This window comes from Actinoplanes sp. NPDC049681, assembly GCF_044465265.1.
Taxonomy (GTDB): Bacteria; Actinomycetota; Actinomycetes; order Mycobacteriales; family Micromonosporaceae; genus Actinoplanes.
Genome location: NZ_JBITLP010000005.1, coordinates 115053 through 226946 on the forward strand (window position 1 = coordinate 115053; position 111894 = coordinate 226946).

99 protein-coding genes and 1 riboswitch (1 of these 100 cut by a window edge) are annotated in these 111894 nt (G+C 72.1%); of the genes, 45 read left to right on the forward strand and 54 right to left on the reverse strand.

The genetic code is table 11. From position 1 onward, the window contains the following. Positions 1-109: 109 nt before the first annotated feature. Genes ACIBO8_RS18885 through ACIBO8_RS18900 form a run of 4 tightly spaced genes read right to left on the reverse strand, consistent with a single transcriptional unit; the run spans position 110 to position 4541 of the window. The gene (locus ACIBO8_RS18885) at positions 110-859 is read right to left on the reverse strand and encodes a ZIP family metal transporter (RefSeq protein ID WP_396116524.1); all 750 of its coding nucleotides are present in this window, start codon (positions 857-859) and stop codon (positions 110-112) included. Between the two features lie 12 nt (positions 860-871). Continuing rightward, complete coding sequence (locus tag ACIBO8_RS18890) at positions 872-1714, reverse strand: sugar ABC transporter permease (RefSeq protein ID WP_396116526.1); 843 nt, start codon at positions 1712-1714, stop codon at positions 872-874. Further along, positions 1711-3300 (reverse strand): ABC transporter permease subunit, encoded by a 1590-nt coding sequence (locus ACIBO8_RS18895; protein WP_396116527.1) that lies wholly within the window; start codon positions 3298-3300, stop codon positions 1711-1713. Before ACIBO8_RS18895 ends, ACIBO8_RS18890 begins: the two co-directional genes overlap by 4 nt. After that, on the reverse strand, positions 3300-4541 hold the full coding sequence (locus ACIBO8_RS18900) for an extracellular solute-binding protein (RefSeq protein WP_396116528.1): 1242 nt from the start codon (positions 4539-4541) through the stop codon (positions 3300-3302). The genes ACIBO8_RS18895 and ACIBO8_RS18900 overlap by 1 nt, the downstream gene beginning before the upstream one ends. Positions 4542-4695: 154 nt before the next feature. Here ACIBO8_RS18900 and ACIBO8_RS18905 point away from each other — a divergent pair, with 154 nt between their 5' ends. From ACIBO8_RS18905 to ACIBO8_RS18915, 3 genes are all read left to right on the forward strand, one after another. After that, on the forward strand, positions 4696-5748 hold the full coding sequence (locus ACIBO8_RS18905) for a LacI family DNA-binding transcriptional regulator (RefSeq protein ID WP_396116530.1): 1053 nt from the start codon (positions 4696-4698) through the stop codon (positions 5746-5748). A gap of 249 nt (positions 5749-5997) precedes the next feature. Further along, positions 5998-7779, forward strand: coding sequence for a carbohydrate-binding module family 20 domain-containing protein (locus tag ACIBO8_RS18910; protein WP_396116532.1), 1782 nt, complete (start codon positions 5998-6000; stop codon positions 7777-7779). A 39-nt stretch (positions 7780-7818) separates the two neighbouring features. Beyond that, positions 7819-8895 carry an ATP-binding protein gene (locus tag ACIBO8_RS18915; RefSeq protein ID WP_396116533.1) on the forward strand — a complete coding sequence of 359 codons (1077 nt, stop codon included), beginning with the start codon at positions 7819-7821 and terminating at the stop codon, positions 8893-8895. A gap of 51 nt (positions 8896-8946) precedes the next feature. Here ACIBO8_RS18915 and ACIBO8_RS18920 read toward each other — a convergent pair whose 3' ends face one another. Continuing rightward, the gene (locus ACIBO8_RS18920; RefSeq protein ID WP_396116534.1) at positions 8947-11313 is read right to left on the reverse strand and encodes a hypothetical protein; all 2367 of its coding nucleotides are present in this window, start codon (positions 11311-11313) and stop codon (positions 8947-8949) included. A gap of 249 nt (positions 11314-11562) precedes the next feature. Here ACIBO8_RS18920 and ACIBO8_RS18925 point away from each other — a divergent pair, with 249 nt between their 5' ends. From ACIBO8_RS18925 to ACIBO8_RS18940, 4 genes are all read left to right on the forward strand, one after another. Continuing rightward, positions 11563-11976: a YbaB/EbfC family nucleoid-associated protein gene (locus ACIBO8_RS18925; RefSeq protein ID WP_396116535.1), complete on the forward strand. Its 414-nt coding sequence runs from the start codon at positions 11563-11565 to the stop codon at positions 11974-11976. A gap of 5 nt (positions 11977-11981) precedes the next feature. Further along, a complete protein-coding gene (locus ACIBO8_RS18930; protein WP_396116536.1) occupies positions 11982-12302 on the forward strand; it encodes a hypothetical protein in 321 nt (106 codons plus the stop codon). Next, complete coding sequence (locus ACIBO8_RS18935; RefSeq protein WP_396116537.1) at positions 12299-13000, forward strand: WXG100 family type VII secretion target; 702 nt, start codon at positions 12299-12301, stop codon at positions 12998-13000. The genes ACIBO8_RS18930 and ACIBO8_RS18935 overlap by 4 nt, the downstream gene beginning before the upstream one ends. Positions 13001-13099: 99 nt before the next feature. Then, the gene (locus tag ACIBO8_RS18940) at positions 13100-14596 is read left to right on the forward strand and encodes a sulfatase (protein WP_396116538.1); all 1497 of its coding nucleotides are present in this window, start codon (positions 13100-13102) and stop codon (positions 14594-14596) included. A 95-nt stretch (positions 14597-14691) separates the two neighbouring features. Here the strand turns inward: ACIBO8_RS18940 and ACIBO8_RS18945 are convergent, their stop codons facing one another. Continuing rightward, positions 14692-14985, reverse strand: a complete 294-nt coding sequence (locus ACIBO8_RS18945; protein ID WP_396116539.1) for a hypothetical protein — start codon at positions 14983-14985, stop codon at positions 14692-14694. Positions 14986-15115: 130 nt separating this feature from the next. Between ACIBO8_RS18945 and ACIBO8_RS18950 the strand changes: the two genes are divergently transcribed. Beyond that, complete coding sequence (locus tag ACIBO8_RS18950; protein WP_396116540.1) at positions 15116-15703, forward strand: DUF4360 domain-containing protein; 588 nt, start codon at positions 15116-15118, stop codon at positions 15701-15703. Position 15704: 1 nt separating this feature from the next. On the opposite strand, the gene ACIBO8_RS18955 is transcribed toward ACIBO8_RS18950, so the two are convergent. From ACIBO8_RS18955 to ACIBO8_RS18975, 5 genes are read right to left on the reverse strand one after another with little or no spacing between them, the layout of a single operon-like run. Further along, a complete protein-coding gene (locus ACIBO8_RS18955) occupies positions 15705-16553 on the reverse strand; it encodes an ABC transporter permease (protein WP_396116541.1) in 849 nt (282 codons plus the stop codon). Further along, entirely contained in the window at positions 16550-17521 is a 972-nt protein-coding gene (locus ACIBO8_RS18960; RefSeq protein WP_396116542.1) for an ABC transporter ATP-binding protein, read from the reverse strand. Before ACIBO8_RS18960 ends, ACIBO8_RS18955 begins: the two co-directional genes overlap by 4 nt. Beyond that, on the reverse strand, positions 17518-18597 hold the full coding sequence (locus ACIBO8_RS18965) for a hypothetical protein (protein ID WP_396116543.1): 1080 nt from the start codon (positions 18595-18597) through the stop codon (positions 17518-17520). The genes ACIBO8_RS18960 and ACIBO8_RS18965 overlap by 4 nt, the downstream gene beginning before the upstream one ends. Then, entirely contained in the window at positions 18581-19180 is a 600-nt protein-coding gene (locus ACIBO8_RS18970; protein ID WP_396116544.1) for a sigma-70 family RNA polymerase sigma factor, read from the reverse strand. The genes ACIBO8_RS18965 and ACIBO8_RS18970 overlap by 17 nt, the downstream gene beginning before the upstream one ends. A 48-nt stretch (positions 19181-19228) precedes the next feature. Next, a complete protein-coding gene (locus ACIBO8_RS18975; RefSeq protein ID WP_396116545.1) occupies positions 19229-20344 on the reverse strand; it encodes a diguanylate cyclase domain-containing protein in 1116 nt (371 codons plus the stop codon). A 108-nt stretch (positions 20345-20452) separates the two neighbouring features. Here ACIBO8_RS18975 and ACIBO8_RS18980 point away from each other — a divergent pair, with 108 nt between their 5' ends. Both ACIBO8_RS18980 and ACIBO8_RS18985 read left to right on the forward strand, forming a co-directional pair. Next, a complete protein-coding gene (locus tag ACIBO8_RS18980) occupies positions 20453-21211 on the forward strand; it encodes an alpha/beta fold hydrolase (RefSeq protein WP_396116546.1) in 759 nt (252 codons plus the stop codon). 8 nt (positions 21212-21219) lie between these two features. Next, a complete protein-coding gene (locus ACIBO8_RS18985; protein WP_396116547.1) occupies positions 21220-21603 on the forward strand; it encodes a hypothetical protein in 384 nt (127 codons plus the stop codon). Here ACIBO8_RS18985 and ACIBO8_RS18990 read toward each other — a convergent pair. Further along, positions 21600-22985, reverse strand: coding sequence for a PLP-dependent aminotransferase family protein (locus ACIBO8_RS18990; protein ID WP_396116548.1), 1386 nt, complete (start codon positions 22983-22985; stop codon positions 21600-21602). The genes ACIBO8_RS18985 and ACIBO8_RS18990 overlap by 4 nt on opposite strands. Before the next feature lie 50 nt (positions 22986-23035). Between ACIBO8_RS18990 and ACIBO8_RS18995 the strand changes: the two genes are divergently transcribed. Then, positions 23036-23971, forward strand: coding sequence for a DMT family transporter (locus ACIBO8_RS18995; RefSeq protein WP_396116549.1), 936 nt, complete (start codon positions 23036-23038; stop codon positions 23969-23971). Then, positions 23962-25242, forward strand: a complete 1281-nt coding sequence (locus tag ACIBO8_RS19000; protein ID WP_396116550.1) for a hypothetical protein — start codon at positions 23962-23964, stop codon at positions 25240-25242. Before ACIBO8_RS18995 ends, ACIBO8_RS19000 begins: the two co-directional genes overlap by 10 nt. Positions 25243-25270: 28 nt before the next feature. On the opposite strand, the gene fliQ is transcribed toward ACIBO8_RS19000, so the two are convergent. After that, a complete protein-coding gene (gene fliQ / locus ACIBO8_RS19005; RefSeq protein WP_396114428.1) occupies positions 25271-25540 on the reverse strand; it encodes a flagellar biosynthesis protein FliQ in 270 nt (89 codons plus the stop codon). A 68-nt stretch (positions 25541-25608) separates the two neighbouring features. Then, complete coding sequence (add, locus tag ACIBO8_RS19010; RefSeq protein WP_396116551.1) at positions 25609-26568, reverse strand: adenosine deaminase; 960 nt, start codon at positions 26566-26568, stop codon at positions 25609-25611. Positions 26569-26728: 160 nt separating this feature from the next. Here add and ACIBO8_RS19015 point away from each other — a divergent pair, with 160 nt between their 5' ends. The 10 genes from ACIBO8_RS19015 (at position 26729) to ACIBO8_RS19060 (ending at position 40671) form a co-directional block, all read left to right on the forward strand. Next, positions 26729-27607, forward strand: a complete 879-nt coding sequence (locus tag ACIBO8_RS19015; RefSeq protein WP_396116552.1) for a SemiSWEET transporter — start codon at positions 26729-26731, stop codon at positions 27605-27607. Positions 27608-27713: 106 nt separating this feature from the next. Further along, a complete protein-coding gene (locus ACIBO8_RS19020) occupies positions 27714-28844 on the forward strand; it encodes a sugar ABC transporter substrate-binding protein (RefSeq protein WP_396116553.1) in 1131 nt (376 codons plus the stop codon). Positions 28845-28931: 87 nt separating this feature from the next. Next, the gene (locus ACIBO8_RS19025; RefSeq protein ID WP_396116554.1) at positions 28932-30098 is read left to right on the forward strand and encodes a glycosyltransferase family 4 protein; all 1167 of its coding nucleotides are present in this window, start codon (positions 28932-28934) and stop codon (positions 30096-30098) included. Positions 30099-30163: 65 nt separating this feature from the next. Next, on the forward strand, positions 30164-32566 hold the full coding sequence (locus tag ACIBO8_RS19030; protein WP_396116555.1) for a penicillin-binding protein: 2403 nt from the start codon (positions 30164-30166) through the stop codon (positions 32564-32566). Between the two features lie 81 nt (positions 32567-32647). After that, entirely contained in the window at positions 32648-34252 is a 1605-nt protein-coding gene (locus ACIBO8_RS19035; RefSeq protein ID WP_396116556.1) for a serine/threonine-protein kinase, read from the forward strand. Beyond that, complete coding sequence (locus ACIBO8_RS19040; protein WP_396116557.1) at positions 34162-35601, forward strand: toll/interleukin-1 receptor domain-containing protein; 1440 nt, start codon at positions 34162-34164, stop codon at positions 35599-35601. Before ACIBO8_RS19035 ends, ACIBO8_RS19040 begins: the two co-directional genes overlap by 91 nt. A gap of 11 nt (positions 35602-35612) precedes the next feature. Then, on the forward strand, positions 35613-36509 hold the full coding sequence (locus tag ACIBO8_RS19045; RefSeq protein ID WP_396116558.1) for an AAA family ATPase: 897 nt from the start codon (positions 35613-35615) through the stop codon (positions 36507-36509). Beyond that, entirely contained in the window at positions 36506-37450 is a 945-nt protein-coding gene (locus tag ACIBO8_RS19050; protein WP_396116559.1) for a hypothetical protein, read from the forward strand. Before ACIBO8_RS19045 ends, ACIBO8_RS19050 begins: the two co-directional genes overlap by 4 nt. Further along, complete coding sequence (locus ACIBO8_RS19055) at positions 37443-39527, forward strand: toll/interleukin-1 receptor domain-containing protein (protein WP_396116560.1); 2085 nt, start codon at positions 37443-37445, stop codon at positions 39525-39527. Before ACIBO8_RS19050 ends, ACIBO8_RS19055 begins: the two co-directional genes overlap by 8 nt. A 31-nt stretch (positions 39528-39558) precedes the next feature. Continuing rightward, positions 39559-40671 carry an acyltransferase family protein gene (locus ACIBO8_RS19060; RefSeq protein WP_396116561.1) on the forward strand — a complete coding sequence of 371 codons (1113 nt, stop codon included), beginning with the start codon at positions 39559-39561 and terminating at the stop codon, positions 40669-40671. Here ACIBO8_RS19060 and ACIBO8_RS19065 read toward each other — a convergent pair. The 6 genes from ACIBO8_RS19065 to ACIBO8_RS19090 all read right to left on the reverse strand — a co-directional run bounded on the left by ACIBO8_RS19065 (position 40649) and on the right by ACIBO8_RS19090 (position 47076). Continuing rightward, on the reverse strand, positions 40649-41281 hold the full coding sequence (locus ACIBO8_RS19065; RefSeq protein WP_396116562.1) for a DUF305 domain-containing protein: 633 nt from the start codon (positions 41279-41281) through the stop codon (positions 40649-40651). The two genes, ACIBO8_RS19060 and ACIBO8_RS19065, sit on opposite strands and share 23 nt — an antisense overlap. A 58-nt stretch (positions 41282-41339) precedes the next feature. After that, positions 41340-42623, reverse strand: a complete 1284-nt coding sequence (locus ACIBO8_RS19070; protein WP_396116563.1) for a primary-amine oxidase — start codon at positions 42621-42623, stop codon at positions 41340-41342. Between the two features lie 16 nt (positions 42624-42639). Continuing rightward, entirely contained in the window at positions 42640-43383 is a 744-nt protein-coding gene (locus ACIBO8_RS19075; RefSeq protein WP_396116564.1) for a hypothetical protein, read from the reverse strand. 167 nt (positions 43384-43550) lie between these two features. Then, positions 43551-44345: an SAM-dependent methyltransferase gene (locus ACIBO8_RS19080; RefSeq protein WP_396117097.1), complete on the reverse strand. Its 795-nt coding sequence runs from the start codon at positions 44343-44345 to the stop codon at positions 43551-43553. Positions 44346-44374: 29 nt separating this feature from the next. Next, complete coding sequence (locus ACIBO8_RS19085; protein ID WP_396116565.1) at positions 44375-46465, reverse strand: EAL domain-containing protein; 2091 nt, start codon at positions 46463-46465, stop codon at positions 44375-44377. Beyond that, positions 46465-47076, reverse strand: coding sequence for an RNA polymerase sigma factor (locus ACIBO8_RS19090; protein ID WP_396116566.1), 612 nt, complete (start codon positions 47074-47076; stop codon positions 46465-46467). Before ACIBO8_RS19090 ends, ACIBO8_RS19085 begins: the two co-directional genes overlap by 1 nt. Before the next feature lie 173 nt (positions 47077-47249). Between ACIBO8_RS19090 and ACIBO8_RS19095 the strand changes: the two genes are divergently transcribed. Beyond that, positions 47250-48089 carry a metallophosphoesterase family protein gene (locus ACIBO8_RS19095; protein WP_396116567.1) on the forward strand — a complete coding sequence of 280 codons (840 nt, stop codon included), beginning with the start codon at positions 47250-47252 and terminating at the stop codon, positions 48087-48089. Here ACIBO8_RS19095 and ACIBO8_RS19100 read toward each other — a convergent pair. Continuing rightward, the gene (locus ACIBO8_RS19100; RefSeq protein WP_396116568.1) at positions 48070-49023 is read right to left on the reverse strand and encodes a GlxA family transcriptional regulator; all 954 of its coding nucleotides are present in this window, start codon (positions 49021-49023) and stop codon (positions 48070-48072) included. The genes ACIBO8_RS19095 and ACIBO8_RS19100 overlap by 20 nt on opposite strands. Before the next feature lie 150 nt (positions 49024-49173). Here ACIBO8_RS19100 and ACIBO8_RS19105 point away from each other — a divergent pair, with 150 nt between their 5' ends. Continuing rightward, positions 49174-49302, forward strand: coding sequence for a hypothetical protein (locus tag ACIBO8_RS19105; RefSeq protein ID WP_396116569.1), 129 nt, complete (start codon positions 49174-49176; stop codon positions 49300-49302). Between the two features lie 61 nt (positions 49303-49363). On the opposite strand, the gene ACIBO8_RS19110 is transcribed toward ACIBO8_RS19105, so the two are convergent. Beyond that, on the reverse strand, positions 49364-50425 hold the full coding sequence (locus ACIBO8_RS19110) for a hypothetical protein (RefSeq protein WP_396116570.1): 1062 nt from the start codon (positions 50423-50425) through the stop codon (positions 49364-49366). Between the two features lie 191 nt (positions 50426-50616). Here ACIBO8_RS19110 and ACIBO8_RS19115 point away from each other — a divergent pair, with 191 nt between their 5' ends. The 4 genes from ACIBO8_RS19115 to ACIBO8_RS19130 all read left to right on the forward strand — a co-directional run bounded on the left by ACIBO8_RS19115 (position 50617) and on the right by ACIBO8_RS19130 (position 54869). Then, complete coding sequence (locus ACIBO8_RS19115; RefSeq protein WP_396116571.1) at positions 50617-51402, forward strand: MEDS domain-containing protein; 786 nt, start codon at positions 50617-50619, stop codon at positions 51400-51402. Further along, positions 51399-52355 carry an anti-sigma factor RsbA family regulatory protein gene (locus ACIBO8_RS19120; protein WP_396116572.1) on the forward strand — a complete coding sequence of 319 codons (957 nt, stop codon included), beginning with the start codon at positions 51399-51401 and terminating at the stop codon, positions 52353-52355. The genes ACIBO8_RS19115 and ACIBO8_RS19120 overlap by 4 nt, the downstream gene beginning before the upstream one ends. A 31-nt stretch (positions 52356-52386) precedes the next feature. After that, positions 52387-53781, forward strand: a complete 1395-nt coding sequence (locus tag ACIBO8_RS19125) for a serine/threonine-protein kinase (RefSeq protein ID WP_396116573.1) — start codon at positions 52387-52389, stop codon at positions 53779-53781. A gap of 92 nt (positions 53782-53873) precedes the next feature. Beyond that, on the forward strand, positions 53874-54869 hold the full coding sequence (locus ACIBO8_RS19130; RefSeq protein ID WP_396117098.1) for a LacI family DNA-binding transcriptional regulator: 996 nt from the start codon (positions 53874-53876) through the stop codon (positions 54867-54869). A gap of 69 nt (positions 54870-54938) precedes the next feature. Here ACIBO8_RS19130 and ACIBO8_RS19135 read toward each other — a convergent pair whose 3' ends face one another. After that, positions 54939-55979 carry a lytic polysaccharide monooxygenase gene (locus tag ACIBO8_RS19135; protein ID WP_396116574.1) on the reverse strand — a complete coding sequence of 347 codons (1041 nt, stop codon included), beginning with the start codon at positions 55977-55979 and terminating at the stop codon, positions 54939-54941. Between the two features lie 9 nt (positions 55980-55988). Further along, the gene (locus ACIBO8_RS19140; RefSeq protein WP_396116575.1) at positions 55989-58901 is read right to left on the reverse strand and encodes a glycoside hydrolase family 48 protein; all 2913 of its coding nucleotides are present in this window, start codon (positions 58899-58901) and stop codon (positions 55989-55991) included. Positions 58902-59153: 252 nt separating this feature from the next. Here ACIBO8_RS19140 and ACIBO8_RS19145 point away from each other — a divergent pair, with 252 nt between their 5' ends. Further along, positions 59154-60440: a cellulase family glycosylhydrolase gene (locus tag ACIBO8_RS19145; RefSeq protein WP_396117099.1), complete on the forward strand. Its 1287-nt coding sequence runs from the start codon at positions 59154-59156 to the stop codon at positions 60438-60440. 290 nt (positions 60441-60730) lie between these two features. Here ACIBO8_RS19145 and ACIBO8_RS19150 read toward each other — a convergent pair whose 3' ends face one another. Both ACIBO8_RS19150 and ACIBO8_RS19155 read right to left on the reverse strand, forming a co-directional pair. Continuing rightward, the gene (locus ACIBO8_RS19150; RefSeq protein WP_396116576.1) at positions 60731-61213 is read right to left on the reverse strand and encodes a GNAT family N-acetyltransferase; all 483 of its coding nucleotides are present in this window, start codon (positions 61211-61213) and stop codon (positions 60731-60733) included. 127 nt (positions 61214-61340) lie between these two features. Next, the gene (locus ACIBO8_RS19155) at positions 61341-62012 is read right to left on the reverse strand and encodes a transglycosylase family protein (RefSeq protein ID WP_396116577.1); all 672 of its coding nucleotides are present in this window, start codon (positions 62010-62012) and stop codon (positions 61341-61343) included. A 1-nt stretch (position 62013) separates the two neighbouring features. After that, positions 62014-62194: riboswitch (cyclic di-AMP (ydaO/yuaA leader) on the reverse strand. A 176-nt stretch (positions 62195-62370) separates the two neighbouring features. Between ACIBO8_RS19155 and ACIBO8_RS19160 the strand changes: the two genes are divergently transcribed. Continuing rightward, on the forward strand, positions 62371-62754 hold the full coding sequence (locus ACIBO8_RS19160; RefSeq protein WP_396116578.1) for an Hpt domain-containing protein: 384 nt from the start codon (positions 62371-62373) through the stop codon (positions 62752-62754). An 18-nt stretch (positions 62755-62772) separates the two neighbouring features. On the opposite strand, the gene ACIBO8_RS19165 is transcribed toward ACIBO8_RS19160, so the two are convergent. From ACIBO8_RS19165 to ACIBO8_RS19180, 4 genes are read right to left on the reverse strand one after another with little or no spacing between them, the layout of a single operon-like run. After that, positions 62773-63195, reverse strand: a complete 423-nt coding sequence (locus ACIBO8_RS19165; RefSeq protein WP_396116579.1) for a response regulator — start codon at positions 63193-63195, stop codon at positions 62773-62775. Between the two features lie 20 nt (positions 63196-63215). Continuing rightward, a complete protein-coding gene (menC, locus tag ACIBO8_RS19170; RefSeq protein WP_396116580.1) occupies positions 63216-64337 on the reverse strand; it encodes an o-succinylbenzoate synthase in 1122 nt (373 codons plus the stop codon). Next, complete coding sequence (locus tag ACIBO8_RS19175) at positions 64334-65086, reverse strand: GNAT family N-acetyltransferase (RefSeq protein ID WP_396116581.1); 753 nt, start codon at positions 65084-65086, stop codon at positions 64334-64336. The genes menC and ACIBO8_RS19175 overlap by 4 nt, the downstream gene beginning before the upstream one ends. Continuing rightward, positions 65083-66174, reverse strand: a complete 1092-nt coding sequence (locus ACIBO8_RS19180; RefSeq protein ID WP_396116582.1) for a M20 family metallopeptidase — start codon at positions 66172-66174, stop codon at positions 65083-65085. Before ACIBO8_RS19180 ends, ACIBO8_RS19175 begins: the two co-directional genes overlap by 4 nt. A gap of 92 nt (positions 66175-66266) precedes the next feature. Between ACIBO8_RS19180 and ACIBO8_RS19185 the strand changes: the two genes are divergently transcribed. Then, positions 66267-67160 (forward strand): ricin-type beta-trefoil lectin domain protein, encoded by an 894-nt coding sequence (locus ACIBO8_RS19185; protein WP_396116583.1) that lies wholly within the window; start codon positions 66267-66269, stop codon positions 67158-67160. Between the two features lie 5 nt (positions 67161-67165). On the opposite strand, the gene ACIBO8_RS19190 is transcribed toward ACIBO8_RS19185, so the two are convergent. The 3 genes from ACIBO8_RS19190 to ACIBO8_RS19200 all read right to left on the reverse strand — a co-directional run bounded on the left by ACIBO8_RS19190 (position 67166) and on the right by ACIBO8_RS19200 (position 69673). Next, a complete protein-coding gene (locus ACIBO8_RS19190; protein WP_396116584.1) occupies positions 67166-68038 on the reverse strand; it encodes an NAD(P)-dependent oxidoreductase in 873 nt (290 codons plus the stop codon). A 62-nt stretch (positions 68039-68100) separates the two neighbouring features. Beyond that, on the reverse strand, positions 68101-68679 hold the full coding sequence (locus ACIBO8_RS19195) for a DUF6642 family protein (RefSeq protein ID WP_396116585.1): 579 nt from the start codon (positions 68677-68679) through the stop codon (positions 68101-68103). 109 nt (positions 68680-68788) lie between these two features. Then, positions 68789-69673, reverse strand: coding sequence for a diiron oxygenase (locus ACIBO8_RS19200; protein WP_396116586.1), 885 nt, complete (start codon positions 69671-69673; stop codon positions 68789-68791). A gap of 55 nt (positions 69674-69728) precedes the next feature. Here ACIBO8_RS19200 and ACIBO8_RS19205 point away from each other — a divergent pair, with 55 nt between their 5' ends. Both ACIBO8_RS19205 and ACIBO8_RS19210 read left to right on the forward strand, forming a co-directional pair. Beyond that, complete coding sequence (locus ACIBO8_RS19205; protein ID WP_396116587.1) at positions 69729-70397, forward strand: TetR family transcriptional regulator; 669 nt, start codon at positions 69729-69731, stop codon at positions 70395-70397. After that, the gene (locus ACIBO8_RS19210) at positions 70391-70693 is read left to right on the forward strand and encodes a DUF4873 domain-containing protein (protein ID WP_396116588.1); all 303 of its coding nucleotides are present in this window, start codon (positions 70391-70393) and stop codon (positions 70691-70693) included. The genes ACIBO8_RS19205 and ACIBO8_RS19210 overlap by 7 nt, the downstream gene beginning before the upstream one ends. Here ACIBO8_RS19210 and ACIBO8_RS19215 read toward each other — a convergent pair. Continuing rightward, the gene (locus ACIBO8_RS19215; RefSeq protein WP_396116589.1) at positions 70647-71666 is read right to left on the reverse strand and encodes an AraC family transcriptional regulator; all 1020 of its coding nucleotides are present in this window, start codon (positions 71664-71666) and stop codon (positions 70647-70649) included. The genes ACIBO8_RS19210 and ACIBO8_RS19215 overlap by 47 nt on opposite strands. Before the next feature lie 69 nt (positions 71667-71735). Between ACIBO8_RS19215 and ACIBO8_RS19220 the strand changes: the two genes are divergently transcribed. The 4 genes from ACIBO8_RS19220 (at position 71736) to ACIBO8_RS19235 (ending at position 76189) form a co-directional block, all read left to right on the forward strand. Beyond that, entirely contained in the window at positions 71736-73184 is a 1449-nt protein-coding gene (locus ACIBO8_RS19220; protein WP_396116590.1) for a flavin-containing monooxygenase, read from the forward strand. Continuing rightward, a complete protein-coding gene (locus ACIBO8_RS19225; RefSeq protein WP_396116591.1) occupies positions 73181-74053 on the forward strand; it encodes an SDR family NAD(P)-dependent oxidoreductase in 873 nt (290 codons plus the stop codon). Before ACIBO8_RS19220 ends, ACIBO8_RS19225 begins: the two co-directional genes overlap by 4 nt. Next, positions 74050-74901, forward strand: a complete 852-nt coding sequence (locus ACIBO8_RS19230; protein ID WP_396116592.1) for an alpha/beta fold hydrolase — start codon at positions 74050-74052, stop codon at positions 74899-74901. Before ACIBO8_RS19225 ends, ACIBO8_RS19230 begins: the two co-directional genes overlap by 4 nt. 73 nt (positions 74902-74974) lie before the next feature. Beyond that, positions 74975-76189 (forward strand): AGE family epimerase/isomerase, encoded by a 1215-nt coding sequence (locus tag ACIBO8_RS19235; protein ID WP_396116593.1) that lies wholly within the window; start codon positions 74975-74977, stop codon positions 76187-76189. 16 nt (positions 76190-76205) lie between these two features. Here the strand turns inward: ACIBO8_RS19235 and ACIBO8_RS19240 are convergent, their stop codons facing one another. The 8 genes from ACIBO8_RS19240 to ACIBO8_RS19275 all read right to left on the reverse strand — a co-directional run bounded on the left by ACIBO8_RS19240 (position 76206) and on the right by ACIBO8_RS19275 (position 86802). Next, positions 76206-77030, reverse strand: coding sequence for a serine protease (locus ACIBO8_RS19240; protein WP_396116594.1), 825 nt, complete (start codon positions 77028-77030; stop codon positions 76206-76208). Between the two features lie 103 nt (positions 77031-77133). Continuing rightward, positions 77134-77451, reverse strand: coding sequence for a MerR family DNA-binding transcriptional regulator (locus tag ACIBO8_RS19245; RefSeq protein ID WP_396116595.1), 318 nt, complete (start codon positions 77449-77451; stop codon positions 77134-77136). After that, the gene (locus ACIBO8_RS19250; RefSeq protein ID WP_396116596.1) at positions 77451-77936 is read right to left on the reverse strand and encodes a hypothetical protein; all 486 of its coding nucleotides are present in this window, start codon (positions 77934-77936) and stop codon (positions 77451-77453) included. The genes ACIBO8_RS19245 and ACIBO8_RS19250 overlap by 1 nt, the downstream gene beginning before the upstream one ends. A 150-nt stretch (positions 77937-78086) precedes the next feature. Further along, on the reverse strand, positions 78087-79490 hold the full coding sequence (locus ACIBO8_RS19255) for a hypothetical protein (protein ID WP_396116597.1): 1404 nt from the start codon (positions 79488-79490) through the stop codon (positions 78087-78089). After that, positions 79490-81187 (reverse strand): hypothetical protein, encoded by a 1698-nt coding sequence (locus ACIBO8_RS19260; protein ID WP_396116598.1) that lies wholly within the window; start codon positions 81185-81187, stop codon positions 79490-79492. The genes ACIBO8_RS19255 and ACIBO8_RS19260 overlap by 1 nt, the downstream gene beginning before the upstream one ends. After that, positions 81171-84230: a hypothetical protein gene (locus ACIBO8_RS19265; RefSeq protein ID WP_396116599.1), complete on the reverse strand. Its 3060-nt coding sequence runs from the start codon at positions 84228-84230 to the stop codon at positions 81171-81173. Before ACIBO8_RS19265 ends, ACIBO8_RS19260 begins: the two co-directional genes overlap by 17 nt. Before the next feature lie 302 nt (positions 84231-84532). Next, the gene (locus ACIBO8_RS19270) at positions 84533-85717 is read right to left on the reverse strand and encodes an MFS transporter (RefSeq protein ID WP_396116600.1); all 1185 of its coding nucleotides are present in this window, start codon (positions 85715-85717) and stop codon (positions 84533-84535) included. Positions 85718-85890: 173 nt separating this feature from the next. Beyond that, positions 85891-86802: a winged helix-turn-helix transcriptional regulator gene (locus ACIBO8_RS19275; RefSeq protein WP_396116601.1), complete on the reverse strand. Its 912-nt coding sequence runs from the start codon at positions 86800-86802 to the stop codon at positions 85891-85893. A gap of 353 nt (positions 86803-87155) precedes the next feature. On the opposite strand from ACIBO8_RS19275, the gene ACIBO8_RS19280 reads away from it, so the two are divergent. After that, positions 87156-87596, forward strand: a complete 441-nt coding sequence (locus ACIBO8_RS19280; protein WP_396116602.1) for a MarR family winged helix-turn-helix transcriptional regulator — start codon at positions 87156-87158, stop codon at positions 87594-87596. Between the two features lie 17 nt (positions 87597-87613). Here ACIBO8_RS19280 and ACIBO8_RS19285 read toward each other — a convergent pair whose 3' ends face one another. The 7 genes from ACIBO8_RS19285 to ACIBO8_RS19315 form a co-directional block, all read right to left on the reverse strand. Continuing rightward, on the reverse strand, positions 87614-88948 hold the full coding sequence (locus ACIBO8_RS19285; protein WP_396116603.1) for a nitrate/nitrite transporter: 1335 nt from the start codon (positions 88946-88948) through the stop codon (positions 87614-87616). Further along, positions 88945-89259, reverse strand: a complete 315-nt coding sequence (locus ACIBO8_RS19290) for a Rieske (2Fe-2S) protein (protein WP_396116604.1) — start codon at positions 89257-89259, stop codon at positions 88945-88947. Before ACIBO8_RS19290 ends, ACIBO8_RS19285 begins: the two co-directional genes overlap by 4 nt. A gap of 70 nt (positions 89260-89329) precedes the next feature. Then, positions 89330-91789 carry a nitrite reductase large subunit NirB gene (gene nirB / locus ACIBO8_RS19295; protein ID WP_396116605.1) on the reverse strand — a complete coding sequence of 820 codons (2460 nt, stop codon included), beginning with the start codon at positions 91787-91789 and terminating at the stop codon, positions 89330-89332. A gap of 1 nt (position 91790) precedes the next feature. Continuing rightward, on the reverse strand, positions 91791-93884 hold the full coding sequence (locus tag ACIBO8_RS19300; protein ID WP_396116606.1) for a molybdopterin oxidoreductase family protein: 2094 nt from the start codon (positions 93882-93884) through the stop codon (positions 91791-91793). 69 nt (positions 93885-93953) lie between these two features. Then, a complete protein-coding gene (locus ACIBO8_RS19305; RefSeq protein ID WP_396116607.1) occupies positions 93954-94592 on the reverse strand; it encodes a sirohydrochlorin chelatase in 639 nt (212 codons plus the stop codon). Then, positions 94592-95713: a uroporphyrinogen-III synthase gene (locus ACIBO8_RS19310; RefSeq protein ID WP_396116608.1), complete on the reverse strand. Its 1122-nt coding sequence runs from the start codon at positions 95711-95713 to the stop codon at positions 94592-94594. Before ACIBO8_RS19310 ends, ACIBO8_RS19305 begins: the two co-directional genes overlap by 1 nt. Positions 95714-95815: 102 nt before the next feature. Beyond that, positions 95816-96385 carry a hypothetical protein gene (locus ACIBO8_RS19315; protein WP_396116609.1) on the reverse strand — a complete coding sequence of 190 codons (570 nt, stop codon included), beginning with the start codon at positions 96383-96385 and terminating at the stop codon, positions 95816-95818. A gap of 167 nt (positions 96386-96552) precedes the next feature. Here ACIBO8_RS19315 and ACIBO8_RS19320 point away from each other — a divergent pair, with 167 nt between their 5' ends. Next, the gene (locus ACIBO8_RS19320) at positions 96553-97872 is read left to right on the forward strand and encodes a TIGR04013 family B12-binding domain/radical SAM domain-containing protein (protein WP_396116610.1); all 1320 of its coding nucleotides are present in this window, start codon (positions 96553-96555) and stop codon (positions 97870-97872) included. Here the strand turns inward: ACIBO8_RS19320 and ACIBO8_RS19325 are convergent. Next, complete coding sequence (locus ACIBO8_RS19325; RefSeq protein WP_396116611.1) at positions 97855-98979, reverse strand: pyridoxal-phosphate dependent enzyme; 1125 nt, start codon at positions 98977-98979, stop codon at positions 97855-97857. The genes ACIBO8_RS19320 and ACIBO8_RS19325 overlap by 18 nt on opposite strands. 202 nt (positions 98980-99181) lie before the next feature. Here ACIBO8_RS19325 and ACIBO8_RS19330 point away from each other — a divergent pair, with 202 nt between their 5' ends. Then, on the forward strand, positions 99182-99655 hold the full coding sequence (locus ACIBO8_RS19330; RefSeq protein WP_396116612.1) for an Hsp20/alpha crystallin family protein: 474 nt from the start codon (positions 99182-99184) through the stop codon (positions 99653-99655). 313 nt (positions 99656-99968) lie between these two features. Continuing rightward, positions 99969-100529: a TIGR03086 family metal-binding protein gene (locus ACIBO8_RS19335; protein ID WP_396116613.1), complete on the forward strand. Its 561-nt coding sequence runs from the start codon at positions 99969-99971 to the stop codon at positions 100527-100529. A 633-nt stretch (positions 100530-101162) separates the two neighbouring features. Here ACIBO8_RS19335 and ACIBO8_RS19340 read toward each other — a convergent pair. The 3 genes from ACIBO8_RS19340 to ACIBO8_RS19350 form a co-directional block, all read right to left on the reverse strand. Continuing rightward, complete coding sequence (locus ACIBO8_RS19340; RefSeq protein WP_396116614.1) at positions 101163-102107, reverse strand: DUF5995 family protein; 945 nt, start codon at positions 102105-102107, stop codon at positions 101163-101165. 199 nt (positions 102108-102306) lie between these two features. After that, positions 102307-104172 carry a propionyl-CoA synthetase gene (locus tag ACIBO8_RS19345; protein WP_396116615.1) on the reverse strand — a complete coding sequence of 622 codons (1866 nt, stop codon included), beginning with the start codon at positions 104170-104172 and terminating at the stop codon, positions 102307-102309. Positions 104173-104175: 3 nt separating this feature from the next. Then, positions 104176-105567, reverse strand: a complete 1392-nt coding sequence (locus ACIBO8_RS19350) for an AMP-binding protein (RefSeq protein WP_396116616.1) — start codon at positions 105565-105567, stop codon at positions 104176-104178. Between the two features lie 47 nt (positions 105568-105614). On the opposite strand from ACIBO8_RS19350, the gene ACIBO8_RS19355 reads away from it, so the two are divergent. Next, the gene (locus tag ACIBO8_RS19355; RefSeq protein WP_396116617.1) at positions 105615-106154 is read left to right on the forward strand and encodes a GNAT family N-acetyltransferase; all 540 of its coding nucleotides are present in this window, start codon (positions 105615-105617) and stop codon (positions 106152-106154) included. Here ACIBO8_RS19355 and ACIBO8_RS19360 read toward each other — a convergent pair. Continuing rightward, positions 106151-107089, reverse strand: coding sequence for a S41 family peptidase (locus tag ACIBO8_RS19360; protein ID WP_396116618.1), 939 nt, complete (start codon positions 107087-107089; stop codon positions 106151-106153). The two genes, ACIBO8_RS19355 and ACIBO8_RS19360, sit on opposite strands and share 4 nt — an antisense overlap. A 551-nt stretch (positions 107090-107640) precedes the next feature. On the opposite strand from ACIBO8_RS19360, the gene ACIBO8_RS19365 reads away from it, so the two are divergent. The 3 genes from ACIBO8_RS19365 to ACIBO8_RS19375 form a co-directional block, all read left to right on the forward strand. Then, on the forward strand, positions 107641-109605 hold the full coding sequence (locus ACIBO8_RS19365) for a M4 family metallopeptidase (protein ID WP_396116619.1): 1965 nt from the start codon (positions 107641-107643) through the stop codon (positions 109603-109605). An 84-nt stretch (positions 109606-109689) separates the two neighbouring features. Further along, the gene (locus tag ACIBO8_RS19370; RefSeq protein WP_396116620.1) at positions 109690-110241 is read left to right on the forward strand and encodes a hypothetical protein; all 552 of its coding nucleotides are present in this window, start codon (positions 109690-109692) and stop codon (positions 110239-110241) included. A 150-nt stretch (positions 110242-110391) separates the two neighbouring features. Further along, positions 110392-111894, forward strand: the 5' portion of a protein-coding gene (locus ACIBO8_RS19375) for a calcium-binding protein (RefSeq protein WP_396116621.1). 243 nt of this gene lie beyond the right edge of the window; the window shows 1503 of its 1746 coding nt (coding positions 1-1503); it begins with the start codon at positions 110392-110394; its stop codon lies beyond the right edge, outside the window.

Consider the following 111894-nt stretch of genomic DNA (forward strand, 5'->3'; position numbering starts at 1 on the left):
TAGACAAAAAAACCCTCTGGGGGGGGCGGGGTGGACTTCGTACGGCATAAAACGCCCCACCAGCCGTCTTGGTCACCCCGGCCCCCCACCGTCGACCGCAAGCAATCACTCAGGCATGAGACAACCCGAAAGCAACAAGAAACCCCGCCACGGTCACCAGCCCGATCAACAGATGAGCATCCTCGAAGGCCTCAGGAATCATCGTGTCGGCGACCATGGCCAGAATCGCCCCGGCGGCCACCGCGGTCACCCCGGCGAGCAGAGCATCCGACGTCCCCCCGAGCAGCGTGTACCCCGCCACCGCCGCCAACCCGCTGACCAGAGCGATTGCGCTCCAGAGCCCGAAGACATACCGCGGAGTCCGCCCGGCATTACGCATGCCGGCCGCACTCGACAACCCCTCCGGCACATTGCTGATGAACACCGCCGCCACGGTGACCGCCCCCACGGCACCCCCACCGAGCAGGCTCGCCCCGATCACGATCGATTCGGGGATGCCGTCGAGGAGAGCGCCGAGGGCGATCGCCGTACCCGATCCCGCGTCCTCGCTCTCGGACGGCTGCTGGTCGCCGGAGCGTTTGCGGTGCCGGGCGCCGTGCATCGCCAGCACGACATTGCAGGCGGTGTAGACGACGGCGCCCGCGACGGCCCCGATCACCGTGGGTCTCAGGCCGCCCCGCTCGTTCGCCTCCTCGATCAGTTCGAAGGCGACCGCCGACAGCAGGACACCCGCGCCGAAGCCCATGATCCCCGCCACCACGTGTCTCGGCACCGGAAGGAGGTAGCCGACCGCGGCCCCGATGAGCAGGGCCGAGCCCGCGAGTAGTCCCCATCCCCCGGCCTGCAACCACTCTGGCATGGCGGGATTGTGTCACCCCTTGACGGCCCCGGACGTCAGACCGGTCACGATGTAGCGCTGAAGGATCTGGAACACGAGCACCGTCGGTACGGCGGTCAGCAGCGTCCCCGCGCAGAACATGCCGAAGTTGTTGTTGCGTTCGCCGGCCACGAGCCCGTACATGCCGACCGACAGGGTCTTGGCCCCGGTGTCGGTGAGGAACACGTTGGCGATGAGGAACTCGTTGATGGTGCCGATGAACGCGAGCAGTGCCGTGACCGCCAGGATCGGCGCGACCAACGGCAGCAGGATGCGGAAGAACGTCTGGGCGTGGGAGGCGCCGTCCATCGTGGCGGACTCGTCCAGTTCCCGCGGCACGGTGTCGAAGAAGCCTTTCATCAGCCACGTGTTCACCCCGAGCGCGCCGCCGAGGTAGAGCAGGATGAGCCCCCACGCCTGGTTGAACCCGATCGGCGGCCACAGGTCGGTGATCGTGGAGAACATCAGGAAGATCGCCACGATGGCCAGGAACTGCGGGAACATCTGGATGAGCAGCAGAGCCAGGAGGCCGGCCCGCCGGCCGCGGAAACGCATGCGGCTGAAGGCGTACGCGGCCAGCGCCGACAAAAACACCGAGGCGGCCGCGGACACGCCCGCCACCAGCACCGAGTTGAGGAACCAGCGAGGGAACTGCGTGTCGGTCAGCAGGCGGGTGACGTTGCCGAGCGACGCGCCGGTCGGCACCACCGACGTCGACGACAGGGTGCCGAGCGGGTTGAGGGCGGCCGACACCACGAACACGATCGGGAACAGCGAGAAGATCAGGGCGAGCACGGCCACCGCGTGCCGCCACCCCACGCGCGACAGCCACGTCATGAGTAGACCTCTTCCTGGCGGCGGGTACGGCGGAAGCTGATCGCCGAGATCACCGCGACGATGACGAAGATGAAGATGGACACCGCGGCGGCGAACCCGTACTGGGCGCCCGAGCCGCCGAAGGCCAGCCGGTAGGTGTAGGTGATCAGCAGGTCCGTGGCCCCGTTCGCCGGGTTGTCGGCGGCGAACGGCGCGCCGTCGGTGGTCAGGTAGATCGCGTTGAAGTTGTTGAAGTTGAACGCGAACGACGAGATCAGCAGCGGGGTCAGGGCGACCAGCAGCAGCGGCAGCGTGACCCGGCGCAGGGACTGCCACGCCGACGCGCCGTCGAGCCGCGAGGCCTCGGTCAGCTCGGCCGGGATGGCCTGGAGGGCACCGGTCGCGACCAGGAACATGTACGGATACCCCAGCCACAGCTGGACGAGGATCACCGCGATGCGGGCCGACGCGGTGCCGCCGAACCAGTCGACGTCGAGCCCGAACAGGTTGTTGATCAGGCCGAAGTCCGTGTTGAACATGTCCCGCCAGACGAGCAGCATCGCGAACGACGGCATCGCGTACGGCAGCACCAGCAGCGTCCGGTAGAGCCGCCGCCCGCGCACCCGCGGCGAGTGCAGGGCGAGCGCACAGAGCAGGCCGAGCACGAAGGTTCCGCCGGTCGAGGCCAGAGCGAAGATCAAGTTCCAGATGAGGGTACGGGTGAACGGCCCGGAGATCGCCGGGTCGGTGACGAGGCGGGTGAAGTTGGCGAGCCCGACGCCGACCTTCCAGCCCTGGGCCAGCCGTTCGCCGTCCGCACCGACGAAGGCGCCTTGGGAGTCGTCGGCGGTCCACGTCTTGCCGGTGGCGGCCTCCCGGATGCAGTCGCACGCGGCGTCGTACGCCCGCCCGGCCCGGCCCTCGTAGGCGCGCGACAGGCCCTGGGATCGGATGGCGCCGCCCGGGGTCGGCACGGCCAGGTCGGTGATCTCCCGGCTCCGGGCGCTGGCCTGGCCGCCGGTGAGGATCGTGTACCCGGCCGCGCTGGTGACCCGTCCGGCGGCGTTCACGGTGGCCCGGCCCGGCGGGAGTTCCGCCAGCCCGCCGGCGTCCCCGGCGGAAACCTTGCCGGTGGCCGGGTCGGTGACCAGGAAGGTGAGCGGGCCGGTCGCCGCGTCGCCGGTGGTGGCGACGGTCAGCGCGTACTCGGCGGATCCGGGTACGCGCGTGACGGACGCGGTCTGGATGGCCACGACGGCCTGCTGCTTGTCGCCGCGGTGGCCGTCGCTGAAGTTCGTGAACGCGGTCGACGCCGTGTACAGGACGGGGAACAGCTGGAAGGCGACGAGGAACAGGGTGCCCGGCACCAGGTACTTGGCGGGCACGTGCCGCTTACCGGCGTACAGGTAGAACAGCCCTGCCGTGGCCGCGACCAGGACGGCGAGGCCGGCCCACTGCCGCTGCTCGATCAGCGGGAAGGCGGCCCACAGGGCGATCGCGGCGGTGAGGCCGAGCAGCAGAATGGTGAGGAGCCGGCCGGAGGAACCGCTCCGGCGCGGCCGGGGGGCCTGCGCCGGAGCGGTCTCCCGCTCGAGGAGCGCGGTCATTACTTGATCTGGCCGGAGATGGTCTTGGCGGCCGCGGTCAGCGCGGTCTTCGGGTCGGCGCCGCCGATGACGGCGGACTCGGCCTTGCCGAACGGGTCCCAGATCGTCGCCATCTCGGGGATCGCCGGCAGCGGTACGGCGTTCTTGCCGGCGTCGACGAACTTCGCGAGGTCCGGGTCGGCGCCCTTGACCTGGTCGAAGGCGGCGGTCAGCGCCGGCGGCCGCGGCTCGGCCTGGTAGAGCGCGACGGCGAGTTCCGGCGTGGTGACGTAGTTGGTGACGAACTCCTGCGCCAGGGCCTTGTTCTTGCCCTTGGCGGCCACGTAGAACGTCTGCACGCCGAGGAACGGCTGGGCGGGCTTGCCGCCGGCGAAGCCGGGCACGGGCGAGACGTCGTACGCGATCTTGGCCTTCTTGGCATCGGTGATCGCCCACGGCCCGGAGACCAGGAACGCACACTTGCCGGCGGTGAACGTGGCGATGGAGTTCTCGACGGTGATGGAGCGCTTGAGCGCGCCGTCGCCCTTCTCCCCGAGCTTGCGGATCTTCTCGAAGGCGGCGATCGACTCGGGCTTGCCGACGCCGAGGTCCTTCTTGTCGTAGTCGCCGTTCGCCGTCCGGCCGAAGAGGTAGCCGCCGGCGGAGGTGAAGAACGGGTACAGGTGGTAGGCGTCGCCGTTCTGGCCGACCTGGAGGCAGAGGATCTCGCTCGCCTTCTTCTCCGCCTTGAGCTTCTGACCGGTCTTGACCAGGTCCTCCACGGTCGCGGGGGCCTCGGGGGCGAGCTTGGTGTTGCGGATCAGGGCGAGGTTCTCCGTCGCGTACGGCACGCCGTAGGTCTGTCCGTTGAAGGTGACGGCCTTGAGCGCGTTGGGGGCGATGGCCGCCTGCTGGGCCGCGGTCAGCTGGACCGGGTCGACGGCGCCGTTCTGCACGAGGTTCCCGATCCAGTCGTGCGCGCCGACCATCACATCCGGGCCGCTGCCCTGCTGGGAGGCGGTGACGAAGGTGGTCTGCTGGTCCTTGGAGATGGCCTGCACCTCGACGGTGACGCCGTTCTCCTGGCCGAACCGGTCGGCGAAGGGCTTGAGGGCGGCGGCGCGCTTGTCGTCGGCCCAGATCACGAGCTTGCCGCCGGCCGCCGGGGCGGCGGACGACGACGTTCCGGGGGTGTCCTTGGTGCCGCTGCACCCGGCGGCGAGGGCGATCAGGGCGATCGCGGCTATGGCACGAATGCGCATTTTCTACTCCAATTGGGCAGCACGGGGCCGCCCGCTGCACAGAGTGGGATCGAGGGGAGGTTGCTGACGTCGCCGGGACGTTAGCAAGGAGTTTCTGTCAATGGAAGAGCTTGCAGGCGTTCCGCAAGAACTTCCAGGGTCTACAGTGACGCCCATGCGCGCACGACTCTCCGATATCGCGCGCCAGGCCGAGGTCAGCGAGGCGACGGTGTCGCGGGTGCTCAACGACCGGCCCGGCGTGTCCGCCGACACCCGGCAGGCGGTGCTGACCGCCCTCGACGTCCTGGGCTACGAACGGCCCGAAAGACTGCGCAAACGCAGTGCGGGACTCGTCGGCCTCATCGTCCCGGAACTGGAGAACCCGATCTTCCCGGCGTTCGCCCAGACGATCGAGTCGGCGCTGTCGCAGTCGGGCTTCACCCCGGTGCTGTGCACCCAGACCCCGGGCGGCGTGACCGAGGACGAGTACGTCGAGATGCTGCTGGACCGGCAGGTGTCCGGCATCGTGTTCGTCTCCGGCCTGCACGCCGACACCACCATGGACCACGACCGCTACCGGCGCCTCGTGGACCGGCCGCTGCCGATCGTGCTCATCAACGGCTTCGCCAAGGGCCTGAACGCCCCGTTCATCTCCTGCGACGACCGCCTGGCCGGCGAGTTCGCGGTCAACCACCTGGTCGCCCTCGGCCATCAGCGCATCGGCTTCATCTCCGGCCCGGACCGGTTCCTCAACGTGCAGCGCAAGCTGGACGGTTACCGTACGGCGATGCGCCGCGAGCTCGGCCTGCGCGACCGGGAGGTGGACGACATGGTCGCCCTGACGCTCTTCGGCGTCGAGGGTGGCGAGGTGGCGGCCGGGCAGCTGCTGGCCAAGGGCGTCACGGGCATCGTCTGCGGCTCGGACCTGATGGCGCTGGGTGCGATCCGGGCCGCCCGCCGGCGCGGGCTGAGCGTGCCGCGCGACGTGTCGGTGGTCGGCTTCGACGACTCGCCGCTGATCGCCTTCACCGACCCGCCCCTGACCACGCTGCGCCAGCCGGTGGCCGCCATGGGCAACGCCGCCATCCGGCAGCTCGTGGACGAGATCCACGGGCACGGCGCGCCGCGTTCGGAGTACGTCTTCCCGCCCGAGCTGGTGGTCCGGGGCTCCACCGCCATCAACAAGAGCGACCACGGCCCGGAGAGTGTGAAGTTTTCCGCCGCATGAGTCGTACCTGTTAACTTGATCTTTGAAAGTTGTTGCGGGCCTTCCAGTGAGGGCCCGCTGCTGCTACCTGGGGTTCCTCGGCGACACGCCCGCCGGTAAGTAAAGCTCGCTGTAAGCCAAACCGGATGTTCGGCACAAATTGCCGCGGGGCATTGAACGCTTTCTCTTTACGATGCCGAAACACGCTGCTAACTTTCCTCCACTTGCGCAAGGAGTTTCATCCGCTGCTCGCGCCCCTGGAGGCTTCCCATGCGTACCCGTCCGGTCGTCGCCGCCGCGGTGACCACCCTGCTCGCGACGGCCCTCCTCGCCGCCGGCGTCGTCCGGCACGGCGGCCGGGCGGAGGCCTCGGCCGCCTCGCCCGGCGCCAAGGACGTCATCGTGCACCTTTTCGAGTGGCCCTGGGCCTCGGTCGCCAAGGAGTGCACGACCGTCCTCGGTCCCAAGGGCTTCGGCGGCGTCCAGGTCTCGCCGCCCCAGGAGCACGTGGTGCTGCCGGCCAAGGGCTACCCCTGGTGGCAGGACTACCAGCCGGTCAGCTACCAGCTCACCGGCCGCCGCGGGAACCGGGCCGCCTTCGCGAGCATGGTGCAGACGTGCCACACCGCGGGCGTGAAGATCTACGTCGACGCGGTGGTCAACCACATGGCCGGCGGCTCCTCGACCGGCACCGGCAGCGGCGGCTCGACGTACTCCCAGTACGCGTACCCGGCAGTGCCGTACGGCAACGGGGACTTCCACCACTGCGGGCGCAACGGCAACGACGACATCGTCAACTGGGGCGACCGCTGGGAGGTCCAGAACTGCGAGCTCGTCGACCTCTCCGACCTGAAGACCGAGTCCTCGTACGTGCGCGGCAAGCTCACCGCGTACCTGAACGACCTGGTGTCCCTGGGGGTCGACGGCTTCCGGGTGGACGCGGCCAAGCACCTGCCCGCCGCCGACCTGGCCGCGATCGTCGATCCGGTCACCGGCGACCCGTACGTCTTCAGCGAGGTCATCGAGGGCGGCAGCGGTGAGCCCGCGCCCGAGGAGTACACGGGCATCGGCGACGTCACCGAGTTCCGCTACGGCGACGTGGTCGGCGGCGCCTTCAAGGACGGCACGCTCTCGGGGCTGAACACCCTCGCCGACCGGATGCGCCTCGGGTCCGGCGACGCGGTGGCCTTCGTCGACAACCACGACACCCAGCGCAACGGGCGGGCGAAGCTGACCTACAAGGACGGCGCCCCGTACGCGCTCGCCGAGGCGTTCATGATCGCCTGGCCGTACGGGATCCCCCAGGTCATGTCGAGCTTCACCTTCACCGACCCGGAGGCCGGCCCGCCCGCCTCGGCCGACGGCACCACCACCGCGGTGAGCTGCGGCAACGGCTGGCAGTGCGAGCACCGTACGCGGACCACGGCCAACATGGTGGCGCTGCGCAACGCCGCCGCCGGCGCCGCCGTCACCAACTGGTGGAGCAACGGCTCGAACCAGATCGCCTTCGGCCGTGGCAGCGCCGCGTACGTCGCGTTCAACCGCTCGGGCTCGGCGCTGACCCGTACCTTCCAGACGTCGCTGCCCGCCGGCACCTACTGCGACGTGATGGCCGGCGATGCCACCGGCGGGTCCTGCTCCGGGCCCGCGTACGCGGTGAACGCGGCCGGGCAGGTGACCGCCACCGTCGCGGCGAACTCGGCGCTGGCGCTGCACATCAACGCCCGGGGCACCGGGACCCAGCCGGCCGGCTGCCCGGCCGCCTCCGTCTCCTTCGCCGCGAACGTCACGACGACCTGGGGCCAGAACGTCTACGTCACCGGCAACACCGCGGCCCTCGGCAACTGGAACCCGGCCTCCGCGGTCCCGCTGTCCTCCGCGTCGTACCCGGTGTGGACCGCCACCGTCTCGCTGCCCGGTGCCACCTCGGTGCAGTACAAGTACATCAAGAAGGAGGGGTCGGCGGTGATCTGGGAGAGCGATCCGGATCGCACCCGGACCACCCCCTCCTCGTCGCCCTGCAGCGCGACGTGGAGCGATTCCTGGCGGTGAGCCCGTCCGGCGTTTGACACTGCGCGGCATCATCGCGCCGTGACCTTCGTCCTGCGGCGCAGCCTGCGTATGCGGCTCATGCTGGTCTCGGCGGTCCTGCTCACCGGCGGCTTCCTCGCATCCGCGTACTCGTGGGACATCGCGTTCTGGGTGGACCAGGGGTGGGGTTGCGACCTGACCGTGCTGCCGCGGGCCGTGCGGCCGTGCGGGCGGATCGTCGTGGACAGCTGGAAGATCCGTGCCGCCCTCTACGCGGTCCTGGCGGTGCTGCTGCTGATCGGCGCGCGGGCACTCGCCGCGTGGTGCCTGCGCCCGGTCCGCGACATGGTGCCGGTCATCGCCCAGGTCGGGCCGCAGAACCTGGGCTTCCGCATCGCCACCGGCGGCAACCGCCGCGACGAGCTGACCGCCCTGTCCGGCGCCCTCAACACCATGATGGACCGGATCGCCGCCGGCTACGAGGGCCAGCGCCGCTTCGCCGCCAACGCCTCGCACGAGCTGCGCACCCCGCTCGCCGTCCAGCGGACCCTGATCGAGGTCGGCATGGCGACGACGTTGTCGGCGGACCAGATGGCCCTGCTGACCACGCAGCTGCTGCAGACCAACGAACGCAACGAACGACTGATCGAGGGCCTGCTCGTGCTGACCGAGGTGGACCAGGGCCTCACCGGCCGTACGCCGCAGCAGCTCGACAAGATCGCCGCCTCGGTCCTGACCGCCCTCGAGGACCAGGCCGCCGCCGCCGGGCTCACCCTCACCGCCGACCTGACCCCGCGGACCGTCCCGGGCGAGGAGGTGCTGCTGGAACGCCTGGTCACCAACCTCGTCCAGAACGCGATCAAGTACAACCGGCCGGGCGGCACCATCCACGTCACGGTGGGCGGATCCCCCGCCCTCACCGTGGTCAACACCGGCCGGCCGGTGCCCGCCGATGCCGTGGCGGGCCTGTTCGAACCGTTCAAGCGCCTCGGCTCCGACCGCATCGACCACAGCGGCGGCGCGGGCCTCGGCCTCGCGATCGTCCGCTCGATCGTCCACGCCCACCGCGGCACGGTCACCGCCGAGCCGGGCGACGACGGGGGCCTGCGGGTGGAGACGTACCTGCCGGACGAGTGAGGGGAGCGGGACCGACCGGCCCCGCTCCCCCCGCTCCGTGCGTGCTTCCGGTCAGCCGATGACGGTGGCCGGGGTGGAGTTCTGGAAGTCGCCGACCCGGTAGGCGACCACCTGGTAGCGGTTGCCCGGGGCGTAGGCCCCGTCGGTCCAGCCCTCGGTGTTGGTGCCGGCGACGAGGCCGACACGGTCGATGAGGTGCTGCTCGCCGGCGATCGAGTTGTCGATCACCAGGAACGGCTGGGCCGTCACCGCACCGGCCGGGGCCACGGCGGTGTACGACGAGGTGACCCAGTTGCTGGTCGACGCGACGGTGTTGCGGTGGTTGGGCGCGAACTGACCGAGGCTCTTGCCGGTGGCGTCACGCCAGGTCATGCCGGTCCGGACCGAACGGCCGCCGCTGGTGAGCGCCTTGAACGAGGTCACCGAGGTGTACGTGGTGCCGGCCGTGACCGGAACCGCCAGGCCGTTGACCGTGACCGTACGGGTGGTGCTGCCGGTGGTGACCAGCATCGAGCCGTTGCCGACCGCGGCGTCACCGGTCTTGGCCGCCACCGTGGCGCCGTTGGCGGTGTAGCCGGCGACACCGTTCTCCATGCCGGACTGGTCTGCCGAGTACAGGTTGCCCGGGATGACGGGGCTGCCGACCGGGTAGTAGGCGACCTCGACACCGTTGCGGTAGACGCGGTAGCCGCCGACCGGGCTGTAGGTGGCTGGGTCCTGCGCCACCGACTCCGACCAGGTGAACGCGCCGTTGGGGGCGGTCAGGCCGGTCGGGGCGAGGGCCGCGAGCGCGCCGTACTTGCGCTGGCCGCCGAGCAGCCGGCTGGTGGTGTTCCAGCCGTCGCCGTTGGCGTCGGTCAGCTGGATGTTGGTGACCGAGACGGCGCTGGTGGTGCTCGAGCCGATCTGCATGCCGTACCAGCTGGTGGGCCAGGCCTGGTCGTCGGCGATCGAGTTGTGGTGCACCTTGTCGCCGTTGCCGATGCCGATCGCGATGCCGACGCTGTCGAAGCCGGAGTACTGCGTGGACCCGCGAACGCCGACGTTGGTGATCTGGTTGCCGGTGACGGTGTCCGCGGCGTTCTTGTCGGCGTTGCTCACGCCGGTGATCAGGATCGCGCTCTCGGCGGTGTTGGTGATCACGTTGTCGGTGATCGTGTTGTTGCCGCCGGGGTAGCGGACGTGCGTGGTGGTGCCCTGCGCGTAGTCGTCGTAGACGGCGGTGATGGCCGTGTTGAACGTGTCGTGGATCCGGTTCCGGGTGACGACGACGTCGCGGGTGTTGGTGACGTCGAAGTTCTCGCCCGAGTGGTCGTAGTTCGCGTTCGACTTGAGGACGATGTTGGCGCCCTTCAGGTCGTTGTCGCTGAAGGTGCCGCCCACGACGGACTCCAGGTAGACGGAACCGTAGCCGGTCACCTTGCGCTGGTCGGCGTAGTACCGGTTGGCGACGACCTTGTTGTTGCGGAACGTCACGTTGCGGGCGTGGGTGAAGTCGAAGGCGTTGCCGCGGATCGTCTGGTCCCACTGGTTGTTCTCGATGACGGTGCCGGTGTTGTCGCTACCGCCGCCGATGTTGTCCTCGTCGCCGCTGCCGGCGCCGAACCAGTTGTCCCACCGGTTGTCGATGATGTGGACGTCACGGGTGGCCTTCACCCACAGCTTGAAGTAGTTGAAGTTGGTGAACCGCACCTGCTGCACGGTCCAGCGGTTGCCCACCTTGATGCCGCCGCCGCTGTTGTTGTCGTTGCCGAGGCTGCTCTCGCACCCGGTCAGAGCCGGATCCTCCGGCACGATGGTGGGTTCCTTGCTGCCCGTCTCCGAGTAGCCGCCCTTGCCCTTGATGCAGCGGCCGTTCAGGGTCAGGTCGGAGACCGTGTTGACGCTGCCCGGCGACGGCTCGGCCGTCAGCGACTGGTCGGCAGCGGGCCGGATCATGAACGAGAACCCGAAGTTGGCCCACGGGGCCGCGTCGTCGATCTTGATGGCGGTCGTCTTGATGCTCGAGCCGCGCAGGTTCACGTTGACCGGCAGCTTCAGCGGCTTGGTGATCGAGTAGGTGCCCTCCCCGAGCAGCACCGTGCCGGGCACGGCCGGCGTGACGACGGTGCCGTCGGCGTCGACGACGGCGGCGGTCGCGCGGGTCCCGGCGGCGTTCAGCGCGTTCTGCAGGACGGTGTAGTCGTCTCCGCCGGTCGGCGAGGCCACCAGGGCGCACCGCAGGTCGGCGGCGCAGGCGGTGGTGGTCAGCGGCGCCGGGCTGACCGTGGCGTCCAGCGAGTAGGGCGCGTCCGGCTGCTCGGTCGCGGCGTACGCAGCCACCGACCCGAGCGGTAGCACGGGCACGGCGGCGGCGATCAGGACGGCGGGCAGTGCGCGCAGCGCCGTTCGCAGCGGGCGACGAGGTTGGCGAATCAATTCCACTCCAGCTTGTCGGTTTCCGGCGGGTTCCCGTCCGGGTGCATTCGCTGGTCAACGTACGGGTGGAATGCCCGGGACCTTAGCTTCGAGTGATTGGTCTGTCCTGCCCGAATGGTCGTACTCCTCGGCCGCTCGGCCACCCCGCCATTGACCGTCGAGTCGCCGCCCCGGCCGTCCCGCCCCGGCAGCCGCCGTGCGCCGGATCGTTATGATGGCCCATCGACTGCAGTCGTCGTACGGGGCGAGATGGACATTCCAGGCGACCCGGATCCGCTGCTCCAGCCCGGCGAGGCGCTGGACCGGCTGGCGGCCTGGAAGGGCCGGATCGACCGGCTGGCCGCCGACACCAAGGCGATGAGCGACCGCCTCGGCGAGCTGCGCACCACCGCCGCCGACGACAACCGGATGGTCGAGGTCACCGTCGATGCGCAGGGCGCCCTGGTCGACCTCCGGCTCGGCCCCCGCATCCGGCAGGTCGATCCCGAGGTCGTGGCCCGGACCATCATGACGACCATCCAGCAGGCCCGCCGCCGGGCCGCCGACCGGGCGCAGGAGATCATCGCCGAAACGGTCGGCACCGAGTCCCCCGCCGCCCGGGCGATCGCGGCCCAGGTGGGCGAGCGGCTGCGGGGCGCCGCGCCGCAACGGGACGGCCGGTGAGCCCGGTGACCGACGGTTTCCTGGTCGACGCGGCACAGATCCGCCGCCACATCCGCAACGTCGAGGCGATCCGCGCCCGCTTCGCGGCGGTACGGGCGGCCAGCACCCACATCGCCCAGGACGACGGCGCGTACGGGCTGCTCTGCAGCTGGCTCCCCGCCGTGCTGGAGGGCCGCCACCAGCGCCAGGACAGCCTGGTCGCATACGTGGAGGAGAACCTCGCCCTCGCGGCGGACGAACTGGCCGCCGTGGCCGACGCGTACGAGGAGGTCGACGCGGGCGCCGCCGACGCGATCCGCAAGGCCGGCGAAGGGCTGGGCCGATGAGCGACGCCTCCCTGATCGCCGGCGTCGTCTCCACCCGCGAGCCGTGGACCGGGGCGTCGCTGGCCGACAGCTTCCAGGGCCTGGTCACCGCCATCAAGAGCGAGGGCTGGGTCGACGACCTGCTGGCGGGCGGCGCCTTCGCGGTGGAGGTGGCCGCGACCGCCCTCGACCCGTTCAGCGCCCTGCTCGCCAACGGCCTCGGCTGGGCGATGGAATACTTCGAGCCGCTGCGCTCGGTGCTGGACGAGCTCACCGGCATGCCCGACGTGGTCGCCTCGCACGCCGCGACCTGGAACAACATCGCCGCCGAGCTGAGCGACATGGCCTCTGCGCTGCAGAGCAACCTCCACGGCGACCTGCCCGACTGGCAGGGCCGGGCGGGCTCGGCATACACGAACCTGATGGGCCACAACGTCGAAGCGATCGGCGGCCTGGGCGCGGTCGCCGCGGCGATGGCGGCGGCCACCGAGGCCGCGGGCAACCTCGTGCAGTTCACCCGCGACATCGTGCGGGATCTCATCGCGGACCTGGTCGCCCGCGTCATCGTCTGGGCCGCCGAGGCCATCTTCGTGGTGACGATCCCGCTGATCGCCGAGCAGATCGTCGCGGCGGTGGTGAAGTGGGCGGGACGCATCCTGACGTACACCACCGCCCTGATCACGAGCCTCACCAACCTGACCCGGCTCCTGAACGGCTGAGTCACGACGCCCGCTGCCATCGGTACGGGCAGGTACTCGAGGTGTTGAAGGCGGCCGCCCGGATGCATTGACGGCGAGCTCGCCCGTAATGTCCGGTACATGGCTTCTCGTTCCCGCCTGGCCGTATCACTGGCCGCCGCCCTCCTTCTGTCGGCCTGCACGCCGAACGGCACACCGGCCGCGCCCGCCGGGTCCCCGCCCGTGGGCGGCGGGGATGCCCGGCCGAACGTCGTGTTCGTGCTGACCGACGACCTGTCGGTGAATCTCGTGCGGTACATGCCCCACGTGCGGGCCCTGCAGAGCCGCGGTGTCACCTTCACGAACTACACCGTCACCGACTCGCTGTGCTGCCCGTCGCGGGCGTCGCTGCTGACCGGCAAGGTGCCGCACCGGACCGGCGTCTTCACCAACGGCGGTATCGACGGCGGGTTCGTGATGTTCCATCGGCGGGGCCACGAGAGCCGGACGTTCGCCACGGACCTTCAGGGGGCCGGGTACCGGACGGCGTTGTTCGGCAAGTACCTCAACCGGTATCAGCCGGAGAACACGATCGGTGGCGGGCGTCCGTACGTGCCGCCGGGGTGGAGCGGGTGGTACGTCGGCGGTGACGCGTACGGCCAGTACGGCTACGAGCTGAACGAGAATCACGTGGTGCGCCACTACGGCCACGAGCCGGACGACTATCTGACCGATGTGATCAGCGCCAAGGCGTCGGCGTTCATCGAGGAGTCGGCTGCTTCCCGTACGCCGTTCCTGGTCGAGCTGGCGACCTTCGCGCCGCATTCGCCGTACACCCCGGCCCCGCGCGATGCCGACGCCTTTCCCGGCCTGACCGCGCCGCGCGGGCCGGCCTTCGACGCGCTGCCCGCCGGCGCGCCGAAGTGGCTGGCCGGCCGGCCGCCGCTCACCGAGGACGAGCGCGCGCAGATCGACGTCGTGTTCCGCAAGCGGGTGCAGGCGGTGCAGGCGGTCGACCGGATGCTGGGGTCGCTGCAGGCCACCCTGGCGCGGGCGGGCGTCGACCGCAACACCGTGGTCGTGTTCAGCTCGGACAACGGCTTCCACACGGGCGAGTACCGCCTGAACCCCGGCAAGCAGACGGCGTTCGACACCGACGTGCGGGTGCCTCTTGTGGTGGCCGGGCCGGGCGTCGACGCGGGGCGTACCGTCTCCGCGCCGGCGCAGAACGTCGACCTGCGGCCCACCTTCGCCGACCTGGCCGGCGTCCCGGTGCCCGCCGACGTCGACGGCCGCAGCCTCACCCCGCTGTTCGCCGGTCCCCCGCCCGCGGACTGGCGCACGGCCGCGCTCATCGAGCATCACGGCCCCGACTTCGACCCCTCCGACCCGGACCGTCCCCGCCCGGGCAGCGGCAACCCGCCGACCTACGCGGCTCTGCGCACCGCGGCGTACACCTACGTCGAGTACGTCGACGGGTCGCGGGAGTTCTACAACCGGCGGCAGGATCCGCACCAGCTGCGCAACATCGTGGAGCAGCTGCCGGCGGCGCGGCGTGCGGCTCTGCACCGGGCGTTGAAGCGGTTGACCACCTGCCGCGCCGCGTCCTGCCGCTCGGCGGACCGCGTCACGGGCTGACCGCCAGCCGTTCCCGATAGGTCACGCGATCGAAGGTGAGGGTCCGAGCAGCATGCCCCAGTGGGGACGGCACGGTTGCCGGAACGCCGACCAGGTCACCGCGTGGGCCCCCACGTCGATGCGCGCCAGCAGCCAGAGACCGCACGGGCACCCGAGCAGCAGGACCTCGCCCGTGCCGTAACCGCCGTAGTACGGGTCGATCTCGCCCCGGGAATGCCGGTCCGGCCCGCCGACCTCCGCGGCGGAGAGCCGTCGTGGCTCTCGGCGATGAACCGCTCCCGCTCGTCGTCCGAGTCGAAGTCGTCGTCGTCGACCTCCAGCGCCCAGAGCGGCCTGCCCGCGTCGGCCGCGAGGTCGCCGAGGTCCACGCCGTCGATGTGGACGGACACGACAAGCTCGTGCGGCTCCTCCCGGGCCGGGCGGTAGCGGAAACTCGATGTCGTTGACGGCGCACCCCTCCCGGCGTTGACGGCAGTGATAACTGTCGATACCGTGCCGTCGGCAGGTAGGGAGTCTTTCATGCTCAGAACAGTGCTGGCCGCCGTATTACTGGCGACGGGCCCGGCCACCGGCACCGTCACCGTCGAGACGGTGAAGGTGAACGGCAGCGGCTGCCGGCCGGACACGGTGGCGGTGGCGTTGTCGCAGGACAAACAGGCCTTCACCGTGCTGTACAGCACCTACCTGGCCCAGGCCGGCGCCGCCACCAAGAACAAGGACGAGCGCCGCACCTGCAGCATCACCGTCCGGCTCACCGTGCCGCCCGGTGTCTCGTACGCCATCCCGTCGGTCGACTACCGCGGCTTCGCCCACCTCGAGCCGGGTGGCTCGGCGACGCTGTCGGGGCGCTACCACTTCCAGGGTTCGGGCGCGCCGTCGTCCACGGTGCATTCCTTCGGCAGCGGGTTCGACGACGACTGGCTGGTGACCGACGTCGTGGGCACGAGCCCGGTCTACAGCCCGTGCGGCAAGGACAGCAAGGTCGACATCGACACCGAGCTGCGCGCCCTGGCCGACCGGGACGACGCGCCCACCAGCTACATCACCATGGATTCGACCGACGGCACGGTCGCCGCCACGTACCACCTGGCCTTCCGCAGCTGCTGACTCACAGGTCGCGGCGGCCGAAGGCGACGGCGGTGAGGCCCAGGACCAGCGCGATCCACACGGCGGTCCAGGCCAGGTAGGCGGTCGTGAGCGGGGCCATGCTGAGGAACGGTGACTCCTCGATGCCCGAGCCGGCCTGCAGCAGCAGCGCGGGGTCCTGGAACGCGTTCATCGCCCCGCGCCACAGCCCGTCCGTCGGCAGCAGCATCCGCGACACCGTCCCGACCTCGGCCACGCTCTCGTTGCCGAGGGCGTCACCCACCGAGCCCACCACGCCCGCGATCCAGGTGGCGCCGAAGAGGCCGACCGCCACGATGCCCGACGCCATCGGGGAGATCGCGGTGGACAGCAGCAGCCCGAGGGTGAGCAGCACGGCCGTCTGGGCCGCGAGCAGGGCCAGGCCGGTGACCGGGTGCGGCGGCCAGTACCCGATGGTGAGCCGGACGATGACGAACTGGGCGAGCCCGGCCACGGCCACGAAGCCGCCGCCGAAGACGACCAGCCCCAGCCACTTGCCGAGCAGGACCGCCGGGCGGCGGATCGGCCGGGCCAGGACCGCCAGCGCGATCCCCGACTCGATCTCCCCGGCCACCGTGGGCCCGGCCAGGAACGCGGTGCCGAGCGCGGCGATCAGGCTCAGGCCGAACATGACCAGGTTCAGCACGGTGGACCCGGCGACCCGCGCCTCGCCGGAGGTGAAGCCGCCGAACTCCGCGTCGAGCCGGGCGAAGCCCCAGGCGCTGAGCGCGAGCAGCAGGATCGTCAGCACGGCGAGCGAGCGCAGCACCCGCCGGCGGGCGGCCTCCTGCAGCGTGAGGGCGGCGACGGTGAGGACGGTACGGGCGGTCATCGGTGCTCCTCGCCGGAACCGGTGCGGAGGATGTCCAGGAGCCGCTCCTCGAGGCTGACCCGGGCGGGTTCCACCGCATGGACGCGGACGCCGAGGCCGACCAGGTCGGCCACCAGGTCGGGCACGGTGGCGGGTCCGGGATCGGCCGGCAGGTCGATCGTGTACGCGTTCCCGCTGCGGGTGAGCCGTCCGGTGGCGGCCAGCCGCGCCTCGGCCCGCTCGCCGACCCCGTCCAGCCGCAGCCGCAGCTCGCGCCCGCCGAGCAGCTCGGCCAGGGTGCCCGAGGCGGCGACCCGGCCCTTGTCGAGGATGACGACCCGGTCGCAGACGCGCTCCACCTCGCCGATGAGGTGCGAGTTCAGCAGCACCGCGACGTCGCGCTCGCGCAGTGCGAGCAGCAGGTCCCGGACGTCGGCGCGACCCAGCGGGTCCAGGGCGCTCGTCGGTTCGTCGAGGACCACGAGCTGCGGGCGGGCCACGAGCGCGACGGCCAGCCCCAGCCGCTGCTGCATGCCCTTGGAGAAGCCGCCCACCCGGTCCCCGGCGCGGTCGGCCAGGCCGACGCTCGCCAGGCATTCGCGCTGCTCCGGTACGGCCACCGCAGCCCCGGACAACCGCACGTGCAGGGCCAGCACCTCGGCGGCGGTGAGCCACGGCTGGTACCGGAACAGCTCGGGCAGGTAGCCGACGCGCGCCCGCGCCCCCGGGTCCGTGGCCGGCCGGCCCAGCAGGAGCACCTCACCGGCGTCGGGCCGGACCAGGCCGAGCAGGATCTTGATGACGCTGGTCTTGCCGGCGCCGTTGGGCCCGAGCAGGCCGACCACCTCGCCGCGGCCCACGGTGAACGACACGCCGTCGACCGCGGTCCGCCGCCGGTACCGTTTGCGCAGCCCCGAGCACCACACGGCGGGCGCCGGGGGCAGGTCGGCGAGCAGCCGCCGCGCCGCCTGGAGTCCGGGGCCGGTCACCGCAGCCCCCGGGCGACGGTCAGCACCTCGCCGGTGCTCAGGGAGCCGGCCACCGCGGTGATGACGCCGTCGTCGACCCACACCACGGCGGCCATCAGCCCGTCCCGCGAGGCGAGCACGGTCGCCGGTGTGCCGTTGACGTCGGCGGCGGAGGTCGTCAGCTCCTCCGCCGACGTGAACAGCGGCAGCGTGGTGCCGTCGGCCGAGAAGGTGCGCAGCTGGGACGCGACGCTCTTGGGCAGGATCGGCAGGGACAGCAGGTAGTCGCGGGCCGTCTCGAACGGCACGCCCGAGGAGAAGGCCTTGGGGGCGATCACGCGGCCCACGACCATGGCGGGCACCGGGCGGCCCTGCTGCCAGACCTCGGCGATCCCGGGCCCGGCGGTCAGGCGGAACCGGCTGCCGTCCAGGCCGGGCGGCGGAGGCGGCAGCGTCTTACCGGCCGCCGCGGCGGTCCGTGCGGCCTTCGCGGCGGAGTACGTGAACACCGCGCTGGTCCGGCCGCCGACCTGGTACTCCGGTTCGCCGGACACACCGCCCGGCAGGCCGGTCACCTTCGGCAGCGTCAGCCCGGTGGCCTTCTCCGCGGCGGCGGCGTCGGCCACCGTCCGTACGGTGACCTTCTCGGTGACCGCGACATCTCCGAAGTCGGACAGGTCCGGAAGCTTGACCAGGTCGGCCTCCGGGGCGGTGACCGGGGCGATCCGCTCGGCGCGGAATATCGGCAGCCAGTCGGCAGCGGCAGCGGCACCGGCCCCGGCGAGAAGGGCGACGACGCCCACCACGGCGACCACCGGACTGCGCAGGGCCGTGTGCCACCGCCGGGCCGGGACGGGCGTACGGTCCCGCCGGTCTCCCTCGGCCGCGACGGCCCGGGACAGCCGCGCCCAGCCGGCATCGACGTCGGGGGACGCGTCGGCGGCCAGTGCCGCACCGGTCAGCGCCGCGTCCTCCCGCGCGGCGGCGAGCCCGGCGAGGCACGAGGGGCAGCCCGCCACGTGGTCGCGGTCGGCCTGGGCGACACCGGCCGGTTCGTCCACGAGCCGGCGCAGTGTGCCGTCAGTCGGATGACGCATGACGGTTCAACTCCTTGCGTAGGGCGGACTCGGCGCGCCGCACGACGGTGCCCACGCTGCCGGGTGACAGGCCGAGGGCGGCCGCGACCTCGGCATAGCTGAGGCCGCTGTGCCGCAGAACGAGGGCGACGGCCTGCCGGCGGGGCAGCCGCGCCAGAGCGGCCCGTACCCGGCGGCGCTCGTCGAGCGTCACGACCGCGTCCGCGACATCCGCGGCGACGGCATCCCGCTCTCGGACGTACTCCTCACGGGCGGCGCGCCGGCGGCCGGACCGCAGATGGTTGAGCGCGGTGTGCGCCGCGGCGACGGACAGCCAGCCCATCGCCTCCCCCGTCGGCACCGCGGAGCGCCCGAAGGTCAGGAAGACCTCCTGGGCGACGTCCTCGGCCTCGTCGCGGGAGCCCAGTACCCGGGCGGCGACCCCGACGACCCGCGGATAGGCGTACCGGAAGACCGTCTCGAGATCGGCGCGGACGCCCCCTGGGCGCGGGAGAGCCGTCACGGCACCGCCGTCCTTCCGTTCCGCTCGCCGGGCCGGCGGGTCATGGTCGTCCGCGGCCAGGACGGCGACTTCTTGCTCCATACCCGCAGAGCACCGCCGACGCGGCGGATGTGACACCCGGCCGGTTGATCAACCCGCGGGCGGGGTGGATGGTTGCGCCCATCTCGGCGAACGGCGACCGCCGGCGGACCGCGGTCCCGGCGGGCCGGCCCGGCGCTTCTGGCGGTACATGGCGTGGTCGGCGCGAACGGCCAGGGCCTCGATGTCGTCGCCGGTCTCGCCGATCGCCCAGCCCACGCTGGCGCCGACCCGGTGCAGGCCGGTGGCGCCCCGGACCGGCTCGGCGATGGCGGCGCGCAGCCGCTCCGCGGTGCCGCCGATCGTGGCGGACAGGTCGGCACCGGTGAGCACCGCCACGAACTCGTCGCCGCCGGTCCGCGCGATGACCTCGTGCCCGGGCAGGTGGTGGCGCAGCCGCCCGGCAATCACCCGGAGCACCTCGTCGCCCGCCTCGTGCCCGGCCGCGTCGTTGATCTTCTTGAAGCCGTCCAGGTCGATGACCAGCACCGCCGCCTGCCTGCCGGGCTGCCGCTCGATCGCGTCCGTACGGCTCTTCAGCAGGGTGCGGTTGGCCAGCCCGGTCAGGCAGTCGTGGGTGGCGGCGTGATGCGCCTCCGCCCGGCTGCGTTCCAGCTCCGAGTGCAGCCGGGCATGCTGGATCGCGATCGCGGCGTGCTCGGCGAACAGGGCCAGGATCTCCAGCTGCTCGGCGCCCGGCTTGCGCAGGCCCTCGGGCAGGTCGACGCTCAGCACCCCGACCCACTCCCCCGACGGGGCCATCAGCGGCGCGAACAGGCAGTCCATCGGGTGCCACAGCGCCGGGTCGTCGGTCTCCTCGATGTCCGGGACCCAGGTGTAGAGGCCTTCCGGCACGCCGGTCCGGTGGTCGACGAAGTAGAGGTTGCCCCACCGCTCGGACCGCCGGAACAGCTCCGCCCAGGTCGCCGCGGAGCCGCGGTAGCCGAGCAGCTCCCGGCGCAGCTCGTCGCTGCCCGCCACGGCCACGGCGGTGTAGTCGCCGTTGGACTCGGCCAGGTTGACGCAGGCCAGCCCGAACCCGGCGACCTCGACGACACCGCAGGCCACGGCGTCGAGGGTCTGGGTCAGGTCGAGGCTGGCGTGCACGCGCTTGGTCACGGCGTGCAGGGCCCGCAGCGCCTGCAACTGGGTGTCGGCACCAGCCATCCCGCGGCCTCCCTCGACCGGCATCCTGATCAACCGACCGTAGACCATCCACACACGACTCGTGGACCCCGGCGCGGTCGCCGCGGCCGCGCATAGCAGGATCGGGACATGACACTCACTCACGACGTGGCCGGCGACGGATCCGCCGTCATCCTCGTGCACTCCACCGCCTGCGACCGCCGGATGTGGGACCCGCAGGTGCCCGCCCTGGGCGACGCCGGCCACCTCGTCGTGCGGTGCGACCTGCGCGGCTACGGCGAGACGCCGATGCCCGACCGGCCGTACGACAGCGCGCGCGACGTCCTCGACGTGCTGGATCTGCTGGCGGTCGAGAAGGCGGCGGTGGTCGGCTCCTCCGGCGGCGGGAGGGTCGCCCTGGAGCTCGCCGCCCGCTGGCCGCACCGGGTCAGCGCGCTGGCCCTGCTGTGCAGCGCGCTGGCCGGCCACGAACCGAGCGACGAGCTGCGCGCCTTCGGCGACCGTGAGGACGCGCTACTCGAGGCCGGCGACATCGACGGCGCCACCGAGCTCAACGTCGCGACGTGGCTGGGCCCGTACGCGGACGACGCCACCCGCGCGAAGGTCCGCGAGATGCAACGCCACGCCTTCGAGGTCCAGCTCGCGGCCACCGAGGAGCACCCGCCTATCCGCGTCCGGGCCGACCCGGCCGGGATCACGGCGCCCAGCCTCGTGGTCTCCGGGGCGCACGACCTGAGCGACTTCCGTACGATCGCGACCCAGCTGGCCACCACCATCCCGGCGGCGCGGCACGTCGAGCTGGACTGGGCGGGCCACCTGCCGAGCCTCGAACGCCCGGACGTCGTGAACGCCATGCTGGTGGACTTCCTCGCGTCCGCTTCGCAATGATCGTCGCCATGCCGTTCGTCGTCGACGTCTGCGTACCCTTCCGGGCTCGCCAGGGTCTGCTGTCACCCGTCCGCGCCGCCGCCGGACAGCAGCGGCTCACGCCCGGCGCCGACGTCGAGGGGGTCCTGCGGGCAGGAGTCGGCTTCGACGACGGCGACCTCACCGACCGCGGCTGGTTCTTCGACACGGATGCGTTGTCGGCGCGGCTGTCGGCGTGGGCCGACGTGCTCGGCGACAGGCCGTGGACCGAACGGTTCCCGTTCCGCCCGACGTTCGAGCTGGTCGCCCGGCACCTGTACGAGGAGCTCGCGCCTGTGGTGCCGGGTCTGGCCTTCGTGGAGCTGGAGGACCGCACGTACGGCAGCCGTACCCGATATCTCCCCGCCTTCTAGGCCTGCCGGAGGACGGAACCGATGCGGCGGACGGCTTCCTGGAGGCGGTCCGGCGGGCAGGCGGCGTAGCCGATCACCAGGCCCGGCGGCCCGGGTGCCTGGCGGTGCCAGGACAGCGGCTGGACCCGTACGCCCGCCGCGGCGATGCGGCCGGCGAGGACGGTGTCGTCGTGCTCGCCCGGCAGCGTGATCAGGACGTGCAGGCCGGCCGCCACCCCCTCCACCCGGGCCGCCGGTACGTGCTCGCGCAGGGCCGCCACCAGGGCGTCGCGGTGGCGCCGCTGGCGGCGGCGGACCGTGCGCAGATGCCGGTCGTGGTCGCCGGTGGCCAGGAGCCGCGCGAGGATGAGCTGGGGCAGGGCGGGATTGCCCAGGTCGCTGGCGTGCTTGGCGGTGACCAGGTCGGCGTGCAGGTGGCGCGGGGCGATCAGCCAGCCGAGCCGCATACCGGGCGCGAGCGACTTGGAGACGCTGCCGCAGTAGGCGATGCGTTCGGGCGCCGAGGCCTGCAGGGCGGCGACCGGGGCGCGGTCGTAGCGGTGCTCGGCGTCGTAGTCGTCCTCGACGATCAGCCCCGGCCAGTCGAGCAGCGCGAGGCGGCGGCGCGGGCTCAGCACCACGCCCGTCGGGAACTGGTGCGCCGGGGTCAGCAGGACCGCTTCCAGGTCGGTGGCGGTCAGGTCCGGCACGCGCAGACCGTGGGCGTCCACGGGTACGGGCACCGCCCGCACACCCCAGTGCCGCAGCTCGTCCTGGGAGCCGCGGGAGCCGGGGTCCTCCACGCCCCAGGCGTCGACGCCACGGGCCCGCGTCGTCTGGCAGAGCAGGGCGAGCGCCTGCGCCACGCCGTTGACGACGATGATGTCGTCGGCGCCCGCCCGGACGCCGCGGGTGCGGGCCAGCCAGGTCGCGAGCTCGGCCCGGAGCCGGGGGGTGCCGCGCGGGTCGCCGTACCCGAGATCGGCGCTGGTCGCCTCGGCCAGGACGGTCCGTTCGGCGCGCAACCAGGCAGCGCGCGGGAAGGCCGACAGGTCGGGGACGCCGGGTGACAGGTCGAGCTCGATGTCCGGGGACGGCCGTTGCGGCAGGCGCAGGCCGCCGGTTTCCTGCCGAGCCGGGCCGCCAGGGGGCCGCGGCGCCCGGGCGGTGATCCGGGTGCCGGCGCCGGTACGCCCGCTGAGCAGCCCCTCGTCGGTGAGCCGCTGGTACGCCTCGACCACCACCCCCCGCGACACGCCCAGCTCACCGGCGAGAACCCGGGTGGCGGGCAGCCGGGCACCGGCGGGCAGGCGTCCGGCGGCGACGGCCGCGCGCAGCCCGTCGGCCAGCCATGCCGTGCGTCCGCGCTCCGGCGGCGCGCCCAGGAAGTCGATTTGGTCCACCCGTCTGGCTCGGATTTGGCCCTTCCAGGAGACCATACCGCCTGACGAGCATGGTGGGCGTGTCCCGTCTCGTCTCCCTCGTCACCGGTTCCGCCGCCATGATCTGCGTCGGCGGCAGTGTCGCGGTCTCCGCCCTGCTCGGCGGCGCCCCGCTCTTCACCACGCAGTCGCTGCGGTATGCCGTCGCCTGCCTGCTGCTCGTCGCCTTTGCGCGGATCCGCCGGGTGCCGCTGGTCCGCCCGCGCGGCCGGGAGTGGGGATGGCTCGCCGGGATCGCCGCCACCGGGCTGGTGCTCTTCAACGTCGCGCTGGTGGAGGGCGCCCGGCACGCCGAGCCGGCGGTGCTGGGCGTGGCGGTGGCGTCCGTGCCGGTCCTGCTCGCGGTCGCCGGGCCGCTGCTCGACGGGCGCACCCCTGGCCGTGCGGTGCCGCTCGCGGCGGTCGTGGTGACGGCGGGGGCCGCGCTGGTGCAGGGACTCGGGCGTACGGACGGTGCCGGGGTCGCGTGGGCCGCGGTGGCGTTCGCCTGCGAGGCGGCGTTCACCCTGCTCGCCGTGCCGGTGCTCGGGCGCCACGGCCCGGCGGGTGTGTCGGTGCACACCACCTGGCTGGCCGCCGCGATGCTGGCGGTGCTCGGCGTGCTGCACGAGGGTCCGGGCGCGGCCACGACCCTGAAGGGCCCGGAACTGTTCGCCGCCGGATACCTCGCGGTGATGGTGACCGCGGTGGCGTTCGTCCTCTGGTACGGCAGCGTGGCCCGCCTCGGTGCCGGCACGGCCGGGCTGCTCACCGGCATCGCGCCGATCGCCGCGGCGCTGACCGGCGTGGCGCTGGGCGGCCCGGCCCCGCGCCCGCTGGTCTGGGCCGGCATCGCCACCGTGGCGGCCGGTCTTGCGCTGGGCCTGCCAACCGGCCGGCCCGGCCGATATAGTCACGGTCGTCGATACGTTCGCGCGAAGGTGAAGGCAGGTACCCCGTGCGCCTGATCCCGGTGATCGCCGTCTGCGTCACGGTCCTCGGCGTTCCCCAAGGCGCTACCGCCGCCACCGCACCGGACTGCTACGACCGCACCGCCGCCGTCACGTACGAGGAGAGCCGGATCGAGGCCCCCGCGCTGCCGGGCGGCTCGCAGGTGCCGTACGCGCTGGTCGAGGCGGGTGGCTTCGAGCCGTACGTGGCGCGGCTGAAGCGTGAGCTGTGCGGTGCGCGGTCGCTGCCCGCGGCGCGACGGCTGCTGCAGCGGCACGGCGCGCGGTTGTGGGAGACCGCCGTCGCCCGCGCTCAGGGCCGGATGCCGATGGGCACGATCGACCGGTACGACGACCGCCCGCTCTACTGGTCACGGCTGATGGGCACCCGCGACGTCCGGCAGTGGCGCCCCCGCTTCCCCCTCGGCGACGAGGACCGCGCCGGGCTGCTGCGGACCTACGAGTACGCGTCCCGCGGCGTCACGTCCACGAGGTTCGGGCGCGGGGTGACGCGGGTGCTGGTGAGCGGTTTCGACCCGTACCAGCTCAACGGGGAGATCCGGCGCTCCAACCCGTCCGGCGCGGCCGCGCTGCAGCTCGACGGGCTGACCTACCGCGAGGGCGGCCGTACCGTACGCGTGCAGGCGGTGACCCTGCCGGTGACCTGGAGCGGCTTCGACGCCGGCATCGTGGAGGACGCGTTCGGGCCCCACCTCACCGCCCTCTCCCGGGAGCGCGCCGACCTGATCATGACCATCAGCCAGGGGAACCGCGGCGTGATGACCATCGAGCAGTGGGCGGGCGCCTGGCGCGGCGGCTCGCCGGACAACAACGACGAGGGCGAGGCCGAGCTCGTCCCGCCGGCACCGCGCTGGCCCCAGCCGTCGCCCACGCCCGAGTTCATCGAGACCACGCTGCCCTATCAGGCGATGATCGGCGCCGGCACCGGCCCGTGGCCCACCGCGCTGAACCCGCGCCTGTGCGAGTGGCCGGCGGCCACCCGGCCCACCGGTCCGGTGCAGTGCCGCACCGACGGCCCTTCCCCCGGCGGCCAGGCCCAGTCGGGCGGGGGCGGCAACTACCTGTCGAACGAGAGCATGTACCGGTCCAACCGGCTGCGGCTCGAGCTCGGCGCCACCGACGTACCGGGCGGCCACCTGCACATCTCCGCCCTCGTCTACCCCGCCGACCCGCTCGTGGTGATCGACGACGCCTTCGCCGCCGACCGGGCGGCGACCGTCGAGCAGACCGTCGCCCTGGTGAAAGCGGCGCAGGCCGCCCCTCGGTGAGGGACGGCCTGCGCGCGGAGAAAGGGGGTCAGCCCAGCAGCGTCGGGATCTTCTCGAACAGCTGCGTGGTGTACGTGATCATCTCGTGCAGCATCCAGTTGCCGGAGAACAGGATCGCCGCGCCCACCGCCACCGCCTTGGGCACGAACGACAGCGTCGCCTCCTGGATCTGCGTCACCGACTGGAACAACGAGATCGCGAACCCGATCAGCAGCGCCGTCAGCAGCGTCGGCGCGCACATCTTCGCCGCGATGGTCATGGCCTGAAGTCCCAGCTCAACGATCTGCGTGTCCGTCATGCCATCCTCTTCGGGCCCGCGGCAGGACCGGGGAGTGCACAACGGGCGTACGACGGTTGCCGTTCGGTTCACGCCTCCGGAATCCTCAAGTCGGTGAAAGCGGCCCGTACGGACTGCTCGGCGACGGTGCGCAGCTGCTCGGCGGTGAGGCCGGTGGCGTGGCGGGCCAGGGCGTGCTCCTGGGACAGGCGGACATCACTGACACGAGGGTTGTCGGTGTTGAGCGTGACCGGCACTCCCGCCGCCAGCAGCGCGTGGATCTGGTGGTCCGGGTACCCCGGCGCGGCGCCCGTCTGGATGTTGCTGGTGAGGGCGACCTCGAGGGTGACGCCCGCGCCGGCCAGCTCGGCCATGAGAGCCGGGTCCTCGGCCGACCGCACGCCGTGCCCGATCCGCTCGGCGCCGAGCTCGCGCACCGCGGCACGGACGCTCTCCGGTCCCGCGGCCTCGCCGGCGTGCACGGTGATGTGCAGGCCGGCGTCGCGGACGGCCCGGAAGGCGGGGCGGAACAGCTCGGCGGCGTACCCGGCCTCGTTGCCGGCGAGATCGACGCCGCACCACAGCTCACGCCGGGTCAGGAAGGTGGCCACCTGCTCGGCCGCCGCTTCCGGCCCCAGGTCGCGCAGGATCGTCGCGATGAGCCCGACACGCAGGCCGGTGGTCGCCGAGCCCTCCGCGACGCCCTCGGCGACCGCATCGATCACGGCTTCCGGCGCGAGCCCGGTCTGCTGCCGGATGAAGTACGGGCTGAACCGGAACTCCACGTAGTCGAGCCCGTCGTCGAACGCGTCCTCGACCGCCTCCCGCGCCACCCGCCGCCAGTCGCCGAGCCCCGCGACGACCCCGATCCGGTCGTCGACCTTCGCCAGGTACGGCAGCAGCCCGCCCAGCGGCCCGCGCGCTACCAGCTCGTCGCGGGGCCGGGCCACCTCGGCGAACGGATGCCCGTCGCGGCGCGCGATGCCCAGGATGGTGCTGGAGCGGATCGAGCCCTCCAGGTGCCGGTGCAGGTCGATCAGCGGGAGCATCGCCCCTCCTTCTCGGATCTTGGTTGCGGAACGGTGGTTTCCGTCCGTGTCACCTCTCACGGATGGATCTTGTCAACCCGCCGGTGCGGCGGGCCGATGGGGCAGGTGGCCGTGCTGAACCCGGCCTCCCTGAACGGACCACCTCACCCGGAAACGGATCATGTTCTCCTCTGTATGGCTCGGCTGGCTCGGCGCTGCACTGTCCATGGCTCTCCCCTGGCCCCAGGTCTGGCGCTCGTGCGCCCAGGGCCGCACCGGCGGCCTCTCGCCGACCGCGTGCTGGATGGGCGCCGCGATGCCGGTGGGCTGGATCACCTACGGCCTGCTGACCGGGGAGACGGTGCAGGTGGTCACCAACACGGTGACGGGGATCGCCGGCCTGTCCGTGCTCGCCGTCGTCCTCGTCAAGCAGGGTGAGCTGCGCAGCGGACGCAGGCTGCTGGTCAGCGCCGCCGGCGCCGCGGGCGTGCTGACCGCCGCCGTGGGCAGCGCGGCCGTCGCCGTGGCGACCGACGCCGCCGGCACGCACGTCGCCACGTTCCTGGGAACGGTCCTGGCGGTCGCGGCCAGCCTTTCGGCCGTACCCCAGCCGCTGTCGCTGCTTCGTGACCGGAACCAGGACCTCGCCGGGCTCTCGCCGCTGCGCTGGCGCCTGGCCGCGGGTGCCTGCGCCTGCTGGACCACGTACGGCCTGAGCACCGCCCAGCCCGCGGTCTGGCTGTCCGCGGCGGTGGGCCTGGCCAGCGCTCTGATCGTCTGCTGGTTCCTGCTGCCCGCCAACCGGGCAGCCGAGGCCCCGAGCATGCGGGAACTGGCTCCGGCCGTCCGCCCCGCCCGTGGCACCACGCGTCTCGTGCGGCCCGCCGGCTCCGCCTTCGGTCCGCTTGTGGATGGTGGCGGGGTGGCCGGTCCGGTGCTGCGGCCGCCGTCGGCGCGGGTCGTGCGGCCCGCGTCCGCCGTGGCCCGTTCCGCCCGGCCGGTCGCCGGACCGGCCCGCGGGCCCAGGGCCGGGCGTCCACTTCGGCCGGCGCTCGCCTGAGACCCCGCCCGCGAGGCAACACTTCCGCATCGACGGCCGTCTCCGAGGAACCGCACACCCGAGTCACTGATAGCCTTGCCGCGCTTTCGCCCATTGAGGAGAAGACGTGCGCCGGAATCTGCTGGCTCTTGTGACGGTCGGGCTGCTGACCGTGGGCGGGCTGACCGCCTGCACCGACGATGACGGAAAGACGGGCGGCGGCACCGGCAAGGTCGCGGCCCGCGGCGGCGACGGCACCGGCAAGGTCGGCGTGATCCTGCCCGACACCACCACCTCGCAACGCTGGGGCACGGACGACCCGAAGCTGCTGAAGGCGGCGTTCGACGCGGCCGACGTGCCGGTGGAGATCGAGAACGCCCAGGGCGACCCGGCGAACTTCCAGCGCATCGGCGACCGGATGATCGCCGAGGGCGCCACCGTGCTGATCATCGCGAACCTGGACCCGGCCAGCGGCACGTACGTCCTGAACAAGGCACGGGCGGCCGGCGTCAAGACCATCGACTACGACCGGCTGACGCTCAACGGCGGCGCCGACTACTACGTCAGCTTCGACAACGTGAAGGTCGGCCAGCTCCAGGGCCAGGGCCTGGTGCGGTGCCTGAACGCGACGAAGGCATTGCGCGGCGACCGGCCGCCGCGGATCGTCTACCTGAACGGCGCACCGACGGACAACAACGCGACGCTGTTCAAGAACGGCTACGACTCGGTGCTGCAGCCCAAGTACGACGACGGCACGTACCTCAAGGGCCCGGACCAGTCCGTCGACAAGTGGGACAACAAGGAGGGGCGCTCGATCTTCATCGAGATGCTCAACCAGTTCAACAACGATGTGGACGGCGTGCTGGCCGCCAACGACGGTCTCGGCAACGCCGCCATCAGCGTCCTGCGGGAGCGCAAGAAGAACGGCACCGTGCCGGTGACCGGGCAGGACGCCGAGACGCAGGGGCTGCAGAACATCCTCGCCGGCGACCAGTGCATGACCGTCTACAAGCCGATCAGGCAGGAGGCCGACGCGGCGGCGAAGCTGGCCATCGGCCTCTTCAAGGGACAGCAGACCAAGGTCAGGGGCCAGGTCAAGGACCCGCAGTCCGGCGCCTACGTGCCGGCGGTGCTGCTGGAACCCATCCCCATCTTCAAGGAAGACGTGAGCAAGGTCATCAAGGACGGTTTCGTCGCGAAGAAGGCGGTCTGCGCGGGACGGTTCGCCGCGCTCTGCACGCAGAACGGCATCAACTGACCCCGGCGCGGGACGGCCGGTCGAGAATGCCGGCGTCTCCCTTGGGAGCCTTCCCACCGCATTGACCGAGGGCAATAGCGTGTGCGGATGCGCATTCGCTACGTGCTCCACAACGCCTACGGCGCCGGCGGCACCGTCCGCACGGTGGTGAATCAGGCGAACGCGCTGTGCGGGGCCCACGACGTGGAGGTCGCCAGCGTCTACCGGTCCCGGGAGAGGCCGGTCTTCCCCCTCGACCCCCGGGTACGCCTCGTCACCCTCACCGGCTTGCGCGAGGACGGTGCACGGTGGACGGATCCCAAGGGCGAGAACTCCCGCCTGATGCGCAAGACGCGGTGGTTCCGCAACCGGCTGCCGCACGGTCACGACTTCCGCTACAAGCGATGGGACCCGGCCGTCGATGCGGCCGTGATCCGATACTTCCGGGCGCAGCACCGCGGGATCCTGGTGACCACTCGGCCGGGGCTCAACCTGCTGTCGGCGTATTTCGCCCCGCGGCGGCTGGTGCGCGTCGCGCAGGAGCACATGAATCTGGGGGCGTACAAGCCGGGACTTCGCGCGGCGATGCTCCGGGCGTACCCCCGGCTCTCCGCCGTTTGCGTGCTGACCAGGGCGGACCTGGCCGCCTACCGGGAGGCCCTCGGCACGCGGGTCCGGGTGGAACGGATCCCGAACGGGATTCCGCCGCGCGCGCCCGCACCGGACCGGGCCCGCACCCGGACGGTGCTGGCGGCCGGCCGCCTCGGCCCGCAGAAGGGCTTCGACCTGCTCATCGACGCCTTCCGGACGGTGCACGAGCGGCACCCCGGCTGGCAGCTCGCCATCTTCGGCGACGGCCGGCTGCGCGCCCGGCTCACCGAGCAGATCGAGGACAGGGGCCTGACCTGCTGCGTGCACCTGCGCGGGCTGACCCGCCACCTGGACCGCGAGCTGGGCGCCGCCTCGATTTTCGCGCTGAGCTCGCGGTACGAGGGCCTTCCGATGGTGCTGCTGGAGGCCATGGCCGCCGCCGTACCGGTCGTGGCGTTCGACTGCCCCACCGGGCCGGCCGAGATCGTGGTGGACGGCCGCAACGGGCTGCTCGTGACGGCGGAGGACACGGCGGCGCTCGCCGAGGGCATCTGCCGGCTCATCGAGGACGGCGGCGCTCGCGAGGCCATGGGCCGCGCCGCGCGGGACACGAGCGAGCGCTATGCGATGCCCGCGGTGGCTCGGCAGTGGGAGCAACTGTTCGCCGACCTCGCTTGCGCATGATCGTTACCCTCCCCGCCGGGAACACCCAGATGTTGACGTATATCTAAGTTTGGACTCGGATCCCGATGCGCGTACGCGAGCACTCGATCTTCAGGAACGCGGGCACCCTGCTGATCTGCGGCCTGCTGTCCGGCGTCGTCGTGGCGGCCGCGGCCTTCCCGGCGGTGGCGATGTCCGGGCTGGCGGCCAAGGCCGGTGGCGAGTCGTTCGCCAACCTCCCGGGCGAGCTCAAGCACGCGGCGGCGCCGCAGGTCAGTCGTGCGGTCGCGGCCGACGGCAAGACGCAGGTCGCGGTCTTCTGGGACGAGTTCCGCAGCGACGTGCCGCTCAAGGACATCTCCAAGAACATGCAGGACGCCATCGTCGCCGCCGAGGACCACCAGTTCTACGAGCACAACGGCGTCGACCTCAAGGGCGTCGCCCGCGCCTTCGTCAGCAACAGCGGCTCGTCGAACGGCCGGCAGGGCGCCTCCACCCTGACCATGCAGTACGTGAAGATGTCGCTCGCCTACTCCGCGACCACCCCGCAGGAGGTCGTGGACGCCACCGAGGACTCGGCCAAGCGCAAGCTCACCGAGATGAAGTTCGCCATGCAGGTGGAGAAGGAGCTCACCAAGGGCCAGATCCTCGAGCGCTACCTCAACACCGCACCGTTCGGCAACGGCGCGTACGGCGTCTCCGCGGCCAGCCAGGTCTACTTCGGCAAGAAGCCGCAGCAGCTGACGATCGCGGAGGCGGCCCTGCTGGCCAGCATGGTCAAGGCGCCGTCCGGCTTCGACCCGACGACGGCGGACGGCTATCCCAAGGCGCTGAGCCGGCGCAACTGGGTCATCGACAACATGCGCGTGCTCGGCTCGATCACCCCGCAGCAGGCCGCCGAGGCGACGAAGGTGAAGCTCGGGAGGACCGTGCACCGCAGCGGCAACGGCTGCAGCGCGGTCAAGACCAACAGCTGGGGCTTCTTCTGCGACTACTTCTACCGCTGGTGGCTGAGCCGGCCCGAGTTCGGAAGTTCCTCGTACGACCGCGAGCGGCGGCTGAAGAGCGGCGGCTACCGCATCCAGACCTCGCTGGACGTCCAGGCGCAGACCGCCGTCCGCAGGAGCATCGCCCGGCGGATCAGCGTCAAGGACCGCGACGCCCTGCTGCTGGCGGCGGTCGAGCCGAGGACCGGGCGCGTACGCGCGCTCGGGGCCAACCGGCGCTACAAGATCGACGACCCGGCACACCCACGGAACAAGCCGCACTCGGACCCGAGGCTGGCCAAGAAGGGTTTCCGGGGCACGTACCCGAACACCACCAACCCGCTGATCACCGGCGGCGGCGACATCACCGGCTACCAGGCCGGCTCGGTGTTCAAGATGTTCACCATGGTCGCCGCGCTCGAGAACGGCTTCCCGCTGGCGTACCCGATCAACACGACGTGGCGCTACACGTCACCGACGTACCGGGACTCCGGGGCGCCCGCCGAGTGCGGGGGGCACTACTGCCCCACCAACGCCTCGCCGAAGGAGAAGGGCGTCTACACCATGTGGTCGGGCTTCAGCGCCTCGGTGAACACGTACTTCGTCCCGCTCGAGGAACGGGTCGGCGCCGAGAAGGTCGTCGACGTGGCCCGGCGCTTCGGCGTCGGGTTCCGGGCTCCCAACGACCGGGAACTGGCCACGAAGTACGCCCACGACTGGGGCGCGTTCACCCTCGGCGTGTCCTCGTCCACCCCGCTGGAGATGGCCAACGCGTACGCCACCCTGGCCGGCGACGGCATGTACTGCACGCCGACCCCGGTGCAGCAGATCACCACGATGAGCGGCGAGAAGCTGGACGTCGGCCAGCCGCACTGCGTCCACGCCACCTCCAAGGACGTGGCCCGCGCGGCGATCGACGCGGCGCGCTGCCCGGTCGGCGACTCGCCCCGGCTCGGCAGCTGCGGCGGTCACCGTACGGCCGGGGACACCCACCGCATCGTCGGTCACCCGGTCTTCGGCAAGACCGGCACCACCGACGCCGAGAAGACCGCGTCGCTGATCGCGGGCACCACCTCCATGGTGGTCGCCGGCTACCTGGTCAATCCGGACTACCAGAACCACCCGTACCGGATGCGGCACACGATCGTGAACCCCGCCGTCCAGTACGCCCTGCGCGACATCATGGAGGGCAAGCCGGATGTGCAGTTCAAACGCCCGTCCGGCTCCCGGATCGCCCGGGGCGAGCAGCGATCGATCCCGGACGTGCACTGCGTCGGCGTCGACGAGGCCATGAATCGGGTGGAGGCCGCGGGCTTCACCGCGTCCCGCGGTACGGAGGTCGCGTCGCCGTGTCCCGCGGGCCAGGCGGCGGGGACCGAGCCGACCGGCACCACGATCAAGGGCGGCTTCGTCAGCATCCAGATCAGCGGCGGTGCGGCGGCCGGCGCGCCGGGCGGACCCGGCGTTCCGGGGACATCCGGTGGTCCCGGCCGACCGCGCTGAGCAGGCGCGGTGGGGCCGTTTCCCGGCGGGCGGGATCGACGGGGATGCAGATCGGCGTCGATGTTGGCAGACTGCCTCGGCATGGAGGTGCACCCGAAGCTCGGCGGCCGCTACGCGCTGCTCGACCCGCTCGGCCACGGCGGCATGGCGGTGGTGTGGCGGGCCCATGACGAGGTGCTCGGGCGTACGGTCGCGGTCAAAGTGCTCGCCCCGCGCCACGCGGGCGACCCGGAGTCGCGCGCGCGGATCCACCACGAGGCCCGCGCCGCGGCCGCGCTGTCCCACCCCAACATCGCCCAGGTGTACGACTACGGCGAGCAACCGGACGGCGCCACCACCACGCCGTACGTGGTGATGGAGCTGGTCCGCGGCGGCACCCTCCAGCAGCGGATGGCGGCACCCGTGCCGCCGCGGTTCGCGATGCGGGTCTGCGCCGAGGTGGCAGCGGCCCTGGCCGCCGCCCATGCCGACGGCCTCGTCCACCGCGACGTCAAACCGGCGAACGTCATGCTCACCCCGGCCGGCGCCAAGGTCGTCGACTTCGGCATCGCGGCGGCGGTCAACCCGTCCGGCTCGGGCGACGCCGCCGCCGAGATCTACGGCACCCCCGCCTACCTGGCGCCCGAGCGGCTGGTGGACGACGCGGTCGACCCGGCTTCCGACGTGTACGCCCTCGGCGTGCTGCTCTACCGCCTGCTCTCCGGCCACTCACCGTGGTCGGTGGACACCACGACGCAGATGCTGTCCGCGCACATCTACGTGGAGCCCGAGCCGCTGGTGCCGCTGCCGGAGGTGCCGGCGTACGTCATCGAGCTGTGCAACCGCTGCCTCAGCAAGGACGTCACGATGCGGCCGAGCGCCCGGGAGGTCGCCGCCCTGCTCGCCCAGGCCGCGGGCCTGCGGGTGGTCGCCGACGAGCCGGCGCCGGCAGCCGGCGGCACCGCGGTGGACCCCACTCCGTCCGTCCTGATCCGCCGCGAGGACCACACCCCGCCCCCGCCGCCACCGCCCGTCGTGGAGACGCCGAACCCGCCGATCCCGCCACCGCCCGTCGTGGAGACGCCGAACCCGCCGATCCCGCCACCGCCTGACGCCCCGGGCGCCGCTGCCGGGCGACCGAGCCGGCGGCCGTGGCTCGTCGCGGTCGCGGCCCTGCTCGTCGCCCTCGCGGCCGTGGCGTGGGCCTTCCTGCCACGCGACCGCACCGGGCACCCGGCCGGCGCCCAGCCGGCCCCGGCACTGACGCCGACCGTCGCCGGCGCCCCCGCGACGACCAAGGCGTCCCACGAGGAGAGCACCGGCACGAGCAAGCCGGCCGACGAGGCGCCCGCCGGCCCGGCTGCCACCACCCCGGGCCGCCCCGCGGGCGGGCACCCGGCACCGAGAACCACCACCCCACGGCCCGCGGCGACGACCACGACGCCGCCCCGCACGCCGCAACCCACGGCGACGGAACCGCACCAGTGGACGTTCTCCTCGTCCGGGGGCACGGTCCGCGCGACCTGCACCGCACCGGACCGGGCCGAGCTGGTCACCTGGGAGGCGAAGAAGCCCTACAAGGTCCAGGACTCCGACGCCGGTCCGGCCGCGTCGCCGTGGGTGATCTTCAAGCACGGCAACGACCGGCTCCGGATGACGGTGACCTGCGCGGCCGGCGTGGCGTCCGAGGCGAACGAGGAGGTCTGAGGCCTCTTGGCGGCACCGGCAGCCGTGCTGGCCGCCCTCGTTCGAGTGGTCGTCCCGATCATCGACGAACGGCGGTCGCAACAGGTTCGGCCGGGCCGGTAGGTTGGGACGCGATGAGCGCGCCGGTCCGGCTCTTCGTGAGTCACAGCTCGAAGACCCGGCGCGACAAGAAGTGGCTGCAGGACTTCGACGATGCGCTGACCGCCGCGGATGACGACATCCGTCTCCTGTACGACAGAGCCACCGTCCACGCCGGTGAACGGTGGCGGGAATGCATCTACTGGATGTTGTGGGAGTGCCACGCGGCCGTTGTTCTCCTCACCCCGGCCGCGCTCAAGAGTCCCTGGGTGATGCGGGAAGCATCCTTCCTGGAGGCTCGGACACGCCGGAACCGGGCCTTCGCGCTCGTACCGGTGATGCTCGGTGGGGTCGACCGCGCCCGGCTCGAGCGCGATCCGTGGTGGCGGACCCTGCAGCTGAGCGAGCTTCAGGAGCCGTCGTCGCAGGACCCGGGAAGCGTCGCCGCCGAAGTCCGCGCGATGCTGGGGTCGCGATTGAAGGCGCCGGAACCGAGCCTGACGAGCAAGCTCGCCACTCAGATCGCCGCGTGCCTGCGGGACGCGACGCCGGATCAATGCCGGGAGACGCTCACCGCACTCGGGGAACCACCCGGCCACGCCGATGACAAGAACGATCTGGCCCGGTCGATCGCCTATTGGATCATCAGCAATCCGCCGCCGTCGCTGAGCCGTGCCGCTGATGCGTTGCTCAGGCTCGGCCGGGCGTTCCCGACCGACCGGATCCAGCAGATCCTCGACATCATCGCTCCGCTGTGGGTGGACCCGGAAGCGGCCGCACGCTTCCTGATCACTAATGACGAGCGTGACGGTGCACGCCATCTGGCGATCCGCTGCGGCAATCCGCAGACGACGATCCAGCACCATGTCTCGTGCGCCTACATCCCGGAGCACCGGGGTGTCGTGCCGCTTCACGGAGTCTCCGGCGGGATGCAGGTGCAAGACATCGCCGAGGAGTTGTACAAGGTCCTCCGCTCCATGATGCCGAGCCTCAGGAATGCCACCGGCGAGCAGATCGAGCGTCGCCTGGCGACGAACGACCGGCCGACGTACGTATCGGTGGGCCTGCCGCACGACACCGACGTCATCGAGGAGCTCCGAGGGCGATTTCCTACCGTCACGTTCGTCTATCACGCGCCCTACGACGGCGAATCGATGCCCGCCGAGGTGCCGCAGCCACCGTGGCTCAATCCCGCGGTCCGGGCCGAGGACGAGAACGCCGTCCTCAGCGACATGGTCCATGCCGAAACCCGGCTCCTGGGATCGGCCTGAGGAAGGAAGCGATGATGTTCACCGCCGCCCTGTTCGAGCCCGCCGGGCCCGAAGGAGTCTCATCTCCGTACCGATTCACGGAGAACGTCATCATGGCGATCAACGTGGCGTTGGCCGCCGGGCGCCCCTTGCTGGTCACGGGCCCACCCGGCTCTGGGAAGTCGACGCTCGCCCGGGCGGTCGCGGACCACGGTGAATTCGACTACGTCGAGCACGTCTTCACCTCCCGCAGCGAGCTGAGCGACCTCACCGCCGGCTTCGACGCCGTTCGCCGGCTGACGGACGCGCAGATCAGGTCGCTGAAGGAGGACGGCGCGTACCTTCTGCCCGGCGTTCTGTGGTGGGCTTTCGACCCGGAAAGCGCGAAGCGCCACCTTGCCGAGTCCGGAATACGGCGCCGCGATGCCCGGGTGGCGCCGTCGCGCGGCAAGGGAACGGTCGTCCTGCTCGACGAGATCGACAAGGCGGACCCCGACCTGCCCAACGACCTGCTCGCACCGTTGGACCACCACGCCTTCCCGCTCCCGGACGGCGTGCAGATCAGGGCCCAGGGCACCGTGCTGGTGGTGATCACGAGCAACAAGGAGCGCCGGCTGCCCCCCGCCTTCCTCCGCCGGTGTATTCACCTGGAGATGGCGATCGAAGGTAAGGACTTCTTCACCGAGGTGGCCCGCGCGCACCTGGGCGAGGACCATGACGGCCTGTACGACGCGGTGGCAGACGTTCTCATGGGACAGCGGGAGAGCGCCCGCCGGGCCGGCCGGCGCGAGCCGTCCACCGCGGAATATCTCGACACGGTCCGGGTGTGCCGAGCGCTGGGGATCGCACCCGGATCCCCGCAGTGGGAGATGGTGCAGCGGGCTGCCCTCGCGAAGGCACCCCGGGATGTCATGGACGTGGTGCCGTGACCCGGGCCGACCGCGGTGAGATGTCCACGGCCGACATGCTGCTGGCGATCAGCCGCCTGGGGATCGGCGACGAGGGGCTCGCCCTGCTCCGATCGGTGATGTTCGGCGCGGAGCCCTCCGCCGTCCCGGACCCTCCCGCGGAATCCTCCCCCACCGAGTCACCCGCTTCGGTAGCGCTTCCGGATCAGGGACCGGACATCGCCGTTGACGTGCCTCGGCCGGCCGGCGAGGGGCCGCCGATACGTGCGCGCATCGAGGAGGTGGCGGATTCCGGGGCCGGTCCGCCATGGCTGGCCGCCCCGGAGCGGCTGGAGATCAAGCCCTTCCCCTTGGAACAGGTGCCCGTACCACCGCCCGTGTCCCCGATCGTTGCGCGCAACGCCCTCAGTCCCCTGGTGCGGCTGACGACCGCCGGCCGACACATCGACCTCGCGGCGCTGGTGCGGCGCGCCGCTGAGGCGAAACCGTTCATGCCGGTGCCGATGCGGCCGGACCGGCGCGTCGCGCCGTTCGTCCAGGTGCTCTTCGACATCGGAGAAGGCATGGAACCGTACGTTTCCGACGTGTGGTTCCTGGTCGACCAGCTTCGCGACGTCGCGGGGCGCGAGCGCAGCGAGGCCCGGCCGTTCATCGGAACGCCGCTGCGAGGACTGGACGCGGACCTCCTGAGCGGCGCGGGCGCCACGCCGTGGGAGACGCCGGAACCCGGCACGCTGCTCGTCATCATCAGTGATCTCGGTGTGACCCGGCCGGTAGGGGGGCGACGGGACAAGGCATCACCTCGCGAGTGGCACGACTTCGCCGACGCGGTGGCTGAATCAGCGGCCAAGGTGCTGGTGCTGACTCCCTTGCCCCGTCATCGCTGGCCCCAGGGGCTGACCTCCGGACTGCGCGTGCTGGCATGGGAGGACATCGACACCGCCGGTACGGCCCATGTCTGACACCGCCCGTGCGGAACGCCTCATCGCCGAGATGGCAACGCAGCCCCACGGCGACCAGCAGGTGCGCCTGGCCCGCGCCGTCTGCATGGCGATCTTCGTCGAGCCGGGTCTGTTACGCCGCGCCCGGCTGGACCTGGTACCGGGCGCCGATCTGGGCACGGAGAGTGATCTCTACTTCGGCCCGCTGGTGCAGACCCGCAACGTCACCGGTGTGGTCCTCGATCCCGAGGTCCTCGTGGTGCTCCGGCGACAGTTGGCGCAAGGTGTCGCCGGCCCGGGATTCGTCCGGCGCTCCCGGGAGCTCATCACACGCCTTCACCACCGATACCCGTCCGCGCTGCGAACCGAGGAGGAGATCGTCTGGTTGTCCGTCGCCGATCCGCCCGGAGCGACGGAGCGCATGGAAAGCCTCCTCCACCGAGCCGTACGCACGATGGTCATGGACCCGCACCAGGGCCGGGAGGTGGCGCGATGGGCCGCGCAGGCCTGGGGGCGGTTGCCGGAGAGCTCCCGGCGGACCGAGGCCGCCCGGCACCTGGCAGTGGGGTCGTCATTGCGTACCGGATCGGTGATAGGCGCCGCGCTGCCCGGGGCCGCGGGTCTCCCCGACGGGACACGATGGCTCGCACCGCAGAACCTGCCGACCGTCGAGGTCGGGATCACCGCCCACGGGGACGGCCTCAAAATCGTGGCGCCGTCCGCCCGGGGGGCACTCGTCGTTCGCCTGCCCCGGACGGTACCGCTGGTTCTCGAGGTGAGCTGGCAGGCGGCGGGGGAACGACGGCGCGAGGTCGTGAACGCCGGCACTGTGTCCGTGCTGCCTCTGCCCCGAGGCTGGCGTGACCTTGCCCTGCAGACGTTGGACGGCCGCCGCTACGCGATCAGGCCCCAGGGGGCACCGGTCGACAAGTGGGCTCGCTCGAACAGCATCTTCATCTCTCACACCGGCGCCGACAAGCCGTGGGCCGACTGGATTCAGTGGCAGCTGCAGCGAGAGGGCTGGAAGACCTCCTCCGGCTCCGACCTTACGCCGGGTGAGAACTGGCAACGACGGTTGCGAGAACTCCAACAGGACGCGCATGTCATTCTCACCGTCGTGTCGGCGGCTTTCGCGGCGTCCACGAGCGGCATTCCAGAGGAGGACAGGGAGTCACTGCTCGGCCGCCTGATCCCGGTGCGGATCGACGAGACACCCCTGCTCGGTCCGCTGACCGCCAGACAGGCGCTCAACCTGAGTGGACTTGACGAGCAGGCGGCTCGTCACGCCCTGCTCAACGCCGTCGGTCCCGCACCGGTTACGAAGGCCTCCCGCCCGGCTGCACGCAAGGCGCGGCCGCCGTTCCCGGGCCCGCGCGGCCCCGTTGACCTGGACGCCGACGCCGAACGGCCGCTGCTCACCGGCGATCCGTCCACGAGTCCCACCTGGATCGACCTGGAGATCGTCCGGCTCATCGCTGATCACTTCGCTCAGAACTGCCGCGTGTACCCGAGCGGCGGCCGAGCCGTGGACCTCAGCTCCGGGCCCAACCTGTACTCACCCCTGACGATGCTGCCCTTCGCGGAGGAGGTCGACCTCTGGGAGAGGACGGCGCCTCGGCGCCGCTGGCTGGAATATTCGATCCAGCACTCGCCGCGCGAACTGCAGGACTATTGGCAGGTCATCCGCGGGGCCCATCCGGTGTACGCCGCCGTCCTCGACTTCCGCAGCGCCCTGAGAAAGGGCGCCCGGATCATGATGGGCGATGCCTTGACGCTGCCCCGTGGTCTCTACAACGTGGGCACGATGATGTTCGTGGCAGAGACCACTGCGGACACCAGCCGGGAATTCCGGCGAGCAGTGGCCGCCTTCCTCGGCTCCCTGCGCCGGTTGGCCCCCTTCGCCATGGCCTTTCTCAAGGACGGACTCCTCTACGGCGATCCGGGTGGCAGGCCGCAGGTATTCCCGATCGACGAACGCGACGTGCGCCGGAGTCTGCAGGGCATAGCACACGACGTACGGATATACACGGTCGGCGGCGCTCAGGACGCCACAGGACCACAGGTCGTGGTCGCGATGGGCAGGGCCGGCAAAAAATAGCTCCGGTGGCGCCTGCGTCGTTGTTCCCGGCATGGCTGTTCTCGTCACGCCCCTGCAACGGCGGACCACCCGGATCCCCGCCCCGGCGTCGCGCCCGGGCCGGATCGCGGTGCTCGACGGGCTGCGGCTCGTCGCCGCGCTCATGGTGGTCGGTTATCACTTCGTCGCGTACGACCGGGGCACTGTCCCGCCCTGGGGGGCTGCCGCCGAGCGGGTGTTCCCGTGGCTGTCCGTACCGGCCTCGTACGGGTGGATCGGCGTCCCGATGTTCTTCGTGATCAGCGGCTTCGTGATCTGCCTGAGCGCGTGGGACCGTACGCCCGCCCAGTTCCTGCGGTCACGGGTGGTCCGGCTGTTCCCGGCGTACTGGGCGGCGGCGCTGCTGACCTTCGCCGTGCTGAGCCTGTGGCCGGTGGTGCGCCGGCCGGTCGGGCCCAGCGACCTGCTGGTCAATCTGACGATGCTGCAGAACCCGATGGGGGTACGCCCGGCCGACGCCGTGTACTGGACGCTGTGGGTGGAGGCGCGCTTCTACCTGCTCTTCGCGTTGGTGGTGTGGCGTGGCCTCACCGTACGCAGCGCGACCCTGTTCGGCTTCGGGTGGCTGGTGGCGGCGGCGCTCGCGGAGCAGGCCGACGTGGACGCCCTGGACGTGGTGGTCATGCCGGAGAACGCGCCGTACTTCGTCGCCGGGATCGCCCTGTTCCTGGTGCATCGCACCGGGGGCCACCTCACGCTGTGGGCGTTGTTCGGCGCCTCGTTCCTGATGGCGCAGCATTACGTGGCCGCGCAGGTGGGCCACGTCGCCCAGGATGTGCTCGGCCGTCCGATCCCAGTGCTGCCGGCACTCGTCCTGGTCACCGCAGTCTTCGCGACGATGGCGGTCGTGGCCACCGGCCGGCTGTCCCGCGTGCGCTGGCGCTGGCTCACCGTGGCCGGGGCGCTGACGTATCCGCTGTACCTGCTGCACGAGTACATCGGCTGGACGCTGATCGCGGCGCTGCACCCCGTCCTGCCGCGCTACGTCACCCTGGCGATCGTGGTCACGGTGGTGATGGTCGCGGCCTGGCTGCTGCACCGCTACGTCGAACGCCCCACGGCGCGGCTGCTCCGCGAGCGGCTCAGCCGGCCGCTGCCCCGCTGACCTTCCGGCCGGGCGATGCCGGGAGCAGGGCCGCCATGGCGTCGATCTCCGCGGTCTGCTCGTTGATGACGTGCTTGGCCAGGCCGTGGATGTAGACGTTGCGCCCGTCGCCGTCGAGCAGCGCCCGGGACGAGACGACGGCCCCGCGGTGGTGTTCGATCATGCGCCGCAGGAACAGCGGCACGGCCTGGTCGGTCTTCGCGATGTCGAGCTCGTGGAGCTGGGCGTCGGTCAGCATCCCCTGCGACGCCGCGCCGGCTCCGTGAGCGTGGTCGTGGCCGCCGGCCTGCTCGCCCCAGGCGTCGAGCCAGGCGTTCGTCTCGTTGATCTCGCGTTGCTGGTCGTGGACGATGAACTCGGCGATCAGGCGGATCCGCTCCGGGACACCGGGCTTGGCGATCAGGGCCCGGCTCATGCGTACGGCCTGGGCGTGGTGCGCCACCATCATCTGCGCGTAGGCCACGTCGGCGGTCGTCGGCGGGGCCACGGACGCCACCGCCACCGGGCGCGGGTCCGGCTTCTTCTCTCCGCCACCACGGGCCGCGAACGCGATCACGGTCAGCGCGGTGGCCGCCAGCACGAGGGCGGCGGCGATGCGGCGTACGGACAAGGAGGACTCCAGGAAAAGGGGGCCCGGCCCGGTCGCGATGACCGGGCCGGGCCGATGCTCAGTTCGGCTGTCCGTTGACGCCGGCGCGGTCGGCCGGGGTCAGCGGGTTCATCTCGGTGAAGTCGCGCGGCAGCAGGTCGAAGCCCTGCCAGTGCAGCGGCATCGGGCTCTGGTCCTCGTCGCGGGGGACGTGGTGGAAGCCGACGCGGACCCACATCACCGGGTTCTTCAGCGTCTCCTTGTCGTGGGCGTAGTCCAGGATGGTCTTCTTCGTGGCGCACTGCGGGTCGGCGTTGCCGGTGGCGAACTTCTCGCAGGTGTGCGCCTGGGTGAAGGTCACGTCCGGCGTCGTCTCCGGGTGCGCCTCGTAGCGGTCGTCGGCGCCGGTGACCAGCTCGTACGACCGCTTGTGACCGTCCTTGTTCTTGCTCGTCGGGCTGACCACCCGCCACCAGCGGCGGTTCACCTTGGAGAAGCTGCCCTCCTTGGTGATCGTCTTCTTGCTGGTCTTGAGCTTGGCCGCCATCGAGCCGTGGCCGTCGACCTTGGTGTCGTACTGCTCGACCTTCTCGCCGCCCTTGCCGTCGATGTTGAAGTCGACGCGCCAGAACGCGCTGTGGTAGTGCATGGACGCGTAGTCGCGGGCGTTCTTGCCGATCGGCCAGCCGTCGTCGGCCCGGACGTAGTCGCTGGGCGACAGGTCACCGGTCGCGCCGAGCCGGGCGGAGATCTGCCCGTCGTCGGCGAGGCGGAACTCGGTCACGTACTCGTACCAGCCGACCTTGCTGATCGTGCGCAGCACCAGGTCGTGCCCCTGCTTCGAGTAGACCTTCTCGGCGTTGGTCTGGAAGTTGTAGCTGTGCAGGCGGTAGGCCAGCCCGGACGCTTCCGCGCTGACGCAGAGCACCTTGCGGCGCTGCGCCTGCGGGCCGCCGTCGGAGCCCTCCCGCGCCGAGCCGCCCTTGCAGTCCTCGCCGGTCAGGGTCTCGAGGTCACCGCCGCCGAAACCGAAGTCGCTCAGGTCGTTGTACTCGGTCTCGCCCGAGTCGTACGGCACGTTGAGCTGCGCCAGGCGGATCGACTGGAGGACCTGCACCGGCTCCGGGTAGCGACGGGTGGCGACGGAGACCTTGTCCAGGACCAGCCCGGCCCGCTCGTCGATGCGCCAGCAGAGCTGCCACGTGGTGCCGTTCGGCAGGGTCTCCTTGACCTGCGACCCCGCGGTACACGCGGCGGGCGCGGCCGCGGGGGCCTTCGCGGCCGCGGGCGATGCCCCGATGCCGAGGGAGGCGAGGGTGAGGAGCGCGGCGGCGCCGGCACCCGCTGTCTTTCGGTACGTCATGCTGCCGGTTCCCCGTCTAGCTCAGGCGGGCGACCGTGCGCCCGGAGAGGTCGATGATGATCTTGTCCAGGTCGATGATGTGGCCGTCCTTCGTCTGCACGATCAGCTGCAGGCAACGGTGCTTGCCGCACTGGCGCGTAGCGGTGTCGGCGGCCTTCGCGTTGAAGACGTGCGCGGTGGTGACCAGGCCTTCCTTGCCGGCGAACGGCTGGCCCGTGGCCTCCTTGTACGCGTCCTTCAGGTCGCTCGCGAGCGGGTCGGCGAGCAGCATGTCGAGCGCGGTCGTGACCTCACGGTCGGCGGCGGGCAGCTGCAGCCCCGCGGCGGAGTACGAGCCGGCGAGCTTGCCGGTAGCGAGGTCGACGACCTGCTTGACCAGCTTGTTGCTCTTGTAGTCGTAGTAGTACAGCTCGGCGCGGCGGCCCTGGTCCGCCTCGACGATCTCGGCCGAGAGGTACTCGACGCCGGTCGCGCCGGTCACGTCCTTGGCGTCGGCGGTGAGCGCCGTCGTCTCCGCGATCTTGCGGGCCTTGTCGATCTCGCTGCTGGTCAGCGCGTCCGCGCCGGTCCCCGCCACGGGCGCGGGACCCGGGTTCGGGTCGGACACGCTCGGCTGCTCGTTCGCCGCCGCGGCGGGCGGTGTGCTGGGTGGCGGCGCGGCATTGGCCTGCCACGATGCCACGCCGAAGGCGGTCACCGCGGTCACGCTCGCGATGCCCAGGCCCCAGGCCCATTTCCGGTAACGCCGCACTGTCGGCATTCCTCCCCCTCGTCGATGGTTCGCACGAGAGGATGCCGGTCGGCGCGTAAGGGCGCCGTGAAGTCTGATGATCATGAATATCGAAACAGGGGTACGGCGTACGCCGCGGCGAGGGGGCACCCCACCCCTGCGGGGGCGGCGGAGGGGTGGGGTGCTCGGGGAAGGTCTCAGGAGGCCGCGGGAATCTGCCCGACCGCTGCCACCACGGCCGTGCCGTGCGGCTCGCCGTCGCCGCCGTCCGGCCACTCGTGCACCCAGACCAGGCCCGGCGGCACCAGCGCCGCGTCGCCGAAGAAGCGCAGGATCTGATCCCTGGTCCGGCCGTGGGCGGCGGAGACGTCGGTGCGGCGGTAGAGCGCGGTGACCGTGTCGATCGCCGCGTCCGCGGGTGTGTCCGAGACGCCGTGGGAGATCACCACGTAGGAGCCGGGCGGCAGTGCCGCTCGCAGCCGCTCGGTCGCCGGGAAGGCGTCGTCGTCGGGGACGAAGTGCAGCATCGCGACCAGCAGCAGGCCGATCGGCTCGGCGGGGTCCAGCAGCTCGCGCACGCCGGGATGCTCGAGGATCGCCTCCGGGAAGCGCATGTCGGCCTGCACGGCGAGGGCCAGCGGGTTGTCCTTGAGGATGTCATTGCTGTGCGCGACGGCGACGGGGTCGATGTCGACGTAGACGACGCGGGCCTCGGGGGCGCGGCGCTGGGCGATCTCGTGGACGTTGCCCACCGTCGGGATGCCGCTGCCTATGTCGAGGAACTGGCGCACGCCCCGGTCGAGCAGGAACTGCACCGCCCGGTTGAGGAAGGCCCGGTTGGCGCGTGCCATCTCACCCGCGCCGGGGATCGCCGCGAGCAGGTGCTTCGCGGCCTCGCGGTCGGCCGCGAAGTTGTGGTTGCCGCCGAGCAGGGCGTCGTAGATGCGGGCACTGCTCGGGCGATGGGAGGGATCCGTGTCGGCGTTCGCCATGCCGAGGAACCCTACTCCACTGTGGTCGGTCACGAGACCACCAAGCCGTTGTCCCGGCGGGCGAGCGACGCCAGCGTGCCGGCACCGCGCAGCAGGATCGGCACCTGGTGCGGGGTGGTGGGCGGGCCGTACCGCAGACCCTGGGCACCGTCGCAGCCCGTGCCGATCAGGGTCGCTGCGCGCACCTCGTCGTCGACGCCGTGCACCGTCAGGGTGAGGCCGAGCGCGTGCGCGATGCGCGCCATCCCGGCGACGAGTTCCCGGTCGGCCTCCGCGCCGGCGGCCATGGGGTGCAACAGCCCGGCGGGCGTGCGGAGGCCGTGCACCGGCAGATCCCGCAGGTACGCGAGGCTGCTGTATCCCGTACCGAAATCGTCGAGGATCAGCCGCACGCCCAGCGCGGCCAGCGCACTGAGCACGGCGTGGCTGTGTGCCCCGGCCGGGACCGCGTCGATGCCGGAGAGGTGCAGGTGCAGCCGCCGCGGCGGCAGGCCGCTGCCGGTCAGCGCGTCCCGGACGAGGTCGGCGACGTCGGGAAAGCCGATCTGGTGGACCGGCAGGTCGACGCCGATGAACGGGCCCTTCTTGCCGCCGTCCCACTGCATCGCCTGTCGGCAGGCCTGGTGGAGCAGGCTGCCGGCCAGCCGTGTGGTGGTGTCGCGGTCGCCGGTGAGCCGGCCGATCCGATCGAGGTCCAGGGCACCGAGGTGCGGATGGCGCCAGGTCATCCGGGTGTGCAGGCCGGCGATGCGTCCGGTGGCGAGCCGGACGATCGGCTGGTACGTGGGCGGGCCCGTGATCAGCCCGGTCAGGCTCGTCCCGCCGGCGCGGCCGGGAGCGGCGGGTTGCGGGTCGTACACCGCCCAGCCGCTGCCGGCCGCCCGGGCCTGGCGCAGGGCGATCTCCGCGTCGACCAGCACCCGGGCCGGGTCGAGGCCGGCGGTGGACACGTCGACCACGCCCACGTGGGCGACCAGCGGGGCGGCCGGGCCGGTGCCGGGCAGCGTGACGGACCCGCCCAGCGTGCCGGTGATCCGCGCGGCGAGGTCGGCCAGGTGGGCGACGCCGCCGCTGTCCTGCACCAGGACCGCGAAGGTGTGCGGGCCGTGCCGGGCGATCAGATGGTCGGGATGCTCGGCGACCGCCCGCAGCCGGCGGCCGACCTCGGCGAGCAGGTGGTCGCCGGCGTCCGCGCCGAACTGTTCGCACACCGCGCGGTGGCCGCCGATCTCGACGAGGCAGAGGCCGGCGTGGCGGGCCGGGTCGTCGCCGTGCGCGGCCTGCTGGAGGCGCTGGACCAGCCGCGCCTTGCTGGCCAGCCCGGTGACCGGGTCGTAGTACGCGAGGCGGCGGTAGCGGGCCTCGCTGTGCTCCAGGGCCAGCTGGAACTCGCGGGCGGCCCGCTGGGCGGCGCGGTGCAGCGACTCCTGCTGGGCCAGGGTGCGGGCCTGAAGCGCGGCGGCGAATCCGGCGGCGAAGGTGCCGGCGACCTGACGGGCCGGGCGGGTCACCACGTCGCCGTCGGCGAGGTGGTCCAGGATGACGCTCATCGTCGCGGGGAGGGCCTCGTGGCGGCCGATGCCGAGCGCGACCACCTCCGTGCCGACCCGGTACGCCGCCTCGAGGTCGGGCGGATCCGCGTGTGCGGCGTCGGCGAGGCAGGCCGCGTACACGTCGAGGGTCTGTGCCGCGGCCGGCTCGGCGAACGGCAGGTAGACCCCGGCCGCGATCGCCGCCGCCAGCCACCGTTCGCCGACGGACCGGCCGGCGTCCGCGTCGGCGGGCATCGGCGCGAGATCCACCGGCGCGGGAGCGGGACCGGCGACGGAACGCCGCGCGTTGAGCACGGTGCGGGCCGCCTGGTCCAGCGCGGCGTCGGTGTACTGCACCGCGGTCTCCAGGGCGGCCGCCACGATGCCGTCGGCGCGGTGCCGGGCGGCCTCGATCAGCCGGTCGGCGGAGTTGCCGCACCGGGCGGGCGCCGGCTCCACGTCCTCCTCGGCGACCGGCGGGTATCCGCAGTCGGCCAGGACCTCGTTGAGCGCGGCGATCATCATCGCGTGGGTGATGAGCGGCTCGTCCTCTGCGGACGGTCCGTCGTGCGGGCCCGGCTCCGGCATCAGTTCTCGCCTGCCTCGGTGTCGGCCGTGCGCTTGCCCGGGCGCTGGCCGGGGACCGCCTTCCACAGCGCCACGGCCTGCTTGCGGCCCAGCTTGAGCGCGGTGCGGACCGCCTCGGGCGTCTTGCCCACCTGAGCGGCGATCTCGGTGGGCGTGAGCCCCTGGGCGGACAGCTCCAGCGCCTCGCGGCGGGCGGGCGGGAGCTGGGCCAGCACGCCGGAGAACCACTCCTCCAGCTCGTACGCCTCGAGCTCCGGATCGTCGGCGCGCCCCTCGCTGAGCTCGGTGACGTCGGCCACGAGCACCTCGACGTCGCCCTGCCCCGTGAAGCGGCGCTGCTTGAGCCAGTGCGAGCGGGCGGCGGTGCGCACCCAGGCGACCGGGTGGGTCAGCTCCGACCAGCGCCGCAACGCCTCCCGGATGGCCTCGGCGACGGCGTCCTGGGCCTCCCAGCGGTTGGCGCCCTCGCGCAGCAGGTTGCGGACGAGCCCCTCCCAGTAGCGCCGGAAGAACTCCTCGATCTCGGCCGCCGGCGGCGGGTCGGCGATCAGCGGCCGCGGCGGGGCCGCGTCGTCGCTGTCCACGTCGTGCGCATCCTGCGCGTCGACCACCGAAGCCTCCGTTCGCCGTCGAGCTCCCCTTAGATAGGTCTCGCGGAGCGGCCCGGCGTGACAGTGGCGATCAAGATTTCTTGGGACGTCCCTCCACTGTAGGACACGTGCCGTCCCGGCATTGCTGGCAAGATCGTGATCGAGGCCCATCGAAGGAGCACGAGGAGGCGCCCGTGGCGGGCACCCTGTACGCCGTCAGCGACCTGCACGTCGCGTACGCGGAGAACCGCTCGCTGGTGGAGAACCTGCGCCCGGAGTCCCCGGACGACTGGCTGATCGTGGCCGGCGACGTCGCCGAGATGTTCGGTCACGTCGAGGCGACGCTGCGGATGCTGCGGTCCCGCTTCGCCGAGGTGATCTGGGCGCCGGGCAACCACGAGCTGTGGACGCACCCCAAGGACCCGGTACGGCTGCGCGGCGCCGAACGCTACGACGCCCTCGTGGCGATGTGCCGGGACCTCGGCGTCCGCACACCCGAGGACGAGTACGCGGTCTGGCGGGGCGAGGGCGGCCCGGCGATCGTGGCGCCGCTGTTCCTGCTGTACGACTACACCTTCCGGGCGCCCGGCACGTCCACGAAGCAGGAGTCGCTGGCGTACGCGTACCGCACCGGCGTGGTCTGCACGGACGAGGAGCTGCTGCATCCGGACCCGTATCCGGACCGGGAGTCGTGGTGCCGTGCGCGGGTGGCCGTCACCGAGGGCCGGCTCACCGCCCTCGACCCCGGCATGCCGACCGTGCTGGTCAGCCACTGGCCGCTGCACCGCCACCCGACCGAGGTGCTGTGGTACCCGGAGTTCGCGCAGTGGTGCGGCACGGAGCTGACCGGCGACTGGCACCTGCGCTTCCGCGCGGCGGCCGCCGTCTACGGTCACCTGCACATCCCGCGGGTGACATGGCAGGACGGCGTGCCGTTCCGTGAGGTCTCGCTCGGCTATCCGCGCGAGTGGCGCAAGCGCGCCAAGCCGCCGGCCCTGCTGAACCGGGTCCTCGCTACGCGGCCCGGGTCTTGAACGTCGACCGGTAGGCCTGCGGCGTGGTGCCGAGCCGGTGCCCGAAGTGGTGGCGCAGGGTGGCCGCGCTGCCGAAGCCGCAGCGCACCGCGATCGTGTCGACGCCCAGCTCGGAATCCTCCAGCAGGCGGCGGGCGAGCAGGACACGCTGGTTGGTCAGCCAGTCGTGCGGGGTGGCGCCCGTCTCGGCCCGGAACCGGCGGGCGAACGTCCGCGGCGCCATGTGGGCCTGCGCCGCCATGGTCTCGACGGAGTGCGGGCGGTCGAGGCTCGCCATCACCGCGGCCAGCACGGGTTGCAGGGTCTCGCACTGGATCGGCTGCAGCGGTGTCTCGATGAACTGGGCCTGGCCACCGTCGCGGTGCGGCGGCATCACCATGCGGCGCGCGATCTGGGTGGCCACCGCCGAGCCCTGCTCCTGCCGGATGAGGTGCAGCCCGCAGTCGACCGCCGCCGCGGTGCCCGCGCTGGTGAGGATGTTGCCGTCGGCGACGTACAGGACGTCGGGGTCCACCCGGGCGGTCGGGAACCGGGCGGCGAGCCGGTCGGTGTGCCGCCAGTGGGTGGTACAGCGCCGGCCGTCGAGCAGCCCCGCCGCGCCGAGCGCGAACGCCCCGGTGCACACGCTCATCACCCAGGCACCCCGCGCGTGGGCCCGGCGCAGCACCTCGAGGACCTCCGGATCCGGGTCCTGGTCGTCATTGTTCGGCACGACGGCGACCAGGTCGGCGTCCTCCGCCGGGGTCAGGTCGTGGCTGGGCGACAGGGAGAACCCCGCATGGGTACGCACGGGACGCCCGCCCACGCTGCACACCGAGAACTCGTACGCGGGCAGCCCCTCGTCGGTGCGGTCGTAGCCGAACAGCTCGCAGAGCACGCCGAGCTCGAACACAGCGACCGGGGGCAGGGCGAGGACGGCGACCTTCTCCAGCATGGCCGTCAGCGTACCGCCACGGTGGCAGGATTTTGAAGATGTATGGCATTACTGCCACTGTCCGCCCGGCCGGGCCCGGACCAGACTGGAGGGCGAGCAACCCGGTGCGCACCGGCCACAGAAACTTCGCCGGACAAGGGTGTGACTGTCATGGAACTCGGAATACTGCTGTTCTTCCTGCTCCTCGTGCTGGCCTCGGCGTTCGGGCTGACCGCCGACTCGCGCGACAGCGCCGACTGGAAGCCCACGACCGACGGCGTGCGGGCCGGGCGGTGGTGAGGCGCACGGCAAAGGTGGCGCGGTCCTCGCCCCGGACCGCGCCACCCGCCTTGCAGGGTTGTCAGTCCTCGGACTGAGCCCCGGCCTGATCGGCGGCACCGGCCGCGTCCTGACCGCCCTTGCCGGCCTTCCCGGCGCCGGCACCAGCGTCGTCGCCCGCGTTGTCACCCGCGTTGTCACCGGCGTCGTCGCCCGCGTTGTCACCCGCGTTGTCACCCGCGTTGTCACCCGCGTTGTCGCCCGCGTTGTCACCCGCGTTGTCACCCGCGTTGTCACCCGCGTTGTCACCCGCGTTGTCACCCGCGTTGTCACCCGCGTTGTCACCCGCGTTGTCACCGGCATTGTCACCGGCGGCCGCGGCGGCCTTGGCGTCGGTCAGCGTGAGGCAGGCCGTCAGCAGGCCCTCGCGGGCCGCGGTCACCGCGGCGTCGAGGTCCCCGGCGTTGCCCTGACCGGCATTGCCGTTGCCCTGGGCATTGCCGTTGCCCTGCGCATTGCCATTGCCCTGACCGGCATTGCCGTTACCCTGCGCGTTGTCGTCACCCTGCGCATTGCCGTTGCCCTGCGCATTCTCGTCACCCTGGGCGTTGTCGTCACCCTGGGCCGCGCCGCCCTTCTGGGCCGCACCCGCCTTGCCGGCGCCCTGGCCCATCTTCTTGGCCCACCGCTTCGCGATGGCCCGCTTCAGCTTCTTCGACTTGGCCTTGGCGGCACCCGCCTGATCCCCCGCGGCACCGGCCTGGTCACCGGCACCCGCCTCGTCCTGACCCGCCTGCTTGCCGGCCTCCTTGTCGGCGGCCGCCTGGTCGACGGCGAACTGGGCGCACGACGCCTCGAGCAGCTCCGCGGAGGCAGCGGCGGCATCGGCCGCGCCCTGTTGCTGTTCCGGCTGCAATTTCTCGCCGTCGCAGACGACGTCGCCGGCGTTGATCTCCAGTTTCTCGCACCCCGCGATGTCGAAGTTCTGGCCGTCCACCACCACGATCTCCGCGGCCTTCACCTGCTCACCGGCGCTCGCGAACTGCAGGCCCGTGATGCCGCCCGCCACCAGCACTCCGGCGAAGACTGCGGCACCGATCGCCTTACGGTTGACTCCGGTACCCCGTCGCTGACGCAGTCTCATCACCACTCCTCGTCATCGGACATCAATGTGCGTTCGGGAGGCGATACGGGATCCGGGTACGAAGCGGTTCACCACTCGTGCGAATTTCCCGCGGTTCAATTTCGGGCGGGACAATTTCATTTTTCTTTCCTTAACTGATCTTGACCCTCCTCGTCCGGGGGCTCCCCCGATCGGGGCACTATGCTCGAGGGATGGCAGAGACGATCCGCAACGGCCCGCCGCGGCCGTACGGTCATGTCTGCCTCGCCTATGACGATCCGGCGACGTTCGAGGCCGCCGCGCGCGATTTTCTGGCCGAGGGCGTCGCCGCCGGGGAACGGGTCTGGTATCTGGCGTCCGAGCCGCCGTGCGGCTGGGACTTCCGGCCCGATCTGATCCGGCCCGGCGACCACTACCCCGCCGGCGGCGCCATCGACCCCGTCCGCGGCGTCGAGGCGTACGCGGCGGCCACCCGCCAGGCCCTCGCCGACGGTTACTCGGGGCTCCGGGTCGCCGCCGCGGCGACGCCACTGGTGCGCACTCCGGCCCAGCTCGACGCCTTCGCGCGCTACGAGCACATCGTCGACCGGTACATGCGCACCCATCCCTTCGCGGCCCTGTGCGGCTTCGACCGCGCCGAGCTCGGCGCTGCCGCCGTCGAGGAGCTCGCCTGCCTGCACCCGCAGTCGGATGCGCCGTTCCGGCTCTACGCGACCCCGCCGGCGATCGCCGACGCCGGGCTCGCGGGCGACCTCGACATGGCCACCCGGGACCTGTTCGCCCGCACCCTCGAGCGGGCCGAGCTGCGCCCGGCCGCCGGCGACCTGATGATCGACGGCGCCGGGCTGGCGTTCATCGACCACAACTCGCTGCTCGACCTGGACGCCTACGCGCGCCGGCGTGGTGTCACGGCGGTGCTGCGCACCCCGCTGTTCAGCCCCGCGCACCTCGCCGAGCTGCTCGAGCTGACCGCTCTCCGCGTGGAGGGTGGCCGATGAGGACGGGCGCGGCGGCCGGGCACCTGCGCTACTTCCACGCGGCAGTGGAGTACGCCCACGACGACGACCTGCTGGCCGTCACCCTGCCGTTCCTGCTCGAGGGCGTCGCGAACGGGGAACCGTCGATCGTGGCCTTCGGCGAGCGCACAGCCGGGCTGGTCCGCGCCGCGCTGCCGGCCGGCTCCGGCGTGGAGTTCCTGCCCGGCGGCGACATGTACGCGCGCCCCAGCTCGGCGATCCGGGCCTACCGCCGGCTGCTCGCCGGGCACGTGGCCGCCGGGGCGGGGCAGATCCGGATCATCGGTGAGATTCCGGTGTCCGCGTTCGGCAACACGTGGGACTGGTGGGCCCGTTACGAGTCGGCCATCAATCACGCGTACGACGACTTCCCGCTGTGGAGCATGTGCGCGTACGACTCCCGCATCACGCCGCCCGAGGTGCTGGCCGACGTGGCACGCACCCACCCCCGGTACGCGGTCGGCGGCGGGCGGCACGAGGACAGTCCCGCGTACACCGAACCCCGGGTCTTCCTGAGCGAGAGCCGCCCACCGGTCCCGGACCCGCTGCAGGCCGGGGCGCCGACGGTGAGCCTGACCGGGCCCAGCCCGGCCGACGGCCGCCGAGCCGTGCACGCGGCGTACCGTGGGCAGATCCCGGCGCCGGACCTCGACGACCTCGTGGTCGCGGTGAGCGAGACGGTCACCAACGCCCTGCGGTACGGCCGCCCGCCGTTCCACCTGCGGGTCTGGGCCGGCGACGACCGCATCGTGGTGACCGTGTCGGACGCCGGGGCCGGGCCGAAGAATCCGTTCGCGGGGCTGCTGCCGGCCACCGAGGCGGCCACCGGCGGCCGCGGGCTGTGGATCACCCACCAGTCCTGCAACCACGTCGCGGCCGCGACCGGCGACGACGGCTGGACGATCCGCCTCATCGCCGGAAACCCTGCCGTCTGAGCCGGGGAAACACCCGTGGCATGATGCGCGGGTGCTGCAGCCAGGCCGGCGACTCGGCGACCGCTACCGCCTCGACACCCGGATCGGCGCCGGCGGAATGGGCGAGGTGTGGCGCGCGACCGACGAGGTCCTCGGCCGGGTCGTGGCCGTCAAGATGATGCTGCCCGCGGCGGCCGGCGATCCCGCGCTCGCCCGGCGGTTCCTGACCGAGGCGAAGGCCATGGCCGGCGTGAACCACCCGGCCGTCACCGCCATCCACGACTACGGCAGCAGCGGCGGCACGCCGTACCTGGTCATGGAGTTCGTCGACGGCGAGTCCCTGGCGCAGCTGCTGGCCCGCCACGGGCGGCTGACCGCCGCGCAGACGATGCAGATCGTCGCGCGGGCGGCCGACGGGTTGGCTGCGGTGCACGAGCGGGGCATCGTGCACCGCGACATCAAGCCCGCCAACCTGCTGGTACGGCGCGACGGATCGGTGCTGATCACGGACTTCGGCATCGCCCGCATCGAGGGCGCCACGCCGCTGACGACCGCCGGGGCGGTCCTGGGCACGCCGACCTATCTGGCGCCGGAGCAGGTGCTGGGACGGCCCGCCACCGCGGTCAGCGACGTGTATTCGCTGGGGCTCACCGCGTACGAGTGCCTGGCGGGTCATCGGCCGTTCACCGGCGACAACCCGTACGCGGTGGCTCTGCAACGGATCCAGAGTGCGCCGCGGACGCTGGCAGCCGACCTGCCGCCCGCGGTCCTCGCCGTGGTCGCGCGGGCACTGGCGCCCGAGCCGGCCGACCGCTGGCCGTCCGCAGCGGATCTCGCGGCGGCCGCCCGGGCGGCAGGAGTCACCCCCGGGACCCCGGACGAGGACCGGGGCACGGACCATGCCGCACAGCAGCCGGCGCGCGCCCGCACGCGACGAGGCCGGCGAGCGGTGGTGCTGACGGCCTCGGCCGCGATGATCCTGGCCCTCGGCGGCTTCCTCGGCTGGCGCGCCATGGACGACCGCAGCGGAGCCGATCCCGACCACCGGGCGGCGGCCGGTCCCGGCGCCACCGCCCCGGCCGGGTTCGGCGAGTGCGATGCGGGACTGTGCCCGGTGGCTCCCCTGTGCTGGGGCGGCATGGTCACGATCAGCGGAAGGGCCATGCCGCCCGGCGAGACCGACTGCGCCGGCGACCATTACTGGGAGACGTTCGCGGCCGTGCCGCTGCCGTCCGATGCCTCCGGCGTACGCCAGGAGAAGCTGATCGGCCGCCCGGACGTGGCCGCCGCATGCTCGGCCGGCGTCATGGCCCGGCGCAGCACCGACCCGGCGGCGACGGCCGGGTGGCGGCGCGACGCCTGGCCGGTGCGGACGGGCGACGCCTGGCTCCTGCACTGCATCGCCGGCCCGGACTCCGGCGAGTCCAGGGGCGCCGTCTTCCGCTGATCGCCGGTTCCCGCCCGGACCTACACTGTGATCTGCCACGACGGGAGATCGACGAGGGGTGCCGCGTGCCATCGAAGAAGCGGGTCTCGGTCATGCGGGACGTCGCCAAGCTCGCCGGGGTCTCCCACCAGACCGTGTCGCGGGTGCTCAACGAACACCCCAACGTCAAGCAGGAGACCCGGACCCGGGTCCTGGAGGCGATGGAGTCGCTGAACTACCGCCGCAACCTCGCGGCGCGGACGCTGGTCACCCGGCGCTCGCACACCCTCGGGCTGATCGGCTTCGAGACCACGCTGTTCGGCCCGGCCTCCATGCTGTACGGGATCGAGGACGCCGCCCGCACCGCCGGCTACCTGGTCAGCATCGCCACGGTCCGCAACCTCGAACGCCGCGAGGTACTCGACGCCGTGGACCGCCTCTCGCAGCACGCGGTGGACGGCATCATCGCGATCGCGCCCAAGGCCGCGGTGACCAACGGCCTGCTCCAGGCGCCGCCCGGCCTCTACTGCGTCGCCGTCGGCGGGGCCGGGGACCCGGACGCCGTGCCGACCGTGCGCGTCGACAACGCCGCGGGCGCCCGGCTCGCCACCCGGCACCTGCTCGACCTGGGCCACGAGACCGTGCACCACGTCGCCGGCCCGCGCGACTGGCCCGAGGCCCAGGAACGGGTCACGGGCTGGCGCGACACCCTGTACGAGGCGGGCGCGCCGGTGCCGCCGGTCACGTTCGACTCCTGGAACGCCGAGTGGGGTCACCGCCGCGGCCAGGAGCTCGCGCGCGACCGTACGGTGACGGCGATCTTCTGCGCCAACGACCGGATCGCCCTCGGCGTGCTGCGCGCCCTGCACGAGGCGGGCCGCAAGGTCCCGGAGGAGGTCAGCGTCGTGGGCTTCGACGACATGCCCGACTCCGGCTACTTCCTGCCGCCGCTCACCACCGTCCGGCAGGACTTCGCGGAGCTGGGGCGCCGCAGCCTCACCCTGCTGCTCGAGCACATGTCCGACGCGGAGGACGCCGGCCCGCCCGCGCACGTCGTGGTCTCCCCCGAGCTCGTCGTGCGCGGCAGCACCGCCCCGCCGCCACGATAGGAGCCTGCGCGAGGGGCCCGGGGCGCGGGGATGGAGCCGCGTCCCGGGCCTGCTTCTCGCGCTGCCGGATCACGTGGTGGTGCAGGTCAGATCCGTCAGGCTCGCGGGCGCGGCGCCCGCCCCGAGGAAGCCGAACGTGGTGTGACCGCCGGCCGCTATCGAGCCGTTGTAGGTCTCGTTCCGCACGGTCGCCGAGGATCCGCTCGCGGTGTACCTCCCGTTCCAGAGCTGGCTGATCGCCTGAGCGCCGGGGAACGTCCACGACACCGTCCAGCCGGTCACCGGGGTGTCGCCGGCGTGCACCATGATCTCCGCCTGGAAGCCGCCGCCCCAGCCGCCGATGACGCTGTACATCGCCGAGCAGCCCCCGTTTCCGGGCGGTGGCGATGGCGGCGTCGTGCCGTCGCCCACGCCGGTGACCTCACCGTCGCCGCCGTCGAAGACCACGTCCGAGCAGCCGTAGAAGGTCTCCGCACTGTCCGAGCGTGACCAGACCGAATAGATGAGGTGCCGGCCGGTCTTGCCGGACGGCAGGTCGGCCGTCCACGAATAGCGGCCGTCCGCCGTGCCCGGGCCGCCGACCGAGGCCGGATCGGTGACCCGGGAGAACGGCGCCGGCTCGAGGTCGTTCCAGGCGAGCGGGCGGCCCGGGCTCCAGCCGTCCTTGGTGATGTACAGCGAGAACGTGCCCGGGTGCTTCGCCCAGTTGTTGTAGTCGAAGCGCATGCTCGCGCCCGGCGTCAGGTGGGTCACCGGCCAGTCGTCGCGGGCCAGGTTGAAGCCGGTGAAGTCGTACGGTCCCCCGGTACCGCCGCTGCACAGCTGCCCATCCGGGATGAAGCCGGACGTGCGGCCCGCACCGTCGGAACGCAGCACGGCGAACCAGTTGTAGAGCGGGGTGGTCCCGCCCTGCGCGACCGCGGCGGCGCACGCCGCGTTCCTCGGCTGGATCGCCCCGTTCGCGGTCAGCCCGTCCTTCCAGCACAGGTACGTCCGGCTGCCGGGTGCCATCATCGCGCCGTGCGCCGACGCCGGCTGGGCCTGCAGGACGGCGACTCCGACGCCGGTGACGAGCAGGATCACGGCCGCCACCCATCTGGCTCTTCTCATCGCCGGCTCCTAACCCTCGGGGAACAGGCGCGCGTAGTCCGCGTAGCCGGTGGCGACGTCGACCTGTGCCCAGAAGCGGTGGTAGGTGAAGATGGGTGCCGGTCCGCCGTCCAGATACGCCTGCACCTTCGGCCAGTCCGGGTCCCGCTTGTAGAAGGAGCGGATGTCCACGAAGGACACGCCCGGCTTGATGACGTCGCCGTCGGGCATCGTGCCGCTCCAGCCCGGCGGGATGTAGATGCCCTGGCCGGTCGCGGGGTCGTAGACGTCGTCCATGCGGTTGTAGTCGGCGCGTGTCTCGCTCACCGACACACCCTTGCCGTCCTTGTACGCCCAGATCGCGTCCAGGAGCCCCTTCGCGGCGCTCTTCGCCCGGGCGTTGCCGGACTTGGCCGCGTAGTACGAGAGCAGCTTGGCGTACGAGCCGGCCACCCCGAGGTCCTGGCCGCGGCTGGTGACCTCGACGTGCAACCCGGTGTTGGCCGGCGGCGCGGACGGGTTCCACGTGCCCGGCTTGCCGGACCAGGCCAGGTCGGACGGGATGGCGAAGCTGCCCGCCGAGATCGTGGTGTTGTCGAGCGCCCAGGACACCCACTTGTCCAGGACGGACTTCGCCGTCGCGTCACCGGTCAGGTAGTAGTACTCGGCGAGCCGCTCCAGGGACCACGTCTGCATGCCGAACCAGCGGTTGGACGGCGGGTCGGCGTAGACCGGGGCCTCGACGTAGGCCAGGCCGTAGAAGGTCGGCGTACCCGCGGGCGGCGCCTGGTAGGAGCCGTTCCAGCTGTTCGTGGCGCCACCGGCGATGCCGCCCTCGGCGGACTGCAGCCACCGGTAGAACTCCAGCTGCCGGGTCAGGCTGGCCTGCCAGTCCGCCTTGGCCGTGGGAGACCTCGGCGTGAGAGCGCCGACATTGGACAGTACGTACGCAGCCAGCGGGTTCTGGTAGCCGAAGTGGCTGGTGCTGGACCCGATCCGCCAGGCCCAGCCGGCCTGCGTGTCGGTCGCCCCGCCCCACGCGTAGTACCAGGACATCAGGCTGTTCGAGCTGCTCTTGCCCGTACCGGCGGGGCAGGAGGTGGAGGTGCAACCGGGGTTCTTGAAGTACTTGTCGTAGAACGAGTAGCGCAGGTAGTCGCCCAGCTTCGCGGCGTCCGCCACGGCGGTGGAGATCTGCGACGCCTTGCCCTGCTCGGTCGCCCAGGTCAGCGCCCAGTACGCCGCCTGCACCGCGCGCGAGTCCGCGTCCGGGGCATTGGTGTACTTCCATTGCTTGGCGTACGACGCGTCCTTGGTGAACAGATCGAGGTAGCCGTGGGGGCCGCCGAACGCGAACGTGTCGCAGGACGGCTGCGGCACGGTCTCGAAGGTGGACTCCTGCGGGCCGCGCTGGAAGGTGTTGATGTACGCCACCCGCGTCTTCCCGTCCCCGCAGTGCCCGAACCCGTACGTGTTGTCGACGTCCAGCAGCCAGTGCGTCCCGTAGACGTCCGGGGTGCCGTACGTGGACTTCAGCTCGTTCGCCAGCGGGTCCTGGCCCACGGCGACGCTGCCGTCGAGCTGCGACGGGTACGACGAGGGCAGCGGGTGCTCGGCCGCGTACGTGGCGGGCCTCGACGGGTCGTACTTGTCGTTGGTGGGCTGGTCGGCGTGCGACGGGATCAGGTACTTCTCCATCGTCTGCCAGGCGGTGTTGAACGGCGTCCACTCCCCCGTGACCTGACCGTGCTCGGCCTCCAGCCACAGCCAGTAGCTGAACGCCTCGGAGGTGGTCTCGTGGCCGTGGTCGGGCGCCTCGTCGATGAGCGTCTCGATGGAGTGGTACGGCACCCCCTCGGGGCTGAAGTAGCCGTTGGCCGGGTTCTTGATGTCCTGGTAGAGCTGCGTGAACCGGGCGCCGGGACTGCCCTCGGCGGCCACCAGCGCGGTGACGGTCGCGGCGGCGAGTCCGGTCCCGCTCGCGGTGAAGGTGGCCGAGGTGTTCACCACCGCCGCGGCCGTGGCCGAGACGGTCACCGTCTGCCCGGTGTTCCAGGTGGACGGCGTGAACGTCAGCGTGCCGGGAGCGGCGGAGACGGTGGCGGCACCAGCGGTCCGCGCGACGGTTACCGTGGTGCCGGCCGTGGGCGCCTTGGACAGCGCGACCTTGAAGGTGGCGCTCGCGCCCGGCGCGACGGTCACCGAGGTGGCGTCCACGACGACGGCGGGCTCGGCCGGGGCCTCCACGAAGACGGGCACATCGGCGGTCGCGCTCCTGAGGCCGGCCGAGTCGTAGGCGATCGCCTGCAGGTGGTACGCCCCGGTCTGGGCGGGCACGCCGCTCCACGTGTAGCCGTACGGCGCCGACGTGTCGGTCCCGAGCAGCAGGCCGTCGTGGTAGAACTCGACCTTGCCGACGGTCCGCCCGCTCGCCGCGGTGGCCGTGGCCGAGACGGGGATCGTCGCGGGCGCGGTGTAGCGGGTGTTCGGGGCAGGGCTGCTGATCGCCACGGCCGGCGCCGTCGCGGTCTCGTTGCAGGGCGCCCCGTTCAGCGTGAAGGCTGTGGGCACCGGGTTCGCCGAGGTGAAGGTGCCGTTGAAGCCGGTGCTGACGCTCGCGCCGGTGCCCAGGGTGCCGTTCCAGGCGGCGTTGGTCACCGTGACGTGGGCGCCGCTCTGCGCGTACGTGCCGCTCCAGCCCTGGGTGACGTGCTGGCCGGCGTCGGGGAAGTCGTACTCCAGGCGCCAGCCGGTGACCGGATCGCCGGTGTTGGTGATCGCGATGTCGCCCGTGAAGCCCCCGCCCCACTGGGCGGTGACGCGATAGACGACGGTGCAGGCGGCCGCGGCCTGCGCGGGTGGCGGGGCGGCCGTGATGACGAGGCCGGTGCCGAGGAGCGCGGCACCGCAGGCCGCGAGGGCCCTTCTTGCCTTCCGTCTCATGGGATTCCCTTCTGGGGGGAGGGGACGCCCTGCGGGGCCGGACGTGCGGGCACATCGATGAACGTCCGGTTGGGAGCGCTCCCATGAATGTGGGCCGGGTTCATCCCGAAGTCAAGAGTTCGCCACAAACGTATCGGCGAGGACCGATATTGACAGCACTGAACCGAGTAGGTAGACACAGAACTGCCCGCGGTGCGGGAGCGCTCCCAGATGAGGAGGAACTCCGTGAGGAAACCCAGACTGTGGGGCGGCATGGCCGCCTTCGCGGCGGCGACGGCCGCGATGACAACGTTGGCAGTAACGCCGGCGCACGCCGCCGCCGGCTTCACCGTGAGCGGTTCGCAGATCCTGGACGCCAACGGCAACGCGTTCGTCATGCGCGGTGTCAACCACGCCCACACCTGGTACCCCGACAAGCTGAGCTCCCTGGCGGACATCAAGGCGCTCGGCGCCAACACCGTCCGCGTGGTGCTCAGCAGCGGGGACCGCTGGACCCGCAATGACGCCTCCGACGTCACCGGCGTGATCGACCGGTGCAAGGCCAACCGGCTCATCTGCGTCCTCGAGGTGCACGACACCACCGGGTACGGCGAGGACAGCGCGGCCACCACGCTGGACCGCGCGGTCGACTACTGGATCAGCATCAGAAGCGCCCTCGCCGGCCAGGAGCGCTACGTGATCCTCGACATCGGCAACGAGCCGTACGGCAACACCGCCACCGCCGGCTGGATCACGGACACCGAGAACGCGATCACCCGGCTCCGGGCCGCCGGGTTCGAGCACTCGATCATGGTGGACGCCCCGAACTGGGGCCAGGACTGGTCGTTCACCATGCGCGACAACGCCGCCTCCGTCTTCGCCACGGACCCACGGCGCAACACCATCTTCTCGATCCACATGTACGGCGTCTTCGACACGGCGGCCGAGATCACCGACTACCTCGGCCGGTTCCGCGCGGCCGGGCTGCCGATCGTCATCGGCGAGTTCGGCTACAACCACTCCGACGGCGACCCGGACGAGGACACCATCATGGCCACCGCCCAGGCCCAGGGCATCGGCTACCTCGGCTGGTCCTGGAGCGGCAACGGCGGCGGCGTCGAATACCTCGACCTCATCACGGACTTCGACGCGACCCGGCTGACCCCATGGGGCGAGCGGCTCTTCCACGGCCCGGACGGCATCAGGGCCACGTCCCGCGAAGCCACCGTCTACGGCACCCCACCATCGTCACCCCCGGGCCGCACCTGCACCGCCACGTACGCGATCACGGGCCAATGGACCGGCGGCTTCCAGGGCGCGGTCACGGTCCAGGCCGGCACCGCCCCGATCAGCGCGTGGACCGTGGCCTGGACCTGGCCCGACGGTCAGCGCTTCACCAACTCCTGGAACGCGGCCGTGACGACCTCGGGCGGCTCGGTGACCGCCCGTTCCCTGTCCTACAACGCGTCGCTCCCCGCCGGTGGCAGCACCTCCTGGGGCTTCACGGCCGCCTGGACCGGCGCGAACACCGCGCCGGCACCGACCTGCACAGCGAGCTAGCAAGCACCTCCACCGCCCGCGGCCGCCGCCACCGCACAGGTGTCGGCGGCGGCTTACGAACACCGGTTGAGTCGTCGCCTCGCACGGCGAAGGTCGCGCCGCATTCGTGCCCATCGGGACATCGCGCGGCGACACCGTGCGGCCGGCATCGCATGCGTCCGCTCCCACACAGCGCGCTCCCGGCCTGTCGACGGCCAGCAGCCCGGTCGCGGGAAGACCGGGTAGGTCCGGGAACGGGCTTACCGCGGGCGAACACCGTCGGCCGGGACGACCACACCGCCGGAGTGCTGTCACCGATCCCGGCGCAGCCGGTGATACACGAACCCTTCCCTGGTGACGCCGCCGTCGGGAGTGAACCCGGCGGCGGCACAGCAGGCGCGGGCGGGATCGTTGTCCACGTGGACGCCGCAGAAGAACTCGTCCACATCGGACGTCTCCGGATGCTCGACCACCGCGCGCAGCAGCGCACGCCCGCGGCCCTCGCGCCAGCGCCGTGGGTCGACCACGAAGGCCAGGCCCATGGAACGGAGGCCGCGGCCGTCGGCGTACACGTCGCCGCCGATGAAGCCCACCTCGCCCGCGGCGTCCACACCGAACCATGCGTGGCAGCGCAGCACCAGGTGGCCGCGGAACACCTCGCCGCCGCCCCGCCCGGCGATGGCGAGCATGCGGGGCAACCAGTCCCGCCCGCCCAGGTAGTGCTGCACCTGGGGGTGGTCGAACCAGGGCGCCGCGGAGTCAGCCAGCGCCTGGGTCGGCGGGACCAGCCTCATGCGCACATCATGCCGGTCCTCGCAAGCCGGCGGCGCCGGCTGTCCCTCCAAAGTGGTGAGTTGCCTCACGACGGCGGGACCCGGCCGCCCCACGGGGGAAGGGCGGCCGGGCCGGTCCTGCCGGGCCTCAGAGGGCCAGGTGCTGCCCCGGGAAGATGAGGTTGGGGTTGCCACCGATCTCACCGCGGTTCAGCTGGTACAGCGCTCGCCAGCCACCCTTGACGTGGTGGCTGCTCGCGATCTTCGCCAGCGTGTCGCCCGGGCGCACGACGTAGGACTTGCCGGTCGCGTGCACCGCCGAGCCCTTCGACTTGCGGATCGTGCTCTTGTGGGCCGCGCTCTTGTGAGTCGTGCCCCGGTGCGCCGTGCTCTTGTGGGTAGTGCTCCGGTGCGCCGTGCTCTTGTGCGCCGTGCTGCGGTGCGAGGTGCTCTTGTGCGAGTACGACTTCGACGAGCCGGCCTTCCTGCCGCACACCGGCCACGCGCCGATGCCCTGTCCGTCGAGGACCTTCTCGGCGATGCGGATCTGCTCCCCACGGCTCGCCCTGTTCGCGGTGCTCGCGTACTTGGTGCCGCCGTACGCCTTCCACGTGCTGCGGCTGAACTGCAGGCCGCCGTAGTAGCCGTTGCCGGTGCTGATGCTCCAGTTGCCGCCGGACTCGCACTGCGCGACTGCGTCCCAGTTCACACCGGACTTCGCCGCGGCCGGGGACGCCGGGCCCAGCAGGGCGGCGGTGCCGGCCGCGCCCGCGACCACCAGGCCGAGGGCACGCAGGGACTGCTTGCGGATCTGTGCCATGAAAGGAAACCTCCACGCCTGCGAGGTCAGCTGTCGGGTTCGGGCCGAGGAGCCCGGCCGCCGTGTGGCGGCTTCACCCCGAGGCGCGGCCAGCGCGCCGTGGAACCTGTGGGTCCCCCGCTCCATGCCTGATCGATTGAGTTCCCGGCCCGGTCGGCGGCAGGACTCGGCGTTACCGACCGCGGGGCCCGCATCTGCGGACCGGCCGACCGTAACCACTTCCCCGGGGGCGATCGCAAACTTCCGGGCCCGATGGTGACGTTGTTTACACCTTTGCGACCGGATCGATCTTTGCCGGAAGGCCGCTTCAGAACGGGATAATCACCGCGGAAAGGACCCACGGTCGTACCGTTGGATCATGGAGGATCCCGCCGTCGCCATCCGCGCCCGGCTGCTCGAGATCACCGGGCCGGAGCCCGGTGCGGGCGAATGCGCGCTGCTCACGAGGCTGCTGAGGTCGTACGTCGCCAAGACGCCCCCGGCGCTGGAGCGGCTGGCCGCCGCGATGGCCGCCGGGGACGTCGCCGAGGTCCAGGATCTGGCACACGCGCTCAAGGGGTCGGCGGCCAACATCGGTGCCGCCGTGCTGACCGGCCTCTTCGCCGGGCTGGAGGACGCCGCGCGCGACGGCCGCCTCCCGGACTCCCGGGTGACGCTGGACCGGATCCAGGACGCCTACGAACGCGTGGCGCCCGTGTGCGCCCGCATCGCCGGCGATCTCCAGCCGGAGACCAGCCACTGACCGCGAAGGATCAGGGCGTCATTCATCCCACCAGGTCGCCGGCGCCGGCGCGCCCACGTTCTCCGACAGCAGGCTCTGCAGGACGCTTGCCAGGACGTCCGGTTGCGCCGGCTTCTCGAGGTACGGCGCATCCGGTCGCACCAGCCCCTGGGCCAGGGCGACGTGCCGCGGGATTCCGCTGATGTAGATCACGTGCATGGCGGGATACTCCGTGCTGACCGCACGGGCGAGGTCGCCCCGGCTGTCACCGGGCAGGGAGAGGTCGGCGATGAGAGCGTCGATCCGCCCCTCCTGCTCCCGGCACACCCGCAGCGCCGATTCCTGGTCCGGCGCGGTGAAGACGCGGAAGCCCCGGGTGGCGAGCATGTGGGCCGTGGTGTCGAGGACGTCGGCGTCGTCGTCGACCATCAGGACCGCGGCGTGACCGGAAAGGTTCGTCATCTCGCCTCCTCGGACCCAGCCTAGGTGCCGGGACCGCCCAGCGGGATCCATTCCGTCGCCGTCGTCACCGACTCCAGCACGGCGGCCAGCGGCTCCACCCCGAGCCCGGGCCCCGTCGGCACCGCCAGGTGGCCGTCCTCCAGCACGAACGGCGCGGTCAGGTCGGTGGCGAAGTAGCGGTCCGAGGCCGAGGTGTCGCCGGGCAGGGTGAAGCCCGGCAAGGCGGCGAGGGCGACGTTCGCCGCCCGTCCGAGCCCGGTCTCCAGCATGCCGCCGCACCACACCGGTACGCCGTGCGCGGCGCACACGTCGTGGATCCGTCGCGCCTCCAGGTAGCCGCCGACCCGGCCCGGCTTCACGTTCACCACCGAGCAGGCACCGAGCGTGATCGCGGCGGCCGCGGACCGGGCCGAGGTGATCGACTCGTCCAGGCACACCGGCGTGGTGATGACCTTGGCCAGCTCCGCGTGCCCGAGCACGTCCTCCTCGTCCAGCGGCTGCTCGATCAGCAGCAGCCCGAACGGGTCGAGCCGGCTCAGGTGCCGCGCGTCCGCGAGCGTGTACGCGGTGTTCGCGTCCACCTGGAGGAGCACCTCGTCGCCGAAGCGCTCCCGGACGGCGCGGACCGGCTCGACGTCCCAGCCCGGCTGGATCTTGAGCTTGATCCGGACGTAGCCGGCGGCGAGGTAGCCGCCGACCGCGTCGAGCAGCTCCGCGATCGAACCCATGATGCCGACGGACACGCCGCACGGCACGCGGTCGCGCACGGCGCCCAGCTCGCGGGCCAGCGACCGGCCCTCCGCCCGCAGTTCGGCGTCGAGGACCGCGGTCTCCAGCGCCGCCTTGGCCATGCGGTGGCCCTTGAACGGAGTGAGAAGGGGTGCCACCGCGTGGGCGTCCAGCCGTGGCGCGGCCGCGAGCGCCGGCACCAGGTAGCGGCGCAGCACGTCCGCGGCGGCTTCGGTGTACTCGCTCGAGTAGCGCGGGTCGGCCATCGCCACGCACTCGCCCCAGCCCTCCGCCCGGTCCGTGACGACGCGCAGCAGCAGCACGTCACGGGTGGTCTCGGTGCCGAACGAGGTACGGAAAGGCGTGACCAGCGGCATGGCGACGCGGCGCAGCTCGATGCCCTCGAGGTTCACGACGGCCTCCTCAGGACGTACCAGCCCGCACGGTCGAAGCCGGTGACGCGGGCGCCGGCGGCGAGCAGGGTGGACAGGGCGTCGCGGACCGCGGGGCGCCACCGCCGGGCCTCGCCGGGATCGCGCCGCCGCAGCGTCTCGACGTCCGGCGGCACGGCGACGAGGAGCTTGCCGCCGTCGAGGTTGCCCGGCACGCCGTCGCGGCCCAGGGCCACCACCGCGCCGGAGGTGTCGTCGCGCAGCGGCGTCGCCGGCCGTGACAGGTCCCAGCGTACGAGGAGCCGGTCCGACTCGTCGTCGCCATTGATCCGGTCGTGCATCGCCCCGTAGAAGTTCGGCAGGTACTCCACCGGGGCCGCGCCCAGCTTCGCCAGGTTGAAGTAGGCGTTGCGGGCGACGAGGGGGTCGAAGGTCCAGCTGATGGCGGTGGCGCCGCGTTCCAGTGCCCAGGACCGCTGGTGCTGCTTGAGGGCGTACCCGACGCTGCGGCCGACGGCCTCGGGCGCCACCCCCGCGATATGGCTGTGCAGCTCCCGGGCGCCCGGCACGCCGAAGAAGCCGACGCAGGCGCCGAGCAGGGCGGCACCGTCGTAGGCGGCGGCCACGTAGTTGCCCGACTTCACCAAGGCACGCAAGAGTTCGGTGCTCAGCACCGGCGAGCCGGGGTCCTGCCGCCAGATCGCGCCGAACAGGCGGTCCACCGCGGCCAGCTCGGAGAGGCCGGTCACCGTGCGCACCTCGACGCTCATCGGAGGCGGTCCGCGATGAGGCCCGCGACCAGGGCGGCGCGCGGGAGCAGTTCGGACACGAGCACGTGCTCGTCGTCGGCGTGGGCGCCGCCGCCGACCGCGCCCAGGCCGTCGAGGGTGGGCGTACCGATGCCGGCGGTGAAGTTGCCGTCCGAGCCGCCGCCCACCGCCGCGGCCGCCGGCTCCGGAAGGCCGAGGCCGGCGGCCACCCGCACGGCGCGGGCGAACAGCGACGCCGACGCGGACGCCTCCATCGGGGGCCGGTTGGGACCGCCGAGGACCTCGAGGACGGCGCCCGGCAGAACCGGTCGCAGGGCGTGCATCGCGGCGTCGATCCGCTGCTGCTCACCTGTGTCGCGCACGCGCACGTCCACGGCGACCTCCCCGGCCGCGGGGACCGTGTTCTCCGACGTGCCGGCGGCGAGCAGGGTCGGCGTGACGGTCGTGCCGCGCGCGGGATCGGCGAGCGCGGCGACCGCCAGCACCTGGTGTGCCAGCTCGATCGTGGCGCTGACGCCGCGTTCGGGCTCCAGGCCGGCGTGCGCGGCGCGGCCGTGGACGCGTACCCGATAGCGCGAGACGCCCTTGCGCTCGGTCTTGAGCGCTCCGCCGCCGGCGGCGGCCTCCAGCACCAGGGCCGCCGCGCAGCCGGCGGCCTCCGACTCCACCAGGTCACGGGAGGTGGGCGAGCCCAGTTCCTCGTCGCAGGTGATCAGCAGGGTGGTCCCGGCACGGTCGGTCAGTCCGGCGATGGCGTGCATCGCCAGCGCCAGCCCGGCCTTCATGTCGACGCAGCCGGGTCCGCGCAACACGCCGTCGCTGATCCCGTACGGATGGGAGGCGAGCGATCCCAGCGGCCACACCGTGTCATGGTGGCCGAGCACGAGCACCCGCCGGGGCCCGGAGCCGAACCGCCAGCGCAGGTGAACCCGGTCCGCCACCACGACCCGCTCCGGGGCCGCTCCCAGCCGGCGCTCACCGATCGCCGCCACCACCTCGGTGCTGCGGGCCAGCGCGGCCGGGTCGGTGGACGGCGACTCGCAGGTCACCATCGCCTCGATGTCGCCGAGCAGCGTGGTCAGGTCCATGCCGGCCGAGCTTAGGCGGTGGCGACGCTGCCGGCCGGGAAGAACCTCGCGTATCTTCACGTACCGGCCGGTGGGCCGGCGAGGAGGACGCGATGGCTGACACGCAGGACGAGCCGCGGGATCCGGTGCTGGTCCGGCCGTACCTCAGCAGCGATCCGGCCGGGCAGGGCGACCGTCCGGAGGAGACCTGGCCGGAACCGGCCACGGAGCCCGGCGACCCGCCGCAGCCGACCGCCGGGGAGCCCGCGGAGGTAAGGCCGCCGCTGCCCGGGGAGGCACCCGGCAGGGCATCCGCGCTGCGGCGCCAGCGCCTGATCGTCCTCGCCGGGGTGGCCGTGCTCGCGCTCGCCGGGACCGCCCTGGTCATCGCCGGTTCCCGCGACGATCGGGCGCTGCCCGAGGCGCGGCCCGGGCCGGCGACGACGGGCTCGCCGGGCGCCGGTCCGGTCGCGAGCAACCCCCGGACGGCCGCCAGCCGGCCGTCGGCGCCACCGGTACCGAGCGCCCGTGCCACCACCGGCCCGGCACCCGCTCGCACCGCGGCCGTGCCCGCCGCGAGAGGCGGGAGGCATTCGGCGTCGCCCGCCCCGCCGCCGTCCGCGACCCTGGCCCCGCCCCCGCGGACCGACCGCACCGGCGCGATCACGTCGGCCGGCGGGCGGTGCCTCACCCTGGGCGGGCTGCTCGGCATCGACGGCAGCCCGATCGAGGTCGCCGGCTGCGGCGGCGTGAGCCCGCAGTCGTTCACCCTGGCCACCGACGGCACGCTGCGCGTCTCGGGCCGCTGCGCGCAGGTCGCCCGCGACGGCGACATCCGTACGATCGGCTGCGACGACCGCGAGAGCTCACAGTGGCGGGCCGGCCCGCACGGCTCCCTGGTCAACCCGGCCACCGGGCACTGCCTGACCGACCCCGGTACGCCCGGCGCCACCGTACGGGCCGAGCCCTGCACCGGCGCCGCCGAGCAGCGGTGGACGCTGCCCTGAACCGCTCAGCGCGCCTCGTGGGCGCGGACGACGGCTGCCATGTCCTCGTCGCCGTGCCCGAGCGCGACGGCCTCGGCGTAGAGGGCGTGACACGCGTCGAGCACCGGCGAGGCGATCCCGGCGGCGCGGGCGGCCTCGGCGATCAGCTGGTTGTTCATCAGCACGTCGCGCAACGAGGCCTGCACGGCGAAGTCCCGGCCCAGCAGCTTGGCCGCCTTGATCCGGGACACGTCGCTGGCCATCGGCCCGGCGTCGAGCACGGCGGTGAGCCGGCCGAGGTCCAGCCCGTGCCGCGCGGCGAAGTGGTACGCCTCGGCGAGCCCGGTGACCATGCTGATCAGGTACAGGTTCACCGCCAGCTTCATCAGCAGCGCCTGCGGCACGGCCCCGCAGTCGACGGCGTCGCGTGTCATCGGCGTGAGCAACGGCCGTACGGTGGCGAGGTCCTCCGGCTCCCCGGCGAGCATGGCGACCAGCTGGCCCGCCTCGGCCGGCTTGCGGGACCCGGAGACCGGCGCCTCGACGTACCGGCCGCCGGCGGCGACCACGTCGTCGGCCAGGCCGCGCGAGTACTCCGGCGAGGTCGTGCCCATATGCACGAGCAGCCTGCCCTCGACGGCGCGGAAGGCGGGCGTACCGCGGCCCAGCACGGCGTCGATCGCCGCGCCGTCGGCGAGCATCATGAGCACGACGTCGGCCTGCTCGAGGACCTCACCCGGGCTCGCCGCGACGGTCGCGCCGTGCTCGCGGACCGCGGCACACCGCTCGGGCCGGCGGCTCCAGACGATCAGCGGGGTGCCCGCCCGCGCGAGGTTGAGCGCCATGGGCTCGCCCATGACCCCGAGACCCAGAAACCCCACGATCTTGCGGTACGCCATGGCCGTACCGTAATCGCGGCCGGCGGTCCGGGGCGCGGGCCAATCCGGCGGATGCGGCCCGCCTAGCCGGTGCGGCCGTTCGCGTAGACGACGCGGAATCCCAGGTGGTCGGCGAGCGCGCTCCAGCGGGTGGAGCGCACCAGCCGCTCGACGCTGTCGATGCGGCCCCCGTTGACCAGGGCGTTGAGCACGACGGTCTCGAAGGCGGCCGACTCCACCCAGTCGATCGCCTTGGTGAAGCCGCACAGCATCGCGGCCTTCGTCTCGTGCAGGAACTCCTTGAGCACCCGGTCCGAGGCGCGCAGCACCGAGCAGCTGCCGAAGTACAGGGTCCGGCCGGCGCACCGCCCGGACATCCAGGCGGCGATCTCGTCGAGCTCCACGGTGGTCTTGGCGGTGAGGCACAGCTGCGACGGCTGGCCGTGCAGAGCGAAGAACCCGACCTTGTAGTCCTGGTACTTGCGGGACAGCCAGGTGTCGAGGTAGTAGTGCAGCTCCTCGGTGGTGGCGGTGTCGCGGTGGATGAAGCGGATGCTGCCGAGGCGCTCGAGCAGCTCGAGCGTCGGGAGCACCGATCCCCGCTCGGTGAGGTCGTCCTCCCACTGGCCCTCGACGCAGAACACTCCCCCGGCCTTGGCCACAGCGCCTCCTTCGCGGTATCGGGATGACGGCCCGACCCGACGACGCTAGCCGACCCCGCCGCCGCCGGTGGGACCGGATACATGAAGGAGGACAAGCCTCACAAACGTTTCAGAGCAGGCCGGAGCGGTGCCAGAGGGCCAGGCCGGGGCCGCCGATGAGGTCGAGCTCACGCAGGTACGCGACCACCCGCTCGGCCGCCCACCGCATGGTCTCGCGGTGGTGCGGGTTGGCCCGCGCGACCTGCGCCCCCACCTGCGGTTCGATGCCCACCGACCGGTAGACCTCCGGCGCGATGAGGCGCCGCCCGGTCAGGTAGGCCGCCCGCGCGATGACCAGCCGGTCGTACGCCAGCCGCTTGCGCCCCGCCGCGCGCACCTTGCGGGCCAGTTCCTCCCGGGCGTAGCGGACGTGCCGGGCCTCCTCGATGACGTGGATCCGCGACACCATCCGGACCAGGGGCTGCACGGTCTCGTCCGCCGCCGCCTCGCGCTGGAGGGCGTCCAGGATCTCCTCGGCGATGAGGATGGCCGCGTACATGCGGGGGCCGCTGGCCGTGGCGGCGAGCCATTTGCCGAGGCCGTTGTCGAAGGCGCCGACGCGGTAGACGGGGGTCTCCAGCTTCTTGATCATGCGGCCGAACATCACCGAGTGGCGGCACTCGTCGGCGACCTCGGTGAGCGCGTACTGGGCGTGGGGCGTGGTCGGGTCCTGTTTGTAGTACTCGCGGACGAGCAGCTGCATGAGGATGGTCTCGAACCAGACGCCCAGGCTGGCGATGCTGGCGACCTCGTGCCGGGTGAGGGTCCGCCGCTGCTCGGCGGAGAGCCCGTCCCACAGCTCGGTGCCGTAGAGCGAGGACCGGTGCTCCGGTACGAAGTAGGCGTCGGGCACCAGCGGGGCGTCCCAGTCGATCTCCACTTCCGGGTCGTAGGAGTGCGATGCCGACGAGCGCAGGAGCCGGGTCGCGGTCTGGGAACGGTCGGGGACATCCACGTCTGACCTCCGCGGGGGATTGACGTTACCGGAAGTAACAGCTACTTCTCGTACTATGAACTTCAGCGACGAGACCGTCAACCGTCCCGACGGGCGCAGCAAGCGATGGGCCGACCATCGCGAGCGCCGGCGCGAAGAACTGGTCGACGCGGTCATCGAGGCGATCCGCGAGCTCGGCCCCGAGCCGGGCATCGACGCGGTGGCGGCGCACGCCGGCGTGAGCAAGCCGGTGCTGTACCGCTACTTCACCGACAAGTCCGGCGTGTGGGACGCCGTCGCGCGCCGGGCGGCCACGGCCGTGGTCGAGGTGGTGGCCCCCGCGGTGGCCGCCGTCCGGGAGGAGCGCGAGGTGGTCCGCGCCGCGGTCGATGCGTACCTGGGCTTCATCGACTCGGACCCGCGGCTGTACCGGTTCGTGGTGCACCAGCGCGGCATCGCCCGGGATCGGGACGTGGTCGGGGAGGCGATCGACGCGGTCGCGAGCGTCCTGGCCCGCATCATCGGCGACCGGCTCCGCAGCCTCGGGCTGGACTCCGGGCCGGCGCTGCCGTGGGCGTACGGGGCCGTCGGCTACGTCCAGACCGTCGGCGACTGGTGGCTGCGCCATCAGCAGCCGATCAGCCGCGAGGCCCTCGCGGACTACGTGACCACGTTCCTGTGGGGCGGCATCACCGGCGTCCGTGCGGCCGCCGACACACCGGGTGGATTGGCGGCGACGTGGTGAGCGCCGCGGACGAGGAATACCGTGGCGAGGCCGTGATCCGCGCCGGCGAGGCGGCGGTGACCGTGGCGGTACGCCTCTCGGCACGGTTCGAGCCGATCGAGGGCCGCTACCGCTGGGCCGGACGCGCGGCGCCCGACGACACCTTGAACGCCCAGCTGCGGGCCGGCGCGCGCGAGGTCGTCGTCCGGATCGGAGAGCGGGAGGCGCCGGCCCGGCTGGGCGAACCCGACCCGTGGGGCGGCGTACGGCTCAGCGGGGTGGGACCGCCGCCGTGGAGCGCAGCGCGCGGGGCGTGACGCCGTACCAGCGGCGCACCGCCCGGCTCAGCGCGGACTGCTCCGCCATCCCGACCATCGCGGTGACCTGGGTGAACGGCAGGTCCGTCTGGGTGATGAGCCGGTGCGCGGCGACCCGGCGGACGTCGTCGAGGATCGCCTCGAAGGTGGTCCCCTCCGCGGCGAGCCGGCGCTGCAGCGTGCGCGGGTGGGTCCGCAGCAGCTTCGCCGTGGCGCCCACCTCCGCCGGCGAGGAGCCCAGCCCCTGGGTGAGCAGCATGCGCACCCGGTCCGCGACGCGCTCGCCGGGCGCCGGGAAGTGGCTCGTGAGGTACTCGACGGCGATGTCGCGCAGCATCTGGTTGCCGCCGGGCACCGGCATGGTCGCCAGGCCGCCCGGCACCCGCAGGACCGCGTCCGGGCGGCCGAAGCGCACCTCCGCGCCGAAGAACCGGGTGTACGCCTCGACCGGCGCCAGCGCGGGGTGCGGCAGGTGCACCGAGCGCAGCCCGTACGGGCCGCCGTGCAGCAGCACGATGATCCGGTGGAACAGGCCCAGCCCGACGTCGACGACCTGCGGCGGGAGCGGTTCGGCGTCCGTACCGCGGTAGAGCAGCCCGACCACGCCCGGACGGCCCGACGGGTCGAGGATCTGCGCGACCGTCATGGCCGGGCTGTGCACGAAGAGATAGCGGCGGGTGGTCTCCAGGGCCTCGCCGAAGGTGGCGGCATTCTCGATGGCCAGGGCGAGCGGGCCCAGCACCGAGGCGTTCTGCAGCCCGGCCAGGCGCAGCCCCAGGTCCGGGCAGGCCAGCTCGGCCGCGGCCACCTCGAGCAGCATCCCCGCGGCGACCGCCGGGATGACGGCGTCCTCGGATTCGACGGCAGCGCAGGTCACGCCGAACCGTCCCAGCAGCGCGACGCCGTCGCCGCCCAGGCTGTCGACCAGTCCCGGCAGTCCCCGCAGCCCCGCGGCGCGCACCATCGACTCCATGGCGCGCAAGGATAAATCCCTGTCGCGGAAAGACAAGTTCACGCCCGGGGTCCGGCGAACACTGGAGCCATGGCCGAACACTTCGACGTCCTCATCATCGGCGCCGGCCTGTCCGGGATCGGCGCGGCGTGGCGGCTGCAGCAGGAGCGGCCGGGCACGACGTACGCGATCCTCGAGGCCCGCACCGCGATCGGCGGCACCTGGGACCTGTTCCGCTATCCCGGCGTGCGCTCGGACTCCGACATGTTCACGCTCAGCTACCCCTTCCGGCCATGGCGCGGCGCCGAGACGATGGCGCCGGGCGATGCCATCCGGCAGTACATCCGGGACACCGCGGCCGACGGCGGGATAGCCCCGCACATCCGCTTCGGCACCAAGGTGCTCGCCGCGAGCTGGGACGGCTCGCGGTGGACCGTCACCACGGGCAAGGGCACATTCACCTGCACTTTCCTGTACGCGTGCGCCGGCTACTACGACTACGCGCAGGGCTACCAGCCCGACTTCCCGGGCCACGAGGAGTTCCGCGGGACGCTCGTGCACCCGCAGTTCTGGCCGGAGGACCTGGACTACACGGGCAAGCGGGTCATCGTCATCGGCAGCGGCGCCACGGCCGTGACGGTGGTGCCCGCGATGGCCGGCACGGCGGCGCACGTGACGATGCTGCAGCGCTCCCCCACGTACATGACCGCCCTGCCGGAGCGGGACGTCATCGCGGACGTCCTGCGCAAGCGGCTGCCCGCGCGGGCCGCCAACAGGATCGTCAGGGCCAAGAACATCCTGCTGACCCAGGGCTTCTACCAGCTCGCGAGGCGCCGGCCGGAACGGGCGAAGGCCCTGCTGCGCCGCTTCGCGCTGCAACACCTGGACGACCCGGCCTACCTGGACGAGCACTTCACGCCCACGTACAACCCGTGGGACCAGCGGCTCTGCGTGGTGCCCGGCGGTGACCTGTTCCAGGCCATCAAGGCGGGCACGGCGTCGGTCGTCACCGCCCACATCGACCGGTTCGTGCCCGAGGGCATCCGGCTCACCGACGGCCGGGTGCTGGAGGCCGACATCGTCGTCTCGGCCACCGGGCTGTCGCTGCTCCCCATCGGCGGCGTCGAGCTCACCGTCGACGGCGAGACCGTGGACCCCGGCCGTACGGTGGCCTACCGGGGCGTGATGCTGGGCGGCGTACCGAACTTCGCCTACTGCATCGGCTACACCAACGCGTCCTGGACGTTGCGCGCCGACCTGTCGCACCGCTACGTCTGCCGGCTGCTGTCCTACATGGCCAAGAACGGCTACACCGTCGCGACTCCGCAGGAGAGGCCCGGCCCGCGCCGGCCGCTGCTCGACCTCACCTCCGGCTACGTGCAGCGCGCGCTGGACCGCTTCCCCAGCCAGGGCGACCGCGACCCGTGGACCGTACGGCAGAACTACCTGCGCGACGTGCTGACCACCCCGCGCGCCGACGTCCGCCGGGACATGACGTTCAGCCGCAGGCCCGCCCCCGTGCTCGAGGAGATTCGATGACAGGACTCACCCCGTACCGGTTCACCGGCCGGACCGCCGTCGTGACCGGCGCCGCGAGCGGCATCGGCGAACAGCTGGCCCACGGCCTCGCCGCGCGCGGCAGCGACCTGGTGCTGGCCGACCGGGACGCGCTGCGCCTCGACGCCGTGGCCGAGGCGGTCCGGTCGGCGCATCCCGGCCGTACCGTCGAAGCCCTGGTCGTCGACCTCGCCGACCGGGACGCCGTGGTGGCGCTGGCGACGGGCATCCGGGAACGCCACCCGCGCCTCGGCCTGCTCGTCAACAACGCCGGCGTCGCGCTCGGCGGCCGCTTCGACCAGGTGGCGGTCGAGGAGTTCGAGTGGGTGATGGCGGTCAACTTCACCGCACCCATGCTGCTCATCCACCACCTGCTCCCGGCGCTGACCGCGGAGCCAGGCTCGCACCTGGTCAACGTCTCCAGCCTGTACGGGCTCATTGCGCCGCCCGGGCAGTCCGCATACAGCTCCAGCAAGTTCGCCCTGCGGGGGCTCAGCGAGGTGCTGCGCAGTGAGCTGCTCGAGAACGGCGTCGGCGTCACCACGGTGCATCCCGGCGGTGTGCGTACCCGGATCGCCGAAAGCGCGCGCATCGGCACCGCCGTGCCCACCGGCGACGTCGAGCAGCACCAGCGGATGTTCGCCGCGATGCTGACCTATCCCCCGGAGAAGGCGGCCGGGGAGATTCTCGACGCCGTCCGGCACCGCCGTGGCCGGGTGCTGATCGCGGCCAGCGCGAAGGTGCCCGACCTGCTCGCCCGGCTGATGCCGGTCTCGCACATGCGAGTGATCAACCGGCTCACCGCGGCCATCGCCCGCCGCGTCCAGGTCAAGGCGCCGGTGAGCAAATGATCAAGGAGCTGACGGTACGCGGTGCCACCATCCGGGTGCACGAGACCGGCGACCCGGACCGCCCGCCCATCCTGCTGCTGCACGGCATCGGGCGCAGCCTCGAGGACTGGTCGCCGCAGCACGAGCGGCTCTCCGCCCGGTGGCGCGTGATCAGCGTCGACCTGCCCGGCTTCGGCCTGTCCGACCGGATGCCCGAGCCGATCACACTCGCCTCGCTGGCCGACGGCGTCCTCGCCACCGTCGACGCCCTCGGCGAGCAGCGTCCCCTGCACGTCATGGGCAACTCGCTCGGCGGCGCGGTGGCGATGCAGCTGCTCGCGTCCCGCCCGGCCCGGGTGTCGACGCTGACGCTGGTCAACAGCGCCGGCTTCGGCAAGGAGGTGGCGTTCTTCCTGCGCGCCCTCGCCATCCCGGGGCTCGGCAAGCCGCTGCTGCGCCGCGTCGACGCCCGGGTCGCCCGGCGGGTGGAGCGCAGTCTGTTCCACGACCGGGCACACGTGACGCAGGAGCGCGTCGAGTTCGCCCTGCGGGTGGCCGCCCGTCCCGAGAACGCGCTGGTGTTCCTCGAGACCGCCCAGGCTCTCGGCGGCTTCCGGGGAATCCGGGCGCCGTGGCGCCGTGCCCTCCTGGAGGAGGTCTCCCGGCACCCGCGCCCGACGCTCATCGTGTGGGGCGACCGCGACCTGATCCTGCCGGCCAAGCAGCTGCCGGCGGCCCGGGCGGCCTTCCCGGACGCGCGCTGGCACCTGTTCCCCGACACCGGGCACATGCCGCAGATCGAACGCGCCGACGAGTTCGCCGATCTCACGGAGCTTTTCCTGACGGCCCGCTCGGACAGCCACGCTTAACCGTGGTGACCACGGCTTAACACCATCGACGGCCCGTGCCCGGCGGACCCGGCACTGACCTAGAGTGATCGACATGTCCGCCTGGCCGACGAGTCCCGCCCACCACCGCTGGCTCGACCAGCACAGCCGCGACCTGCTCGCCTTCGGGCGCCGCACCCCCGACCCCGGGGGCGGCGCCCGCTGGCTCGGCGACCGCGGCGAGCCGGAGCCGGACCGGCCGGTGTCGGCCCTGATCAGCTGCCGGATGACCCACGTGTACGGCATCGGCGCGCTGCTCGGCGTGCCGGGAGCCGGCCGGATCGCGGCGCAGGCGATGGCCGGGCTCACCGGCCGGCTGCGCGACACCGAGCACGGCGGCTGGTTCTCCGCGGAGGGCACCGGCGGCAAGTCCTGCTACGACCACGCCTTCGTCCTGCTCGCGGCCTCCACCGCCGTCCAGGCCGGCCTGCCCGGGGCGGACGACCTGCTGGCCGAGGCCACGAAGACGTTCCTCGAGCGCTTCTGGGACGAGGAGGCCGGCCTCTGCGTCGACACCTGGGACACCGCGTTCACCACGCTCGACGACTACCGCGGCGTCAACGCCAACATGCACGCCGTGGAGGCGATGCTGTCGGTGGCGAGCGTGACCGGCGACCGCACCTGGATCGGCCGCGCGCAGCGCATCTGCCGGTTCGTGGTGGCCACCGCCGAGGCACACCAGTGGCGCATCCCGGAGCATTACGGCCCCGGCTGGCAGCCGCTGCCCGAGTACCACCACGACCGGCCCGACGACCCCTTCAAGCCGTACGGCGCCACGATCGGCCACGGCCTGGAGTGGTCCCGGCTGCTGCTGCACCTGGCATCGGCTCCGACCGTCGGCGAGCCGGCCGGCCTCGCCACCGCCGCCCGTGAACTGTTCGCCCGCGCGGTGACGGACGGCTGGGCGGTCGACGGGCAGCCGGGCTTCGTCTACACCACGGACTGGACGGGCCGGCCGGTGGTCCGCGACCGGATGCACTGGGTCGCGGCGGAAGGCATCAACGCGGCGGCGGCGCTGTACGCGTACACCGGCGAGGCCGGCTACGCGGACCGGTACCGGACCTGGTGGGACTATGTGGACGAGTACGTGATGGACCACGAGCACGGCTCCTGGTTCCACCAGCTCGACGCCGCGAACCGGCCGACGGCGACGGTGTGGCCCGGCAAGGCCGACCTCTACCACGCGTTCCAGGCGACGCTGGGCGCCCGCGTGCCGCTGTGGCCGATGCTGGCGACGGCGGCCGACGAACACCTGGCCGGCGGGCGGTGACCCGCCGGCCCCGGGATCACGGCTTGGTCAGCAGACAGCCGGCAACGGTCAGGTCGATCGTCCGGCTGCTGGTCAGGCAGGTGGTGAACCAGTACGTCTGCTCGCCGTAGCTCTGCCCCTGGTACGCCCGGGTGGTCCCGTCGGCGGCGACCTCGCAGGGGTTGTTCAGCGTGCACATCTCACCGTCGTCGTTGCCGGTGTTGTTGATCCCGATGATCCGGCCGGTGCCCGAGTCCACGATGGGCGACCCGGAGGTGCCGTGGATCGTGTCGCAGGCGCTGTCGTACCGGATCGAGTCGTGCCACGTCCACTGGTCCTCGCGGAGCGTGTCGACGAACGTATCGATCTTGCAGTTCCAGATCCGCTTCCAGTAGCTGGACGGGATGCTCATCGACGTCCCGGCGGCCGCACGGGTGCTCGACAGGGTCAGGGCGGTGGCGCCGTAGCGGCTCTGCAACGTCGAGTACGTGCTGGTCAGGCGGTACAGGGTGACGTCGGTGCCGGTCATCGTCGCGTACAGCACCCGGTCGGCGCGCACCGTGCCGAGGCTTCCGCCGGAGCTGTTGAGCAGCGTGCCGGAGCGGCTGCTGGACCGGTTCTGCAGCACCTGCCCGGCGGCGATGAACCCGCCCTCGTAGCAGTGCCCGTTGGTGAGCATCATCGCCCGGTCACTGCTGACCGAGGTCGGGTAGCGCACCAGCGAGGCGGAACAGTTGCTGAGCTTGATGGTCGAGGCCAGGGTGACCGCCCGGGCGGCCTGCGCGGGGGCAGGGCCGGCGAGCAGCCCGCCGACGGATGCGAGGACTGCGGCGCCGAGGGTGAGCGCACGACGAAGGCGCATCAAGGATCCCTTCTGCTGGGTGCCGCGCGGCCGGATCGGCGACCCACGGACACCGGATGATCTCGGTGTCCCCGATCTTTGCATTGATGTCAGTCCATGTAAATCACGCTCGGCGGAACGGGGATGCCACGTCGCAGACCGGGTCGCCCGGCGAGGCCGCGTCGAGGTCGGCGCCGTAGCCATAGACCTGCCGTGGAACACCACGAACCGCGGCCCGGCCGCCGCGCCCGACCGCTCCGCCAGCGCCCCCAGCCGGTCCGTCGCGCCGCGGATCCAGCCCAGCTCGGCCGAGGGTGACGGGCCGGCGTAGAGCTGCCGGCCGGAGCAGGCCGATCCGGTCGTACGGGCGAAGGGCCCGGATCGACAGCCCGCACCGGCGGGCGAACTCGCCGATCGTCAGCAGCCAGGCCGCGCCGGGCATCAGCTCACCGGGAACGCGACGTCGAAGACCTCGTCGCCGGCCGCCGCGGACATGAAATCAGTCCAGTACGTCTCCCGCGGCGCCCGGGCGACGGCCAGCCCGTTGTCGGAGATCCACTTCTCGACCGCCTCGTACACCCCGCCCAGCTCTCCGCCGGTGACCTGGGCCTTGGTCACCCGGGCATACGCCTCACGGTGCGCCGGGATGGTGCGGTCGCCGCCCGCGGCCACGGTCGCGCAGACCTCGACCGGGGTCGGCCCCTCGTTCGGATTGCCCTCGTAGATCGTGACGAACACCGGCTCGTCACCGGACCGCTCCAGGAACGGCCAGTCCGTGGTGCCGAGCAGGCCACCGGCCGCCCGCGCCCGTTCGGCGACGCGGGCCATCGCACCCGGCAGCCAGGCCTCCAGCGCCGCCTGGTCCACACTGCGCGTCTCGCTCACGACGTGCTGCTCCGGCACGTCGCGCAACCGGATCTCGCCCATGACTACCCACCTCCCGTCCCGGCGGCGCCCGCGCGCCGTCCGGAAGCCACAGTGCAGTCTCTCCCAGCGTCAGGGTCAAGACGACATGGGCGACCCGGCCGTCACCCCTGTCAGGTGACGGCCGGGTCTCGGGGGGAGTGGGGAAAGCTGCTAGCGCGCGCCGAACCGGAAACTCCGGAAGAGCTCCGTCTCCCCGCTGCCGGCCCCACGCAAGCGCAGCGCATAGCTGATCAGCGCGTGGTTCAGCATGTACAGCCGGCTGTTCTCCTCGGCGAGGTCGCCGGACAGCTGACCGACGACCCATTCCATCGGCGTCCTGGCGCCGTACCGCGCCCTGGGGGTGAAGAGGCGGGCCGCGGCGCCGATCTCCCCGAGCGCGTTGACGGCATAGCTGAACGGGTACGGGCGGTTGGCACGGTCCAGCTCCGTGCGGTCCAGATCGGGGAAGCTGTCCACCAGCCGCTCCACGAACGCCCCGGTGATCAGGTCCGGACGGCCCGCGATCATGGCCGTCTCGATCATGTACGCGTACGAGATGCCGTTGAGGAAGAAGTTCTCCCCCGGGTCCACGTGCCGCCACTGGCCGACGAGGGCCTCCACGAAGCCGTCAAGGTCGGGCACCTCGGCGCGCAGACGGCCCAGGTTGTGCAGCGCCACGAGGTAGTACAGCCCCATGTGGGTGCGTTCCACCGGGGTGATCGCGGCCCAGAGCTCTCGCATCTGCGCCAGCCGGTCCCGGCCGTGGGTGAGGTACTCGGGGCGACCCGTCATCGCGATGGCGTTGAGCATCGTGACCAGCGGATAGATCGTGGCGAAGGCCGGCGACATCGGCTGGGGGAAGGACGGCGCCAGCCGGAGTTCGTCGGCCCGGTCCAGGTAGTCGAGGACGGCGGCCACGTGGTCCCGCTCTTCTCCGGCCAGGTGGGCGCCATGGCCGATCAGCGAGATCACCGAGATGAGCATCGCGCCGCCGCGGCCCCGGAAGAACGGTGCGGGCACGTTGTCCAGAAGTCCCAGCGCCTGCGGGACGAGACTGCCGAGGCGGTCCGCGAGCCCCAGTTGGCCGTGGGCCAGGAAGACGGCGGTGAAGGCGGACAGTTTTTCGTAGTCGCCGTGCCGGCCGCTGTTCTCGTCCTTGATGCGGTCGGGCTCGATCCGGTCCACCGTGGCGAGGATCTCCGCGGGGAAGCCGGCCGGCAGCGCGGAGCCGACGCCGAGCTTGGCGACGGCGTCCATGAGGACGGAACCGGCCGTGACCCGGTAGTACGGATTCTTCACCGCTCGGACCTCGTCGGCCACGGCCTCGACCTCCCGGGCGAGGTCGATCCGGTCGCCGCCGGCCACCGTCAGGATCAGGCCGGCCGTACGCCTCGCGAAGGCGGTGTAGGAGTCGCCCTTCGCCCGCTCGGCGACGAGGTCCAGCGAGTGGCGGATCCAGCCGGCGATCTCCGGGTCGTAGTCCACCGGGTACTGCCCCAGGCCGATGCCGCGCACCATCCGGCTCCACGGCGTCGCGATCATCCGGGACTCCGTGGAGAGCTCGTCGAAGCCCATCACTCGTTCCCCTCCCCCGTCGGCAGCGCGGGCACCGGTACGCCGAGGAACTCCGTCCGCGTGCCCTCGAGCATCTCCAGCGCCCAGTTCAGCCACTTGACGCCCTCGCAGTAGATGGCGACGGGCCGGCGCTGCGTCTCGTACGTGTCGATCAGCGTCCCGTCCAGTTCCGCCTGGAAGTGGAAGGGCGGCATAGCCGTGAAGTGGGTGCCCATCACGAACACGAACCGGACCAGCCAGTACGGGTCCTGCTCGAGGAACGGCGAGGCCGGGTCGCCGAGCCCGTACACGTTCGTCATGACCTGGGCGAAGTAGTCCTCCATGCCCGGCGCCGGCCGCGACGGGTCGACGGTCCCGCCCGCCTCCGTGACGTCACGGACCCGGTAGGCCCGCTGGTACGGGTTGCCGTCCAGGAACTCGACGTCCACAGCGGGGGTACGGCCCGGGCCCGTACGCACGCGCAGCCCGAACTGCTCGTAGTGGATCTCGTCGTAGTGGCCGATCGAGTTGTGCCAGGGCTTGTTGTCGTACATGGGGTCGTCCCGGGTCTGCCGGCCCTCGCCCCGGAAGCCGATGGCCCGCGGGTCGAGGAACTTGATACCGATGGTCTCCGCGGTGACGCCGGCCAGCGCCTCGTCGACCACTGCGCGTGGCGCGCCCGCCTCGATCAGGCGCTGCGCCCGCAGCAGCGGCTCCGTGTCGGCGATCTTGATGTTCTCGGTGTTGGTGTCGCCCATCACCAGGGAGTGGAAGCGGGGCTCCAGGATCCGCCGATACGCCGGGCTGCTCCGGAAGGCGCGCAGCAGCGCCCCCGAGTTGCGGTACGGGCGCCCGTTGATGACGATCCGCTCGGTGTCGAGCAGGTCCGCCGTGAAGGTGCGCGGCGCGGTTCGACGGCTCAGCTCCAGCCGGTCCTCGATCTTCTTGAAGTAGGAGACCTCCAGGGTGTCACCGGGCGCCGGCACGCGATGGACGGTGTGCACGGTCTCGTGCAGGACCCGGAAGATCTCCTCGTACAGCCGCGCAATCACCGCAGGCGGCGGCGAGTGACGCTCGACGTAGCGGCTGACCTCCTCCCCGGTGACGTAGCTCATCTCGTAGATCACCTCCCGGTACGTCTCCGGGCCGGACGTGCGCGGGATCTCGCGCTCCTGCACGTCGTAGACGAGCGGGAAGTTGTGCCGCACCGGGTTCGGCAGGGCCTGCAGGAATTCCGCCTGCTTGCGCGCCTTGGCGAACGGCGGCAGCATCACACCGGTGCCGTCGGGCTGCCAGGCGGCGGTGGTCAGCGCCTCGCTGAGGATCTTCCGTACGGTGATGCGGTCGTCGCCCTCCTTGCGCAGGAAGATGGTCATGGATTCGCTGCCGCCCTTGCCGAACCCGACGATGCGCTCGCCCCTGTTCACGTACGCGTTGACGGTGCTGCTCAGCAGGCGCCGCCCCCGGGCGTGCCGCAGCACGTTCTCGTTCTCGTCGGTGAGAATCAGGGTGGACCGCTCCTCGAACTCGTCGAGGGCGGGGTTGGCCCGCTTGCGCCAGATGTCTGCCGGCGCCTCGACGGAGATGACGTCGACCCGGAAGGGCCCGGCGCTGAGCGTGGCGGGATCGAGCGCCGACCCCAGGGAGACGATCTGGCAATTGCCGTTGAGCTGGATCTTGCGCCCGCGGATGCCGAGGGCGTCAGGCGAAGACAACACGGGTGGTGGCCTCCAGGTCCTTGATCGTCTGAAGAGGAATGCCGTCCAGCGAGAGGATCGGGCTGTCGGGCGTACGCAGCGAGGTCACGATGCGGTCCAGGGCCTGGCGCAACTCCGGCGGCCGCGAGTCGACGCGCAGGTACGCCCGGTAGAGGGCGACAGCGTCGGTCAGGGCCACCGCCCCGGACACCGCCAGGGCCACCAGCCAGCCCATCGGATCGCTGCCCTCGAGGTAGTAGTCATGCGCGAAGATGGCGGGCCGGTGCAACCGCAGGACCTGGAAAAGGGCGTACTGGTAGACGACGTAGCTCACGGCGATCTGCTCGACCGTCGGCGCGGTGGCCCCCTCGAGGGTGAGGAAACCGTCGTCCTCGATGCCGAGGTGCTCGAGCACGTCGTCGTAGATCCGGCGGGCGACGGGCTGCGCATCGAGCAGGGTCCGCGTCTTGCGGGCCAACTCGGCCAGGCCGACCTCGGCCAGCTTGTCGAAGTGGAACACGAGCGCCTCCGGCTGGCTGACCTCGGACGTGCTCCGGTCCGCCACCGCGCCCGCCGCGTCGAGGACCGAGAGCTCGGCGTAGACCCGGCCGACCCGGTCCGCGCCGCCGGTGATGTGCTTCTTGGACCGGGCGTGCAGCACCAGCTCGCCCGCCTCGACGTCGACACTCTGCCGGTGCTGCCGGGTGTGCTGGAAGACCTCGAGGAACCGGTAGAACGCGGGCGCACCGTCGCGGTCGGGGTGCAGCATCTCGTTCGTGATGATCCGCCCGATGGCCCGGTGGAAGTACCGCTCGGCGAACGGGTTCCCGGTGGCCAGCCGGAACAGCTCGCGCAGCAGGTCGTACTGCCGGTCCGCCAGCCCGTCGCCGGCGTGGTAGACCTTCTCCAACTCGGCCATGATGTCGTCCATCAGACGCACGGAGCCCAGCAGCAGGTCGGCCTGCTCCGCCGCTCCGGTCCAGGCCAGCAGCGGCAGTTCAACGTCGTTGTCCGCGAGCAGCTGCAGCGACTTCCCGCCCGGCCCCAGCTCCAGGACGATGTCGGGCCGGAGGCCGGCCAGCGTCTCCACGGTCGCCCTCGAGGCCATCACCTCGTCCGTGACGGCCAGCACGCCGTTGCGAACCTCCGCGGCCGTCGTGAGCAGGCCGCTGTCGTTGTTGGAGACGATCGGCACCCGCGGCCGCGCGAAGACGATGCCGTTGTCGTCGAGGAAGGCCGCCAGCGCGTCGCGCGCGGGTCGCATCCGCACGGAATGCGCCAGGAACGTCGTCGGTGCCTTGAGTTCCTCGGACCGCACCCGGGGGAACTTGCGCAGGAACAGGTCGAATGCGGCCTTCACGCCGGCCCGGACGTAGACGTTGGTCTGCTGCCGCGAATACGTCTTGTGGACCTCCACGTCCGCACCGAGACCGAGGGCCTCGAGGTCGTCGAGCAGCGCGCCGAGGTGCTCAGGGTCTCCGCGCAGGCCGACCACGTGGTGGGGCTCCGGCACGAGCGCGTGTCCCCGCACCGGCTCGGGGAGGTAGGAGGCGATCTCCTCCTCGAACGGACCGCCGCCGGTGATCCCCTCGGCTGCCTGCAGCATCAGCGGCGTGAAGGCGTACGCGATCTTCACACCGTCCCCGACGGACAGGGCGCCGCTCGCGACGGCCGCGGTGATGACGCCGAAACTCTCCCCCGCGTACGCCGTGAAGCCGAGCCGGACACCACGGCCGGCCGCCAGGCTCCGCAGCCGCGCCTCGAGCGCGAGGCTGTGCACCAGCAGGGCCACGCCGATGAAGCCCTGCCGCGCCATCCTGCCCGCCGGGTAGGTGCCGGGCTCCGGCAGCAGCCGGTGCGGCTGCCCCGGGAAGCCGAGCGCGGTCGCGGCCTCATCGTAGATCGCCGCCACCGTGGCGTCCCCGGACTCCAGCAGTGCCCGGCCGAGGTTCTGGTACGCGGCCCGGCTGCCCAGCCCCGGGAAGAAACCCGCGATCTGCCCGCTGCCGGCCCGCGGCAGATACTCCGGGACCGCCAGGTCCATCCGGCGGGCGTGCTCCCGCGAGAACAGGAAGGCATTGGTACGCGACAGCGCGCGGTTCAGCCGGGTCGCGTCGTCGAGGGTGTCCGGCATCAGCACCGGTGACGCCGGACCGGTCCCGCCCATGAGGAAGACCGCGAGGAACTCGCATTCCCTCAGGTCCGCCACGATCCGCAGCAGAGCGTCGCGGTCCATGCCGCCGACCGCGCCCGCGTCGAGGGCGTGCGCCGGCGACAACATCGCCAGGGTGGCCGGATCGGCGAACGCCTCCCGGAGGTTCTCGGTGCCATCGAGCCCCAGCTCCGCCAGGATCGCCTCCCGCGGCACCATCCGCAGGGCGAGGACGGGCTGGACGCCGCGCCGCACCCGCAGCGACAACTGGACCGTGAGCTCCAGCGCGTGCTGGAGGCCGGGGTCCAGCCCGCTGCGCCGCAGCTCCAGCGTGGCCAGGCGGAGGTTGCGGACGAACTCCGACTCGCCGGTGTCCTCGCCCTGGGTCAGCGCCTTGAGGGCGGCCCGGATCGGGGCATGGACGATGCCGACGTCCGGGCGTTCGAGGACCCCGCCGAGCAGGCTCCGCATTCCCTTCGTGCCGAGCAGCAGCGTGCTCGCCGCCGGCTCCCTGGCCCCCTCGACCAGCCGGTAGTGCGGGCGCAGGGCGTCCAGGAACCTGCGGCCGGACGCGTACGCCCCGGCGTCGCCGTCCTCGGCGCTCAGGCCGAACACCGTCTGCTGGTCGTAATCGAGGATGAGGTCGAACGTCCCACCGCGCGGTGTGATGGCCGCGACGTCGAACGGGACGTCCGTCGCCGCGCCGGGCGGCGTCGTGATCAGGCTCAGGTGGTCGGCGTGGATCTCCACGTCCGTCACCTCGGGAAGGGATGTCTGCTCGAGCGCGCCGGCGATCGCCCGCTCGAGGACGGCGCTGCCGCGGGGATAGGCCCCTCGCAGGGACGACACCACGCGCGGCGAGACGCCGGGCAATTGTTTCTCCGGTCCGGACAGCACAGTCGACCGTTCCAACGCATCCTCCCGTGAAAGTGCGGCGCCGAGCGCCGGCCGTGATCGATCCGATTCACCGGCCCGGCGACAATGAGCGAGTTCGCATTCGGCGCTCTCCCGGCCGTTTTCCGGCCGGCGAAGTGGAGCGTGACTCCGGCTCGTATTCAATACGTTTCAAAGGAGGGGGTCAACAGCGGCGACGACACTGCGGACGTGCGGGACAACACTAAAAAAGAAAAGCGCCACCGACGCGTATCCAATGGCATTTCTGCACCAATGACGATACGCGCCGGTGACGCTTCGAGAATGCGCCGGCGTACGGGTCAGTTGACCGCGCCGGCCGCTACCGCGTCGAGCTGGGCGGCCTGCCGGCCGGAGACCGCCGTCCCGGCCACGAGGACGACGAGGCCGGCGGCGACCACGCCCGCGCCGACCCAGAGTGGCGAGACGTACCCGAAGCCCGCACCCAGCGCGAGACCACCGAGCCAGGCGCCGAGCGCGTTGCCGACGTTGAACGCGGCAATGTTGGCGCCGGACGCCATCGTGGGCGCGTCCTGGGCGTACCGCATCGTGCGCAGCTGCAGGCCGGGGGCCGTGGCCAGGCCGACGGAACCCATCAGGAACAGCGAGAAGACGGTCACGACCTTGTTGCCCGCGGTGAGCGCGAAGAGCCCGAGCACCACCGTGAGGCCCATCATGATGGTGATCAGGGACCGGTTCAGCGCCCGGTCCGCGACCTTGCCGCCCACGTAGTTGCCGGCGAACGTGCCGACGCCGAAGAGCACGAGCAGCCAGGGCACGGCGCTCTCCGCGAACCCCGTCACCTCGGTGAGCGTGAACGCGATGTAGGTGAAGCCGCCGATCACGCCGCCGAACGCCAGGACGCTGACCGCCACGGACACCCACACCTGCGGCCGGCGGAAGGCGCCGAGCTCGCTGCGCAGGCTCGTCTCCGCCTGCGCCGTCGTGTCGGGAACGAGCAGCGCGATGCCGAAGAGGGCGACGACGCCGATGACGGTGATCGCCCAGAACGTCGAGCGCCAGCCGAGCTGCTGGCCGAGGAACGTGCCCAGCGGGACGCCGAGGACGTTCGCCACGGTGAGGCCGCCGAACATCAGCGAGATGGCGCCGGCCCGGCGGTTCGCCGCGACCATCTCGGCGGCCACCACCGCCCCGACACCGAAGAAGGCACCGTGGCACAGCGCCGCGACGACGCGACCGGTCATGAGCATCGAGTACGTGGGAGCGACGGCCGAGATCAGGTTCCCCACGATGAAGAGAACCATGAGCCCCAGCAGCGACTTCTTCCGGTCGAACCGGGTGATCGCCGCGGTCAGCGCGAGCGCCCCGACGGCCACGCTCAGCGCGTAGCCCGAGACGAGGTATCCGGCGACCTGTCCGCTGACGGAGAAGTCGTCCGCGACCTCGGGCAGCAGACCGACGATCCCGAACTCGGTGAGCCCGATGCCGAAGCCCCCCAGCGCCAGGGCGAGAAGCCCGATGGGCATGTCGAAACCTCCATGGGGTTGCGTGAGCCTTTATGCGTCGCGTGCAATCATTGCGCACGCGCTCTATACGCACAAGCTCCATGTCGGCTTCCGCGTGCAAGCGGCGTCGGTCCTCAGTTGCACAACCGCAGCGCGCCGGCCCGGCCGCGGACGCGACCGGGCGAGCCCGGACGTCAGTGAACGGGGCCGTCGTCGAGCCGGTCGGCCAGGTCCGCCCAAAGCTGGGCGCAGGCGCGGGCCACCCGGCCGACCGCGGGCCGCGAGTGCAACGGCACCGCGGCGAGCACCTCGTCCACCCGGCGGTCCAGGACCGCGTACGTGTTCAGCAGCCGGAGCACCGCCCGCCCGGCATCGCTGTAGCGCAGGGCGGGGTCAGCGGCCAGGCGGGCCAGCACGAGGGCCGGATCCTCCGGCGCCCGGCGGTCCCCGCGCGCGGAATCGGCGGGCCGCTGCTGCGGTGGCACCGGGTCCTCGCCGCGGCCGAGCCGGCGCCGCACGTCGCGCACGGTCCCCGGCGAGATGCCGGTCCGGTCGGCGATCTCGCGGAGCGACGCCTTCGGGTTCTGCTGAAGCAGGCGGCCGGCCTGCACCCGCGCGGCGGCGGTGTTCAGCGGCCGTACCCGGCCGTCGCGCCCGGTGCGCGCCTCGGCCACGCCCGCTGCGCCCGGCAGGGACGGGCGCAGAGCCGCCACCGACTTCGACGACAGGCCCGTCACCTCGGCCACCGCGCGATCGGACCACTGCGGGTGGGATCCGAGGATCCGCAGCGCGGCCCGGCGCCGGTCCGCCACCGACAGCGGCAGCCCGTGCGTGGTGTTGCTCCGGACGGCCAGGACGAACGCCTCGTTCTCCGTACCGTCGAAGAACCGCACCGGAATCTGCTGGCGGTGGCGCAGCCGGGCCGCTCGCAGCCGATGCATGCCGTCGATGACCCGCATTGTCGGCCGGTGCACGAGAATGGGCGGCAGTTCCTGCTCCGACTCGGCGAGCATGCGGATGTGCGCCTCGTTCTCACCCCCGGTGCGCGGCGAGTAGGCCGGGCGCAGCGCATTGATCGGAACCATCTGCACGGTCGAGGCGCTCATTGCACGACCGGCCGCACGGATACGTACGTAGATGCGTTCATGGCTACCGACGGGCCCCCCGCGCGACAGTAAGCACTCCTCGATGTCTGACCTGAAAACTAGGCCGCGGCGAAGGGTCGCCGCAATCGAACTACGCACAGTCGCGGGTAGCACTGATGACGAAAAGATGACACGCCACGTCAGGCGCATCGTGATCCGGAAAGGCGGTGAAGCTCATCACGAAAGGCGTTCCACATGCTGGGACGTGGTTGCCTTGAGTCCCCGGGCGTACCCGCCAGGCCGACCTCGTAGAGTGGTAGTTGCACAAGCGCACTATCTGCGGCCACGATGGGCGTCCTGACGAAGGGAGCGGCATGGGAGTCGCGAACGACGCCGCCGTCGAGATCAGAGCCCAGGGATGGCGCAGACTGGCCGCCCTCCACGGACGCATCGAGGCCGCCCTGGAGAAGACGCTCGGCGATCAGTTCGGACTCTCGGTCGTGGAGTTCACGGTCCTGGACGCCCTCAGCCGCCAGGACGGCTGGCACATGCGTATGCAGCAGCTCGGCCGGGCCGCCGCGCTCAGCTCCAGCGCCACCACCAGGCTGGTGACCAGGCTGGAGAACCGGGGGCTGCTCGTCCGCTGCCTCTGCCCCGACGACCGCCGCGGCATCTACACGGAACTGACGGGCGACGGCAAGGCTTTGCTCGCCGCCGCCGCGCCGGTTCACGACACGATCCTGCAGAAGGCGCTGGACGACGCTCGCGAGGTACCCGAACTCGCCGACCTGGTCGACCACCTGCGCGGACACTGACCTCCCGGCAAGTGCGGTCAGACGGTGCCGATCCTGCGGTCCGGGCGCAGGTACACCGCCCACGTCACCAGTACGCACAACGCGTAGAAGGCGATGAACGCCACGTACGCCGCGTCCGCCGTCTTGTACTCGAGGAACGACTGCCGGAACGCCAGGTTCACCAGCACCCCGCCGAACGCCCCGATCGCCCCCGCGATGCCGATCACCGCGCCCGAGAGCCGGCGGGCCTCGTGCTGGTCGTCCGGGTGCTTGAGGGCGAAGATGCGAGGGATCATCTTGTAGGTCGACCCGTTGCCGATCCCGCTGAACACGAACAGCGCGATGAACCCGATGAGGTACAGCGGCAGCGACTTGAGCTGGGACGCCATCAGGACGATGCTCGCGCCGGCCGCCATGGCGAGGAAGTTCACGAAGGTGACCCGCGCGCCGCCGAGCCGGTCCGCCAGCGCGCCGCCGACCGGCCGGATCAGGGAGCCGAGCAGCGGGCCCAGGAACGTGAGGTACGCGGCCTTCACCGGCGTGCTGAACACGTCGTGGAACTGCACCTGCAGCACCTGACCGAAGGCGAAGCCGAAGCCGATGAACGAGCCGAACGTGCCGATGTAGAGCAGCGACATGATCCAGGTGTGCGGCTCCCGGGCGGCGTCGCGCACGCCGCGCTTCTCGTTGCGGACCTGGCTGAGGTTGTCCATGGCGAGGGCCGAGCCGACGGCGGCCGCGACGATCAGCGGGATGTAGATGCCGGCCACGATGCCGGGGTGCCCGGCGCCGAACACGGCCAGCACGAAGAGGCCGACCAGCTGCACCGCGGCCACCCCGATGTTGCCGCCGCCGGCGTTGATGCCGAGCGCCCAGCCCTTGAGGCGGTCCGGGTAGAACGCATTGATGTTCGTCATCGAGGAGGCGAAGTTGCCTCCGCCGACGCCGGCGACCGCGGCCAGCGCGACCAGCGTGCCGTACGAGACCCCGGGCCTGATGAGGAAGGCGGCGAGCAGGGCCGGGATCAGCAGCAGCGACGCGCTGATGATGGTCCAGTTGCGGCCGCCGAAGCGGGCCACCGCGAAGGTGTACGGGATCCGCAGCGTCGACCCGACCAGCGCGGGCACGGCGGTGAGCAGGAACTTGCCGGCCGGGTCGATGCCGTACGCGGGGCCGAGGAACAGCACCAGCACGGACCACATCGTCCACACGGAGAAGCCGATGTGCTCGGAGAAGATCGAGTACGTCAGGTTCCGCCGGGCGATGGCGGCGCCCCCGTTCGCCCAGAACGCGGGGTCCTCGGGCCGCCAGTCGTCGATCCAATGCCCTCGTACGGTAAGGGCGGCGGGACGTTCCAGGGTGGTAGCGCTCACGCGGAGACCTCCGAGTAGATGACGATGTGACCCTCGTCGTCGACAGCGACGGGGTAGACGGTCAGGTCGGGCTGCCCGCTGAGCGAGCAGCCGGTAGTCAGGTCGAAGGCGTTGAGGTGCAGGGGGCAGACGACCACCTTGCTGTCGATCTGCCCGTCCGCGAGGGGTCCGCCCTTGTGCGGGCAGACCGCCGACAGGGCGCGCAGCGAGCCGTCGCGCAGCCGGAACACGGCCACCATCTCGCCCTCCACGGCGAACGCGCGTCCCTCGCCGAACGGGATCTGGTCCACGGGACCGAGCCGGGTGCTCATTGCTGGCCTCCGCTCCGCGGATCGGCGATCGTCCGCCGTCGTGGTCCCGGTCGTAGCCTCACCGCTGCGCTCATCGGACCGGCACCTGGGGCAGGACGGTCAGCGGCAGCGAGGTGCGGAACTGTCCCGGTGTCACCGGTTCGGCGCGTTCCCGCCACGGATCCTTGTACGCGGCCACGGAGGCCTCCATCGCGGCGTCGAGGTCGGCGGCGATCCCGTCGGCGTCGTCGACCACCACCTCGCGGATGCGCTCGATGCCGATCCGCGGCACCCAGGCGTACGTGCGCTCGAGCCAGTTGGCGTTCTCGCGGTAGTACTGCAGGAACCGCCCGGTGAGCGTGATGACCTCGTCAGCGGAGTCCACCGTGGCCAGCAGGTCGCCCTTGCGCACGTGCGCCCCGGCCGCGCCGCCGACGTAGATCTCCCACCGGCCGCCGTCGATCGCGACGACGCCCAGGTCCTTCACGTACGCCTCGGCACAGTTGCGCGGGCACCCGGTGACGGCCAGCTTCATCTTGCCCGGGCCCTCGATGCCCTGGTATCGCTCCTCGAGCGCGATGCCCAGCGCGGTGGAGTCGCCCACCCCGAAGCGGCAGAACTCCGAGCCGACGCAGGTCTTCACGGTGCGGAAGCTCTTCGCGTACGCGTATCCGGACGGCATGTCGAGCTCCGCCCAGATCTGCGGCAGCTTCTCCTTCGGCACTCCGAGCAGGTCGATGCGCTGCCCGCCGGTGAGCTTGACCATCGGTACGCGGTGCCGCTCGGCGACCTCCGCGATCCGCTTGAGCTGGGCCGGAGTGGTGACGCCGCCCTTCATCTGCGGCACCACGGAGAACGTCCCGTCGCGCTGGATGTTGGCGTGCACCCGGTCGTTGACGAAGCGGGCGTCGCGCTCGTCGACGTACTCGTCGCCCCACATCATCTTCAGCAGCGAGGCCAGGCCCATCTTGCTCTTCGCGTCCTCCTCGCCGCCCGGCACCAGCGTGGCGAAGACCGACGACACCGACTTCAGCCCGTGGGTGCGGATGGCCTGCATCAGCTCCGGCTTGGGCATCGGTACGCCGGGGACGTACCAGGAGGCCGCGGGGTCCTCCTCGACCTCTCCCCCGGCGGCCCACTCGACGATCTGCTGGACCAGGCTCTTGCAGGTGCCGCAGCCCTTGCCGGCCCGTGTCTTGTCCATGACGCCGTTCACCGTCTTGCATCCACCGTGGACGGTCTCGACGAGCGTGCCTTTGCTGACGCCGTTGCAGTTGCACACCTGGGCGTCGTCGGCCATCTCGGCGGCGCTGACCTCGGCGGGCGGTCCTCCGAGGTCGAACATCAGCTCGACGCGGTTCTCCGGCAGCGCCAGCCCGCGGTCGAACGCCTGCATGAGGAAGGCGACCTTGCCGACGTCGCCGACCAGGGTGGCGCCGATCAGACGCCCGTCGCGGATGACGAGGCTCTTGTAGACGCCCTTGCGCGGCTCGCTGAAGGTCAGCGTCTCGTCGTCGTCGCGCTCGGCCGCCTGGACGCCCATCGCCGCCACGTCCACCCCGGCGACCTTGAGCTTCGTGGCGACCCGGGACCCGTGGTAGGCCGCCTCGGGGTCGCGCCCGGTGAGGTGGTCGGCGAGCACCTTCGCCTGGTCCCACAGGGGTGCGACGAGGCCGTACACCTCTCCGCGGTGCTGGGCGCACTCGCCGACGGCGTAGATGTCGGGCTCGCCCTGCACCCGCATCTGGTCGTCGACGACGATGCCGCGGTCGACCGCGAGGCCACTCACCTCCGCCACCTCGGCGTTGGCGCGGATGCCCGCGGCGATCACCACCACGTCGCAGGGGATCGTCCGGCCGTCCTTGAGCTTCACGCCGGTGACCGCGTGCTTGCCGAGGATCTCTGTGGTCAGCGCGTCGGTGACCACCTCGATGCCGAGCTTCTCCACGCTGCGCTGCAGGGTCGCGCCGCCCTCGGCGTCCAGCTGAGTGTTCATGAGGTGGCCCATGGCGTGCACGAGCGTCACGTGGCTGACGTGGTTCTGCAGGCCCCGCGCCGCCTCGAGGCCGAGCAGGCCGCCGCCGATGACGACCGCGCGCTCGTGCTCGCGGGCGTACCGGATCATCGAGCGGGTGTCGTCGAGCGTCCGGAAGGCGAAGACGCCCTGGTGGTAGCCGCGGCCCGGGCGGTGGATGCCGGTGATCGGCGGCACCCACGAGCGGCTGCCGGTGGCGATGATGAGCTTGTCGTACGGCGTGGCTGTGCCGTCCTCGGCGTACACCGTCTTCCCGCGCCGGTCGATGCGCGCGATGCGGGTGCCGGCGTGCAGGGTGATGCCGTTGTCGGCGTACCAGGACAGGTCGTTGAGGAAGATGCCCGCCTCGTCCTCCACGCCCGCGAGGACGTTGGAGAGCATGATGCGGTTGTAGTTCCCGTACGGCTCGTCGCCGAAGACGGTGATGGCGAAGTCGCCGTCGCGGGCGAGGATCTCCTCGAGCGTACGGGCGCCGGCCATGCCGTTGCCGATGACCACCAGACGCGGTTGCTGCACGTCAGCAGCTCCCTTCTTCTTCGGTACGGGAGATGGCGACCGCGCACGCCTTGAACGCGGGCATCTTGGAGTGCCGGTCGAGCGCGGGATCGGTGAGGGCGTTGACGGCGTTGTCGCCGCCCCAGTGGAACGGTGCGAAGACGGTGTCCGGGCGGATGCCGGCGTTGAGCCGGGCCCGGAAGAACGCCCGGCCGCGGCGGCTGCGCAGCTCGACCATGTCGCTGTCGGCGATGCCGTGCCGGCGCGCGAGGTCGGGGTGCAGCTCGACGCGGGGCTCGGGCATGGCCACGCTCAGCGCGGCGACGCGGCGGGTCTGGTTGCCGCTCTGGTACTGCTGCATGGTGCGGCCGGTCGTCAGGACGTACGGGAAATGCCGGTCGGGGACCTCGTGCGGGTCGCGGTGCTCGACCCGCACGAAGCGGGCCCGCCCGTCGGGCGTCGGGAAGCCGTCGGCGAACAGCCGCGGCGTGCCCGGGTGGTCCTCGGCCGGGCACGGCCAGAACACGCCCTGCTCCGCCTCGATCCGCTCGTAGGTGATGCCGGCGTAGTCGGCGATCCCGCCGGCGCTGGCGCGGCGCAGCTCGTCGAAGACCTCGCGCGGTTCGTCGCTGAAGAACTCGCCGCGTCCCAGGCGCCCGGCGAGGTCCTTGAGGAACCGCAGGTCGGTGCGGACCTCGGGGGGCGGGGGCAGAGCACTGCGGCGGCGGATGACCCGGCCCTCCAGATTGGTCATCGTGCCCTCCTCCTCCGCCCACTGGGCGGTGGGGAGGACGACGTCGGCCAGCTCGGCGGTCTCGGACAGGAAGATGTCGGAGACCACCAGCAGGTCGAGGGCGCGCAGCCGGTCGATGACGTGGTTGGCGTGCGGCGCGGAGACGGCGATGTTGCTGGCCAGCACCAGCAACACCCGTACGCCGCCGTCGGTGCCGAGCCGGTCGAGCATCTCGTACGCGGACTTGCCCGGCATCGGCAGCTCGGCGGGGTCGATGCCCCACACCTTCGCCACGTGCGCGCGGGCGGCGGGATCGTCGAGCCGCCGGTAGCCGGGCAGCTGGTCGGCCTTCTGCCCGTGCTCGCGGCCGCCCTGCCCGTTGCCCTGGCCGGTGATCGTGCCGTAGCCCGAGAGCGGCCGGCCGACCAGGCCCAGCGCCAGGGCGAGGTTGAGGTAGGACTGGGCGGTGTCCGTACCGTTGCTATGCTGTTCGGCGCCCCGGGCCGTGAGGATCATCGCCGGGCGTTCGGTGGCCAGCATCCGGACCGTCTCGCGCAGGTGGGCCTCGGGCACGCCGGTCATCCGCTCGACCCGCTCCGGCCAGTAGGAGGTCACCGCGGCGCGGACCGCCTCGAAACCGGTCGTCCGGTCCCGGACGTAGTCCTCGTCGATCAGGCCCTCGCGGATCGCGATGTGCAGCAGGCCGTTGGCCAGCGCCAGGTCCGTGCCGGGCAGGGGTTGCAGATGCCGGTACGCGCCCTTGGCGGTCGCCGTCAGCCGCGGGTCGACGACGATGTGCCGGGCACCGTCGGCGCGCCCGGCGTCGAGGTACTGCATCGAGGGCGGCATGGCGTCGGCCGGGTTCGCCCCGACCAGCAGGACCGTACGCGCACCCGCCAGGTCCTCGAGCGGGAACGGCAGCCCACGGTCCACACCGAACGCCCGGTTGGCGGCGGTGGCGGCCGACGACATGCAGAACCGGCCGTTGTAGTCGACGGACGCCGAGCGCAGCGCCACCCGGACGAACTTGCCCAGCGTGTACGCCTTCTCGTTGGTGAGCCCGCCCCCGCCGAACGCGCCGACGCTGTCCGGGCCGTACCGTTGCTGGCTGGACCGGATAGCGCCGGCGATCCGGTCCAGGGCCTCGTCCCAGGTCGCCTCCCGCAGCGGGCTGCCCCGGTCCCCGGCGGTCTTGCGCACCAGCGGGGTGAGCAGGCGATCCCGATGGTCGAGCAGCTCGGCCGCGGTCCAGCCCTTGGCGCAGAGCCCGCCGCGGTTCACCGGGAAGTCGGCGGGCTCCAGCCGCACCCGGGGAATCGCGGGCGTCAACCGGATGCCGCACTGCAACGCGCAGTACGGGCAATGCGTCTCGGTCACCGTCACGAGAAGGATCGTGGCGGGCCGGCGTTTCGTTCACTCGCGCGTAATGATTGCCCCGACGTTCGGTTTTCCCTACAACCCGCTCGCGGCCATTGTGAGATCGCGGAAACGCGTCCGCACCAGGTCCGCGACCGCCGGGTCCTCGCACAGCGGCGCGGTCACCCGGTCGGCGCCGGCCCGGTGCAGCGACCGGTAGAACAGCCCGTCGGCGAGCAGGTACGCCGCCACGACGATTCGTCTCTTCCCGCTTCTTCTCAGCCGCGCGACGACGTCGGGCACCAGCCGCTCCCGGCCGGAGGCGTAGGCGACCGTGCCACCGAGCTCGGCGGCGACGCCGTCCACCTCGGCCCGCCACGCCGGATCGGAGGACCCCGCGGAGGCGAGCACGACGGCGTCACAGGGCGGAAGCCGCCGCCGCAGGATGTCCACCAGAACCGGATCAGGGCCGAGCGGCGGCGCCACGACAGCACCGGCGGCGGCCGCCGCTTCCCCGATGTCCACCCGCACGTGGTGGCCGGCGGAGAGCAGCAAGGGCACCACCACGTCCGTCGCCCGGATCGCGTCCGCCACCCGCGGCTGCTGCACGTCGACGTAGGCCAGCCGTACCTCCACGCCCGGGAGGCGCCCGGCCACCCGGTCCACCAGGTCACGGATCTGGGACTGACCGGCGGCGGACCGCGTCCCGTGCGCCACGGCGAGCAGACTCGTCATCAGGCTCCCTCGTCCACCCGCAACCGGTATCCCCGCTTGATCACCGTCTCGATGTGCCCGCCGCCGCCCAGGGCGGTCCGCAGCCGGGCGATCGCGACGTCGACGGCGTGCGCGTCGGTGCCCCGCGGCAGTGCCTCGGCCAGCTTCTCCTTGGACACCACGGCACCCGGCCGGTCGGCGAGCGAGCCCAGCATGGCCATCGCGGCCGGGGCCAGCGTCTGCAGCCGGCCGTCGATGAGCACGGCGTGCCCGCGGATCTCCAGCTGGTCGCCGCCGACCGACAGCCGCCGCGCCCGGCGGGGCAGCTCGTCGGTGACGACCTTGACCAGGGCGCCGAGCCGCGAGCGGTGCGGCGTGACCACCGGGACGTCCTGCGCCACCAGCGCGGCAGCGGTGACGGGCCCGACGCAGGCGGCCATCGTCCCGCCCCGGAACCGGTCGAGCACCTCGCTGCCGTCGGGACCGGCGATCTCGAGCAGGGCCTGCACGGCAGGCGCGCTGGTGAAGGTGACCGCGTCGATCTGCCCGGCGGTGAGCTGGCCGACGAGGCGGCGTACGGGAGCGACGTCGGGCGGCAGGGCGGACCGGTAGACCGGGACTTCCACGACGGCGGCCCCGGCCGCCCGCAACGCACCGGTGAACTCCGCCTGCGGCCCGCCGTGCAGCTGCACCGCGATCCGCCGCCCGGCGATGCCCTGCGCGAGCAACCGCTCCAGGATCTCCTCCGACGACTCCGTCGCGGCGGACCACTCCTCGGTGAGATCGGCGGCCCGGATCGCCCCGCACGGCTTGGCACCCCGCGCGATCAGCCGCGCCCGGCCCAGCGCCGCCCGCAGCGTGTCGCCCATCCCCCAGCCCTCGGCGGCCTCCAGCCACCCCCGGAACCCGATCCCGGTGGTGGCGACCACGATGTCCGGGGCGAGCCCGACACAGGCCTCGGTCGCGGCGTGCAACGCCTGATCGTCCCCCAGCGGCACGATGGTGATCGCGGGCGCGACGACGACCCGGGCCCCGCGCCGCTCCAGCAGGGCGGCCAGTTCCTCGCGCCGCCGCTCGGCGGTGACGGCCACGGTGAACCCGGCGAGCGGGCCGGCGACGTCGGCATTCTGATCGGGTTCCACCCGACAGATGCTCGCCACCAGCCATTACGGTCCGGGCACCCTTGTGTTTCCGTGGTGCTAACGCGGCATCACTTTGCGCGGACGTCCGAGTGTGACCGGACGTCACACGTACTTGATCCGGAAGTTCCAGCTGCCGCCCGTGTAGTGGCGCCCACCGGCGGCGCAACGGCCCGCGGAGTTCGTGCCGGTGTCGTTGTAGACCATGACGTGGCAGTTGCTGCAGTATCTCCAGTTCGCCTGGCCGGTGCCGCCCGTGTTGGCGGTGGCGGTCTCCAGGACGTACCGCGGGGAGATCGTCCCCCAGCCGACCTCGTTGTGTCCCATCGGTGCGCCGGAGCATTGCCCGGTGTTGCCGTTCCCCCGCCACCAGAGCGCCTGGCAGTTGGCGCAGAGCCGCCACTCCGGCTGGCCCGGGCCGCCCTCGGACTCGACCTTGAGCACGTAGTTCCAGCTGCGCGCGACATGCGCCCCGCCCGCCGGACACGCGTTGTACGGCAGCCCCGGCCGCCACAAGGAGCCGCACTGCAGGCACCAACGCCATCCACTCTGGGCGGCCAGCGCGGGCGTCGGCACGGCCGCCTCGAGCCCGGCGAGCGCCGCGGCGGTGGCTCCGGCGAGCAGCATCGCCCGGCGCCGGCTCAGGCCGGTGCCGTTGTCGTCCTCGGTCGTCATGGTGCGCGTCTCCCTCCAACGCGGACTAAAGGTGCAATACGGAAGGCTACGGGCCGGGCCCCCACGCCGGGGCCGGTCGATCCACGAGTCGGAAAGCCGACAGCCCGACCGGTTCCTCTCGTGGGTCCGCGCGAGGGGAGGCGGTTCGCTGCTGACAAAATCGCGGGATGAGCGGCCCGGACCTCGTCCTGATCCTGCGCTACCGCAAGGCGGTCACGTACGGCTTTCACGTCCTGCTCGGCGCGCTCGAGGGGCACGAGACCACCACCCGGTACGACGTCCGCTTCGGCGAGACCCCCGAAGCCACCGCCGCGCACATCCGGGACGCGCTCGCGGCCGGCGCCAAGGTGCTGGTCCTGTGGTCCTTCTACTCACCCGACGCCGCCGCGCTCGCGCAGGAGCTCGGCCGCATCCGCGAACTGGCGGACGGCCCTTCCGTTCTGCACGTCGCCGGCGGCGTCCACGCGACCGCCGAGCCGGTCCAGACGCTGGACGCGGGCTGGGACGTCGCCGCGATCGGCGAAGGTGAGACCACCCTGCTCGCGCTGGTCGACGCCGGCGGCGACCCGGCCGGCATCCACGGGCTGGCCTACCGCGACGCCGACGGCACCCTGGTGCGGACCGGCAAGGCCCGGCAGCGGCCGCTCGACGACTTCGCCGGCTTCTCCCTGCGGTGGGACCGGTTCAACGCCCTGGAGATCACACGGGGCTGTGTCTACGCCTGCCGCTTCTGCCAGACCCCGTTCATGTTCTCGGCGCGGTTCCGTCACCGCAGCATCGGCAACGTCCGCTGGCACGTCGACCGGATGCGCGAGCGCGGACTGCGGGACGTCCGCTTCATCACGCCGACCGCTCTGTCGTACGGCAGCCAGACCGAGGAGCCGAACCTGGCGGCGGTCGAGGAGCTACTCGCGTCGTGCCGGGAGGGCATCGGCCCGCACGGGCGGGTCTTCTTCGGCTCGTTCCCCAGCGAGATCCGGCCCGAGCACGTCAGCCGGGAGGCGTTGCGGCTGGTGAAGCGGTACTGCGCGAACACGAACATCATCGTCGGCGCGCAGTCGGGGTCGGACCGGGTGCTCGACGCGGCCAAGCGGGGGCACGGGACCGAGGAGGTCCGGCGGGCGGTCCGCCTCGGCGTGGAGGAGGGCTTCCGGATCAACGTGGACATGATCTTCGGCATGCCGGGCGAGGGCACGGACGACGTCCAGGCCTCCCTGACGCTGGCCCGCGACCTCGCCGACCTGGGCGCCCGGATCCACGCCCACACGTTCATGCCCCTGCCGGGCACCCCGTGGCGCGACGCCCCGCCCGGCGACGTCGACCCGGCGACGATCACCGAGGTCGACCGGCTGTCGCAGCGCGGCGCCCTCTACGGGCACTGGCAGAAGCAGCGCGACCACGCGGCCCGCCTCGCCGCCGCCGCGGAGGCGTACCCCCGTCCCGGGCGCAGCCGGACGATCCTGCCGACGCTACCGCTGGGCGAGTAGCCGTCCCACGGCGTCGGCCGCCTTCAACGCCGAGCCGGTGAGCACCAGCACGGTGGATCCGCCGGGGCGCAGGGCACCACGGCGGCGGAACTCGCGGGCCGCCGGGACGACGATGGCGCTGGTCGGCTCCGCGTACAGGCCTCGGCCGGCGAGCTCGAACGTCGCGCGGCCGATGTCCGCCTCGGCCACCGCGGTCATGTCTCCGCCGGAGAGCCGGATCGCCGCCAGCACCTCCCGGTCCCGCACGGGCCGGGCGATCGCCGTACCCTCCGCGACCGTCGGCACCCATTCACCCGGCGCGACCGTATCCGCCCCGGCCCCGAACGCGGTCACCAGCGGGCTGCAGTTGCGCGGCTGGGCCACCAGCAGCCGCGGACGGCGGCGGACCGCCCCGGACGCGAGCAGCTCACCGAAACCGAGGTGCAGACCCAGGACCAGGCTGCCGGCCCCGCACGGCAGGACGATCGCGTCCGGCGCCGTGAACCCCAGGTCCTCCCAGATCTCGTACGCGAGAAGCTTGGTGCCCTGCAGGAAGAACGGGTGCCAGTTGTGGCTGGCGTAGAACGTCGAGGCGGAGCGCCGCACGGCCTCGTCCGCGGTGTCCTGACGGCTGCCCGGCACCAGCCGGACCGTGGCGCCGTGCACCCGGCTCTGCTGGATCTTGGCCGGGGACGTCGACTCCGGCGCCAGGATCGTGGCCCGGATCCCGGCGGCGGCCGCGTACGCGGCGACGGACGACCCCCCGTTGCCGCTGCTGTCCTCGAGGATCTCGCCGATGCCCTGCTCCTGCAGGGTCGACACCATGACGGTGGTGCCGCGGTCCTTGAAGCTGCCGGTCGGGTTCGCCCACTCCGGCTTGACCAGCATCGCCACTCCGTCGAGGTCGAACGGCAGCAGCGGCGTCGACCCCTCCCCGAGGGTCACCGGCCGTCCGACCGGCGCCGGCAGGGCCGCCGCATAGCGCCACTGCGACCGTACGGTGGTGTCGACGTCGTCGCGCGTGATGCCGGGCAGCGGTGCGACCAGCAGCGGCGAGCCGTCGTCGCCGCACCACCGCGGCTCGTGCAGCGGGTAGCGGCGGCCGGCCCGGTCGACGAGAGCGCTCATGGCGCCGATCCTTCCAGAAAATCTTGGTCCGGCTCTTGGCACTCTCGAGCCGACAGTGCTAAAACATGAATTGTCGCTGCAGCTCAACCGCGGTGATGAACCCACCTCGGACGTGCTGCACGACTCTCGGCAGAGATGATCCGAACGCCGAGCGCCACACGCCCGCCGGAACGGCCGGCGGGCCGCACGAGGAGGTGGATCCGTGGTGCTGACCTTCGATCCTTTCCGCGAGTTCGACCGCCTGGCCGGCCAGGTCTTCGGCCCCACGTCGGGCTCCGCCGGTGCCGCGACCATGGCGATGCCGATGGACCTCTACCGCTCCGGTGATCACTTCGTCCTGCACTGCGACCTTGCCGGCGTCGACCCCGGCTCAGTCCAGGTCGACGTCGACAACCACGTGCTGACCATCCGCGCGGAGCGCTCGCCCCGCACCGACTCCGACGTCCAGTGGCTGCGCCGCGAGCGCGTCACCGGCACCTTCGAACGCCGCCTGACGCTGGGCGACGGGCTGGACGTCGAGCACATTGCGGCGACCTGGCAGGACGGCGTGCTGACGCTCACCATCCCGGTCGCCGAGGCCGCGAAGCCGCGGCGCATCGAGATCGCCCGGGGCAAGGACTCCCCGGCCCTGAGCAAGGAGTCCCAGGTCCTGGAGGGCACGGCCACCTCGTCGTGACCCGGCCCGTTTCCGGGGCAGGCGGTGCGCCTGCCCCGGAACACTGTTCGCAGCGTCATTCCCCGGGCCGGGCAGCAGGCCGGCTTCCCGGGCGCGCAACACGGTCGCCAGCCGGTCCGTCGTACCGAGCTTCCGGTACAGCCGGGCGAGATGCTTGTGGACCGTACCGGCGCATCCTCCCGATGCCCCGCCATCCCGGCATGAACGCTCCACCCCGCCAGATCGACGCGAGCGGATCGTGCCGAGCGGTAACCACGGCCCTTTCTGTCAGAGGTGGCTGATACGTTCCCGGCACCCGAGACGAGGAGAGACCGTGCAGCAGGCAACCATGGAGCAGCTGGCCGACGCCACCGGCGAGATGGGCCGGCTGATCGCCGGCATCCGGCAGGAGCAGTGGTCCGGCCCGACGCCCTGCGCCGACTGGGACGTCCGGGCCCTGGTGAGCCACGTCGTCCAGGGCAGCGCCCGCTTCGCCGTCGCGCTCGGCGGCGAGCCGCAGGCCACGACCGCCGACCCCACGGCCGCCGGCTTCGAGCGGAACGCGGCCGTCCTGCTCGCCGCCGCAGGCCGGCCGGACGCGGCGAGCCGGATCGTCGAGGTGCCTTTCGGTCGCGTGCCGGGCGCCGTCGCCCTGCACCTGCAACTCACCGAGCTGCTGGTGCACGGCTGGGACCTCGCGGTCGCCACGGGTGGCCGCGCGGGCTTCTCCGACCAGCTGGCCGCCCAGGAGCTGGAGTTCACTCTCGGCGCGCTCGCCTCGGTGCCGCCGGACCGCCAGCCGTTCGCCCCGCCGCAGCCGGTCAGGGACGACGCGCCGACGCTGGACCGCCTCGCCGCCACCCTGGGCCGCCGCATCGACGCCCCGCCCAGCTGACGGGGCGCCCGCTGGGCGGCCCGAGCACCGCCGGCGGCTGCCACCCGCCGAGCGGCATCCACGGTATGACCAGCCTCAAGGGGACTGACTCGCTCTGACAGCACAGCCCGCCAAGCCGCACGACCGTCCTCGACGGCTCGACCCGCCGAGCCGGAGAGCCTGGGCGAGCGGACCGCCCTGCGTGAGCGGACCGCCCTGGGCGCGCGGACCGCCCTGTGCGCGCGGACCGCCCTGTGCGCGCGGACCGCCCCGCGTGAGCGGACCGCCCCGCGTGAGCGGACCGCCCCGCGTGAGCGGACCGCCCCGCGTGAGCGAGCCGCCCTGGGCGCGCGGACCGCCCCGCGTGAGCGGACCGCCCTGCGTGAGCGAGCCGCCCTGCGTGAGCGAGCCGCCCTGCGTGAGCGAGCCGCCCCGCGTCAGCGAGCCGCCCCGCGTCAGCGAGCCGCAGCGAGCCGCTCTACGTGAGCGAGCCGCTCTACGTGAGCGAGCCGCGCTACCCAGAGGGCGAGCCTGCCCAGCGAGCCGGCCAACCAAGCGAGCCGAGCCGAGCCGCCCAGCGAGCCGGCATGCCGAGGCAGCCGCCCGGAAGCCGGCCGCTCGGGACGCCGGCCGCCCCGGGGAGCCGGCGGAACGTCAGACCAGCGGCCGGCGCCGGTGCAAGAGCCGGTCGATGCCCGCCCGAGCGTTGTCGCGGCCGGCCCGCAGCAGATCACCCACCCGGTTCACCACCCCGTCGCCCGTGATCAGGAGCTCCCCCACGTACGCCGATGCCCGGTCCATCACCAGCATGGCCCGCGCGAGGTCCTCCTCGTCGTCGCGCAGTTCCCACAGGCGCCGGGCCTGGTCCCAGGCGTGCGCGCGGGTCGCCGAGACGAGGACGCGCTGGCTCCAGTCGTCGAGGTCGCCGACCAGGCCGTCGATGCGCAGCTGCCAGCGGGTCGAGTAGCGGCGGCGCAGCCGGGGGATCTCCCGGTAGAAGATCTTGTTCACCAGCAGGTAGTCGGGGCTGACCACGTCGTCGGTCGGCGCGCCGAGCTGTTCCCAGGTGGAGGTCAGGGCCAGCGCCAGGTCGTGGTTGATGTGGGCGTTGACGCCGAGCATGGCCGCGGCGAGCTTGCTGACCTTGCGGTCCTGGGCGCGGCGGAAGAGGATCTCCCAGGCGTCCGGGGTGCGCAGGTCCTCCTCGCCCCACAGGCGCAGCGCCTCGAAGTAGCGCTTGGCGAATTCGACGTCGAGCAGCTCCAGGAAGTCGCCGTCCACGACCTCGGGGCCCTTGAGGGCCTGCTTGACCCGGTCGGTGATCGTGAAGTACAGCGAGTTGAACGATGCCACCCGGTTGGCGGCGGGCGGCGGCAGCTCGTTCATGATCAGCTGGGTTCGGTGCAGCATCTTGAGCACGTCGCCGATGCTGTCCGGGCAGTCCGCGCAGAGCTCGGCCATCTGGCGGGAAGCAGGCGCCCACCCTCGCCCGCCGGGCACCAGGCCCGGTTCGTCCGGTGCGATCCTCAGGCGTTCGGCGCGAAGCAGGTCGGCGCTGCTCTGCACCCCGCCCCGGTCGAAGGCGACAGTCGTCGTCATCGTTGGCCCCCCAGCCGCCGAAGCTACTCCATCGGTCGTCCACAGTGCTGAAGGACGCCGTGGTTGACCAGCCTCGGGGCGGCTTCCCGACAGTGCGGCCGCGACTGGTCGTGCGACAGCAGACTACTGATCCCCGGGGTCCGGTGTTGTCCCCGTCGACCGGTTCCGGGCCGTACATCCGGATCCGGGATGTTTGGCCTCAGCCGAGGAGGATCGGGCGCAGCCGGTCGAGGACGGCCGGGTCGTCGATGGTCGAGGGCACCGGTTCGGGGTGGCCGTCGGCGATGCCGCGCATGGTGCGCCGCAGGATCTTGCCGGAGCGGGTCTTGGGCAGCCCGGCCACGACGTCGACCCGGCGCAGGGCGGCGACCGGCCCGATCCGCTCGCGGACCAGGGCGACCAGCTCGGCGGGGTCGACCTCGGCGCCGGCCTTGAGCACCACGAAACCGCGGGGCACCTGGCCCTTGAGCGGGTCGTGCACGCCGATCACCGCGCATTCCGCGACGGCCGGGTGGGCGGCGAGGACCTCCTCCATCGCTCCCGTGGACAGGCGGTGGCCGGCCACGTTGATCACGTCGTCGGTGCGGCCCATGACGTACAGGTAGCCGTCGGTGTCGAAGCGGCCGCCGTCGCCGGTGAGGTAGGCGCCCGGGAACGCCGACAGGTAGGACGCGACGTAGCGCTCGTCGTCGCCCCAGAGCGTGGGCAGGCAGCCGGGCGGCAGCGGCAGCCCGATGACGATCGAGCCCTCCTCACCAACCGGCACGTCGTCGCCGGCGGCGTCGACGACGCGGACCCGGAATCCGGGTACGGGCAGCGACGGCGAGCCCGGCTTGGTGGGCAGCTGCTCCAGGCCGCGCGGCGAGGCGGCGATGGGCCAGCCGGTCTCGGTCTGCCACCAGTTGTCGATCACCGGTACGCCGAGCAGCTCCCCCGCCCACGAATAGGTCTCCGGATCCAGCCGTTCCCCGGCGAGGAACAGGAGCCGGAGCCTCGACAGGTCGTGACCGGCGGCCAGCTTGCCGTCCGGGTCCTCCTTCTTCACCGCCCGGATGGCGGTCGGCGCGGTGAACATCGTGGTGACCCCGTGCTGGGCGGCGACCCGCCAGAACGCGCCGGCGTCCGGGGTGCCGACCGGCTTGCCCTCGTAGAGGACGGTGGTGGCACCGGTGAGCAGCGGCGCGTACACGATGTAGGAGTGCCCGACGACCCAGCCCACGTCGGACGCCGCCCAGAAGACGTCGCCGGGGCCGGTGTCGAAGATCGCCCGCATCGACCAGCGCAGGGCGACCGCGTGGCCGCCGTTGTCGCGGACCACGCCCTTCGGGCGCCCGGTCGTGCCGGACGTGTAGAGGATGTAGAGCGGGTCGGTCGCGGCCACCGGGACACATTCGGCGGGTACGGCACCCGCGACCGCCTCGTCCCAGGTCAGGTCGGTCTCCCTGCTCAGCTCCGCGGGCCCCTGCGGCCGCTGGAGGACGACCACGTGCGCCGGGGCGTGCCCGGCCTCGGCCAGCGCGGCGTCGAGCATCGGCTGGTACGCCACCACACGCCCGGCCTCCACCCCGCAGGACGTGGCGACGATGACCTTCGGACGGGCGTCGTCGATGCGCGCGGCGAGCTCCCGCGCCCCGAATCCGCCGAAGACGACCGAGTGCACGGCGCCGAGCCGGGCGCACGCCAGCATGGCGACCACGGTCTGCGGGACCATCGCCATGTACAGCACGACTCGGTCACCCGCGCCGACCCCGAGCCGGCGCAGCGCCCCGGCGAACAGCGCCACCTCGTCACGCAGCTCGCGATAGGTGTACGTCCGCAGCGCCCCGGTGACCGGGCTGTCGTGGATCAGCGCGGACTGGTCACCGCGCCCCGCGTCGACGTGCCGGTCGAGGGCGTTGTGGCAGGTGTTGAGCAGCGCACCGGGAAACCAGCGGTAGAGCGGGGCGGCGCTGCGATCGAGGATCTCGCCCGGCGGCGTCTCCCAGTCGATCGCGGCGGCGGCCTCGCGCCAGAAGCCCTCGGGGTCGTCCATGCTGCGGTCGTACGCCTGCCGGTAAGCGCCCATGCGTCATCGTAGGCGCGTCTTCTGCACCTTGCCCATGGCGTTGCGGGGCAGATCAGCGACGATGTGGACCACGCGGGGACGCTTGTGCGCGGCCAGCTTGCCCGCGACGAACGCGACGAGTTCCTCGGCGGCGGGCCGCCCGTCGGCGACCACATAGGCCGTCACCTGCTCGCCCAGGTCCGGGTGGGGGGTACCGACCACGGCGGCTTCGCGTACGGCCGGGTGCAGCAGCAGCGCGTCCTCGACCTCCCCGGCGCCGACGCGGTACCCGCCGGTCTTGATGAGGTCGGTGGACGCCCGGCCGACGATGCGGTGCCAGCCGTCGGGGCCGATGGTGGCGACGTCGCCCGTGGCGTACCAGCCGTCGGACAGCGGCGCGGCGGTGCTGCCGTCGGGCTGCAGGTAGCCGTCGAAGAGGGTGGCGCCGCGTACCTGAAGGTTGCCGATCGTGGTCCCGTCGGCGGGCAGCGGCTCCCCGGCGTCGTCCGTCAGGCGCGTCTGCACCCCCGCCACGGGCACGCCGACGTGGCCTGGGCGCCGGTCGCCGTCCGCGCGGGTGCTGACGGTGATCAGCGTTTCCGTCATCCCGTACCGTTCGACCGGAGCCTGCCCGGTCAGCGTGACGAGCTCGTCGAAGACCGGGACCGGCAACGGCGCGCTGCCCGAGACCAGCAGCCGCGCTCCTCGCAACGCCCGCGCGGCGTCCGGGGCGGCACACACCCGCGACCACACGGTGGGCACGCCGAAGTAGAGGGTGCCGCCGGCCGCCGCGTACGCCTCGGGGGCCGGGCGTCCGGTGTGGACGAGCGGCGATCCGGTCCGCAGCGCGCCGAGAACGCCGAGCACGAGCCCGTGAACGTGGTAGAGCGGCAGCCCGTGCACGAGGGTGTCGGCGGCGGTCCACCGCCACGCCTCGGCGAGCGCGTCGAGGTCGGCCGCGATCGCCGCCCGGGACAACACGACGCCCTTCGGCGGCCCGGTCGTCCCGCTGGTGTAGAGCACGAGGGCCGGCTGTTCCGCCGCGGGCTCGGCGGGCACCGAGCCGTGCCCCGGCCGCGTGACCGGGACGACCGGCAGCCCGCTGCCGCCCGCGGCGGAGGGATCGTCGGAGAGCATCACGGCGGCGCCGGAGTCGCGCAGCACGTGCGCCCGCTCCAGCTCGCCGGCGTCCGGCGGCACGGGTACGACGGGCACCCCGGCCAGCAGGCCCGCGGTCACGGCGATGACGGTCGGCAGCCCGGGCTCCGCGTGCACGGCCGCCATCGGTACGCCGTCCAGCTCCCCGGCGAGAGCGGCCGCCCGTCCGAGCAGCTCGTGCCGCGACAGCGTCACCCCCGCAGCCGTGACGGCACGTGCCTGATCCGCAGGGTCGTGCAGGGTGCCCAGCAAACGCATGCGCACGATGATCCCAGACCGCTGCGCAAGAACGGCATCATGGTCGTGTGCAGATCCGAACCGACCGCCTCCTGCTCCGGCCGCTGACGGAGGACGACGTGGATGCGCTGCTGGCGTACCGCAGCCGTCCGGACGTCTGCCGCTACGTCCCCTTCGCACCGATGGACCGCCGTGTGGTCCTCGAGCGGCTGGCCGGGCCGTGGGCCCGTACGGCGCTGACCGACGAGGGCCAGAGCCTGACTCTCGGCGCCGTTCTCGCCGCGACGGGTCAGCTGGTCGGCGACGTGGTCCTGTTCTGGCACAGCCGCGAACACCGCGGGGGCGAGCTCGGATACGTCTTCAACCCGGACTTCGCCGGCCACGGCTACGCGACCGAGGCGGCGCGTGCCGTCCTGCGGGAAGGTTTCGAAGGCGTGGGCCTGCACCGCATCGTCGCGCGCCTCGACGAGCGCAACGAGGCCTCGGCCGCGGTGGCGCGCCGGCTCGGGATGCGGCAGGAGGCCCGCCTGGTCAAGAACGAGTTCTTCAAGGGCGAATGGACCACCGAGCTCGACTTCGCGATCCTCGCCGAGGAGTGGACGACCTAGGCCTGCGGCAACGCGGCCCGCGCCTCCTCCAGCACGGCGGCCGAGGACCCGGTGGCGATCACGTGCCGCAGCGCTTTCTCGTACGCGTACGCGAAAGCCTCCGCCGCAGGCATCTGGACGTCGGGGACCACGCCGGTGCCCTCCCAGTTGGTGCCGGTGACCGGGTTGACCGCCCGGGCGATCGGCACGGTGATCTCCATCGTGGGCGACAGCGGGAAGAACTCGGTCGGGTGCGCGCCGCCGCGGGTGGTCGCGCCGATCAGCGTCGCACGCCCCTGTGCCTGCAGGTTGTAGCAGAACTCCTCGCCGGCCGAGAACGTGACGTCGCTGGTCAGCACGTACACGGGCCGGTCGAGGTAGCGCTCGCCAGGCAGGTGGGCGAGGCTCCAGAACTGCCGCGTGACACCGCTGGCACCGTCGTAGATGTCGTTGAGGTGCGTCTCGTCGCCGGAAAAGAAGTAGCTGGTCCAGAAGATGACCCCGTTGGGCGCGCCGCCACGGTTCTTCCGCAGGTCCACGATGAGCGCCTCGGTGTGTGTCACGAGCTGCATGGCCGCGGCGATCGCCCGCCCGCCGACGGAGGCGTCGGGCACCTGCCGCAGGTCGAGGTAGCCCACGTTGCCGTCGAGCCGCTCGACCCGGGCGATGCCGTAGTTGTTGCGCCGCAGCTGCTTCGCGTACGCGGCGGCCATCTGCTCCTCGGTGAGCGCCTCGCGGACGTCCTCCTCGCGGGGGCGTACCCGTAGATGCTTGTCGGCGCAGACCTCCGCGAGATCGGCGGTGAGCCGCGCGCCGAGCTCGGCCCCGGCAAGGCCGTCGTAGGCGCCGGCGGCGCGTCTGGCCCGGACCGCGGCGGCGGCCTCGGCGGCCTTCTCCGGGAAGATGTACTTGTCGCAGAGCAGCCCGAGCGCCTTCTCGATCAGATCGTCCCCCATGACTCCACCCTATCGACGAGCATCACGGAGATATTTCCCCGGTGGACGGTTCCGCCATCGCGGAACCCGGGGCCCGGCACAACCCCGTGGTCTGCGGGGCGCTGGGCGTCGTGGGCGAGTACGCCCGCGAACTGGGGCGCCCGGCCGGTCGCGGAGGCGGTGGACCACTTCAGGCGCGGCGACGCCGGCCGGCCATTTTCAGGTCCGGCCAGGAATAGGAGGCCGGCACCGAGAACCACTTCGTACTCTTGAGTCTCCACCGCGTCGCCGCAGCCAGGCCGAGGGGCCGCCGGGAGCGGGTGACGACGACGGCACTCAGCGTCGATGAATCGCATCGGCTGGATAAAGCTCACCGAAAGCCTTCCGTAAGACGCTGAGCTCCAATCTTAAGAAGCATTAAGCAACTCTTAAGCGCATTGACGTCGATGTTTTCTGGCCGAAGACTTGCTCTCGCTCGCTCGGCAGACGAGCGCATTCCCCTCACTTCGCGACGGCGGACGGTCGGGCACGACCCGGCATCGGCGCCGCGAGTCTTCGCGCAAGGAGCACCCTTGAAGCACAAAGTCGCGGTGGCGACCGGCATAGCGGCCGTCACCGTAGCGGGGTCCATCGCCCTGACCATGCCGCAGGGAAACGCGGCCACCACCCCGGCGGCCCCGGCCGGCGCCGCGGCCGCCGACCCGGTTCCCACGGCCGTCGCCACCTCGCGGGCGACGTCGTCGGCCGCCTCGCTGGTGGCGAAGAAGCCGAAGCTGTTCTTCCGCAGCGGCCATGACAAGCTCGTGAAGCGCCAGGTCGTGAGCCAGAACGGCCTGCAGTACGTGGCGTACGAGCGGACGTACCGCGGCCTGCCCGTGCAGGGCGGCGACGCGGTCGTGGTCACCGACACCTCGGGTGCGGTGGTGGGCAACTACGTGGCGCAGGACCAGGCGCTGTCGATCGGCACGTCGCCCAAGATCTCGGCCGCTGCCGCCGCGAAGGTGGCCCGCAAGCAGCTCATCAAGGTCCGGTCGGCCGGCAAGCCGACGCTGAAGGTCGTTGCGCAGGGCGCGGGCGTGCTGGCGTACGAGGTGGTGGTCGGCGGCATCAAGCGGACCGCGCAGGGCCCGGCGCCGAGCAACCTGCACGTCTTCGTCGACGCCACCACCGGCAAGGTGCTCCCCGACCTGACCCGCGACGACGTGCTCGACGCCACGGGCAAGGGCGCCTACTACGGCAACGTCACGATCAACACGACGAGCTCGGGCGGCCGCTTCACCATGAGCGACCCGACGCGCCCCGGCCTGCAGTGCGGCGGGCAGAATGGGGCCGCCTTCACCAGTACGACCGACACCTGGGGCACCGGCACCGCCACCGACCAGGTCACGGGCTGCGTGGACGCCATGTACGTGGTCTCGCAGGAATGGAACATGCTGCGCGACTGGCTGGGCCGCGACGGCATCGACGGCAACGGCCGGGCCTTCCCGGTCCGCCAGGGCCTCGACGACGTCAACGCCTTCTGGAACGGCTCCCGGGTCGAGATCGGCCACTCGTCGGACAACCGGCGGCTGCTCAACAGCATCGACGTGCTCGGGCACGAGTTCGGCCACGCGATCAACCAGTTCACGCCGGGCGGCTCCAGCGGCGGCAACGAGGCCGGCGGCATGAACGAGTCCACCGGTGACATCTTCGGCGCGCTGACCGAGTTCTACGCCCGCAACCCCAACGACCCGGGCGACTACACCGTGGGTGAGCTGGCCAACCTCACCGGCGACGGCCCGATCCGCAACATGGCCGACCCGTCGAAGCTCGGCGACCCGAACTGCTTCTCCAGCAGCATCCCGAGCACCGAGGTGCACGCCGCCGCCGGCCCGCAGAACCACTGGTTCTACCTGCTGGCGGAGGGCTCCCGGCCGACCGACGGCCAGCCGTCGAGCCCCACCTGCAACAACAGCACCGTGACGGGCATCGGCATCGAGAAGGCCGGCAAGATCTACATGGCCACCCTGATGCGCAAGACCAGCGGCTGGACCCACGTCAAGGCCCGCGCCGCCTCGGTCGCCGCCGCCGCGCAGCTGTTCGGCAACGGCACCGAGTGTGCCACCGTCAAGGCGGCGTGGAACGCGGTCAGCGTGCCCGCCTCGGCCGGCGAGCCCGCTTGCACCGGCGGCGGCACCCCGACGCCGACGCCGTCCGGCACCCCGACCCCGACCCCGACGCAGTCCCCCTCGGGCGACTGCCAGGCCGGGTTCTCCTCGCACGACAGCGGCGCGGTGGCCGCCGGCCAGACGGTCGTCACCGACACCTTCTCGGCGGGCAGCGGCCGCCACTCCGCCTGCCTGACCGGGCCCGCGGCGGCGGACTTCGACCTGTACCTCGACAAGAGCGTCGGGGGCCGGTGGACGACCGTGGCCCGCTCCACCGGTGAGACGTCCCGCGAGGCGATCGCCTACACCGGGACGACGGGCAGCTACCGGTACCGGATCGTCTCCTACGCCGGTTCGGGCAACGCCGTCCTCGGCTGGAACGCTCCCTGATCATCGCGCGTCAGACCGGGGTGGCGTTCGCGCCACCCCGGTCCTTGCCTGACACCCGATCATGACGACGATGAGGAATTCGCGGTGCGAAAGTCACACACGTCCGTAGTCCTGGCCGCCCTGCTTCTTACCGGCATCGCCGGCTGCAAGGACGACGGCCGAACCTCTGCTGCTTCCCCGGCCTCCGCCTCACCCTCCGCCTCGGTCTCCGCGCCGGCTTCGCCGGACGCCTCGGCGCCCGGCACCTCGGCTCCCGCCACCTCCGAGGCCGCGGCGCCGCAGCCCTCGAGCCCGGCGGCGGACCCGACGTTCCCGCTCACCGTCGCGCGGCGGGGCGGCTTCGCCGGCGTCGACGAGCGGGCCACGATCGCGGCCGACGGGTCGGCCATGGTGACGCTCCAGGGGCGGGCGCCCGTACGGAAAGCCGTACCGGCCGCGACCCTGGACGAGCTGCGCCGGCTGCTGAACTCGCCGGATTTCGCGCGGCAGGCGAAGCCCACGGCGGTCTGCAACGACGGCTACGAGTACGAGTTCGCCAGCCGGTCCTCGACCAAGGTCGTCCACGACTGCGGCGCCTCCCAGGGGGCGGCGGTCGACCGTACGCTCGCCATCGCCGCGTCGCTGTTCAAGCGCTGACGCCTGGTTGCTCCTGAGAACGGGCCGCCCGATCGGCCGGTACGGCAAAGAGCCGAACGGCCGGTCAAGCGGCGGCGCAACTGACCGAACAGTGTCGGTTACAGCGGGTGACACGGATGACGCCTGCCCGACGCATGGAGCGACCCTGCCGTGATCCGCACCCCCCGACTCGTCGTGCCCGCCGTCGCCGCCGTACTCATCGGCATCGCCCTGCCCGCGCCGGCGACGGCCGCCCCGACCACCGACCAGACCGGCCGCAAGCGTGCCTGCACGATCGTCGGCACGGCGGGCAACGACCGGCTCACCGGCACCAAGGGCAACGACGTGATCTGCGGTCTCGGCGGTAACGACGTGATCAACGGCGGCGACGGCAACGATGTCGTCGACGGCGGGCCGGGTAACGACGTCGTCACCGGCGGCCGGGGCGACGACTCCCTCGGCGGCGGAGCCGGCGACGACCGGCTGCAGAGCGGCGACGGCAACGACACGGTCACCGGCGGCCGCGGCAACGACCGCATCGACGGCGGCACCGGCAACGACCGGCTGCAGAGCGGCGACGGCAACGACACGGTCACCGGCGGCCGCGGCAACGACCGCATCGACGGCGGCACCGGCAACGACAGCCTCGAGAGCGGCGACGGCAACGACGTCGTGAACGGGGACCCGGGAGACGACCGGGTCCACGGCGGCCCCGGCGACGACCGGCTCACCGGCGGCGACGGCGCGGACGACATCGACGGCGGCACGGGCCTGGACACCTGCCGCCGCGACGCCGCCGACGTGTCCTCGCCGACCTCCTGCTCCGACCTGGCCGCCCCGGTGGTGGACGAGTCGTCGGTGCAGTGGATCAGCGCCACCACCCTCGACAACGGCACCGAACGCACCCTGCGGCTGCGGCTGCGGGTCACCGACGACCGCAGCGGCGTGGCCGCGGGTCAGGGCGCCGTCTGGGTCACCACCGGCGACGGTCCCCTCATCGCGCTGGGCGACCCGCGGCTGGTCTCCGGCACCCGCAACGACGGTGTCCTGGAGTTCGTGGGCACGCTGCCCGCGTTCGCGCCCGCCGGCGATTGGCGCATCCGCGAGATCCAGGTCGCCGACCGCGTCCACCGCACCGCCGACCTGCTCGAGCCGGACCTTCCCGGTTTCACGGTGACCGGCGAGGCGGACACCGCGGCCCCCGTGGTGGACGAACAGTCGGTGCAGTGGGCGAGCCCCGCCGTGCTCGACAACAGCGTCGAGCGGACGCTGCGGCTGCGGCTGCACGTCACCGACGACCGCAGCGGCATCGCCGAGAACCGCGGCGCCGTCTGGGTCACCACCCAGGACGGTCCCCTCATCGCCCTCGGCGACTCCCGCCTGATCTCCGGCACCCGCACCGACGGCGTCCTCGAATTCGTGGGCACCCTGCCCGCCTTCGCCCCCGCCGGCGACTGGCACGTCCGGGAGATCCAGCTCGCGGACCGTGCCGATCGGACCACGGACCTGCTCGAGCCGGACCTGCCGGGCTTCACCGTGACGGGCGAGGCGGATCTCGCGGCGCCGGTCGTGGACGAGCCCTCGGTGCAGTGGATCAGCTCCCCCACCCTGGACAACAGCGCGCAGCGGCTGCTGCGGCTGCGGCTGCACGTCACCGACGACCGCAGCGGCATC

Excerpts from the sequence above, each read along its gene's own strand:
- ACIBO8_RS18885 (WP_396116524.1), bottom strand. The coding sequence starts at position 859 with ATGCCAGAGTGGTTGCAGGCCGGGGGATGGGGACTACTCGCGGGCTCG.
- ACIBO8_RS18890 (WP_396116526.1), bottom strand. The coding sequence starts at position 1,714 with ATGACGTGGCTGTCGCGCGTGGGGTGGCGGCACGCGGTGGCCGTGCTC.
- ACIBO8_RS18895 (WP_396116527.1), bottom strand. The coding sequence starts at position 3,300 with ATGACCGCGCTCCTCGAGCGGGAGACCGCTCCGGCGCAGGCCCCCCGG.
- ACIBO8_RS18900 (WP_396116528.1), bottom strand. The coding sequence starts at position 4,541 with ATGCGCATTCGTGCCATAGCCGCGATCGCCCTGATCGCCCTCGCCGCC.
- ACIBO8_RS18905 (WP_396116530.1), top strand. The coding sequence starts at position 4,696 with ATGCGCGCACGACTCTCCGATATCGCGCGCCAGGCCGAGGTCAGCGAG.
- ACIBO8_RS18910 (WP_396116532.1), top strand. The coding sequence starts at position 5,998 with ATGCGTACCCGTCCGGTCGTCGCCGCCGCGGTGACCACCCTGCTCGCG.
- ACIBO8_RS18925 (WP_396116535.1), top strand. The coding sequence starts at position 11,563 with ATGGACATTCCAGGCGACCCGGATCCGCTGCTCCAGCCCGGCGAGGCG.
- ACIBO8_RS18935 (WP_396116537.1), top strand. The coding sequence starts at position 12,299 with ATGAGCGACGCCTCCCTGATCGCCGGCGTCGTCTCCACCCGCGAGCCG.
- ACIBO8_RS18940 (WP_396116538.1), top strand. The coding sequence starts at position 13,100 with ATGGCTTCTCGTTCCCGCCTGGCCGTATCACTGGCCGCCGCCCTCCTT.
- ACIBO8_RS18950 (WP_396116540.1), top strand. The coding sequence starts at position 15,116 with ATGCTCAGAACAGTGCTGGCCGCCGTATTACTGGCGACGGGCCCGGCC.
- ACIBO8_RS18955 (WP_396116541.1), bottom strand. The coding sequence starts at position 16,553 with ATGACCGCCCGTACCGTCCTCACCGTCGCCGCCCTCACGCTGCAGGAG.
- ACIBO8_RS18965 (WP_396116543.1), bottom strand. The coding sequence starts at position 18,597 with ATGCGTCATCCGACTGACGGCACACTGCGCCGGCTCGTGGACGAACCG.
- ACIBO8_RS18970 (WP_396116544.1), bottom strand. The coding sequence starts at position 19,180 with ATGGAGCAAGAAGTCGCCGTCCTGGCCGCGGACGACCATGACCCGCCG.
- ACIBO8_RS18975 (WP_396116545.1), bottom strand. The coding sequence starts at position 20,344 with ATGGCTGGTGCCGACACCCAGTTGCAGGCGCTGCGGGCCCTGCACGCC.
- ACIBO8_RS18980 (WP_396116546.1), top strand. The coding sequence starts at position 20,453 with ATGACACTCACTCACGACGTGGCCGGCGACGGATCCGCCGTCATCCTC.
- ACIBO8_RS18985 (WP_396116547.1), top strand. The coding sequence starts at position 21,220 with ATGCCGTTCGTCGTCGACGTCTGCGTACCCTTCCGGGCTCGCCAGGGT.
- ACIBO8_RS18995 (WP_396116549.1), top strand. The coding sequence starts at position 23,036 with ATGGTGGGCGTGTCCCGTCTCGTCTCCCTCGTCACCGGTTCCGCCGCC.
- fliQ (WP_396114428.1), bottom strand. The coding sequence starts at position 25,540 with ATGACGGACACGCAGATCGTTGAGCTGGGACTTCAGGCCATGACCATC.
- add (WP_396116551.1), bottom strand. The coding sequence starts at position 26,568 with ATGCTCCCGCTGATCGACCTGCACCGGCACCTGGAGGGCTCGATCCGC.
- ACIBO8_RS19015 (WP_396116552.1), top strand. The coding sequence starts at position 26,729 with ATGTTCTCCTCTGTATGGCTCGGCTGGCTCGGCGCTGCACTGTCCATG.
- ACIBO8_RS19025 (WP_396116554.1), top strand. The coding sequence starts at position 28,932 with ATGCGCATTCGCTACGTGCTCCACAACGCCTACGGCGCCGGCGGCACC.
- ACIBO8_RS19030 (WP_396116555.1), top strand. The coding sequence starts at position 30,164 with ATGCGCGTACGCGAGCACTCGATCTTCAGGAACGCGGGCACCCTGCTG.
- ACIBO8_RS19035 (WP_396116556.1), top strand. The coding sequence starts at position 32,648 with ATGGAGGTGCACCCGAAGCTCGGCGGCCGCTACGCGCTGCTCGACCCG.
- ACIBO8_RS19045 (WP_396116558.1), top strand. The coding sequence starts at position 35,613 with ATGATGTTCACCGCCGCCCTGTTCGAGCCCGCCGGGCCCGAAGGAGTC.
- ACIBO8_RS19055 (WP_396116560.1), top strand. The coding sequence starts at position 37,443 with ATGTCTGACACCGCCCGTGCGGAACGCCTCATCGCCGAGATGGCAACG.
- ACIBO8_RS19060 (WP_396116561.1), top strand. The coding sequence starts at position 39,559 with ATGGCTGTTCTCGTCACGCCCCTGCAACGGCGGACCACCCGGATCCCC.
- ACIBO8_RS19070 (WP_396116563.1), bottom strand. The coding sequence starts at position 42,623 with ATGACGTACCGAAAGACAGCGGGTGCCGGCGCCGCCGCGCTCCTCACC.
- ACIBO8_RS19075 (WP_396116564.1), bottom strand. The coding sequence starts at position 43,383 with ATGCCGACAGTGCGGCGTTACCGGAAATGGGCCTGGGGCCTGGGCATC.
- ACIBO8_RS19080 (WP_396117097.1), bottom strand. The coding sequence starts at position 44,345 with ATGGCGAACGCCGACACGGATCCCTCCCATCGCCCGAGCAGTGCCCGC.
- ACIBO8_RS19085 (WP_396116565.1), bottom strand. The coding sequence starts at position 46,465 with ATGCCGGAGCCGGGCCCGCACGACGGACCGTCCGCAGAGGACGAGCCG.
- ACIBO8_RS19100 (WP_396116568.1), bottom strand. The coding sequence starts at position 49,023 with ATGCTGGAGAAGGTCGCCGTCCTCGCCCTGCCCCCGGTCGCTGTGTTC.
- ACIBO8_RS19105 (WP_396116569.1), top strand. The coding sequence starts at position 49,174 with ATGGAACTCGGAATACTGCTGTTCTTCCTGCTCCTCGTGCTGGCCTCG.
- ACIBO8_RS19110 (WP_396116570.1), bottom strand. The coding sequence starts at position 50,425 with ATGAGACTGCGTCAGCGACGGGGTACCGGAGTCAACCGTAAGGCGATC.
- ACIBO8_RS19115 (WP_396116571.1), top strand. The coding sequence starts at position 50,617 with ATGGCAGAGACGATCCGCAACGGCCCGCCGCGGCCGTACGGTCATGTC.
- ACIBO8_RS19120 (WP_396116572.1), top strand. The coding sequence starts at position 51,399 with ATGAGGACGGGCGCGGCGGCCGGGCACCTGCGCTACTTCCACGCGGCA.
- ACIBO8_RS19130 (WP_396117098.1), top strand. The coding sequence starts at position 53,874 with ATGCGGGACGTCGCCAAGCTCGCCGGGGTCTCCCACCAGACCGTGTCG.
- ACIBO8_RS19135 (WP_396116574.1), bottom strand. The coding sequence starts at position 55,979 with ATGAGAAGAGCCAGATGGGTGGCGGCCGTGATCCTGCTCGTCACCGGC.
- ACIBO8_RS19140 (WP_396116575.1), bottom strand. The coding sequence starts at position 58,901 with ATGAGACGGAAGGCAAGAAGGGCCCTCGCGGCCTGCGGTGCCGCGCTC.
- ACIBO8_RS19145 (WP_396117099.1), top strand. The coding sequence starts at position 59,154 with ATGGCCGCCTTCGCGGCGGCGACGGCCGCGATGACAACGTTGGCAGTA.
- ACIBO8_RS19150 (WP_396116576.1), bottom strand. The coding sequence starts at position 61,213 with ATGAGGCTGGTCCCGCCGACCCAGGCGCTGGCTGACTCCGCGGCGCCC.
- ACIBO8_RS19155 (WP_396116577.1), bottom strand. The coding sequence starts at position 62,012 with ATGGCACAGATCCGCAAGCAGTCCCTGCGTGCCCTCGGCCTGGTGGTC.
- ACIBO8_RS19160 (WP_396116578.1), top strand. The coding sequence starts at position 62,371 with ATGGAGGATCCCGCCGTCGCCATCCGCGCCCGGCTGCTCGAGATCACC.
- ACIBO8_RS19165 (WP_396116579.1), bottom strand. The coding sequence starts at position 63,195 with ATGACGAACCTTTCCGGTCACGCCGCGGTCCTGATGGTCGACGACGAC.
- ACIBO8_RS19175 (WP_396116581.1), bottom strand. The coding sequence starts at position 65,086 with ATGAGCGTCGAGGTGCGCACGGTGACCGGCCTCTCCGAGCTGGCCGCG.
- ACIBO8_RS19180 (WP_396116582.1), bottom strand. The coding sequence starts at position 66,174 with ATGGACCTGACCACGCTGCTCGGCGACATCGAGGCGATGGTGACCTGC.
- ACIBO8_RS19185 (WP_396116583.1), top strand. The coding sequence starts at position 66,267 with ATGGCTGACACGCAGGACGAGCCGCGGGATCCGGTGCTGGTCCGGCCG.
- ACIBO8_RS19190 (WP_396116584.1), bottom strand. The coding sequence starts at position 68,038 with ATGGCGTACCGCAAGATCGTGGGGTTTCTGGGTCTCGGGGTCATGGGC.
- ACIBO8_RS19205 (WP_396116587.1), top strand. The coding sequence starts at position 69,729 with ATGAACTTCAGCGACGAGACCGTCAACCGTCCCGACGGGCGCAGCAAG.
- ACIBO8_RS19215 (WP_396116589.1), bottom strand. The coding sequence starts at position 71,666 with ATGGAGTCGATGGTGCGCGCCGCGGGGCTGCGGGGACTGCCGGGACTG.
- ACIBO8_RS19220 (WP_396116590.1), top strand. The coding sequence starts at position 71,736 with ATGGCCGAACACTTCGACGTCCTCATCATCGGCGCCGGCCTGTCCGGG.
- ACIBO8_RS19225 (WP_396116591.1), top strand. The coding sequence starts at position 73,181 with ATGACAGGACTCACCCCGTACCGGTTCACCGGCCGGACCGCCGTCGTG.
- ACIBO8_RS19230 (WP_396116592.1), top strand. The coding sequence starts at position 74,050 with ATGATCAAGGAGCTGACGGTACGCGGTGCCACCATCCGGGTGCACGAG.
- ACIBO8_RS19235 (WP_396116593.1), top strand. The coding sequence starts at position 74,975 with ATGTCCGCCTGGCCGACGAGTCCCGCCCACCACCGCTGGCTCGACCAG.
- ACIBO8_RS19240 (WP_396116594.1), bottom strand. The coding sequence starts at position 77,030 with ATGCGCCTTCGTCGTGCGCTCACCCTCGGCGCCGCAGTCCTCGCATCC.
- ACIBO8_RS19245 (WP_396116595.1), bottom strand. The coding sequence starts at position 77,451 with ATGCCCGGCGCGGCCTGGCTGCTGACGATCGGCGAGTTCGCCCGCCGG.
- ACIBO8_RS19250 (WP_396116596.1), bottom strand. The coding sequence starts at position 77,936 with ATGGGCGAGATCCGGTTGCGCGACGTGCCGGAGCAGCACGTCGTGAGC.
- ACIBO8_RS19255 (WP_396116597.1), bottom strand. The coding sequence starts at position 79,490 with ATGGGCTTCGACGAGCTCTCCACGGAGTCCCGGATGATCGCGACGCCG.
- ACIBO8_RS19270 (WP_396116600.1), bottom strand. The coding sequence starts at position 85,717 with ATGCCCATCGGGCTTCTCGCCCTGGCGCTGGGGGGCTTCGGCATCGGG.
- ACIBO8_RS19275 (WP_396116601.1), bottom strand. The coding sequence starts at position 86,802 with ATGAGCGCCTCGACCGTGCAGATGGTTCCGATCAATGCGCTGCGCCCG.
- ACIBO8_RS19280 (WP_396116602.1), top strand. The coding sequence starts at position 87,156 with ATGGGAGTCGCGAACGACGCCGCCGTCGAGATCAGAGCCCAGGGATGG.
- ACIBO8_RS19290 (WP_396116604.1), bottom strand. The coding sequence starts at position 89,259 with ATGAGCACCCGGCTCGGTCCCGTGGACCAGATCCCGTTCGGCGAGGGA.
- ACIBO8_RS19305 (WP_396116607.1), bottom strand. The coding sequence starts at position 94,592 with ATGACGAGTCTGCTCGCCGTGGCGCACGGGACGCGGTCCGCCGCCGGT.
- ACIBO8_RS19315 (WP_396116609.1), bottom strand. The coding sequence starts at position 96,385 with ATGACGACCGAGGACGACAACGGCACCGGCCTGAGCCGGCGCCGGGCG.
- ACIBO8_RS19320 (WP_396116610.1), top strand. The coding sequence starts at position 96,553 with ATGAGCGGCCCGGACCTCGTCCTGATCCTGCGCTACCGCAAGGCGGTC.
- ACIBO8_RS19325 (WP_396116611.1), bottom strand. The coding sequence starts at position 98,979 with ATGAGCGCTCTCGTCGACCGGGCCGGCCGCCGCTACCCGCTGCACGAG.
- ACIBO8_RS19340 (WP_396116614.1), bottom strand. The coding sequence starts at position 102,107 with ATGACGACGACTGTCGCCTTCGACCGGGGCGGGGTGCAGAGCAGCGCC.
- ACIBO8_RS19345 (WP_396116615.1), bottom strand. The coding sequence starts at position 104,172 with ATGGGCGCTTACCGGCAGGCGTACGACCGCAGCATGGACGACCCCGAG.
- ACIBO8_RS19350 (WP_396116616.1), bottom strand. The coding sequence starts at position 105,567 with ATGCGTTTGCTGGGCACCCTGCACGACCCTGCGGATCAGGCACGTGCC.
- ACIBO8_RS19360 (WP_396116618.1), bottom strand. The coding sequence starts at position 107,089 with ATGGGGGACGATCTGATCGAGAAGGCGCTCGGGCTGCTCTGCGACAAG.